Origin of the sequence: Aerococcus sp. UMB1112A (genome assembly GCF_030230715.1) — a bacterium.
In the GTDB taxonomy this organism is placed as follows: domain Bacteria; phylum Bacillota; class Bacilli; order Lactobacillales; family Aerococcaceae; genus Aerococcus.
Window position 1 is genome coordinate 1 of the sequence record NZ_JASPDS010000006.1, and the last position, 115,343, is coordinate 115,343.

At 45.0% G+C, this 115,343-nt stretch carries 109 protein-coding genes, 1 other RNA gene, 1 pseudogene and 1 riboswitch (1 of these 112 running past the window's edge); of the genes and pseudogenes, 83 read left to right on the plus strand and 28 right to left on the minus strand.

Annotation, left to right across the window (positions count from 1 at the left end):
- Positions 1-376 precede the first annotated feature (376 nt).
- Complete coding sequence (locus QP860_RS04650) at positions 377-1,678, minus strand: GntP family permease (RefSeq protein WP_284912262.1); 1,302 nt, start codon at positions 1,676-1,678, stop codon at positions 377-379.
- 94 nt (positions 1,679-1,772) lie between these two features.
- On the opposite strand from QP860_RS04650, the gene QP860_RS04655 reads away from it, so the two are divergent.
- From QP860_RS04655 to QP860_RS04710, 12 genes are all read left to right on the plus strand, one after another.
- Complete coding sequence (locus QP860_RS04655; RefSeq protein ID WP_284912263.1) at positions 1,773-2,912, plus strand: glycerate kinase; 1,140 nt, start codon at positions 1,773-1,775, stop codon at positions 2,910-2,912.
- Positions 2,913-3,302: 390 nt separating this feature from the next.
- Positions 3,303-4,493 carry a glycine C-acetyltransferase gene (locus QP860_RS04660; protein WP_070620485.1) on the plus strand — a complete coding sequence of 397 codons (1,191 nt, stop codon included), beginning with the start codon at positions 3,303-3,305 and terminating at the stop codon, positions 4,491-4,493.
- A gap of 9 nt (positions 4,494-4,502) precedes the next feature.
- On the plus strand, positions 4,503-5,447 hold the full coding sequence (locus tag QP860_RS04665; protein WP_070620487.1) for an L-threonine 3-dehydrogenase: 945 nt from the start codon (positions 4,503-4,505) through the stop codon (positions 5,445-5,447).
- A 103-nt stretch (positions 5,448-5,550) separates the two neighbouring features.
- Positions 5,551-6,771, plus strand: a complete 1,221-nt coding sequence (locus tag QP860_RS04670) for a dicarboxylate/amino acid:cation symporter (RefSeq protein WP_070620490.1) — start codon at positions 5,551-5,553, stop codon at positions 6,769-6,771.
- Between the two features lie 339 nt (positions 6,772-7,110).
- Positions 7,111-7,722 carry an NADPH-dependent FMN reductase gene (locus QP860_RS04675; protein WP_070620494.1) on the plus strand — a complete coding sequence of 204 codons (612 nt, stop codon included), beginning with the start codon at positions 7,111-7,113 and terminating at the stop codon, positions 7,720-7,722.
- Positions 7,723-7,736: 14 nt separating this feature from the next.
- Entirely contained in the window at positions 7,737-10,151 is a 2,415-nt protein-coding gene (locus QP860_RS04680; protein ID WP_070620497.1) for a flavocytochrome c, read from the plus strand.
- Between the two features lie 333 nt (positions 10,152-10,484).
- Positions 10,485-11,813, plus strand: a complete 1,329-nt coding sequence (locus QP860_RS04685) for a GntP family permease (protein ID WP_070620499.1) — start codon at positions 10,485-10,487, stop codon at positions 11,811-11,813.
- Between the two features lie 191 nt (positions 11,814-12,004).
- On the plus strand, positions 12,005-12,532 hold the full coding sequence (locus tag QP860_RS04690) for a hypothetical protein (RefSeq protein ID WP_070620502.1): 528 nt from the start codon (positions 12,005-12,007) through the stop codon (positions 12,530-12,532).
- Between the two features lie 162 nt (positions 12,533-12,694).
- Positions 12,695-13,429 (plus strand): helix-turn-helix transcriptional regulator, encoded by a 735-nt coding sequence (locus QP860_RS04695; protein WP_070620505.1) that lies wholly within the window; start codon positions 12,695-12,697, stop codon positions 13,427-13,429.
- An 89-nt stretch (positions 13,430-13,518) separates the two neighbouring features.
- Positions 13,519-14,436: a ChbG/HpnK family deacetylase gene (locus tag QP860_RS04700; RefSeq protein ID WP_070620509.1), complete on the plus strand. Its 918-nt coding sequence runs from the start codon at positions 13,519-13,521 to the stop codon at positions 14,434-14,436.
- Entirely contained in the window at positions 14,420-15,901 is a 1,482-nt protein-coding gene (locus tag QP860_RS04705; protein ID WP_070620511.1) for an alpha/beta hydrolase domain-containing protein, read from the plus strand. The genes QP860_RS04700 and QP860_RS04705 overlap by 17 nt, the downstream gene beginning before the upstream one ends.
- A 2-nt stretch (positions 15,902-15,903) precedes the next feature.
- Entirely contained in the window at positions 15,904-17,289 is a 1,386-nt protein-coding gene (locus tag QP860_RS04710; protein ID WP_070620514.1) for an MFS transporter, read from the plus strand.
- Between the two features lie 78 nt (positions 17,290-17,367).
- Here QP860_RS04710 and QP860_RS04715 read toward each other — a convergent pair whose 3' ends face one another.
- Complete coding sequence (locus QP860_RS04715; RefSeq protein WP_284912264.1) at positions 17,368-18,504, minus strand: haloacid dehalogenase-like hydrolase; 1,137 nt, start codon at positions 18,502-18,504, stop codon at positions 17,368-17,370.
- A 230-nt stretch (positions 18,505-18,734) separates the two neighbouring features.
- On the opposite strand from QP860_RS04715, the gene QP860_RS04720 reads away from it, so the two are divergent.
- The 6 genes from QP860_RS04720 (at position 18,735) to QP860_RS04745 (ending at position 24,831) form a co-directional block, all read left to right on the plus strand.
- Complete coding sequence (locus QP860_RS04720; RefSeq protein WP_284912265.1) at positions 18,735-19,832, plus strand: ABC transporter substrate-binding protein; 1,098 nt, start codon at positions 18,735-18,737, stop codon at positions 19,830-19,832.
- Between the two features lie 66 nt (positions 19,833-19,898).
- Positions 19,899-20,744: an ABC transporter permease gene (locus tag QP860_RS04725; RefSeq protein WP_284912266.1), complete on the plus strand. Its 846-nt coding sequence runs from the start codon at positions 19,899-19,901 to the stop codon at positions 20,742-20,744.
- Positions 20,741-21,520, plus strand: a complete 780-nt coding sequence (locus tag QP860_RS04730; protein ID WP_284912267.1) for an ABC transporter permease — start codon at positions 20,741-20,743, stop codon at positions 21,518-21,520. The genes QP860_RS04725 and QP860_RS04730 overlap by 4 nt, the downstream gene beginning before the upstream one ends.
- A complete protein-coding gene (locus tag QP860_RS04735; RefSeq protein WP_284912268.1) occupies positions 21,517-22,521 on the plus strand; it encodes an ABC transporter ATP-binding protein in 1,005 nt (334 codons plus the stop codon). Before QP860_RS04730 ends, QP860_RS04735 begins: the two co-directional genes overlap by 4 nt.
- A 16-nt stretch (positions 22,522-22,537) precedes the next feature.
- Positions 22,538-23,467 (plus strand): metallophosphoesterase, encoded by a 930-nt coding sequence (locus tag QP860_RS04740; protein WP_284912269.1) that lies wholly within the window; start codon positions 22,538-22,540, stop codon positions 23,465-23,467.
- 14 nt (positions 23,468-23,481) lie between these two features.
- On the plus strand, positions 23,482-24,831 hold the full coding sequence (locus QP860_RS04745) for an MATE family efflux transporter (protein WP_284912270.1): 1,350 nt from the start codon (positions 23,482-23,484) through the stop codon (positions 24,829-24,831).
- 74 nt (positions 24,832-24,905) lie between these two features.
- Here QP860_RS04745 and thiD read toward each other — a convergent pair whose 3' ends face one another.
- The 3 genes from thiD to thiM are packed head-to-tail and all read right to left on the minus strand — an operon-like array spanning position 24,906 to position 27,238.
- The gene (gene thiD / locus QP860_RS04750; protein WP_284912271.1) at positions 24,906-25,694 is read right to left on the minus strand and encodes a bifunctional hydroxymethylpyrimidine kinase/phosphomethylpyrimidine kinase; all 789 of its coding nucleotides are present in this window, start codon (positions 25,692-25,694) and stop codon (positions 24,906-24,908) included.
- On the minus strand, positions 25,695-26,405 hold the full coding sequence (locus QP860_RS04755) for a thiamine phosphate synthase (RefSeq protein ID WP_070620523.1): 711 nt from the start codon (positions 26,403-26,405) through the stop codon (positions 25,695-25,697).
- Positions 26,405-27,238: a hydroxyethylthiazole kinase gene (gene thiM / locus QP860_RS04760; protein WP_070620525.1), complete on the minus strand. Its 834-nt coding sequence runs from the start codon at positions 27,236-27,238 to the stop codon at positions 26,405-26,407. Before thiM ends, QP860_RS04755 begins: the two co-directional genes overlap by 1 nt.
- A 66-nt stretch (positions 27,239-27,304) precedes the next feature.
- Positions 27,305-27,393: riboswitch (TPP riboswitch) on the minus strand.
- 833 nt (positions 27,394-28,226) lie between these two features.
- On the opposite strand from thiM, the gene QP860_RS04765 reads away from it, so the two are divergent.
- Together QP860_RS04765 and QP860_RS04770 are read left to right on the plus strand one after the other, a co-directional pair.
- The gene (locus tag QP860_RS04765) at positions 28,227-29,627 is read left to right on the plus strand and encodes a YfcC family protein (RefSeq protein ID WP_284912272.1); all 1,401 of its coding nucleotides are present in this window, start codon (positions 28,227-28,229) and stop codon (positions 29,625-29,627) included.
- A 14-nt stretch (positions 29,628-29,641) separates the two neighbouring features.
- A complete protein-coding gene (locus QP860_RS04770) occupies positions 29,642-30,808 on the plus strand; it encodes a M20 family metallopeptidase (protein WP_284912273.1) in 1,167 nt (388 codons plus the stop codon).
- Between the two features lie 539 nt (positions 30,809-31,347).
- On the opposite strand, the gene QP860_RS04775 is transcribed toward QP860_RS04770, so the two are convergent.
- From QP860_RS04775 to QP860_RS04810, 8 genes are all read right to left on the minus strand, one after another.
- A complete protein-coding gene (locus tag QP860_RS04775; RefSeq protein WP_070620534.1) occupies positions 31,348-31,671 on the minus strand; it encodes a hypothetical protein in 324 nt (107 codons plus the stop codon).
- Between the two features lie 156 nt (positions 31,672-31,827).
- Complete coding sequence (locus QP860_RS04780) at positions 31,828-32,568, minus strand: amino acid ABC transporter ATP-binding protein (RefSeq protein ID WP_070620537.1); 741 nt, start codon at positions 32,566-32,568, stop codon at positions 31,828-31,830.
- Positions 32,569-32,571: 3 nt separating this feature from the next.
- On the minus strand, positions 32,572-33,300 hold the full coding sequence (locus QP860_RS04785; RefSeq protein WP_141744624.1) for an amino acid ABC transporter permease: 729 nt from the start codon (positions 33,298-33,300) through the stop codon (positions 32,572-32,574).
- A gap of 22 nt (positions 33,301-33,322) precedes the next feature.
- Positions 33,323-34,267 carry a glutathione S-transferase C-terminal domain-containing protein gene (locus QP860_RS04790; protein WP_070620540.1) on the minus strand — a complete coding sequence of 315 codons (945 nt, stop codon included), beginning with the start codon at positions 34,265-34,267 and terminating at the stop codon, positions 33,323-33,325.
- Positions 34,268-34,278: 11 nt separating this feature from the next.
- Complete coding sequence (locus QP860_RS04795) at positions 34,279-35,238, minus strand: glutathione S-transferase family protein (protein ID WP_070620544.1); 960 nt, start codon at positions 35,236-35,238, stop codon at positions 34,279-34,281.
- Positions 35,231-35,695 carry a GNAT family N-acetyltransferase gene (locus QP860_RS04800; protein WP_070620547.1) on the minus strand — a complete coding sequence of 155 codons (465 nt, stop codon included), beginning with the start codon at positions 35,693-35,695 and terminating at the stop codon, positions 35,231-35,233. Before QP860_RS04800 ends, QP860_RS04795 begins: the two co-directional genes overlap by 8 nt.
- 12 nt (positions 35,696-35,707) lie before the next feature.
- Positions 35,708-36,592, minus strand: coding sequence for a transporter substrate-binding domain-containing protein (locus QP860_RS04805; protein WP_284912274.1), 885 nt, complete (start codon positions 36,590-36,592; stop codon positions 35,708-35,710).
- 18 nt (positions 36,593-36,610) lie between these two features.
- Positions 36,611-37,768: a 5-methyltetrahydropteroyltriglutamate--homocysteine S-methyltransferase gene (locus QP860_RS04810; protein ID WP_070620554.1), complete on the minus strand. Its 1,158-nt coding sequence runs from the start codon at positions 37,766-37,768 to the stop codon at positions 36,611-36,613.
- 594 nt (positions 37,769-38,362) lie between these two features.
- On the opposite strand from QP860_RS04810, the gene QP860_RS04815 reads away from it, so the two are divergent.
- The 10 genes from QP860_RS04815 to QP860_RS04860 are packed head-to-tail and all read left to right on the plus strand — an operon-like array spanning position 38,363 to position 46,637.
- Positions 38,363-38,794, plus strand: coding sequence for an OsmC family protein (locus tag QP860_RS04815; RefSeq protein WP_070620557.1), 432 nt, complete (start codon positions 38,363-38,365; stop codon positions 38,792-38,794).
- 1 nt (position 38,795) lies between these two features.
- The gene (locus QP860_RS04820) at positions 38,796-39,812 is read left to right on the plus strand and encodes a glutathione S-transferase C-terminal domain-containing protein (RefSeq protein ID WP_070620561.1); all 1,017 of its coding nucleotides are present in this window, start codon (positions 38,796-38,798) and stop codon (positions 39,810-39,812) included.
- Positions 39,805-40,542, plus strand: a complete 738-nt coding sequence (locus tag QP860_RS04825; protein ID WP_284878671.1) for a glutathione S-transferase family protein — start codon at positions 39,805-39,807, stop codon at positions 40,540-40,542. Before QP860_RS04820 ends, QP860_RS04825 begins: the two co-directional genes overlap by 8 nt.
- A 3-nt stretch (positions 40,543-40,545) precedes the next feature.
- Positions 40,546-40,995: a GNAT family N-acetyltransferase gene (locus tag QP860_RS04830; RefSeq protein ID WP_070620565.1), complete on the plus strand. Its 450-nt coding sequence runs from the start codon at positions 40,546-40,548 to the stop codon at positions 40,993-40,995.
- A 23-nt stretch (positions 40,996-41,018) separates the two neighbouring features.
- Positions 41,019-41,966, plus strand: a complete 948-nt coding sequence (gene cysK / locus QP860_RS04835) for a cysteine synthase A (protein WP_284912275.1) — start codon at positions 41,019-41,021, stop codon at positions 41,964-41,966.
- Between the two features lie 34 nt (positions 41,967-42,000).
- On the plus strand, positions 42,001-42,837 hold the full coding sequence (locus QP860_RS04840) for a phosphate/phosphite/phosphonate ABC transporter substrate-binding protein (protein ID WP_070620569.1): 837 nt from the start codon (positions 42,001-42,003) through the stop codon (positions 42,835-42,837).
- 26 nt (positions 42,838-42,863) lie between these two features.
- Positions 42,864-43,664, plus strand: a complete 801-nt coding sequence (locus QP860_RS04845; RefSeq protein ID WP_284912276.1) for an ABC transporter ATP-binding protein — start codon at positions 42,864-42,866, stop codon at positions 43,662-43,664.
- A 1-nt stretch (position 43,665) separates the two neighbouring features.
- On the plus strand, positions 43,666-44,424 hold the full coding sequence (locus tag QP860_RS04850) for an ABC transporter permease (protein WP_070620574.1): 759 nt from the start codon (positions 43,666-43,668) through the stop codon (positions 44,422-44,424).
- 9 nt (positions 44,425-44,433) lie between these two features.
- Positions 44,434-45,501, plus strand: a complete 1,068-nt coding sequence (locus QP860_RS04855; RefSeq protein ID WP_284878669.1) for an ABC transporter substrate-binding protein — start codon at positions 44,434-44,436, stop codon at positions 45,499-45,501.
- Positions 45,502-45,515: 14 nt separating this feature from the next.
- Complete coding sequence (locus tag QP860_RS04860) at positions 45,516-46,637, plus strand: acyl-CoA dehydrogenase family protein (protein WP_083294433.1); 1,122 nt, start codon at positions 45,516-45,518, stop codon at positions 46,635-46,637.
- A gap of 69 nt (positions 46,638-46,706) precedes the next feature.
- Here the strand turns inward: QP860_RS04860 and QP860_RS04865 are convergent, their stop codons facing one another.
- Positions 46,707-47,414, minus strand: coding sequence for a GntR family transcriptional regulator (locus tag QP860_RS04865; protein WP_070620580.1), 708 nt, complete (start codon positions 47,412-47,414; stop codon positions 46,707-46,709).
- A gap of 67 nt (positions 47,415-47,481) precedes the next feature.
- Positions 47,482-48,192 (minus strand): deoxyribose-phosphate aldolase, encoded by a 711-nt coding sequence (gene deoC, locus QP860_RS04870; protein WP_070620583.1) that lies wholly within the window; start codon positions 48,190-48,192, stop codon positions 47,482-47,484.
- A gap of 207 nt (positions 48,193-48,399) precedes the next feature.
- On the opposite strand from deoC, the gene QP860_RS04875 reads away from it, so the two are divergent.
- From QP860_RS04875 to QP860_RS04955, 17 genes are all read left to right on the plus strand, one after another.
- Positions 48,400-48,801: a PTS sugar transporter subunit IIA gene (locus QP860_RS04875; RefSeq protein WP_070620586.1), complete on the plus strand. Its 402-nt coding sequence runs from the start codon at positions 48,400-48,402 to the stop codon at positions 48,799-48,801.
- Between the two features lie 25 nt (positions 48,802-48,826).
- On the plus strand, positions 48,827-49,318 hold the full coding sequence (locus QP860_RS04880; RefSeq protein WP_070620589.1) for a PTS sugar transporter subunit IIB: 492 nt from the start codon (positions 48,827-48,829) through the stop codon (positions 49,316-49,318).
- 11 nt (positions 49,319-49,329) lie between these two features.
- A complete protein-coding gene (locus QP860_RS04885; protein WP_070620592.1) occupies positions 49,330-50,223 on the plus strand; it encodes a PTS mannose/fructose/sorbose/N-acetylgalactosamine transporter subunit IIC in 894 nt (297 codons plus the stop codon).
- Positions 50,224-50,238: 15 nt separating this feature from the next.
- Positions 50,239-51,060: a PTS system mannose/fructose/sorbose family transporter subunit IID gene (locus QP860_RS04890; protein WP_070620595.1), complete on the plus strand. Its 822-nt coding sequence runs from the start codon at positions 50,239-50,241 to the stop codon at positions 51,058-51,060.
- A gap of 141 nt (positions 51,061-51,201) precedes the next feature.
- Positions 51,202-51,681: a PTS sugar transporter subunit IIB gene (locus QP860_RS04895; RefSeq protein WP_070620598.1), complete on the plus strand. Its 480-nt coding sequence runs from the start codon at positions 51,202-51,204 to the stop codon at positions 51,679-51,681.
- Positions 51,682-51,693: 12 nt separating this feature from the next.
- Positions 51,694-52,518 carry a PTS mannose/fructose/sorbose/N-acetylgalactosamine transporter subunit IIC gene (locus QP860_RS04900; RefSeq protein ID WP_070620601.1) on the plus strand — a complete coding sequence of 275 codons (825 nt, stop codon included), beginning with the start codon at positions 51,694-51,696 and terminating at the stop codon, positions 52,516-52,518.
- Positions 52,499-53,326, plus strand: a complete 828-nt coding sequence (locus QP860_RS04905) for a PTS system mannose/fructose/sorbose family transporter subunit IID (RefSeq protein ID WP_070620604.1) — start codon at positions 52,499-52,501, stop codon at positions 53,324-53,326. Before QP860_RS04900 ends, QP860_RS04905 begins: the two co-directional genes overlap by 20 nt.
- 1 nt (position 53,327) lies before the next feature.
- On the plus strand, positions 53,328-54,389 hold the full coding sequence (locus QP860_RS04910; protein WP_070620606.1) for an SIS domain-containing protein: 1,062 nt from the start codon (positions 53,328-53,330) through the stop codon (positions 54,387-54,389).
- Positions 54,390-54,398: 9 nt separating this feature from the next.
- On the plus strand, positions 54,399-55,400 hold the full coding sequence (locus QP860_RS04915) for an SIS domain-containing protein (RefSeq protein ID WP_070620609.1): 1,002 nt from the start codon (positions 54,399-54,401) through the stop codon (positions 55,398-55,400).
- A gap of 558 nt (positions 55,401-55,958) precedes the next feature.
- Positions 55,959-56,693 (plus strand): GntR family transcriptional regulator, encoded by a 735-nt coding sequence (locus QP860_RS04920; protein WP_070620612.1) that lies wholly within the window; start codon positions 55,959-55,961, stop codon positions 56,691-56,693.
- Positions 56,694-56,854: 161 nt separating this feature from the next.
- Complete coding sequence (nagA, locus tag QP860_RS04925) at positions 56,855-58,003, plus strand: N-acetylglucosamine-6-phosphate deacetylase (protein ID WP_070620615.1); 1,149 nt, start codon at positions 56,855-56,857, stop codon at positions 58,001-58,003.
- A gap of 17 nt (positions 58,004-58,020) precedes the next feature.
- Positions 58,021-59,187 (plus strand): AgaS family sugar isomerase, encoded by a 1,167-nt coding sequence (locus tag QP860_RS04930; RefSeq protein WP_070620618.1) that lies wholly within the window; start codon positions 58,021-58,023, stop codon positions 59,185-59,187.
- Positions 59,188-59,230: 43 nt separating this feature from the next.
- On the plus strand, positions 59,231-61,018 hold the full coding sequence (locus tag QP860_RS04935) for a glycoside hydrolase family 35 protein (RefSeq protein ID WP_070620621.1): 1,788 nt from the start codon (positions 59,231-59,233) through the stop codon (positions 61,016-61,018).
- Positions 61,019-61,024: 6 nt separating this feature from the next.
- A complete protein-coding gene (locus QP860_RS04940; protein WP_070620623.1) occupies positions 61,025-61,513 on the plus strand; it encodes a PTS sugar transporter subunit IIB in 489 nt (162 codons plus the stop codon).
- A gap of 29 nt (positions 61,514-61,542) precedes the next feature.
- Positions 61,543-62,487 carry a PTS mannose/fructose/sorbose/N-acetylgalactosamine transporter subunit IIC gene (locus QP860_RS04945; protein ID WP_070620626.1) on the plus strand — a complete coding sequence of 315 codons (945 nt, stop codon included), beginning with the start codon at positions 61,543-61,545 and terminating at the stop codon, positions 62,485-62,487.
- Positions 62,474-63,319: a PTS system mannose/fructose/sorbose family transporter subunit IID gene (locus QP860_RS04950; protein ID WP_070620629.1), complete on the plus strand. Its 846-nt coding sequence runs from the start codon at positions 62,474-62,476 to the stop codon at positions 63,317-63,319. Before QP860_RS04945 ends, QP860_RS04950 begins: the two co-directional genes overlap by 14 nt.
- A 26-nt stretch (positions 63,320-63,345) precedes the next feature.
- On the plus strand, positions 63,346-63,726 hold the full coding sequence (locus tag QP860_RS04955) for a PTS sugar transporter subunit IIA (protein WP_070620632.1): 381 nt from the start codon (positions 63,346-63,348) through the stop codon (positions 63,724-63,726).
- A gap of 472 nt (positions 63,727-64,198) precedes the next feature.
- On the opposite strand, the gene QP860_RS04960 is transcribed toward QP860_RS04955, so the two are convergent.
- The 4 genes from QP860_RS04960 to lacA all read right to left on the minus strand — a co-directional run bounded on the left by QP860_RS04960 (position 64,199) and on the right by lacA (position 67,562).
- Positions 64,199-64,963 carry a DeoR/GlpR family DNA-binding transcription regulator gene (locus QP860_RS04960; RefSeq protein ID WP_070620635.1) on the minus strand — a complete coding sequence of 255 codons (765 nt, stop codon included), beginning with the start codon at positions 64,961-64,963 and terminating at the stop codon, positions 64,199-64,201.
- 27 nt (positions 64,964-64,990) lie between these two features.
- Complete coding sequence (locus QP860_RS04965) at positions 64,991-65,935, minus strand: hexose kinase (RefSeq protein WP_070620638.1); 945 nt, start codon at positions 65,933-65,935, stop codon at positions 64,991-64,993.
- Positions 65,936-66,591: 656 nt separating this feature from the next.
- On the minus strand, positions 66,592-67,107 hold the full coding sequence (gene lacB / locus QP860_RS04970; protein WP_070620640.1) for a galactose-6-phosphate isomerase subunit LacB: 516 nt from the start codon (positions 67,105-67,107) through the stop codon (positions 66,592-66,594).
- A 26-nt stretch (positions 67,108-67,133) separates the two neighbouring features.
- Positions 67,134-67,562, minus strand: coding sequence for a galactose-6-phosphate isomerase subunit LacA (lacA, locus tag QP860_RS04975; RefSeq protein ID WP_070620644.1), 429 nt, complete (start codon positions 67,560-67,562; stop codon positions 67,134-67,136).
- Positions 67,563-67,832: 270 nt separating this feature from the next.
- Between lacA and lacD the strand changes: the two genes are divergently transcribed.
- The 11 genes from lacD (at position 67,833) to QP860_RS05030 (ending at position 77,824) form a co-directional block, all read left to right on the plus strand.
- Positions 67,833-68,822 (plus strand): tagatose-bisphosphate aldolase, encoded by a 990-nt coding sequence (gene lacD / locus QP860_RS04980; protein ID WP_070620647.1) that lies wholly within the window; start codon positions 67,833-67,835, stop codon positions 68,820-68,822.
- Positions 68,823-68,834: 12 nt separating this feature from the next.
- A complete protein-coding gene (locus QP860_RS04985) occupies positions 68,835-69,311 on the plus strand; it encodes a PTS sugar transporter subunit IIA (protein ID WP_070620650.1) in 477 nt (158 codons plus the stop codon).
- 19 nt (positions 69,312-69,330) lie between these two features.
- Complete coding sequence (locus QP860_RS04990; protein ID WP_070620653.1) at positions 69,331-69,630, plus strand: PTS sugar transporter subunit IIB; 300 nt, start codon at positions 69,331-69,333, stop codon at positions 69,628-69,630.
- Between the two features lie 28 nt (positions 69,631-69,658).
- Complete coding sequence (locus QP860_RS04995; protein ID WP_284878663.1) at positions 69,659-71,062, plus strand: PTS galactitol transporter subunit IIC; 1,404 nt, start codon at positions 69,659-69,661, stop codon at positions 71,060-71,062.
- 124 nt (positions 71,063-71,186) lie between these two features.
- On the plus strand, positions 71,187-71,855 hold the full coding sequence (locus QP860_RS05000; RefSeq protein ID WP_070620660.1) for an HAD family hydrolase: 669 nt from the start codon (positions 71,187-71,189) through the stop codon (positions 71,853-71,855).
- Positions 71,856-72,080: 225 nt separating this feature from the next.
- Positions 72,081-72,761 (plus strand): N-acetylmannosamine-6-phosphate 2-epimerase, encoded by a 681-nt coding sequence (locus tag QP860_RS05005; protein ID WP_070620663.1) that lies wholly within the window; start codon positions 72,081-72,083, stop codon positions 72,759-72,761.
- Between the two features lie 18 nt (positions 72,762-72,779).
- Entirely contained in the window at positions 72,780-73,676 is an 897-nt protein-coding gene (locus QP860_RS05010) for an N-acetylneuraminate lyase (RefSeq protein ID WP_284912277.1), read from the plus strand.
- A 42-nt stretch (positions 73,677-73,718) separates the two neighbouring features.
- Positions 73,719-75,263 carry a sodium:solute symporter family protein gene (locus QP860_RS05015; protein ID WP_070620669.1) on the plus strand — a complete coding sequence of 515 codons (1,545 nt, stop codon included), beginning with the start codon at positions 73,719-73,721 and terminating at the stop codon, positions 75,261-75,263.
- A complete protein-coding gene (locus QP860_RS05020; protein ID WP_070620672.1) occupies positions 75,263-75,706 on the plus strand; it encodes a NanQ anomerase/TabA/YiaL family protein in 444 nt (147 codons plus the stop codon). Before QP860_RS05015 ends, QP860_RS05020 begins: the two co-directional genes overlap by 1 nt.
- Positions 75,707-75,718: 12 nt before the next feature.
- The gene (locus tag QP860_RS05025) at positions 75,719-76,618 is read left to right on the plus strand and encodes an ROK family protein (RefSeq protein ID WP_070620675.1); all 900 of its coding nucleotides are present in this window, start codon (positions 75,719-75,721) and stop codon (positions 76,616-76,618) included.
- Positions 76,619-76,993: 375 nt separating this feature from the next.
- Positions 76,994-77,824, plus strand: a complete 831-nt coding sequence (locus QP860_RS05030) for a MurR/RpiR family transcriptional regulator (RefSeq protein ID WP_070620678.1) — start codon at positions 76,994-76,996, stop codon at positions 77,822-77,824.
- A 61-nt stretch (positions 77,825-77,885) separates the two neighbouring features.
- Here the strand turns inward: QP860_RS05030 and QP860_RS05035 are convergent, their stop codons facing one another.
- Both QP860_RS05035 and QP860_RS05040 read right to left on the minus strand, forming a co-directional pair.
- Positions 77,886-78,671 carry a MetQ/NlpA family ABC transporter substrate-binding protein gene (locus tag QP860_RS05035; RefSeq protein WP_070620681.1) on the minus strand — a complete coding sequence of 262 codons (786 nt, stop codon included), beginning with the start codon at positions 78,669-78,671 and terminating at the stop codon, positions 77,886-77,888.
- Positions 78,672-78,673: 2 nt separating this feature from the next.
- Positions 78,674-79,882: a MalY/PatB family protein gene (locus QP860_RS05040; protein WP_070620685.1), complete on the minus strand. Its 1,209-nt coding sequence runs from the start codon at positions 79,880-79,882 to the stop codon at positions 78,674-78,676.
- A 182-nt stretch (positions 79,883-80,064) separates the two neighbouring features.
- Here QP860_RS05040 and QP860_RS05045 point away from each other — a divergent pair, with 182 nt between their 5' ends.
- On the plus strand, positions 80,065-80,841 hold the full coding sequence (locus tag QP860_RS05045; protein ID WP_284912278.1) for a (S)-acetoin forming diacetyl reductase: 777 nt from the start codon (positions 80,065-80,067) through the stop codon (positions 80,839-80,841).
- A gap of 390 nt (positions 80,842-81,231) precedes the next feature.
- Here the strand turns inward: QP860_RS05045 and QP860_RS05050 are convergent, their stop codons facing one another.
- The 4 genes from QP860_RS05050 to QP860_RS05065 are packed head-to-tail and all read right to left on the minus strand — an operon-like array spanning position 81,232 to position 85,091.
- The gene (locus QP860_RS05050; RefSeq protein ID WP_284912279.1) at positions 81,232-82,233 is read right to left on the minus strand and encodes a glycine betaine ABC transporter substrate-binding protein; all 1,002 of its coding nucleotides are present in this window, start codon (positions 82,231-82,233) and stop codon (positions 81,232-81,234) included.
- 14 nt (positions 82,234-82,247) lie between these two features.
- On the minus strand, positions 82,248-82,976 hold the full coding sequence (locus QP860_RS05055) for an ABC transporter permease (protein WP_284912280.1): 729 nt from the start codon (positions 82,974-82,976) through the stop codon (positions 82,248-82,250).
- Entirely contained in the window at positions 82,969-83,919 is a 951-nt protein-coding gene (locus tag QP860_RS05060; RefSeq protein WP_284912281.1) for an ABC transporter ATP-binding protein, read from the minus strand. The genes QP860_RS05055 and QP860_RS05060 overlap by 8 nt, the downstream gene beginning before the upstream one ends.
- Positions 83,916-85,091, minus strand: coding sequence for an ABC transporter permease (locus QP860_RS05065; protein WP_284912282.1), 1,176 nt, complete (start codon positions 85,089-85,091; stop codon positions 83,916-83,918). Before QP860_RS05065 ends, QP860_RS05060 begins: the two co-directional genes overlap by 4 nt.
- 304 nt (positions 85,092-85,395) lie before the next feature.
- Between QP860_RS05065 and QP860_RS05070 the strand changes: the two genes are divergently transcribed.
- Genes QP860_RS05070 through QP860_RS05080 form a run of 3 tightly spaced genes read left to right on the plus strand, consistent with a single transcriptional unit; the run spans position 85,396 to position 87,865 of the window.
- Complete coding sequence (locus QP860_RS05070) at positions 85,396-86,670, plus strand: sulfurtransferase (protein ID WP_284912283.1); 1,275 nt, start codon at positions 85,396-85,398, stop codon at positions 86,668-86,670.
- A gap of 16 nt (positions 86,671-86,686) precedes the next feature.
- A complete protein-coding gene (locus QP860_RS05075; RefSeq protein ID WP_284912284.1) occupies positions 86,687-87,346 on the plus strand; it encodes a hypothetical protein in 660 nt (219 codons plus the stop codon).
- 6 nt (positions 87,347-87,352) lie between these two features.
- Positions 87,353-87,865: a uroporphyrinogen decarboxylase/cobalamine-independent methonine synthase family protein gene (locus tag QP860_RS05080; protein ID WP_284912285.1), complete on the plus strand. Its 513-nt coding sequence runs from the start codon at positions 87,353-87,355 to the stop codon at positions 87,863-87,865.
- 224 nt (positions 87,866-88,089) lie between these two features.
- Here QP860_RS05080 and QP860_RS05085 read toward each other — a convergent pair whose 3' ends face one another.
- Positions 88,090-88,383: a putative quinol monooxygenase gene (locus QP860_RS05085; RefSeq protein WP_284912286.1), complete on the minus strand. Its 294-nt coding sequence runs from the start codon at positions 88,381-88,383 to the stop codon at positions 88,090-88,092.
- A 126-nt stretch (positions 88,384-88,509) separates the two neighbouring features.
- On the opposite strand from QP860_RS05085, the gene QP860_RS05090 reads away from it, so the two are divergent.
- From QP860_RS05090 to QP860_RS05135, 10 genes and pseudogenes are all read left to right on the plus strand, one after another.
- Complete coding sequence (locus tag QP860_RS05090; RefSeq protein ID WP_284912287.1) at positions 88,510-88,998, plus strand: GNAT family N-acetyltransferase; 489 nt, start codon at positions 88,510-88,512, stop codon at positions 88,996-88,998.
- A gap of 177 nt (positions 88,999-89,175) precedes the next feature.
- Positions 89,176-90,602 (plus strand): annotated as a pseudogene (locus QP860_RS05095) (aldehyde dehydrogenase family protein).
- A 169-nt stretch (positions 90,603-90,771) separates the two neighbouring features.
- On the plus strand, positions 90,772-92,337 hold the full coding sequence (malX, locus tag QP860_RS05100) for a maltose/glucose-specific PTS transporter subunit IIBC (RefSeq protein WP_502869809.1): 1,566 nt from the start codon (positions 90,772-90,774) through the stop codon (positions 92,335-92,337).
- A gap of 10 nt (positions 92,338-92,347) precedes the next feature.
- The gene (locus QP860_RS05105; protein WP_284912289.1) at positions 92,348-93,523 is read left to right on the plus strand and encodes a MalY/PatB family protein; all 1,176 of its coding nucleotides are present in this window, start codon (positions 92,348-92,350) and stop codon (positions 93,521-93,523) included.
- 261 nt (positions 93,524-93,784) lie between these two features.
- On the plus strand, positions 93,785-95,527 hold the full coding sequence (locus tag QP860_RS05110) for a DUF2075 domain-containing protein (protein ID WP_284912290.1): 1,743 nt from the start codon (positions 93,785-93,787) through the stop codon (positions 95,525-95,527).
- A 59-nt stretch (positions 95,528-95,586) separates the two neighbouring features.
- On the plus strand, positions 95,587-96,387 hold the full coding sequence (locus QP860_RS05115) for a MurR/RpiR family transcriptional regulator (RefSeq protein WP_284912291.1): 801 nt from the start codon (positions 95,587-95,589) through the stop codon (positions 96,385-96,387).
- 186 nt (positions 96,388-96,573) lie between these two features.
- Positions 96,574-97,644, plus strand: coding sequence for a tyrosine-protein phosphatase (locus tag QP860_RS05120; RefSeq protein WP_284912292.1), 1,071 nt, complete (start codon positions 96,574-96,576; stop codon positions 97,642-97,644).
- A 61-nt stretch (positions 97,645-97,705) separates the two neighbouring features.
- On the plus strand, positions 97,706-98,176 hold the full coding sequence (locus QP860_RS05125) for a PTS sugar transporter subunit IIB (RefSeq protein ID WP_284912293.1): 471 nt from the start codon (positions 97,706-97,708) through the stop codon (positions 98,174-98,176).
- Between the two features lies 1 nt (position 98,177).
- A complete protein-coding gene (locus tag QP860_RS05130; protein WP_284912294.1) occupies positions 98,178-98,984 on the plus strand; it encodes a PTS mannose/fructose/sorbose/N-acetylgalactosamine transporter subunit IIC in 807 nt (268 codons plus the stop codon).
- Positions 98,981-99,811, plus strand: a complete 831-nt coding sequence (locus tag QP860_RS05135; protein WP_284912295.1) for a PTS system mannose/fructose/sorbose family transporter subunit IID — start codon at positions 98,981-98,983, stop codon at positions 99,809-99,811. The genes QP860_RS05130 and QP860_RS05135 overlap by 4 nt, the downstream gene beginning before the upstream one ends.
- 98 nt (positions 99,812-99,909) lie before the next feature.
- Here the strand turns inward: QP860_RS05135 and QP860_RS05140 are convergent, their stop codons facing one another.
- Complete coding sequence (locus tag QP860_RS05140) at positions 99,910-100,155, minus strand: type II toxin-antitoxin system Phd/YefM family antitoxin (protein ID WP_284912296.1); 246 nt, start codon at positions 100,153-100,155, stop codon at positions 99,910-99,912.
- Between the two features lie 266 nt (positions 100,156-100,421).
- On the opposite strand from QP860_RS05140, the gene QP860_RS05145 reads away from it, so the two are divergent.
- The 9 genes from QP860_RS05145 to ffs all read left to right on the plus strand — a co-directional run bounded on the left by QP860_RS05145 (position 100,422) and on the right by ffs (position 110,648).
- On the plus strand, positions 100,422-101,327 hold the full coding sequence (locus QP860_RS05145; protein ID WP_284912297.1) for a ZinT/AdcA family metal-binding protein: 906 nt from the start codon (positions 100,422-100,424) through the stop codon (positions 101,325-101,327).
- Positions 101,328-101,686: 359 nt separating this feature from the next.
- On the plus strand, positions 101,687-102,541 hold the full coding sequence (locus QP860_RS05150; RefSeq protein ID WP_070620735.1) for a MetQ/NlpA family ABC transporter substrate-binding protein: 855 nt from the start codon (positions 101,687-101,689) through the stop codon (positions 102,539-102,541).
- Between the two features lie 797 nt (positions 102,542-103,338).
- A complete protein-coding gene (gene argF / locus QP860_RS05155) occupies positions 103,339-104,349 on the plus strand; it encodes an ornithine carbamoyltransferase (RefSeq protein ID WP_284912298.1) in 1,011 nt (336 codons plus the stop codon).
- A gap of 300 nt (positions 104,350-104,649) precedes the next feature.
- The gene (locus QP860_RS05160) at positions 104,650-105,948 is read left to right on the plus strand and encodes a YeeE/YedE family protein (RefSeq protein ID WP_070620741.1); all 1,299 of its coding nucleotides are present in this window, start codon (positions 104,650-104,652) and stop codon (positions 105,946-105,948) included.
- A gap of 15 nt (positions 105,949-105,963) precedes the next feature.
- Positions 105,964-107,667, plus strand: a complete 1,704-nt coding sequence (locus QP860_RS05165; RefSeq protein ID WP_284912299.1) for an FAD-dependent oxidoreductase — start codon at positions 105,964-105,966, stop codon at positions 107,665-107,667.
- A gap of 29 nt (positions 107,668-107,696) precedes the next feature.
- A complete protein-coding gene (locus QP860_RS05170) occupies positions 107,697-108,470 on the plus strand; it encodes an ABC transporter permease (RefSeq protein WP_070620748.1) in 774 nt (257 codons plus the stop codon).
- A gap of 2 nt (positions 108,471-108,472) precedes the next feature.
- Positions 108,473-109,525 carry a taurine ABC transporter substrate-binding protein gene (locus QP860_RS05175; RefSeq protein WP_070620751.1) on the plus strand — a complete coding sequence of 351 codons (1,053 nt, stop codon included), beginning with the start codon at positions 108,473-108,475 and terminating at the stop codon, positions 109,523-109,525.
- Positions 109,525-110,295, plus strand: a complete 771-nt coding sequence (locus QP860_RS05180; RefSeq protein ID WP_070620754.1) for an ABC transporter ATP-binding protein — start codon at positions 109,525-109,527, stop codon at positions 110,293-110,295. Before QP860_RS05175 ends, QP860_RS05180 begins: the two co-directional genes overlap by 1 nt.
- Before the next feature lie 256 nt (positions 110,296-110,551).
- Positions 110,552-110,648, plus strand: an RNA gene (gene ffs / locus QP860_RS05185) — signal recognition particle sRNA small type.
- A 195-nt stretch (positions 110,649-110,843) separates the two neighbouring features.
- Here the strand turns inward: ffs and QP860_RS05190 are convergent.
- Entirely contained in the window at positions 110,844-111,806 is a 963-nt protein-coding gene (locus QP860_RS05190; RefSeq protein WP_284912300.1) for an ABC transporter substrate-binding protein, read from the minus strand.
- A gap of 741 nt (positions 111,807-112,547) precedes the next feature.
- Between QP860_RS05190 and mprF the strand changes: the two genes are divergently transcribed.
- Positions 112,548-115,040: a bifunctional lysylphosphatidylglycerol flippase/synthetase MprF gene (gene mprF / locus QP860_RS05195; RefSeq protein WP_284912301.1), complete on the plus strand. Its 2,493-nt coding sequence runs from the start codon at positions 112,548-112,550 to the stop codon at positions 115,038-115,040.
- Between the two features lie 2 nt (positions 115,041-115,042).
- Positions 115,043-115,343 carry the 5' portion of an LURP-one-related/scramblase family protein gene (locus QP860_RS05200; protein ID WP_070620762.1) on the plus strand. The gene runs 197 nt beyond the window's last position, so the window shows 301 of its 498 coding nt (coding positions 1-301); it begins with the start codon at positions 115,043-115,045; the stop codon falls past the right edge of the window.

The window sequence follows — 115,343 nt, forward strand, 5'->3', positions numbered from 1 at the left end:
CTTTCTCCCGCATTCTCTCGCACCCTATAGTCGGGTTCGAGGATGCAGAAAGGGCTCCTCTTCGCAAAAGGCTGTCGAAGGCCTCCAGCCTTCTCTAGCCTTTTACTCCAGAGGTCCCTTTCTCCCGCATTCTCTCGCACCCTATAGTCGGGTTCGAGGATGCAGAAAGGGCTCCTCTTCGCAAAAGGCTGTCGGAGGCCTCCAGCCTTCTCTAGCCTTTTACTCCAGAGGTCCCTTTCTCCCGCATCCTCTCGCACCCTATAGTCGGGTTCGGTCGCGCAGAAGTGGCTCCTCTTCACAAAGATTCTTCGAAGGCTTGCAGCCTTCTATGGCTCTTTGCTCCAGAGGTCCACTTCTAGCCGTGCTCCCTCACACCCTAAGTGGTTATGAGATAGGCTAGGATGGCAAGTAGAGTGGCGCTGGCTCCGATAGTAGCTTCGTAGCGGATGAGGGTCATTCGTTGGCGGAAGTTCAGATGGACACTACCGGCTGTCGCATGGAAGAAAGAACCGTGGGGGAGAGAGTCCAAGACGGTAGCCCCAGCATGGAGCATAGCACCGGCTGGCAGAGGAGAAACTTGAGCGGCAATCAGACTAGGAGCAAAGCTTTGGCTGGCGATGCTGGCCCCTGCCGTGGTTGAGGCTGTAGCGGCTCCCATGAAGAGACCAGATAAGGGGGCGAGGAGAAAGGCTGGCAATTGGAGGTATTGGAGGAGCTGACTGAGATCGCTTTGGAGCTGGGAAGCGGTGATAATGCCAGCGACGGTCCCAGTCCCAATCAAGAGCAAGCAAACGTCTTTGACTTGGTCCAGACCAAATTGACAGTAGCTGATAAGCTGTTGACCTTGTCGGCAGGCCAATAAAGTGACCAGTCCACCTAGGGGCAGGGCAAGGATCGGATCAATGCTGAAACCGGCCAAGGGGCGCAGGGCCAATAAAACCACCACTGTGAGGGGGCCGAGGAGGGCAGCCAGTAAGGTCGGACTTTGGTCGCTATTAGGGTTTTCAGAGGTCTGTCCTACCTGTTTAGCGGTGGCTTCTGGCTTAGAAGCTTGCTCAGTGGGAAGACTTGACTTTTCGCGCTTGCGGTTGAGGCTTTGAGCTAAGAGGAGGGTTACTAGGCCAGCTACTAGGGCAGGAATGAGATTTTGTAGGATGAGCCGGCTAAGGTCCACATCGAAGCTAGCCGCAACAGCCAAGGTGTTAGGGTTGGGGGAGATGAGGTTTCCGGCCTTGCCCCCGCCGATCATGGCGAGGAGGGTGGCTTCTCTGCTGATCTGGCTCTGCTGGCAGATGGCTAAGGCAATGGGGGCGACAGTAATCACAGTGATGTCAATGAAAACGCCGATGCTACAAATTAAGAGGCTAGCGAGGATTAGGGCAGCTAGCGCACGTTTTTGCCCGAGGCCTTTGACAATAGCCTGAGCAATGCGATGGGCAGAGCCGGTCTGAACGAGACAGCCCACCAGGACACCCGAGGCTAGGATACGGAGGATGGCGCTCATCATGGAGGAAGCACCATCGACCATTGTTGTTATAGCCTGGCTCAGACTAGCACCCCCTAAGAGGGCACCAACTAAGGCACCGACCATGAGGGCATAGGGGGCAGGGAGTTTTTTGAGGATGAGCAAGAGAGCGATAAGGAGGGCAGCTAAGGCGCCAAAACTAGAAATAAACATGGTATAGGCCTCCAATCTAGGGCTTAGGACTCGAAATATAATGTAAGGGCTTTTATAATTAGGATACCATAGACTGACTATAGGAGGTAATGATATGAAAATTATTCTCGCACCTGATTCCTTTAAGGAGGCCTTAACAGCCCAAGAAGTCTGTCAGGCGATGGCAGCTGGAATTCATCGCGCCTGCCCAGAAGCAAAAATCCAGGCCCTCCCCATGGCGGATGGGGGTGAAGGAACGGTTCAGGCTCTCTTAGCGGCCCGCGGAGGGAGCTTGGAGAGGTCCTGGGTAACTGGCCCCCAAGCTAGGCAAAAAGTCCAGGCAGCATGGGGGCGTCTGGCGGACGGGGAGACAGCTGTAATTGAAATGGCAGCCGCTTCAGGTTTGGAACTGTTAGGGCGAGCTGAACGCAATCCCTGGCACACAACAACTTATGGCACGGGTGAATTGATTCAAGTAGCGCTGGATGCAGGCTGTCGTAAAATTATCTTAGGGATTGGCGGTAGCGCGACCAATGATGCTGGCGTGGGGATGGCCATGGCCCTTGGTGGCCGCTTCCTCGATGACCAGGGGCAGTCGATTGGATGGGGTGGCGGGGCTTTAGCCGATCTTGCTCAGATTGACCTCAGTCAGCTGGATCCCCGGCTCAAGCATACGGAAATTCTGGTCGCTTCCGATGTGACCAATCCCTTAGTGGGGGACCAGGGGGCAGCGGCGATTTTTGGTCCGCAGAAGGGGGCAGACCCTGCCATGGTAGCAGCCCTTGACCGCCATCTGAACCAGCTCGCTGTCTGTGCGATGAGAGACTTGAGCCTCGACTGGGACATGGCCCACTACCCAGGAGGCGGCGCCGCTGGGGGCTTGGGAGCTGGCTTAAAGGCCTTTCTTGGCGCCCAGATCCAGTCCGGTATTGACCTAGTCATTGCCGAAAGCCAGCTCGCCTATCATTGCCAAGATGCCGACTATCTCTTGACGGGCGAAGGCTCCTTAGATGGTCAAAGTGTCTTCGGTAAGACACCCCAGGGCGTGGCTCAGATCGGACGGGCGGCTGGCGTCCCAGTGATTGCCCTAGCTGGCCGAATCGGACCAGGGGCGCAGGCCCTCTACGATGAAGGTGTCCAGGCGCTCTTTGCTATTGGCCGAGAGCCAAGTTCTCTGGAGACTGCCTTAACCGAGACTGGGAGAAATCTTGAAAGAACTTGTGAAAACATTATGCGCTTGCTCACTATGCGCTAGTCAATTTTGGACTGTAAGTCCAATAAGGATTCGAGACTAATGAAAAGAGAAATAAATTCATGAGATAGTGCTGTCAAAATATAGGTGTTCTCTTTATATCGGTTGACAGCGATATAATTTTATTGAAATACAATATTTGTTCTGTTAATAATTTCTCAAAGTAATCAAATGCTGGCACTTCTTTATTATTTTCACATAAATAAGTACAAGTAGCTATAGTAACTGCTTACAATTATGATAATTTGAATTTGTTTTCTCATTCACATTCCCCGTTATGTCTCTATTTTTTATTAGTTATAGCTATGAATAAAATTGAATATTAGTTAAAGCTTGGTATACTAGTATCGAAAACATAAATGTAAGCGCTTTTATAGAAAGGTTGGTCGTCTTATGACAAGTAAAATATTAGAAAATTTTCTTGAAGAGAATTTACAAGATTTAAGGGCAAAGGGACTATACAACGAAATTGATACAGTCCAAGGTCCTAATGGTGCCGAGATTCAGATTAATGGGAAGTCTTTAATTAATATGTCTTCAAATAATTATCTAGGTTTCGCTAATGATGACCGTTTAAAACAAGCAGCTATTGAGGCGACCGAGCAATATGGAGTGGGGGCTGGTGCCGTTCGAACAATTAATGGTACTCAAACTATCCATAATCAATTAGAAAAAAGAATTGCTTCCTTTAAAGGAACTGAAGCAGCGATTGCCTTCCAGTCAGGCTTTAATTGTAATATGGGAGCGATTTCTGCTGTTATGGGTAAGCAAGATGCTATTTTGTCTGATGAATTAAACCATGCATCCATCATTGATGGCTGTCGCTTATCGGGTGCCAAGATCATTCGTGTGAAACACCAAGATATGGAAGACTTACGAGCTAAGGCCAAAGAAGCTGTGGAAAGTGGACAATACGATAAGATTATGTATATTACAGATGGTGTATTCTCTATGGATGGTGATATTGCTAAGTTAGATGAAAGTATAGAGATTGCTGAAGAATTCGATCTAATTACTTATGTCGATGATGCCCATGGTTCAGGCGTGACAGGCGACGGTCATGGGACAGTAAAACACTTTGGCTTGGAAGACCGGATTGATTTTCAAATTGGGACCTTATCTAAAGCTATTGGTGTTGTCGGAGGTTATGTAGCAGGAACTAAGGATCTTATTGATTGGCTTAAGGTCAGGGCACGGCCTTTCCTCTTCTCAACCTCACTCACCCCTTCTGCAGCAAATGCCTGTATCAAAGCTTTTGATATCATGACAGAGTCTAATGAAGCAGTAGAAAAACTTTGGGATAACGGTAATTACCTCAAGCAAGGTTTGAAGGATTTGGGCTTCGATATTGGTCATTCAGAGACTCCTATCACCCCATGTATTATTGGAGAAGAGAAATTAACGCAGAAGTTCTCCTCTGCTTTAATCCAAGAAGGTGTCTATGCCAAATCGATCGTCTTCCCAACTGTTCCACGGGGGACGGGGCGGGTTCGTAACATGCCAACCGCAGCTCATACCAAAGAAGAACTCGATCAAGTATTAAAGATATACGAAAAAGTTGGTAAAGAACTTGGTGTCATTTAGGAGGTTACTATGAAAAAAATACTGATTACAGGTGCCTTGGGTCAAATTGGAACAGCCTTAACGTTAAGGCTACGTGAAGTCTATGGGATAGATAATGTATTAGCAAGTGATATTCGCCGTGATGACCAGTCGCCAGTTTGCCAAGAGGGATATTTTGAAGAACTTGATGTTATGGATCGTGAAGCAATGGGTGCTCTGGTTGAGAAATATGAGATTGATTCTCTGATTCATTTAGCAGCACTGCTATCTGCAGTCGCAGAAGAAAAGCCCAACTTGGCTTGGGAATTAAATATGGGAGGCTTAGTCAATGCCTTAGAAGTGGCCCGTCAATATGACCTACACTTCTTTACTCCTAGCTCCATTGGGTCGTTTGGACCAGAAACACCAAAGGACCAAACGCCCCAGGACACCTTGCAAAGACCAACAACGATGTATGGCGTGACAAAGGTGAGCGGGGAAATTCTCTGTGATTATTATTTCACGAAGTTCGGTGTCGACACACGTGGGGTCCGTTTCCCTGGTTTGATTAGTTATGAGGCTCTGCCAGGTGGGGGAACCACAGACTATGCAGTGGAAATTTTCTATGAAGCCCTTAAGAATAAGTCTTATACTAGCTTTATTGACAAAGGCACCTACATGGACATGATGTACATGCCGGATGCCATTAACTGTATCATTAAATTAATGGAAGCACCTGCTGAGAACTTAGTTCATCGCAATGCCTTTAATGTCAGTGCGATGAGTTTTGAACCAGAGGAAATTGCAGCAGAAATTAGAAAACATATTCCTGACTTCAAGATAGATTATCAGGTCGATCCCGGTCGACAGGGTATTGCTGAAAGTTGGCCCAATGCCTTAGATGTGAGTGCTGCTAAAGAGGAGTGGGGCTTTAGTCCAGACTATGACCTAGCAGCAATGACCAAAGACATGTTGGAAAAATTATCAGTGAAGTAGTCGTCTAGACTGGGAAGTAGTGATGAGGGGATGAGCCTTTGCCCATTCCCTTGATTTATAAAGTTTTATGTAAACGCTTTCTATAAAAGTTGGAGGAAAACTTATGACTGAGCAAAACAAAAAAAGAAAATTAGGACTCGTTCCAAAACTGTTGATTGCTATTGTATTGGGGGTAATTTTCGGTCAACTAAATTTTGTGCCAGAATGGGCCTTACGTGCTTTTGTGACTTTTTCAGCCATCTTCTCAAGTTTTTTAAATTTCATCATTCCTTTTATGATTTTAGGTTTAGTGATTAAAGGCATTGCCGATTTAAGTGAAGGAGCAGGGAAATTATTGGGACTAACGGCTTTAATTTCTTATGGCTCGACGCTTATAGCTGGAAGCTTAGCCTATCTTGTTTCGATTACGATCTTTCCCTATTTTATTACTTCAGATTTAGTACAAAAATTAACAGATGCTGGTGAGGGGCTAACACCTATCTTTGAAATCCCTTTGGAACCATTTTTTGATGTGACTGGTGCTATTATCTTTGCCTTTATGATTGGCTTAGGTATCTCTTGGTTAAAAACTAAAGGACGTGGACAGGTACTTTATGAGGGATTTAGTGACTTTGGCGACATTATCATGCAAGTTTTGGCCAAAGTGATTATTCCGCTACTTCCGCTTTATATCTTTGGAAATTTCGCTAACTTATCCTATTCAGGCTCCGTTTTCACTATCCTTAATGTCTTCTGGAAAGTCTTTATCGTTGTCTTAGTTCTCCATTTATTATATGTGAGTGCTATATTTGTAGTTGCTGGTTTGTATGCAGGAAAAAATCCACTCACCCTTATTAAAAACCAGATACCAGGTTATGTGACAGCTGTCGGGACCCAGTCATCTGCGGCTACAATCCCTGTTAATGTGGAGGCAGCAAAAAACAACGGTGTTTCTGAAGATATCCGAAATTTTGTTGTTCCACTTTGTGCGACGATTCATTTAGCGGGATCAATGATTACAATCACTTGCTGTTCGATGACCCTCTTGTTGATGTATGATATGCCACATCCATTTACTATGATTCTTGGCTTTATCATGATGCTAGGAGTAGCTATGGTCGCAGCGCCAGGTGCACCAGGTGGAGCAATTATGTCAGCCCTGCCCTTCCTACCAATGGTTGGCATTGTTTCAGATACTATGCAACAATTGATGATCTCACTTTATATTACACAAGATAGCTTCGGGACAGCAGCTAACGTATCGGGAGATAATGCGATCGCAGTTATCGTTGATCGCATTCACAGCCAGAAAATAAAGTCCACACCAACTAGCGTAGAGGACTGACAGACTTTTGAGGTTAGTAGTATGACTGCTAGCCTCTTTTTAAATACAAATGTTGTATATTAAAAGCTATAAGCTTATTCAAACAAATTAAAATTTCATCATAGCCTGCTCAGAAACCCAAAACTTTGATATTAGCCTTTTCACAAACTTTTTGTATGGCTATAGGGAATCATTATGAAAGATTTTACCCAAGAAGTGAGAATTAGCAGGAGTTTAAGCTAGGGGAATGAGAAAACGAAGAGAAAAGGGCTCCCTTAATTATTGCTTAACTTTTCACATAGGGGTCTATTAATGGTAATCTGAAGGTGAATCTATGACTAAAAAATGGAGGTTATTCGAATGAAGCTTGCAGCGATTGTAGGGACCAATTCCGACCGGTCCACGAATCGAAAGTTGTTACAGTTTATGGCCAAGCATTTCAGCGACCAAGCTGAGATTGAAGTTCTAGAAATTGCCGACTGTCCTGCCTTTAACGAACCTAAGGATAAGACAGCACCTGCTCCTATCCAAGACTTAGCGGATAAGATTGAGGCAGCAGACGGGGTGATTATTTCAACACCAGAATATGACCACTCGATTACCGCAGCCTTGAAGAGCGTATTAGAATGGTTCTCTTACAGTGTCCAACCCTTAATTGATAAGCCTGTTATGATTACCGGTGCTTCTCTCGGCTCGCTCGGTTCTTCCCGTGCCCAAGCTCACCTGCGCCAAATCCTGGATGCACCAGAAATCCAAGCACGCGTGATGCCTAGTTCAGAATTCTTGCTGGGACGTTCTGGGGATGCTTTTGACAGTGAAGGGAAGCTAGTGTATGAAGACAAAGTGACAGAATTAGAAGATGTCTTCGAAGAATTCCTACACTTTGTGGATATTACCCAGAAGTTAACGAGTGAACAGAAGACACGTCGGGCTAAGAAAGAAAGCTTTTCTTGGAAAGATATTGTAGACTAGGGAGGAGATAAGCAATGAAATTTGTTGGAATTGTCGGGACCAATGCCGAGTTCTCCTATAACCGGATGTTGCTCGAATTCATGGCCGACTACTATGAAGAAGATACGATCGAGGTCTTGGATATCGACCGGGTGCCCATGTTTAATGAGACCAAGGACCAGACCGATGCCGCGCCTATCCAAGAACTCAAAGAGAAGATTGAAGCGGCAGATGGGGTCATTATTGCAACCCCTGAGCATAACCACTCCATTCCTTCAGCCTTGAAGAGTGTGATTGAATGGTTGTCCTATAAGATCCATCCCCTAGATGGCAAGCCTGTTATGATCGTCGGGGCTTCCTACAGCGTGCAAGGGTCTTCGCGTTCGCAATTGCACCTCCGCCAGATCTTAGATGCACCTGGGGTAAATGCGATTGTTATGCCAGGGAATGAATTCTTACTGGGACGGGCTCACGAAGCCTTCGATGAAGACGGAAAATTAAAAGACAAACGCACGGTTCAATTCTTGTCATCCTGCTTCCGTAAGTTCAAACGTTTCACTGAAGTGGCTGAGATCTTAAATCAACCCGAAGAAGTGAGCTTCAAGCCAGGGGACTACCATGTTTCCGCAGTGGGCCATAACGGCGACTTGCCTATGGTGGTGACCTTCTCAGAGGACCGGATTGAAGCCATTGATATCGATACGGAAGGCGAAACAGAAGGGATTGCTGACCTGGTCTTCACTCGTCTACCAGAAGAAATTATCGATGGGCAAACCTTGAATGTGGACGTCGTATCCGGGGCCTCAGTGACCTCTAACGGCGTGGTTGATGGGGTAGCGGATGCGGTTTACCAAGCCGGCTCTGACCCAGAAATCTTGAAAAAACGCCCTAAAGTGAGCGAAAGCATGCAACTTGATCCGATTGAAAAAACAGTGGATGTAGCGGTTATCGGTTCTGGTGGGGCTGGCTTAGCAGCAGCAGTAGCTGCCTTAGACAAGGGAGCCTCTGCCTTAGTTCTTGAGAAATTCCCTGTTATCGGTGGGAATACGGTCCGGACAGGGGGGCAAATTAATGCAGCCGACCCTGAATGGCAACATCAATTCAAGGCGATCCACGGCGAACGTGCTACCCTAGAGAAGATCTATAACACTCCTGAAGAGGAGATTGCAGAAGAATACCGGGAAGATTTCCGCGCTCTCAAAGAAGAACTCGACCAATACTTCAAGGATCTTGATGAAGGTAAGAGCTATCTCTTTGACTCCATTCACCTTCACACGATTCAAACCTATATCGGCGGGAAACGGATGGACCTAGACGGTAATGAAATCCATTCCGATATCGAATTGATCCACTATCTGACGAAGAATGCCCTGCCAACCATTGACTGGCTCAAAGAGAAAGGTGTTTCTTTTGACGAACATATGGTAGCCGAACCTGTTGGCGCACTCTGGCGTCGGGCTCGCGAACCTCAAGCCTCTGAAGGCTTCGGATATATTGATCCATTGACCACTTATATCGAAGAACATGGTGGCGAAATTATGACCGACACCAAGGCTGACCGTTTCATCGTAGAAGACGGTAAGATCGTTGGGATTCAAGCGACAGGCCGCTATGACCAAAAAGTTACGATCCATGTGAATAAGGGGGTTGTCATTGCTACAGGTGGCTTCGGTGCCAATATCGAAATGATTAAGAAGTATGATAACTACTGGGGCAACCTACCAGAAAGCATCCCAACCACCAACTCACCAGCCTTAACGGGTGATGGAATTGAAATGGGGCAAGAAGTCGGCGCAGATGTTGTTGGCATGGGCTTCGTTCAATTAATGCCGTCAGCTGACCCTATCACAGGTAATATCTTCAGCGGGATCGACTGCCCACCATCAGACTTTATCTTCGTGAATAAAGAAGGGAAACGCTTCGTTGACGAATATGCCTCCCGTGACGTTCTAGCTAAGGCGCTCTTTGACCAAGGTGGCGTGATCTATAATATCTCGGATGCTGAGATTGCCAAAACACGTTTCAACTCAACTGATGAACAATTGGCTAATGATGTTAAGAAAGGCGCCTGCTTCAAGGCGGATACCTTAGAAGACCTGGCTAAGCAACTAGACATCGATCCTGAAGTCTTCGTGAAGACGATTGAAGACTACAACTCCTATGTGGACCAAGGCTATGATGAAGAATTCCAAAAAGGTGCCTTCAACCATAAAGTCATTGTGCCACCATTCTATGCTACCCCAAGAAGCCCCGCAACCCACCATACCATGGGCGGGCTTAAGATTGATGCTCAAACGCGCGTCCTCAACACAGAAGGACAAGCCATCCAAGGCCTCTATGCTGCAGGGGAAGTTGCAGGTGGCGTCCACGCCGGTAACCGCCTAGGCGGCAATGCCCTCGCCGACATCTTCGTCTTCGGCAAACTCGCCGGAGAAAACGCAGCAGACTAAAGGGTGTGAGGCTTGGCGGTTAACTTTCATTCACTGGAGCAAGTCGCCAGAGTAGTCTGCAAGACTGCGCCGGAGACTTGTGAAGTGACATGAAAGTTGCCAAGACGAACCCGACTATAAAGGGTGTGAGCAGAGGCGGTCAGAAGCTTACCACTGGAGCACGAACGAAAAAGGGCAAGCTCTGCTTGCACGTTTCGATCGTGTGAAGTGGAGAAGCTTCTGCCTCTGCGAACCCAACTCCACCCAAGAAACCAGCAGGGGCCGGTCTTCAACCGGCTTGCTGGTATTTTCTTAGCACTGATAACATTTCAAACAATAGAAGGAAGATGAATAATGGAAATCGTTGGTATTTTAGGCCTGGCCTTAGCCATAATGGCAATTATTTACCTCTCCTTTAAGGGACTCAATATTGTGGTCGCTGCCCCTCTAGCAGCTATCATCGTAATCGTCTGCAATCAGATGAACTTCTTTGAGGCCTTAACAGGGTCAGAAAATTCCTATATGGCAGGTCTAGCAGGCTTCTTGATTAAGAATTTTGCTATCTTTTTACTGGGGGCCATGCTCGGCCAATACATGGACCGTTCTGGAGCCACCCAGCGGATTGCGGAAGTCCTCTTAGAGAAGATTGGGACGGATAGCCCCTTCCGCGTTCTTATCGCTTTAACAATTATCGGTAGTGTCCTAACTTTCGGTGGGATTTCAATCTTCGTGGTCTTCTTCACGCTGATCCCTCTAGCCCGGCCTATCTTTAAGAAGTTAGATATTAACTGGGAATTGGTCTCTATCCCTCTCTTCCTCGGGGCGGGGACCTATACCATGTCAATGATCCCGGGGACACCTTCTGTTCAGAATGCCATCCCCACAACAGAACTCGGCACGACTCTGACAGCTGCTCCACTCTTAGGGATTGCAGCGACCATTACGATCCTGATATTTGGGCTCTGGTATATGAAACACGAATTAGATAAGAGCATAAAGAAAGGGGAAAACTTCTACAGCTACCTCGATGGTAAGCCAGTTCCAAAAGAAGACCAAGAGGCGGTGACTGACCAAGAGAAGCCAGGCTTTATGGTAAGTATCCTGCCCCTTCTTCTCCTGATTGTCCTTATCCTGGTTTTCAGTAAGGTGCCTAATATTATCTTAATTGCCTTAACAGTAGCCATCCTCTGCTGCGCCTTCCTCTTCCGCAAGTATCTGCCAGACCAAAAGGATGTCCTCAACAAAGGGGCATCTGGGGCAGTCGGTTCCTCCTTTGGGGCCGCTTCAGCGGTTGCTTTTGGGGCTGTCTTGACCAGTGCACCAACTTTTGCGGTGGTCCAAGAGGCCTTGGTCAATATGCCAGGACCTGCCTTAGTGACCCTGGGTGTCATTACGGCCCTCCTATCTGGGGTAATGGCTGCTTCCGGTGCAATCGGTACAGTAGTTTCCCAATTTGCCCAACCTTATTTAGAAATGGGGATTCCAGCAGCTGTAATCCACCGGGTAGTTGTTATCGGTGGGGGCGTGCTGACTGTTGTTCCCCAATCTGGGGCGGTCATTGCCTTCAATAGTATCTCAGGTTTAGATTTCAAGCATGGCTTCAAGCAAGCTTTCATTGTCAGCAACGGGGGCTTCCTCTTGGCCTTAATTGTGACCTTGATTCTAGCTGGTGTGCTCTATTAATAAGCAAAATAGCCTATATCCAAGCAGGGATTTTCTCAGTAACTGGGAGAATCCCTGCTTTTTTAACAGCTATATCTCATAAATGATAGTTTGGTAACAAAGAAAGCCTTTTATTAATAAAATTGTCAAGCCGTCTTTACCTGCTGTTAAAGTGACTTTGCTATAGTAGGATCATGAAAGGGAGTGACAGGATGTCTGCGATAAAACGAGCGCTAGTAAGCGGCTTTTTGGTCCTATTAACAGCTTTGCCCACGGTATTTGCAGAGGAAGTGGAAGACCAAGCGGCTGACCAAGGACGGCCGGAAGATTTTCCAAGCTTAGAAATGGACCGACCCTCTATGGAAGAAGAGGTGGGCTTCGTTCCCCAAGAGGAGGAGAGCCAGGAAGATGACCTGCCTCCCACTCAGGCACCTGAAGCACCCACAGCAGAGCCACCAGCTAGCGAGCCAAGCGACGATTTGGAATTAGCCCAACCGGACAAGGCCCCACTTGTGCCACGGCGGTCAGTGATCTGGTCGCGAGCACTTGATCAGGAAGACCAGGAGGAAGACCCCCTCCCGAGTCCTAAGCAAGCTAAGCTTCCGAAAATAGAAGCCGAAGTAGACCATCCTGAGCTTCCAAAGGTGGGTGCAAGTAGTAAGAAGTTTCAAGTTGGCTTATGGGCCTTGCTTACTGCTTTCGTTTTGTTCTTAGTTAGCTGCCTTGAAGATTATATTTAAGTATTAGTGAGCTGCTCCTAATGTATTTGGGGTGGCTTTTTTTTGTGTCTAATATAAGCTGAGAAGGAGCAAGAAGAGGGCAGATAGGTCAGTAATTGGAGGGGTCAACATTCCATTTTGTGACTTTTTGTTTTATACTTCACAGGTGAAGGAGGCGTAAGCATGACTAAAGACCAATATTTACTAGCAGAGGATGCCTTTATCCGTAAGACCCACCGGCTGCGGGAACTTTTCTTTGAAGCGATTCACCAGGCTGACCAAGACCAGCTCAAAGTCTTGCTCAAGGAGATGCGGCCGCTCTTTTATAATCGCCGTTTAGGTCTCTTAGACCGGGTCCAGGGGTCTTCTTTACGTTCGCTCAAGAATCTCATGCTCTCCCATAATTCTATGATGGCTCTTGAAGCTGAGCGGGCAGGCCTTGACGCTGCCTTGTCTCATCACCTCACCGAGAAATTTGCCATTATCATTGAAAAAGCCAGCGAGGAAGAGGACTTGATCCGCCTCCATGATGAGATGGCCATGGAATATGCTCGCTCTGATCTGCGTCAGATCAAGGGAGGGGAGCTCTCTCCTTTAGTAGAAGCGGCGGTTAACTTTATCGACCGCTACTACAGCCAAGACATTAGCATCCAGGGACTAGCTGAGCACCTATTCACTAGCCGGGAGTATTTAGCGCGGTGCTTTCGAGAGGAGATGGGGCAGTCACCTTCCCACTATCTTCAAGATAAGCGTCTAAATGAAGCCAAGCAGCTCCTCTGCTTCTCTAAACTGTCCATTGCGGAAGTGGCTAGCCTGATTGGTTATAAGAATGGCCAGTACTTTAGCCGGATCTTCAAGCAAAAAGTCGGCTGTTCACCAAGCCACTACCGCAAACAAGGTCACAAAAGTACACAATAAGGTCACAGCATGCAATGTGAATGCTTTCTCAATAATGTTAAACTATCTTTAACAAGAAGATGTAAGCGTTTTATAAAGGAGCATTCAAAATGAATCCAATCATTAAAAAATTAGGCTATAGCGCCGATGAACGCCTGGTCGTGGTCCATGCAGATGATGTGGGGATTACCCAGGCTTCAATCGATGCTTATGAGGACTTAATGGCCCTGGGGACTATCTCTTCAGGATCGGCCATGGTGCCTTGTTCCTGGTTCCCCGAAGTCGTCCAGCGGGCCAGCCAGCATCCGGAATGGGATCTGGGCCTTCATCTAGCCTTCAACGCTGAGTACAGCGGCTATAAGTGGCGGCCTTTGTCGACCTCGGACCCTGCTTCAGGCTTCGTCGATGAACTAGGCTACTTCGTCCAGGACAAGCACAAGGTCCAAGAGACAGCCGAGCCGGCAGCAATTGCGGTAGAGATTGAGGCCCAAGTCCAGCTGGCCCAGGCTATGGGTTTAAGCATTTCCCATGTGGATACCCATACTGGGACTTTGTGGAATAAGAAATACATTCAACCCTACCACGATGTCTATGATGAGCATGGTATCCTGCCAGTCATCTGCCGGCACCGGGAGGACAATCCCATCTTAGAAGAGATGATCGGGCCGGATAATTATCCAGAAGAAGAGCTGAAGACCTGGCAGGCAGAAGGCTTCCCTCTGATGGATGGCATTTCGGGCATGCCGGTGGAACATACTTATGACCCCGATGACCGCTTTAAGTTAGCGCAAAAGATCCTCAAGGCTATTGAACCGGGCCAACTGACCCACTTCGCCTTCCACCCCATGCGGGATACGCCTGAAGCCCGGGCTCTCAACCGCTATGAAGGTGGACGGATTGGCGATTACCTAGTCTTTAGCCGTCCAGAGATGAAACAATTCATGGCAGACGAAGGTATCCGTTTGATTTCATACCGAGAAATTCTAGGAGCTGTGAAAGGAGAGTCTAGTGATGACAACAGTAAATAAGGTCGTAAAAGAAGCAATCAAGCGACCAGTCAACTGGGAGGGCCCGCTGCCAGTGACAGCAGATAGCCACCCCTTCTCGTCCATGGCCTACGCCCGTGAGCCCCTGGACTTGTCAGCATATGGCTATGTCGAAGAAGAGTACTTGCAGGCTGGCCAAGCCAATGTCTACCAAGATTTAGGGCAGGGCCTAGCCCTTAAAGACCAGGGCCTGGACTATTGTACTCGCATCATGGTGCGTAAACCTATCCAGGCTGACCAGTTTTCCGGCCGGGTCTACTTGGATATCTACAATGCCTCTAACGGATACGATATCGAGGACATTTGGCGGCGGAGCTACCAGCATATTTTGGAAAATGGTCATATCTATATTGGCATTAGCTCTAAACCGATCAATGCCTTGTCCTTAAAGAATTTTGACTATGGGCGCTATGAGAAGATTAACTGGGCTAGCCGCCAAGCTGCGCCTCAGCCCGCCACAGTCAACCAGCAGATGTCCATTCCGGGAACCGAAGAAGGGCTGGTCTGGGATATGATCAGTCAATTAGCTTGGAGCATGCGATCGGACCAGGCCCCCTTCCTTGAAGCTTTGGATCTTAAAGAAGTCTATCTCACGGGACAATCTCAATCGGCCATGTATCTGAATACTTACTTGTATTATTTTGAAGATATCCTGAGCCAAGCCTTTGACCAGCCTCTCTTTGATGGCTATCTCAGTGTGGTCGGTTACGGCGTCATGCGAACCTTAGACCAACAAGATGATGAGGAAAGAATGTTTGCTGTCCGTGAGCAGCAATTCAAGCCTAGCCAAGTGCCTGTCCTCTACCTTTCTTCAGAGGGGGATATTAACTTATTCGGTCCCATGAAACCCTCAACAGTTAAGACAGAGACTGTGAATCCTATGAGCCGCCACTATGAATTGGCTGGCTCACCCCATACCGACCCGGCTTCACCCTTGATTCCAGATAATAGTGAAATCGCTAAGACTAAGAATCCACCCAAGATACTGGATGGGGAATATCACTATACCGTCAACGACCTTCAATTAGCCTACTATGTTAACAGCTGCATGGAGTGGCTCCACGATTGGGCTATTGAGGGACAGGAAGCACCTGCCAGTCAAGTCATTGACCGCGATGACCAAGGGCAAGTGCGCCGGGACGAGTATGGCAATGCTGAAGGCGGCTTGAGGAGTCCCTATGTGGATGTTCCGATTGCCCACTATCATGCTAATGCCCAAGCAGATGAGTCTCAGATTGACCAAAATGTGGGCAATGTTAACGGGTCGATGACCTATTTTACAGAAGATGAATTGGCAGACCGCTATCGTGATGAGGACGATTATTTGGAACAATTTAAGCAAAGGCTGAATCAGGCGCTTGAAGCTAAAGAAGTGACAGCAGCTGATGGTGAACGCATGCGTTCCTGGGCCCAAGAGATGGCTCAGAAATTATGGAAGGATGGTTAAATATGGCCGAAAATACTATCAAGAAGACCAATAAACCGCCTTTTTCTTGGCGGGATGAAGTGGGCTATATCTTTGGAGATATGGCAGGTTCTTTCGTTAACTTATTTATTGATGCTTTCTATTTGACCTTTTGTACCTATGTCCTGGGGGTGAGTCCTATCTTCATGGGGAACCTCTTTCTAGTCGCCCGCCTCTTCGATGCCATTAATGACCCGGTTATTGGGTCATTCCCTGACCGCTGGCGGCTAGGGAAGAAGGGGGACAAGTTCAAGCCCTATATTAAGATTGCTATGTGGCCGCTTGCCCTCGCTAATATCCTCTGCTTTACGGATGTGTCTAGCTTTAGTGATACGGCCTTACACGTTTGGGTCAGCTTTGCTTATATCTTGTATGGGATCTCCTATACCGGAACTTCCATGCCTTTCGGTGCTATGGCCAACGTTATCACGGACAAGCCTGAAGAACGGACCAAGCTATCACGGGCCCGCTCAATTGGTGGGACAGTAGTTGGCTTCGGTGCCTTATCGATTGTCCCTCTCTTTGCTTGGGATGCCAACAATGCCCCAATCCCTAAGGCTTTCTTCATTATTGCGGTTGTTTTCGCCATTCTTTCGCTCTTGGGCTATACTGCCTTAATGAATATGACCCACGAGCGGATTGCAGAAGCGCCCAAAGAAGAAACTTTCAACTATTCGCTTGTGATTAAGGATGCCTTCCGCAACCGTCCTTTAATCGGTGTCATGGTCGCAACGGTTGGGTCTCTGATCTATATTACAGGCAATAGCCAACTCGGACAGATCATGTTCAAAGAGTACTACAATCGACCTGATATCCTCGCTTATGTGAACTTCGCCTCCTTATTCGTTCTCCTAGTCGCCCTACCCACCGTTCCTCGCTTGGCTAATAGCTTGGGTAAGCAAAAGACGATCCTCTTTGCGGTAACAGGAAACTTCATCCTGTCACTCTTCTTGATGCTAGTTCCGATTGCTAACCCTTATCTCTTTGCCGCCCTGTTCATTATTGCTAACATCGGACAGACCTGCTTTACCATGTTGATTTGGGCACTGGTTTCTGATTGTTTGGACTACCATCAATTTAAGTTTGGTTATCGTAGCGATGGTTCGCTCTATTCCATCTATACCTTCTCGCGTAAGATAGGATCGACCCTCGCCTCAACCTTAGCCAGCTATGCCCTAGCAGGAATCGGCTTTGTCTCTGGGGTTGCTGCCCAATCAGCCGAAGTTTCCCAGCATATTCGCTTGCTCTATACAGCTGTTCCGGTTGTGACGACTATTCTTGAAATCATCGGGATTGGTCTCATCTTTAACTTAAATAAAGAAAAAACAGACGCCATTTATGAAGAGCTCCAAGCTGAGCATCGTAAATAATAAAAGAAAATAAATCAAAAATGGACCTCAGGCAGAAATATTCTGCTTGGGGTCCATTTTTGTTTTTTATGAAGATAATTATTCAGATAGAGAATGCTCGCCTTTGAAATCACTTGCATAGAGCACGGGCTCTTGGCTGCCCAGGGGAATGGTGGCTTGGGAGGGCCGGAGTTGGCCTGTATTTTCATCCCTACCCTGGACGAAGTAGGTTGAAGCAGGATCTTGTGCGGTTCGGACCAGGTACTGGGTCGCGTTGTCCTGGTAGCGGTTGAAGAGGACCCGGGCCTGGGTGCCCTCAAAAGCGGTCAGCATGGCATAGTCGCCCATAGAATCGCCAAAGACCATGAGGGGGTCTTTGCCGTCATGGCGGGGCTGGATCAGGTCTTGGATGCAGTCCACCTTGCCTTGGCTCTTAGTGACGTAAGTGCCAGCTGCGACTTGGTCTGTCAGCCGCCCATTGGCATCGCAGGCAATCTCCATGCCGAAGATATTTTCAGGAGCGATGGCATAGTCACCGAGCACAACGGCCATTTGAACTAGTAGCCGGGGACTGGCCGAGACGATATAGGGCCGGATCCCATGGTCGGTCAGGCAGGCGAAGAGCTGGTGGACCTCCTCGGGAAAGTTGAGCCCCGATTCAAAGGTCGCTTGGACAGGACCGGCTAAGCCTGGATGGTCGCTCGAAGACTGGAGGATGACCTGGTCGAAGGGAGCTTGTAGGTTGCTTTGGAGGGCAGCCTGCCCAATCTGGCAGAATTCTTCGGGCAGGAAGCTCTTGAAGAGATAGGTCGGCCAGGTCTGACCGGCAACCTTGTCAAAATGGGTATTGATCAGGTTATAGAAGAGACGGAGCTTGGCCGCAAAGCTAGCATAAGCGGGTTGACTTTTGACATCATCCTGGTGGTAGAGCTCACGGTAGAGAGTATCCAGGTCTTGAACCAAGTTGGTCAGGCTGAGCTCGGGTCGGTTGAAGAAAGTTTTTTGGTAGTCAAAAGGACCGGAGCTGAGCGTCTGGCAGAAGTCATCGGGCGTCAATAAATAGGTGAACTGGTCCAGCATGGCCATCATCAGGCTATCTTCAATATCGTTGAAGACAGAGGTATTATCAAAGTCAAAGACCGCATAGTGGCCAGCATGGCTGTAGTTGGTGATGAGATCCTTGAGTCTTTGGTGGAGGCTGGCTTCAAAATTGCCTTGGGGGAAGTCGATTGGCATAGGAGACTCCTTTCTTATTTTTATGTATTGTAGCAGAAGGGGGAGGGGATCGGAATCAAATTTACAAAAACCAAATATTGAAATATTGTTGATATTTAATTTACAAATTAACACTAAAATTACAAAAATCTTACCCAAATTCAATCGATTCTTGACATTAGCTTGCTACACTAAATAGCGTAGCATTTTAGCTCATTTAAGTAGACTAAGAACAAAAAGGAGAAAATGAAATGAATTGGAAAAAGTTAAAATATATTGGCTTGGTGACCCTAGCATCACTGAGTTTAGCAGCATGTGGCTCAACGGAAAGTGTTAATGAAAATCAAGTTGATTTAAATAGCCTTTCTTTAGAAGAAATTGAAGAGAAAGCCAAAGAAGAAGGGGGCGTTAACTCTGTTGGTATGCCAGATGATTGGGCAAACTGGAAAGAAACTTGGGCCGACTTAAATGAAAAATATGGTCTTGAACATTCTGATACAGATATGGGATCAGCTGAAGAATTAGCAACTTTTGAAGCTGAAAAAGAGAATGCATCAGCAGAAATTGGTGATGTGGGGATTGCATTTGGTCCCTATGCTGTCGAACGTGATGTCGTGATGCCGTATAAAACTTCGTATTGGGACGATATTCCTGATTGGGCTAAGGATGACGAAGGCAATTGGCTATTAAGTTACACAGGTACAATGGCATTCTTAGTCGATACAGAAGCGGTCGATGAAACTCCAACTTCTTGGAAAGAAGTAGCAGAGGGCGATTATAAAGTGACTATCGGCGACGTTGCTGGTGGTAACCAAGACCAATTTGCAGTCTTAGCTGCTGCAATGGCTAACGGTGGGGATGAAACAAATATTCAGCCAGGACTTGACTACTATAGAAAGTTGGGTGAAGAAGGTCGTTTAAACACCGTTGGCTATAACGCTGGGACCCTTGAATCTGGTGAACATGAAGTTGTTCCAATGTGGGACTTTAATGCATTAACTATGCAAGATACTTTAGACTCAGAACGCTTTGAAGTGGTTATTCCAACAGACGGGACAGTAACTAGTGGCTACACCACAATTTTAAATAAATACACTCAACGCCCTCACGCAGCAGCTTTAGCGAGAGAATATATTCTTTCTGATGAAGGACAAAACAATTTAGCGAGAGGCCATGCTCGTCCAATCCGTGAAAATGTTGAGCTTGACCAAGACGCAAAAGATGCCTTACTTCCAGATGAAATGTATGAAAGTGCTCGTCCTGTAGAAGATTTACAAGCATGGAATGACTTACTGGAACAATTAGGAACACTATGGCAAGACAATGTTATCACACATTTAAAGAATTAATTTAAATCAATGCAAAGGCTCAACTATTTCAGTAGTCTGGGCCTTTATTATTTTTAGGAGGATATCATGAAACAAGGATTGGGAGTGTTTAAAGCTTTCATCACGGTCTTCTTCTTGCTAATACTAGCGGTATTGGTTTATCCCGTGATAACGATGATACTAGCGAGTTTTCAAGATGCAGCTAGTGGTGCTTTTACGCTGAATAATTATAAAGAAATTTTTACCACAAACATTTACACGGAAGCCTTTAGAAATTCTATCTTAATTTCTCTATATTCAAGCTTAGTGGGGCTATTCGTTACCTCTTTAGCAACATATGCGATTGTATCTTATTTACCTAAAATGAGAGAAGCCTTTTTGGTTTTAGCTAACTTAACGAATAACTATGTCGGGGTACCATTAGCTTTTGGTTTTATTATTCTGCTAGGTAATTCGGGTGTATTGGTGATGCTTGACCAAGTATTAGGTTGGAATATACTTTCTGATTTTAATATTTATTCATTAACTGGTTTACTGATTGTATTCATCTACTTCCAGTTACCGATGGGGATTACTTTATTGATTCCAATTTTCGATGGCTTAGATAAAAGATGGTCTGAAGCAGCAGAACTTCTCGGCGCTAATAGCTTTCAATATTGGACGAAGATTGGTTTGCCAATTCTTGCACCAAGTTTAATCGGAACGTTCTGTATTATGTTCGCTAATGCGATGGGGGCCTATGATTCAGCGATCGCATTGACTGGTTCAAGTATTAACTTATTATCAGTTAGAATCGGAAATACGGTATCAGGAGACCTGTTCGCTAAACCTGAGATTGGATCGTCACTAGCTGTCGTACTTGCTATGATTTTAGCGATTAATATGGTATTTGGTCATTATGTTTCTAATCGACTAAGGAGGGACCTACGATGAGTAAAATATTCAAACCTTTAGTAATTTTTATATTACTAGCCTACTTACTCATTCCACTCATTATTACAATTATTTATTCTTTCTCAAGTTCGTGGACCTTTAGTGTCTTACCAGATTCCTTAACTTTAAAATGGTATATTCAACTATTTTCAGATCCAGAGTTCCTAATGGCGATTGCAAGAACAGTCTTTCTTGCTACAGTGACAGTAGTGCTTTCTTTAGCGGTGATTGTGCCAACAATTTTTGCAATTGCTATTTATTTCCCTAAGTTAATGAAATACATTAATTTGATCATTATCTTCTGTTATTCACTACCGGGTGTTATCTCTGTTATGTCGCTTTCAGAAGCTTATAATTCAATTGGAGTACCTAAGATGATCTTACTATTTGGTTCATATGTGGTGGGCACTTTACCACTGATGACATTGGGAACAACAAATAGTTTACGTTCAATCAATGCTAAGGAATTAATTGAATCTGCAGAAATTTTAGGCGCTAGTAAATTAGAATCTTTCACCAAAATTATCTTGCCTAATATCAGTAACGGGGTCATCTCTTCAGCTCTGTTTATCTTCTCAGGTTTATTTGCTGAATATGTCACTGTTAACTTATTACTAGGTGGTAAATTTACGACGATTCAGATCTATTTACGGGAACAATTAACAGCTAATGGGCACTATTCGAGTGCTATTGTTGTGACCTATTTCACCTTAGCTACTTTATTTACAGTAATCGCGCTGGTTTTAGTTAATAGAAAGCGAGTTAAAAAAATATGAGTTATATCGAGATAAAAAATGTTACCAAGAGTTATGATAGTAAAGAATTAATTCTGAAAGATCTAGACCTTAATATGGAAGAGGGGTCTTTAAATACTTTGTTAGGCCCTAGTGGCTCTGGGAAGAGTACATTATTAAGATGTATTGCGGGTTTAGAAGAGATCAATAGTGGCGAGGTCTATATCAATGGAAAACGTGTAGATCAACTGCCACCGAGGAATCGGAATCTTGGGATGGTTTTCCAACAGTATGCTTTGTTTCCTAATATGAATGTCTTGGACAATGTAAAATTTGGTCTGGAAATGAAAAAAGTAGACAAAAAATTGCAGGAAGAGCAAGCGCTTGAAATGATTCGTTTGGTTGGCTTAGAAGATAGAAAAGAGGCCTATCCAAGACAATTATCAGGTGGACAGCAACAACGTGTTGCTTTAGCGAGATCCTTGGTCACTCGTCCAGATGTTTTATTACTCGATGAGCCTTTAAGTGCTTTAGATGCTAAAATCCGTATGCAACTTCGTGAATTGATTAAAGATATTCAGAATGAATTAGGAATTACTGTAATTTTGGTAACGCATGATCAGGAAGAAGCTATGACAATGAGTGATTACATCTTTGTTATGGAATCAGGTAATATTGTTCAGCGTGGAACACCTTCTGAAGTTTATCGGAGACCTGAAAATCGCTTTGTTGCTAATTTTATTGGAAATCATAATGTCTTTGAAGTTGAAGATTTCCATAATTTTTCAGATTATGCTTTAGGGCCAGCTTCTCTAGTAGCAATTCGTCCAGAAACTCTATCTTTTGAACCCCTAGAGGATGCCATTAAAATTCATGGAAAGATTCAAAGAACCTCTATGCTGGGATCTATTTTGCGGTTCAATGTATTAGTTGGTGACCAAATTATTAAAGTTGACCAATTAAACCGGACTAAAAACTTTAGAGAAGATGGCGAAGTTGTTGATCTCTATCTCTCTAAAGATGACTTGATTGTTGTTCGATAAAAGGAGGAAATAAGTTATGACAAAGATTATACAGTTAACAGACTTACATATCGGGAGTAGCCTTCCTTTTAATGAATTAGATACACAGACACTTTATGCAGTTCAAGAACTCGTCTCACTAGAAAACCCTGATTATTTAGTTCTATCAGGAGATGTCATCTGGAGCCATGTGCCTCACTCCCTTCAAAATTTTGAAGAAGTATTAAAGTTCTTTGATAGTTTGGAAGTACCTTATGCAGTTACTTACGGCAACCATGATTCTGAAATTTTCTACTTGCAAAATAAAGTTAACAAGCTAGCTGAAAATGGTTCCAATGATTTAGAAAAGCTGTTAAGTGAAAATGAAGAATTGGCTAGCTTTTATTATCAACGCGATGAAATTGATGTTTATGGTCGAGCTGAACTGAATGATTTGGTTCGTTGCTCTCAGAATCATGTTTGTAAAGAGAAGCTTACGGTCGTGAATAATCGAGAGATGTATGTAGTAAGCATCGATGAGCAGACCCAACTTCTGATTGTTGACTCAGGCGATTATGACGAAACTGAAACGGGGCAATATGCGTATTTGGAAGATCAGCAGATTGATTGGATTATTGAGCAGACCCAGGATCCTTCTAAAAAAAGTCATTTGTTTATCCATATTCCTATTCCTGAATACGCTCAAGCCATAATAGATGGGGAAGCCGAGGGACACCAGAGTGAAGAAGTTTGTTCATCTGTGCTTAATACTGGTTTATACGCTCAAATAAAAATTAGAAATAGTAACATCGTTGCTATTTATGCTGGTCACGACCATGAAAATGATTTTGTATCAGATTTTTATGGAATTAAACTAATTTATGGCCGCTGTTCTGGTTACAATGCTTATGGCGACTTGAGCAGAGGCGCTCGAGTAATTGAAATCTCAGATAATAGTATGACGACTTATATTAAAGAATTTGCCTAGTTAGTAACTAAATGATGTTATTTAAGACAGACATAAAACAAGCAAAAATTAAAAAATTTAAGAATTTGTTTTTGCCAATCCTGATTGAGCAAGTATTTATGATGTTGATCATGAATGTTAACGTATTTTTGATTTCATTAGTTAATGATCGAGCGATTGCTTTAACTGGGTTGACTGATCAGATTATTGCGATTGGACAGTTGTTGTTGGGGATTGTCTCTTTAGGCAGTACTATTTTGTTTCTACAAAATGCTGATAAAGTTCATCTGGATTATATTCGAAAAATTTTTCAACAAAGCTTGTTGTTAAATGGTTTACTCTCTTTATTAATTACTTTGGTATTTGTTATATTTGGAAGCAATTTACTTCAATTAATTAATTCTCCAGCTAACTTGATAGAGACTGGTAATATCTATCTGCAACTCTTAGGTTGGAGTCTACTGCCTTTAGGAATTTCAAGTAGTGTTAATGCACTTCTTAGGAGTTATGGTAAAGTTCGAGCAGCAATGTATGCGTCGATTTTGAATACCTTGATTGTTGTTAGTGGGAATGCTTTCGTAGTTTATACCCATTTACTTGATAATGCAGTCATTGGTATTGGTATTGCTACTTTAATTATGAGATGTTTGGGCGTATTCATTAGCTTGCTCATCTTGAAGAAGGACCTGCCTAAGATTTTTGAGCTCAAATGGTCATTTCATTTAGAAGATTTAAAAATTAGTTCAAAAATTTTACGACTCGGAGTTCCTTCGGCTATGGAGAACGTTTTTTACAATATTTCTCAGCTATTAATAACAGCCGGGATTGCTTCTCTTGGCGTTGTCTCTTTATCTTCTAGAATTTACACGCAGACAATTACTGCTATTATATTTACCATATCTGTTGCAGCTGGTCAAAGCTCACAGATATTAATAGGTAAAGCGATACGAAAGGAAGATATGGATCAAGGAACAGCAACGGGTCGAAGTATTGTTAAAGCATTCTTTTCTCTCTCAGTCATCTTAAATGTCATTATTGCTTTACTAGGTCCTCTGCTTATTCAAATTTTTACAGAGGACGAAGTTATTAAGCAAGTTGTGACAATTTTATTGTGGTTGAGTATCTTGTATGATCCTTTTAGAGCAAGCAATGAAATTTTGATTGCTAACTTAAATGTTGTCGGCGATGTACGCTATCCGGTTATTGTTGGTGTATTGACGACCTATTTATTTACAGTTCCTGTTAGCTTAAGTCTGATTTATTTCTTTAACCAGGGTTTAATTGCTGTTTGGTTTGTCTTTATTGTAGACGAGGCACTTCGAGCGGTAATATTCTATAGACGATGGACACAGAAAAAATGGCTGCTATCTGGTAACCTTAGCTAGATAGAATCTAAACACACTATATCAAAAGACCAGCCCTTCATTTCGATAGGACTGGTCTTTTCCATGTTATAAGTTTAATTTTTCTGATAGCGATAAGCGTGGTTGAGCGGCCCATGTCCATGGCCGAGGTCCAAGCCAGCAGCAATGGCGCCTGTGAGATAGACTTTGGCTTTTTGGATGGCTTCTTTTAGGGGATAGCCTTGGGCCAGATAAGAGGCGATGGCACTGGACAAGGTACAACCCGTCCCGTGAGTGTTGGGGTTGTCGATGTGGGCAGCTTGGAGCCAGTGCAAACCGTTCGTGTCGGCAAGGACATCCCAAGCCTTGCCTTTGAGGTGGCCGCCTTTGATGAGGACGGCTACTTGGTAACGGTCAGAGAGGGCCTTTGCGGCTTCTTCCATACTGGCTTCGTCTGTAACTTCTTGCCCGTAGAGGACGCTGGTTTCTGAGAGGTTGGGCGTGATGACCTTGGCCAGGGGAATCAAGTCTTCCTGGAGGGATTGGACCTGGTCGGAGGCGAGGAGGCTAGCGCCGCTGGTAGCTACCATGACCGGGTCGAGAACGATGTTTTTGAGCTGATAGTCCTGGATCAGGCGGGCGATGCAGCGGATGGAGTCAGCATTGCCGACCATGCCAATCTTAACAGCATCAGGCCGGATATCGTCGCACACACTGCGGATCTGGGCTTCTAGGAGCTCGGGGGAGACGATCTCACTGGCTTGGACGCCCAATGTATTTTGGGCCGTGATAGCCGTGATGGCGGTCATGCCAAAAGTTCCCGTGGCTTGAAAAGTTTTGAGGTCAGCTTGGATACCGGCGCCGCCTGAGGAATCGGAGCCGGCTATGCTTAAGGCAGTTTTCATTTAGTGCTCCTTTCGATATTGCTTCCAGCTAGAGACGAGATCTTTGGCAGCCTGGCCAGGATCTTCGGCAGTGGTGACAGCCGAGATGACGAAGAAAGAGTCGACCCCGGTCTGGGCCAGGTCAGGCAGGTCAGCCAGAGTCACGCCGCCTCCTATAGTGACAGGGATGGGGCTCACCTGGGCGAGCTGCTCCAGTTCATCGTAGGTCCGGGTAACCAGGTCCTGGCCTTCGAAGTGGCCTGCTTCCGGCTTGGATGGGGAGGCGTGGAGGGGGCCGGCACCAAAGTAATCGACTTCGCTGACATCTTCATGTTTCACATAGTCGATTAATTCGAGAGCCGTGGCAGACAGACCGATAATAGCGTCGGGACCTAAGTATTTCCGGCAGAGGGCGACGGGCAGGTCGGTCTGACCAACATGGATACCGTCCACCTTGGCACCAGCTTCACGGGCTGCCAGTACCACATCCAGGCGGTCGTTGACGACCAGGGAGACCTTGTCCTGGAGGCCCATCTTTTTAATCAGGTCAGCTGCCTGGATGGTGAGTTCGATCCAGGGCTTGGCATCGAGGACCTTGGACCGGATTTGGATGAAGGTGAAGCCCGCCTCCAAGGCCAGTTGGATGATGTCAAGGGGCGAGCGGTCGGGAGTATTTTCAGGACCGATGATGAGGTAGGCAGAGAGGTCAAAGTTTTTTCGTGCCGACTTCACTAGGCTTCCTCCTCTCTCTGGCAAGGATTAGAAGCGATGGCTTCGGGACTGGCTTGGTAGAGTTCATCTAGTAAGTGCATTTGGAAGGAGGCGGGGCCTTGGGCTTTTTGGGCGGCACGTTGACCGGCATAGTTGAAGGCATTGACACCGCTTAGGGCAGCGGTGAGGGGATCGGCCTTAGCGGCGTAGACTGCCAGCAGACCACCCAGGGCACAACCGGCGCCCGTAATATGGCTCATGAGCTCAGAACCTCCAGAAGAAGCGTAGACAGCCTGGCCATCGGTGACCAGGTCCACTTCACCGGAGACCACGACCGCGCCACCCGTTTCTTGGGCGAGGAGCTGGGCCGCTTGCCGGGCTTCCTGGGGCGTATGCAGGCTGTCGACCCCCTTGTTAGCGACGGATTGGTCCTGATCGAGAAGCCCCCAAGCCTTGGCCAAGCCCATAATTTCACTGGCATTGCCCTTGATGATTGTGGGCTTAGCTTCCTGCATGCCACGGAGGAGTTCCGTGCGCAGACCGCCCATGCCTACAGCTACCGGGTCGAGAACCCAGGGCTTGCCGGCTGCATTGAGGGCCTTGATGGTTCGAGGGATGCTCTCCTGGTAGAGGGGGAAGATGGTTCCCACGTTGATGTAGAAGGCTTCTCCGGCTTGGGCCATGGCTGCTCCTTCATCCGCCATGTAGACCATAGCTGCCGAGCCACCCGCCGCGATTTGGGTATTGGCTACTAGGTTAATGGTCACGGTATTGGTAATCGAGGGGACCAGGGGCTGGTCTGCCTTAACTGCCTCGACACAGGCTTGGATGGCCTCTTGCATTGATTCTTCCATATTGAATTCCTCCCATAAAAAAAGACAATCTCATTCTTTTGAGATTGCCAATTAGCTGCATCTAGCCACACGAAAAAATATCTTCCCTACGCAGGCATTATCCTGACAGGTTCAATGAGTCTAATCTCAGCCAATTGGCACCTCAATTTTTCTTTATTTACAGCCACTTTAAAACAAAGCGCAGTCCTTGTCAAGGAAGATGTTGTGTCGGTTTAATTGGGAGTGCTCTCGTAAGTTGTCGGCTCCCTATTTGCACTCAGGGGTCAGCGAAGACAAGTTGGCTTTTGGAATTTGCCTGCATGACGGCTGAGGACAAATAGCCGACTGGAGTTTGCCTTCAGGGCCTATCGAATGCAAATAGCCAACTTCAATTTGACTTCAGGCTTTGCCGAGCACAAATAGCCAGTTTCTATTTGCTCTCAGACCTGGTGCACGCAAATAGAGGAGTGCAAGCCTTGTACCAAGCATCCCAAGCTACCCGCATTTGTTCAGACCCTTTAGTCGGGTTCACAAGAGCAGCTTTGGAGTGCTTTCGCAAGTCAGAAACGTGCAAGCATGGCTTGCCCTTATTCTGACTTGCTCCAAGCATCCCAAGCTAATCGCTCTTGTTCACACCCTTTAGTCGGGTTCACAAGAGCAGCTTTCGTGTCACTTCACAAGTCTCCGCCGCAGCCTTTCAGACTGCTCTGGCGACTTGCTCCAGTGAACGAAAGCTCCCCGCTCTTGTTCACACCCTGCTTAGTCGGGTTCACAAGAGCAGACTTGAAGTGATTTCAGCTCATCAAAACGTCTGACTGGCGTCAGCCTTTTTTGATGACCCTCCAATCATTCAAGTCTACCCGCTCTTGTTCACACCCTCTACTTATGGTAGAATCTGAACTGATTGTGTTGTACATTGGCCTGGATTAGTGAACTTTATGGTAGCGCTTACATAGGTGGACTAAGGTGAATGGCAACAGGATACACTAGATAGAAATGAGCGAGTATTGTGAGTAGATTGTGGTCGGATATGCGGGAGCTCCGGGTCCCGCATACCTATGTTTTGTTGTTTGCTTTTATTGTGATTGCGGCTCTGATGTCTTGGGTCGTGCCAGCGGGGGAGTTTGCCCGGACTATGGTGGATGGCCGGGAGGTGATCGATCCTAACTCCTTCCGCTATGTGGCCCAGCAGCCCCAGGGAATCTTTGATATTTTAAAATCCTTGCCAGCTGGCTTCGAGCGGAGCCAACATATTTCTTACTTCCTATTTATCGTGGGCGGTGCTTTTGGCGTGATGAACCAGACTGGAGCTATTGAAGCGGCGCTCAGCCGCCTGGTCCACGCCTTGCGAGGAAAGGAAACCCTAGTGATTCCGTCAGTTCTTCTGATTATGGGGATCGCCGGGTCGACGATTGGTTTGAGTGAGGAGACCATCCTCTTCATTGCCCTGGGCGTGACTCTGGCTCGGGGCATGGGCTATGATGCCCTGGTTGGTGTGGGGATGATCGGCCTGGGCGCTGGTCTGGGCTTCACCTCGGGCTTTATGAATCCTTTCTCAGTTGGGGTGGCCCAGTCCATCGCTGACCTGCCCCTCTTCTCGGGGATTGGCCTCCGCCTGGTCCTCTTCGCAGTCGTTTGGCTGTCGACAACCGTTTACCTGATGCGCTATGCGAAAAAAGTCAAAGCAGATCCCAGCCAGTCCATTGTCTATGAGGAAGAGCAGGCGGCCAAGGCTGAGGAAGCGTCGGAAGGCAAGACCAGTGAGACCCTAGCCTTTACCCGCCGCCAGCAGATTATTGCAGCGATTTTTGTGCTGAGCTTCGTGGTGATTGCGGTCGGCGTCATCGGTTACGGCTGGTATATTACGGAGATCGGCGCTGGCATCCTAGCCGGCATGGTTGGCGGCCTAAAAGCCGGTCAAATTGCGGATGGCTTCATCGAAGGGGCCAAGGATATGGTCTATGCGGCCTTGATTGTGGGCCTGGCCCAGAGCCTGATTGTCATTCTCGAAGACGGCATGATTATTGATACCCTTATCCATGCCATGTCGGACGCCATCGCCAACCTGCCGAGCGTCCTGAGTGCCGTGGGGATCTATGTGGTCCAGGTGATCATCAATTTCTTTATTTCTTCAGGGAGTGGCCAGGCGGCGGTTACCATGCCGATTATTGTGCCCCTGGCCGATGCCCTGGGCGTGACCCGGCAAACCGCTGTCCTCTGCTACCAATTGGGCAACGGCTTCCTGGATTCCATCATGCCCATGTCCGGCATCCTCATGGCTCAACTGGCGATCGCCAAGATTCCTTATAGTAAGTGGGTCAAATTCGCCATGCCCCTGATGTTGATCTGGCTCTTAATTGGCCTGGTCTTCGTCATTGCAGCGCACCTGATGGGTTACGGTCCATTCTAGAAAGAAGGTATATTATGGGAAAAGAACAACTAAGTAAAATTTGTGCAGATTTAAGAGAAGAATTCCAAGCCTTGAGCGATTATATTTACGACCATCCCGAGCTTGGACTGGAAGAGTATAAGTCCTCCCAGGCTCACGCTGACCTCTTGGAAAAACACGGCTTCCAAGTTGAAAAACCTTACCTGGGCTTTGAGACCGCTTTTCGGGCGACTTATGATTCTGGCAAACCCGGCCCAACAGTAGCTTATCTCTCAGAATACGATGCCCTGCCTGAAATCGGGCATGGCTGCGGCCACAACATGCTGGGGACTGTTGACACAGCTGCCGGGATTGTTTTGTCCAAGGTCCTGGCTGAGACAGGTGGACGCGTCGTGGTCTTGGGCACGCCCGCCGAAGAAACGGACGGGGTCAAGGTGGACATGGCCGCCGCCGATACCTTCGATGACATTGACGTGGCCCTCTGCACCCACCCCTCCGATGCCAACACCAAGAGCGGCCCCTCTTTGGCCATGCAGGCTCTCGAATTCGAATTCTTCGGTAAGAATGCCCACGCCGCGGCGGCACCCTGGCAGGGAATCAATGCCCTTGACGCAGTGATCAACCTCTTCAACTTGGTCAATGCCCAACGCCAGCAGATCCTACCGACCGCCCGCGTCCACGGGGTGATCAAGGATGGGGGCGAGGTCGCTAATGTGATCCCCGACTACACCCGGGCGCATTTTTATGTGCGGGCCCGCGACAAGGCCTATGTCCAAGTCCTGCGCGAGATGATGATCCGCATGGCGGAGAGCGCCGCCCAGGCAGCTGGCTGCACCATGAAGTATCGTAACTATGAGAAGACCTACGACGACATGGTCACCAACCGGCCCCTGGACGACGCCTACAACGCCAACGCTGAAGCTCTAGGTGTGGAGATGTTAGATCCCGATCCCAATGAAGTGGTCGGGTCCCTAGACATGGGCAATGTCAGCCATGTCGTGCCCGCTACTAATCCTTACTACGGTATCACTAACGGCCAAAAAATCTCCGGCCACACCCCCGAATTCCGCGACTGTACCAAGACAGAAGCCGGCTACCAGGCCATGATGACTACCATTGAAATCCTGGCCCGGACCGGCTACGACGTCCTCAGCGATCCTGAGCTGCTTAAGGCCATCCAAGCAGACTTTGAAGCAGAATAAGCAATCAAAAAAAACAAGCCGGTGTTCTCCCCAAGCTAGGGAGGGAACACCGGCTTGCTTTGTCTTTCTTTGTTAAATCATATGGGTGAGCTTTCGTTGCGCTTTTGTATTTGGAGGTGCATGCTAATTGGATGAATGTTCTTATCACGAAACCAGCTAGGGAGTATTTTCGCAAGTTGCCGTCTCTATTTGCACACAGAGCTTTCGAATGCAAACTGCCAGCTTCTATTTGCTTTCAGACCATCCGAGTGCAAATAGCCAGTTTCAATTTGCTTTCAACCCTGCCGAATGCAAACTGTCGCCTTCAACTTGCTTTCAGACCAGCTGAGAGCAAATAGCCGGCCTCTATTTGCTTTTGAGGCAGCTGCGCGCAAATAGGAATAACGAAATAAGTAGGCAGGTGTTCTTCCCAAGCTAGGGAGAACACCTGCCTACTTTCTTTCCTACATGGCTTAATCGAAGGGGATTGTCAACTAGGTCTGGTTGAATCATCTTGAACAAGGGCAAATTCTGATACGAGATATCCAGAAGCTCTCAATTTAACCCCCATACCTGCAGGGGAGATTGAGATCCTGCATTTTGCCCGAGGGGAGCTGGAGGTCGGTGAGCTCTTGGTTGACTTGGCGCAGGGCCTGGAAGTAGTCGATATAGGGTTCATTTTCTTGAGTCCCTTGTAAGTCAATGAAATGGTAGCGCCGGGCCTTGATCGTCGGATCGCTGGTTAAGGGCAGATCAAAAATCTGGGCAATCTCTTCGTCGGGTTCTGCTTGGACCTTGGCTTGGTTGAGTTCAGGAATGGGTTCGGCCTGACAGGCAAAAAGAAATAGGCAAGCGGTAGCGAGGCTTAGTTGACCTTTCTTCATAATTAATCCTCCCTGGAAAAGCTTCTAAGTCTAGGATAGGGCAGCGCTTACAGGCTGTCAAATGAGAAGGTAAGGGTAATTTATAAGCGAAAAACTCGCCCAATTTGGAGAGAAATCCAAACGGGGCGAGTCTTGCTTGTGGGAGAAGCTGTATAGTTAATATCTTTCTTTGACTTTGGAGAAGAATTGTTTGGCCCGGTTGCTCTTGGGCTGGTCGAAGACTTGGTCGGCGGGGCCGGCTTCGAGGATGTGGCCTTGATCGAGGAAGAAGACGCGGTCAGCGACTTCGCGGACGAAGGCCATTTCGTGGGAGACCAGGAGCATGGTATAACCAGCTTGAGCGATTTCCTTAATGACACTGAGGACCTCGCCAACGAGTTCAGGGTCGAGGGCAGAGGTGGGTTCATCGAGGAGGAGGAGCTGGGGCTCTAGGGCAATGGCTCGGGCGATAGCGACCCTCTGCTGCTGGCCGCCCGATAGCTGGTGGGGGTAGTGTTTCTCATGGCCTGCCAGGCCGACCCGGTGGAGTTCCGTCTTGGCCTTGGCTTGGGCCTGGTCAGCTGGAAGCCTCTGGACGGTTACTAGAGCTTCGGTCACATTCTCAATGGCAGTCTTCCGCTTAAAAAGATTGAACTGTTGGAAGACCATGGCTGTCTGGCGACGGATTTCGGTAATCTCATCTGTTTTTTGGCTGGTGAGCGAATAAGACTCGCCATCAAACTTAATCTGACCCTGATCAGGCGTCTCTAAGCGGTTGAGACAGCGGAGGAGGGTCGACTTGCCGGTGCCGGAAGGTCCGATAATGCCAACCACTTCTCCTTTTTGGATATCGAAGGACAAGTGGTCCAAGACGGTCTTATCTGCAAACGATTTACTCAATTCATTGATGTGGATCATGGCTTAGGCTCCCTCCTTCACTTGGGGTGCTTGGTCTGGTAAGGCCAGACGTTTTTCAATCAAATAGAAGATCAATTCGAGGAGAATGGTCACCAACCAATAAATAAGAGCTAGTGCGATATAGACTTCGAAATAACGGTAGGTCTGGCCGCCGATAATCTTCCCTTGGGCGGTCATTTCGACGACACTAGTTACAAACGCCAGGGAAGTTCCCTTGACCAGAGAGATTAGGGAGTTGCCGAGCCCCGGGATAGCGATGGTTAGGGCTTCTGGGAAGAGGATCCGTCTGAAGCACTGGCCCTTGGTCATTCCCACCGAATAGGCAGCTTCAATCTGCCCCTTGTCAACAGACAGGAAGGCCCCGCGGAAGATCTCGGACAGGTAGGCCGACTGGTTGATGCCCATGGCTAGGATGGCGAAGACATAACCTGGAATGCCATTGACATTGAGCTGCCAGCCGAACTGGGCGTTGAGGTACTTCAAGAAGAGGGGCAGACCGAAGTAGGAAATATAGAGCTGGACGATAATCGGTGTCCCGCGCACAAAGGAGACATAGAGCCGGGCCAAGGGGGTTAGGATAGGAAGTTTTTCTAGGCGGATGAGGGCGATGACAATCCCCAAGACTAGTCCTAGGACCATGGCGAGAGCAGTTAATTCGAGGGTAACGGGGAGGCGTTCGAGTAGTCTGGGGATGGCCTCCAGCATGTAGTTAAAGTCAAATAATTTCTCCAAGATAACACTCCTTTGCAATCACTTAGTTGGTCGGTCCCTGCTGCCAAGGCGTAAGGTCAGGCCCCTTAGGCAGGATGTTGTGGCTGTTGCCGAAGAGGGCCTTGAGATGGGGCGACCGGTAGTAGGATGCCTTGATGAAGTTAAAGTCGGTCGTCTGCCCAAAAGCAGGGATCTGGTAGAGCTCTCGGGCATAGCGCCAGAGATGGGGATAGTCTCTGAGCCGACGTTCGCGGCAACGAAATTCATCATAGTAGACCACGTCGTAGCGGGCCAAGGAAGGGTAGAGTCTCAGATCGGCATCGGTCAACTGGTCTCCGCAGAGATAGCGACTTTGGCTCAAGCGATCTTCTAGAAAGTCTAAACTTTCAAATAAGTTATCATAGGCTTGCTCGTAAGCCGACTGACTCTCCGCAAAGCCAACCTTGTAGAAGCCAACGTTAATTTCTTCATAGATGAGTCGGTTGAGACGGTCAATCTCTGGACGGAGGGCTTCAGGGTAGAGGTCAGGGGCGCCTTTAGCGTGGAAGTCCTGCCAGACAGTCTCTAGCTGGAGGGTCAGGGTCTTGTGGTCATTGTTGACCGCCTGACCGGTGCGGAGGTCGACAATGAGGGGAACGGTGGGACGGAGGTCATAGTCCGGAATGCTGCGCTGGTAGAGCTCCAGAGTTGACCTAGCCCCTGTGAGTGGATCACGGCCGCCGGGATAGTCGGAGAAGACCCAACCCTCGTCTGTCCGGTAGGGGCCGGTTGCAGAGATCGGAATAATCGTGTCCAAGCCCAAGAGGTGAATGGCGATCACGACTTTGTGGGCATGGGGACAGGCGGGCATCCAAACCAGCTGGTAGCGGTTGGCTTCAGGTTTTAGGCCCCCTTCTTCATAAGAGAAGGGCTTAGACAGGACATTACCCTGCTGGACAAAAGACCCATCAGCCTGAATTTCCTTAGCGAAGACAGGGTGTTTGCTCATGTTTAACCTCCTTAGTTGAAGCGGTCGCGGTCATGGGGGGCATTCCAAATAGACGTATCAGGCCCCTTAGCCAGGATATGGTAGGGATTATGACCGACATTACCTAGCGAATAGCCCATCTTGATCTGGGTAAAATCAGTTGTGGAGCCAAAGCCCGGTGTCTGGTAGAGGTCCTTGGCATAGTTCCAGATGTTCGGGAAGTCGATGATGCGGTTGCGGTTGGCCTTGAATTCAGGATAGTAGGACACGTCGAAGCGGGCCAGGGTCACATAGAAGCGGATGTCGCTATCCGTAATTTGGTCACCGAAGAGATAGCGCTGTGTGCTCAAGCGCTCTTCCAATTGGTCCAAGCGGTTGAAGAGCAAGTCGTAGTTCTCTTCATAGGCTTCCTGGCTTTGGGCGAAGCCGCACTTGTAGACCGCATTGTTGACCTCATTAAAGAGCATATCGTTAAATTCACGAATTTCGGACTGGAGAGCCTTAGGGAAGAGGTCCGGAGCCCCTTCTTTGTGGAAGGGCTTGAACTCTTCCTCCCAGTAGTAGGTGAGGTTGAAGTAGTCATTGTTGACCACCTTGCCCGTCTGCGTATCGACAACAGTTGGCACGGTAGCCCGACCTTCATAATCAGGATCCGTTGCAGCGTAGATTTCAGGCAGGTATTTATAGTCAGAGCCTGGTAAGATGCCCCCATTAGGATCTTCGGAGAACTCCCAGCCTTCATCCGTCCGAACGGGTTTGGCAGTGCCCAGAGAGATCACATCCTGGAGGCCTAAGAGTTCCCGGGCGATCACAGACCGGTGGGCCCAAGGGCAGATGGGCGCCCAGAGCAGGCGGTAGCGACCGGCTTCAACCGGCAATTGGCCTTGTCCATCACCGAATGGAGTGTCAAAACGGTTCTTCTGGCGGACAAAGGCACCAGATTCACTGATTTCATGGGCATCTTCTCTACGCGCAATGTGGTCTTTAGTCATGATTATCGTCTCCTTTACTTGGTGAGTAGTCTTTAGCGACTAAGATACAGTCAAAAGGTGGTTCGCCGGTCACTTCCTGGCTGATGACTCGGTAGCCTTGTTTCTCATAGAAGGCCTGGACAGCTGTCCTGGAATTGATCAAGAAATGTTGGCAACCGGATTCGGCCAGCCAGGCTTCAGCGGCTTGAACCGCTGCCCGGCCGTAGCCATGTCCCTCCTGAGAGGGAACAGTGGCTACCCGTTCAATCTGACCGGTTTTGGGATCAATCTGACGGATCCGGCAAGTGGCGACAGGTTGCTCGCCTTCCATGACCAGGATATAACGGCTATCTGCTTGGTCATCGGCGAACTCCAAGGGCAGGGGCGCAGAGAGAGGGGCTGGGTTAGAAGCCGCAATACGGATATAATGGACACCTGCTAGCTGCCAGCCTGGACCTTGAACTCGGTGGATTTCCATCTCATTAGCCTCCTAGTTTAAGGGTTTCTCATAGTGTTCTTTGGCAGGGGTTTGGTCCTGGCCGAAGTGTTCTTCAGTTAATTTCTTAATGGTGCCATCCTCAGCCATTTCCTTGAGTACTTGGTTGACTTCATCGCGCAGGGCTTGCCCCTTGTCATTCTTAGCGAAGAGGAAGTAGGCCAAGATGGAAGAGTTCAAGTAATCCTTATCTTGGTCACTCATCGGATGGGCTTCCAGTTGGTCATAGTGGTAGTTCTCCTGGTTAAGGTTGTAGATCGGATAGTCATCGATCGCAAACTTCTTCGGATCCGCTTCAATCTGTTGGTATTTCACCGGTATTTCAGCGTCTGAGTATTCGATAGTGATCGGCTTGTCGGGATGGTCTTCGTTATACTTCTTGACCGCAGCGGTATTGTTGGTTGAAGGGTCGCCGATATAGGTCAGGCCAGCTTGAGCGGCTTGGTCGAGGCTCTCGATTTTATTATCTTTGTGGTGGATAAAGCAATACTTGGCATTGTTATAAGGGTAGGAGTAAAGATAGTTTTGAGCCCGTTCTTCGTTGTAGCTAAAGTTATTGACCCCAATATCATAGTTGCCAGTATTCACTCCAGTGAGGACTGAAGGGATATCAGTGAGCTCTAATTTAAGCTCGCGATCAGGCAGGCGCTTGAAGACTTCCTTGATGACATCAATGTCATAACCGGTTAAATTATTCTGGTTGTCAACGGTGACATAGGGGGGGGGCATTCCGCCTGTCCCTGCTACGACAGTGGCTGAGTCAGCTTCGCTAGATGCTGACGAGGCAGTCGAGCTGGCCCCACTGTCAGCGAGGGCACAGCCCCCGAGGAATAAAAGGCTCACAAGGCTGAGACTGAGGCGTTTGGTTAATTTATTCATAATGGGTATCCTTCTTTCTTAGTGGACATGGTCGGCATCGGACCAAATACGACGGGCGATATCGCGGATGTGGGCGAGTTTCTGCCATTGGTCGGCTTCGGTCAACAGGTTGCCTTCTTCCGTTGATGCGAAGCCGCACTGGGGACTGAGATAGAGCTTGTCTAAGGGGTGATAGTGGCTAGCCTCTTCGACACGCTGGATAATGGTATCGGGATCTTCGAGATCAGCTTGTTTGGAAGTGATCAGACCCAAGACCACATCAACAGAATTGGGAACTTCGCGGAGCGCTTCGAACCCGCCTGCCCGGTCCGTATCATATTCTAAGAACTGACGGTCGAAGTCTTGCTGGGCAAAAGCATAAGGAGCGATGGCATCATAAGCCCCCTGGGACGCCCATTGCGAGCGGAAGTTGCCCCGGCAGTTGTGGGTGGCAATCACCAGGTCATCTGGCCGTCCTTTAAGCACCGCGTTATTGACTTGAACGAAGTCTTTGGCTAAAGATTCAGCTAATGGATCGAAAGCTTCATTGCGGAAGGCATAGATTTTCTCGAAACGCTCGCGGTCGACTAAAGTAATCCAAATCGGGTCATCGAACTGGAGGAAGCGAGCCCCAGCCTGGTAAAGGTCTTCGAGAACTGTCTGATAGGTCGACTGGATATCTTCGAAGAGGGATTCCTTGTTGGGGTAGATCCGTTTAACATTGGCTAATCCTGCCTCTGTTGAGGTCAAGTCATAGTAGAGTCGGGCTGGCGAAGGCAGGGTCAGCTTGGCGTCCACACCTTCATAGTCAGCCAGCACATCCCGGAGAAAAATAAAATCATCAATGAAGGGATGGTTGCTTCCTGATAGCTTGGCCACCAAGTCTAGGCTATCGGCCTGGTACTTGACTTCTGTTTCTGATAGGTGGAAATTGGCTGCGGTCCGATGGCGATTCACCGCTTCAATACCAGTCAGCCCCCAGAAAAAGTCGAGGTGCCACCAAGTGCGGCGGACTTCGCCGTCTGTCACTTGGCCATAATCTAGCTCAACTTGCTTAGCGACAAGTTCTCGGATGGCCTGGTCTTCCACTTGACGTAAATCGGCGTCCGAAATCTGTCCTTGGCTGTGTTGCTTACGGGCTTGGAGGACTTGGGCAGGTCGCAGGAAACTCCCTACAATGTTATAACGTTTCTTCATGGTCTCTAATTTCTCCTTCTATTCAACTTACTTTTATATAGCATAAATAATCAATTTAATATTAGTCTCTATGATCGGTATTGTCAATCAATAGCCTAATACTTTTAGAATAAAAAAACGATCACAAGTGATCAAGAAGAGAAAGGAAATATGATAAATATTAATAATGAGATAGTTTTTATTAAAGTTTGATTAGATATGGCTATGATAAATATTGAACAAGAGAATGCAGCGTGCTATAATGAGAACGATTTAAGAGATGGGGGTGCAAATACAAATGAAAAGACGATGAATGGACACTATGCGCACTATGTTAGTGAAATTTGTGAATGCAGCCCTCGACTTCAATATGATCAGCAATTGGAGATAATTTAGAAATAATTTTTTAGATTATAAAAAGTATAAATCAAAGGATGATAGATCTGAGCAAGAGTGTGTAAATTTTACCATTAGAGTATTTATCTTTTGATATTTTAAATAATCCGTAATTACCTCCTATAGAGAACTTGCTTTTTTCAATTAATCTGATTATTTTGATGACGAGATAGGCGTTCGCAAATGCGAAGGCTTTTTTGCGTGGAATGGAGGTAGTACATGAGTGAAGAAAATTTAAAATTAACGTTTCCAGGTGGTCTGGTAACGAAGACTAAAATTGGAGAAACAACCTTAATTACCGATTATCCAGAGGAACGGGGGGGAAATGGTATTTCATTTAACCCTTGGAAAGTCTTTTTATCGGCTATTCTGACCTGTCAAGGAGTCAACTTGGCCAAATACTGTCAAGCTCATAACTTAGATTATTCAGATATAGAACTTGAGCTAGAAGCTAAGGTCGAAGATACACGTCGTGATGAATTTCCAGAATATGATTTGAAAGTGACCATTCCTGATAACTTACCTGAAGATTCGATTGCTGATATGGTTCAAAGCTTTATGGATTGTCCGGTTGTTAATCATTTGACTGAACTGAAGCCGATTATGAAAACCTATGTCAATGGAGAATTGATGGGAGAGAAGAGACGGTAAGATGGAGAAACTACATGGCTCATCTAGACAGAAACAGATGCTAGCAGAAATTGATAATAGAGGATATTTTAATAGGCAATCTAATCAGTTGAGTCAAGGCTTTGGCCCTGGAGAGTTACCGGTTGAACCAGGGAGATATCGTTTAGCGTGGGCTAAAATTTGTCAATGGTCTAATCGAGCTGCAATTGTCTTAGATCTGTTAGGTCTTACAGATTGTATAAGTAAGACATTAGTAGAAAAACTAAAGGGACAAAAGGAACTAGGTTGGCAGTTTACTGGTAACCAAGAGGGGGTAGATCCTGTCTTAGGTATCCGCTATTTAAATGATGCATACTCAAAGGCCTCTACTGACTATACTTTACGTCCTACAGTCCCTGCTTTGATCGATTCGAATACAGGAAAAGTGGTCAATAATGATTTCCATCATTTGACCTTGTATTTTGAAAGAGATTTCAAGAAATATCAATCAGAATATGCACCTGATCTATACCCTAAAGCAGATAGAGAAATAATCGACCAGCTAAATGATTGGCTTTTTCATAATGTTAATAATGCCGTATACCGAGCCACATTTGCTCGCTCTAAACGAGCTTATTGGCAGGCGTATTATGGCTTCTATGCAGGAATGGATCGTTTGGAAGAACGTTTAAGTAAACAAAGGTTTTTATTGGGGGACTATGTTACGGATAGTGATGTTCGCCTATATACTACTTTAACTCGTTTAGATATACGTTATGCTTATCAGCTAGGTCCAACTAAGAAAAGATTGGTTGACTATCCAAATTTATGGAATTATGCGAGAGAACTTTATCAAATTCCTGCTTTTTCAACCAATACCTTCTTTGAGGAAATTATGTTACCTAGTGAAACGGAAGAAGCCGAACCTTATTTGTCTTTCAATAGCCGTTTCGCAAAGCAAATTGATTTTGATTCCATTTGGAGAGCGGGGCAATCGAGAGACTACTTAAGTTCAGATCCTGATAATGTATACAAAAAAGGGAGGCTGATTGATGGTTAACTATCAATTAACGTGGGACCCCTATGATCATCGAGCTTGTTATTTGGCTTGCTTAAGTCACTTATTAAGCGGTAGTAATGAGTCAAATTATGCAAAAAAAGGTTATGCAGAAGCAGTTAGTCTAAAGATAGATGACAATACGATTTTCAAAGACGTAGAAAGTATTGAAAACTGGATTATTGACAAACTTTTAGAGCAAGGTTTGGATTTACTTAATCCTCTAGACTACCAAGAGGAGTTACAGCTTGTAGATAAACTTACAGGATCATGTCTAAAGACTCTGTTAATAACCAATGATTTGCCAGTATATATTGAGTCTTATGATTATTTTTATGAGTCCTTGACCTATTTGAATCATATCTTAGAGAATCGTCGTTATCTTTGTGGAGACAGAGTATCTCAGATGGATTTTAAATTAGTCATAACATTAGCTTATTACGAGCTAGCTTATTCAAGATACTTACAGCCAAGTAAAGCTCGTCTGGTAGACTATCATAATTTGTGGGACTACTGCCGGGATCTTTATCAGTTTGAGGCCCTATTTGATTGTCTTCATTTCAAGGACTTTGCAGCATCCTATCCTATTGATAAACAAGACAAGGATTATTGGATTAGTTCTTACTATGACATTGTCGTACGTGAAACAGACTGGCGGACTATTTGGGAAAGACCAGCTAAGCGAGAATATTTAAGTCTCAATGCATATAAGAAGTTTAGATTAAGGAATTAAAATATGGAAATTTATCGAATAACAGATCAAGAATGGTTGAAGGCAGGAGTTTACTATGTTCGATTTGCTACTGATCTAGTTGCTTTTAAAGATGAAATTTCTCTGAAAGGAGAATTTGCTGAAGATAAACCGGAGCATAGCTATGTGCTTCTAATGGAGAATGATCTTCCTATTTCAACTTGTCGGATCAATTGGATAAACGACTATCAGGGCAAAATAGAAAGGGTGGCTACACTCCCAGACTATTGGCATCAGGGTTATGGTCATAGAGTGATTGAAGAAGCAGAGAGTTGGATTAAGGATACAGGTCGTCAGCAAGTCGTCATCAATGCTCGGCGTGCTGTTCTAGATTTTTATACGAGTCTAGGTTATGTTCCAAACTTTAATAAGGTCATCGGTAGTGGAACTTTTGAATGTGTTTATACTGAGAAAAATTTAAGAGATAATAGTTAAGCAAGAGTGAAAAGAGTGAAATTATGGCAATAGTAACAAATGACATTACAGATTTAGTAGGCAATACGCCCCTTTTCAAATTGAATAATATTGTACCTGAGAATGCAGCTGACATATATTTGAAGTTAGAATCCTTCAATGTAGGCGGAAGTATTAAGACGAGAACAGCCTTGAATCTTATTTTGGATGCTGAAGAAAAAGGGAGAATAAAAAAAGGCGATACGATAGTAGAAGCAACTACGGGAAATACTGGAGTTGGACTTGCTTTGATTGGTGTTGCTAAGGGCTATAAAGTTCTCATTATTATGCCTGATAATGTTGATGCTGCTAGGGTAGAAATTTTAAGGGCCTATGGTGCCGATATTGAATTTGTTGACCATTCAGGTGGCGTTAACGGCTTGATAGAAGTGGGAGAAAGCTACGATAAGAAAGATGGGTATGCTTTTATGCGCCAGTTCTCTAATCCAGCAAATCCGGAAACTCATATAAAATCAACTGGTCCTGAAATCTATGAGGCACTTGGTCAAGCACCAGATGCTTTTGTTGCTGGAGTGGGAACAGGAGGGACTTTGACAGGAACAGCAAGTTACTTAAAGAGTAAGAGTTCTGACATGTTAGTATACGCGGTAGAACCTGCTGAATCAGCTGTTCTGCACGGTGAAGAAAAAGGGTCTCATAAAATTCAAGGTATTGGAGCAGGGATTATTCCAGACACTTTAGACACAAAAATTTACGATGAAGTTTTAGATATTCCATCTGAAGAGGCAATAGAAATGACCCGGCGCTTAGGTAAAGAAGAAAGCATTTTTGCTGGAATTTCTAGTGGTGCAAACACCATTGGAGCTATTGAAGTAGCGAAAAAGTTAGGTAAAGGTAAGATTGTGGTTGCTATTGCTCCAGATACAGGTGAACGTTATATGGATTCAGGGATATTTATGGATAAGGGAAGTTATACCCCAGTGAAAGATTAATTAAGAACTTAGAAGAAGAAAGGAAGATAAAATAATGGATAAAATTAGATTAGGTGCAGTAATGTCTTCGCCTTCTGTTCCAGAAATTTGGTGGGAGTTTGGGAAATATCTTAAGGACCATGGTTTAGAATTAGAAATGGTTTACCATGATTTCTATAAACCTCAAATTAATAGTTTTTTAAGAGGAGAAATTGATGTTACATGGAATGGTCCATTAGGGTTTGTTGCAACTAATCATTTTGCAAAAGGCAAGCAACTAAATGGTCCAATGAGAGATACTGATTTAGATACCAAGAGCCTTATATTAGTTAGAGAAGATAGCGATATTCAGAGTCTTGAAGATCTAAAGGGTAAAGTCATAGGATTTGGGTCTTCTGATTCTGCTGAAGGCAGAATTGCTCCAATTAGTTATCTTAGAAATAACGGCTTAGATATTGGAAAAGATTATACTGAAAAATCATTTTCTGCAGATCCTAATCAATTGTTTGGTACTTTTGCTCAAGGAGAAAGAAAAGCTCTTAAAGCATTACAAGATGGAGAGGTAGATGCTTCTGCTTGCTGGATTGGTATGTATAATGGTTGGATTAATAATCCAGAAGTCGATACAGAGGGAATTCGGGTTTTAACTGAAACATCGACTTTTGATCATTGTATATTCTGTGGACGACCTGATATTGATCCTGATCTTTATAAGAAGTTTGTAGATCTTATGATTAATATGGATAAATCAGATCCAAGAGTACAAAAAGGTATGGAAATGGAGCACCTAAATAAATGGATAGAAGGCCGAACTAGTAATTTTAAATTACTTCAAGATGGTTGTGAATATTTAAATATCTTCGATAATGATTTTAAAGATATTAATTTCTAACATTAATTAAGGGATGAGGAAAAAATTTGAAAGAATATCCGGTTCTAAGCGCAAAAAATATATCGCATACTTATGAATCTAAAGATGGGCAAAGAATAAAAGCTATCGAAAAAATTGATTTAAATGTTATGGAAGGAGAATTTGTTGCTGTAATTGGAACGAGTGGCGGAGGGAAATCCACCTTGCTGAAAATTATTTCTGGATTGATGGAGCCAACCACTGGAGAAGTAGAGATTAATGGTGGGCCAGTCGATTTTCAAAAAAATCGAATTGGATATATTTCTCAAAGTGATACATTATTACCTTGGCGTAATATATTAGATAATGTTTCTATAGGATTAGAAATGCAAGGTTTTAATAAGGCGGAACGCTATGAACGTAGTAAGGAATTTATCGATAAATTTGGCCTAAGTGGTTTTGAATATAAATATCCTAAAGAATTATCTGGAGGTATGAGTAAACGCGCTTTAATCATTAGAGCTCTAGTGATGAAACCTAGTATTATTATTATGGACGAACCTTTTGGCCCGTTAGATGTATTTACTAGGGAAGTTTTGCAGCAAGAGGTTTTAAAAATATGGAAAGAGGAGAAAACAACTTTTCTTTATGTCACTCATGATATTATGGAGGCTATCTATTTAGCTTCTAGAATTGTTGTCTTAACCCATCGGCCTGCTAGGATTAAGGCAGAATTTGATGTGGATTTCTCATTAGAAGGTAGTATTGAGGATATTCAATATCACCCAGAAGTAATTGAAATTCAGAAGGAAATTTGGAATGTCATGCGTGAAGAGGTTGCACGATCGCGTCAGGATATAGGAGGATAGTATGAGTAAAAAAACATTAAAAGCTCCAAGCTTGTATTCTTTAATATTCCTTGTTGTCCTGATTGTACTTTGGCAAATAAGTGCAAACTTCGGTTGGATAAACACTTTTTATTTTAGTGCCCCAAATTTGATAGTGCGAGATTTAGTAGAAATGATCACTTCGGGTTTGGCTTGGGAGCATACAGTATTTACTTTTGGAATCTCTATAATCGGCATTATTATTGGGGGACTTACGGGCATGATTGTCGCATATTGCTTATCCCGCTTTGATTTCATGGAAGCCGTTTTGAGTCCAATAATTGTTATGATTAACGGTATACCAAAATTGGCTTTGGGCCCCTTATTTGTTGTTTGGTTTGGTATAGGAACTTATGCAAAAATTGTGATGTCTACTATTATGGTTTTCTTTCTCTTCTTTTTTAATGCCTATGCAGGTTTTAAAAATGTTAACCAAGATTTGATCGGTTCACTGAAGATGATGGGGGCAACCCGCAGTCAAATTGTAACTAAAGTTATTTTACCTTCGACTCTCCCTTGGTTAGTTCCATCTGTTCGTACAGGCATGGGGGCTGCTCTTCAAGGGACAATTGTTGGTGAATATTTAGGTGCTACTAAAGGATTAGGTTGGATGATCCAGAACGCAGGTGGCGTCTTTAATATTACGAGAGTAATGTCCTGTTTATTCTTACTGATGGTTATCATGTATGTTATCGATTGGCTACTAGTGTCATTAGAAAAGAAGATTTTAGTATGGAGGTAGGAATTTGTTATGAAAAAGAAAAGTATATTTGGAGTAATTAGTTTATTATTACTGGCGTTAGTTGTGGGAGGATGTAATGAAGCTGCCACGAATAGCGGAGATAATCAGGCTTCAAAGACAGAAAAAGTAAGTCAAGCTAATGAAAACAAGGAACTAGAAAAAGTGACAATCACTGAGCCAGCACATGCAGTGCTTTGGGCACCAGTGTATTTAGCGAAAAACTTAGGTTACTTTGAAGAACAAGGTTTAGATGCTGAAATTACGACTGTTCAAGGGGATACACCTACAGCACCCGTATTGTCAGGTCAAGCGGAATTTGGCTTATTTGGGCCAGAAATGATTACAGGCTTTAATGAACAGGGTCAAGGAACTAAATTAATAGTAACGACAACTAAAAAATTCCCATATGCGTTAGTGTCTGGGAAGGATTTTCCAACTGTTGAATCATTAAAGGGGACCACTATTAATGCACAGGATAGCGGGAGTTCTCCAAGACAATTTGCCCGTGCGAGCCTGAAAAAGGCCGGTCTAAATCCAGACTCAGATGTAACTTATGCTAATGTTGCTAATCCTGCTGTTTTAGCTGCTCTAGATAGCGGCGAATTGTCAGCTTCAGTTGCTTCGCCAGAAATTAGAAAACAAGTACTTGATGCAGGAAATAATCTTCTCGTAGACATGTACGATCCTAAGGTACATAAAGATATTTTAGGGTCAGAAGATTATGAAATGTACATTACTTTTGTGAAGGATGAGCTAATCGAAAAGAATCCAGAACTTGTTCAAAAGTATGTAAATGCTGTATATAAAGCTATTTTATGGATGAATGAAAATAGTGTTGACGAAGTAGTGAAGAATTTAGAAGCCGATTTTCCTGAAATGAAGAATTTAAAAGAAGTCGTTACAGAAATGAAAGAGCAAGAGTTATTATCTAAAGACGGTGGCTTCACTGATGAAGGTTTTGAAGCAATCAAACGCATGTCAAAAGAAGCAGGCGTTTTGAAGAATGATATCGAAAAAGAAAAAGTTATAGATGAAAGCTTTATTAAGGAAGCCCAAGAAAACGTAGAATTAAACTAAGAAAAGGAGTTACTATGTTAGATATTACCAATATTTATCAAGAAACCAGAAAGTTTGCTAAAGAATTTATTGATCCAATCTCTTCGAATTTGGATAAGGAATGTCGGTTTGCTGAAGAAGTTTTTGAAGAGTTGGGGAAAAAAGGTTATTTCAAATTAATTATTCCTAAAGAAATGGGAGGTTTAGGGGGAGGCATCCGAGAAGATGTTGAAGTTGTTCGAGCAATAGCTGAAAGCAATCCTTCCGTTGGTTTGTGCTATATGATGCATAATGTGGCGTTAAGCTATTTATTAAAATATGGCAATGATACGATTAAAGAAAAAATTGTTAAGGACATCGTTGAAAATAATGTTTTCTGTGCTCTTAGTGGGACTGAAGCGAGTTCAGGTGTTCATATGCAAAATTCAAGCTTTACTGTTGATATTGAAGGAAATACAGCAACGATTAATGGTTCGAAGCATATGGTTACAAGTGGGGGCTTTGCTACTTGGTATATGACGATTGCACCAGAAAAAACGGGATCAGACCATATCATTAACTGGTTTGTTTCTAAAGATACAGAAGGTGTAAGCTTTGAAGAAAATGGCTGGAATGGAGTAGGAATGCGAGCCAATGCCTCAGTACCGATGCATTACAAAGATGTTAAGGTAGATGTCAGTCATGCAGTGGACGCCGCTAAAGTAGAAACTAAGCCTTTAAAAGTTGATACGCTTTATTTCCTATTAGGATTAACAGGAGTTTATTCTGGTTTATGCACGAGTCTATTTGAAGCTGCGAAAGAACATGCAATTAGTCGGACCTATCCGGATGGTAGGACTTTAGCTGATGTAGATATTGTTAGCGATCATCTTGCAAAAATTTACTGTTATTCAGCTTCAGCGGTTAGTCTTGCTCATGAAGCTGTGCAAGCGTATGAAAATGACAGCGAAGATGCCTTCCAAAAGATTATTTCTTCGAGAATTGTAGCCTCTGAAAATGCTATCGATTCATCAAAATATGCTATGCGTGTAGGTGGGGGTAAAGCGTATAATCGTGTAGGACAAATTGAACGTATGATGCGTGATTCTTATGCTGGACAGGTCATGGCACCAAGTGTTGATGTTCTTAAACAAATGTTAGCGGGAACTTTTAAGTAATTCATCAATAGGAAATTGAGCAGAAAAAAAGTTGCTAAAGTGTTTTATAGCTTTAGCAACTTTTTATTTTCACACCTTAATCACAAAACTAAATGAATTGATGTCCCCCCGATAAGTCGATTTGGAGTACTCAATGGCTGTGTTATCCGCAATACGAGCGACTGATTTGAAGTAGTAGAGGGGATCACCCTTGGCGATATTTAGGAGGGCAGCTTCAGTTTCATCTGCTTTTCTTATTTCGAGGTGGCGTTTAATTTGGGTGATTTCTTTGTCCATGGTTTTCAGGGTGTGATAGAAACTTTGACTTGTGAAATTAACTGTTTCGAGGGCTTCATTCCCCTCGTAAGGAATATAAGTTGTGACCAAGACAATTGGCGTCCCATTACTAAAGCGGAGACGGATGAGCTTGATGACAGGCGCTTCTTTTTTGATTTCGAGCGCGTCAGCTACTTCCTCATCTGCTGGAATGACAACTTGGCTAATGACCTGGGTTGAGGGATCGAGCCCTTTTCTTTTCATTTCATCATTATAAGACTCGATAATATGAGTAAAGCTTTGGTCGATTTTGCTGCTGATTACCTTGGTGCCAGCTTTCTTCTTGCGGTGGAGATAGCCTTCATCAACAAGTGTTTGGATGGCGGTACGAATGGTTGTCCGACTCACTTCATATTCCTTAACGAGGTCCAGTTCTTTGGGGATAAGGGAATTTTCTGGATAGGTCCCATTTTCGATTTTTTTACGCAGGTCATCAGCGACTTGTTCATGTAATTTACTCATAGAATCTCCTTCTTATTTAAATAGAAATAAAAATCGATGAGGCAGAGCTCATCGATTTATTATTCCGCTAAATGATAATTTTGTCAATCTTTTGACTTTCCATACGTTCTTTCAGCTCGTTAATGATCGCAATGCCTGAACTACAACCGATGCGCTCCGCCCCTGCTTCAATCATGGCAAGGAAGCTATCAGCATCCCGAATGCCGCCTGCTGCTTTGACTTTAACGGCGTCGCCAACGGTTTCTTTCATTAGCTTCACATCTTCTACTTTTGCTCCGCTAGAACCGAAACCAGTGGATGTTTTGACGAAATCAGGCTTCACTTCTTTAGCGATTTCAGCCAGCTTTTTAATTTCTCCCTTACTTAGGTAGCAGTTTTCAAAAATAACTTTAGATACAACCCCAGCATCGCGACAAATTTTGACAATTTTTTCCATCTCTTCCTGGATATAGGTATAGTTTTTGTCTTTTAATTCTGTGATGTTGATCACATAATCGATTTCAGTTGCGCCATGAGTTATGGCATCCTGGGTTTCAAAACATTTAGCTGCAATGGTTGTTTGGCCTAAGGGGAAGGCGATTGCGGCACCGACATTGATATCAGTTCCAGATAGGACCTTAGCGCAGAGTTTACTTTGTGTTTGATTGATGGCTACCATCTTGAAATGGTAGTCCTTAGCTTCTTCGCAGAGTTTTGTGATATCCTCTGAAGTCGCATCAGCTTTAAGATTGGTATGGTCAATGAGTCGAGCAAGTTGGTCAAGGGTATATTCAGCCATAATTTATCCTCCTAAATATGTAATTACATAATAATATTATGATTTATTATAAAAAAAGTCAACAAGAAATATAAAAGCGCATTCATTACTTGTATTTTGTTGTAAAAGTTTGTAAAAACATTAACAAAGTATTAAAATATAATTGACATTCATAATATTATGTAATAACATATAGTAAAACAAGGATATGAAAGGGGTTACTTTATTATGAAATTACTACTTGCGACCCACGGGAACTTTGCAGAGGGGATTTTGCAGAGTTATGAAATGATTGCGGGTGACAGTGCCGATATTTCAACTGTCATCTTAAATGAATTAGGCATCGAAGACTTTCGAAGCCGCCTTCACCAGACTTTAGACCAACTCCTGGCGACAGATGAAGTTTTGGTCTTAGTTGACTTACCAGGTGGGACACCTTATAACGAAAGCTTAGCCTATCAGTTAGAACGCCCACAAGGCTTGGGTGTTGTTTCAGGACTTAATTTACCGATGTTGATTGAGGTCGGAATGGGCCTTTCAAGTTCAACCCTAGACGACTTAAAGGCAACGGCTTTAGAATTCGGGAAAAATGGCATTCAATCAACGGATGATATCTTAGGCGACTTATAATCTTTATCCAAGGGAGGAGACCATTATGACAATTTCACTTATACGTGTTGATGACCGGGTCATCCATGGGCAAACCACAACGCGCTGGACTAAAGCGCGCCCATGCTATGGTATTTTGGTAGTTAGTGATAAGATTCATGCCGATAAATTACGCCGGCGTGTGCTTAAAGCAGCGGCTGGCAAGTATAAACTGGGTATCTATACCGAAAAACAAAGCTCAGATCGAATTCAAAAAGCGATTGATTCCGATAAGAATTACTTCCTTATTAGTGATTCACCGCAAAACTTTGCTAGCTTATTGAAAGCTGGGATTAAATTTGGGGATGCTCTCAATGTGGGACCGATGAATACCCGACCTGGAACTAAGGTCCTGGGACGAACCGTGGCTATTGATGAAGAAGACTATGCTGCTTTTGAGTATATTGAATCCCAAGGGGTTAAGGTCTACTTCCAGCTCCTTCCAGATGATGAGAAGAAGCCATGGGCTGCGATGAAGAAGAAATTTGATAGCCTATAGGAGGAGAAATCATGGATACAAGTTTATTTCTGCCCGCGCTTTTAACCGCTATCTTTTGTTATTTAGGCGCGATTGAGTCTTCCCTTCTTCTAGGGATGACAGGTGGTTTTTATATTGTGGGACGCCCACTAGTTGCAGGTTTATTAGTCGGTCTAGCTTTCGGTGATGTCCAGGCCGGGGTCTTGTGTGGTCTGGCTGTCCAAGGGGTCTTTATCGCTAACCTCTCAACGGGTGGTGCAACGAACTCTGAGATTACTTATGCCTCTTATGGGGGGATTGGTTTAGCACTAGCTACAACCAAAGATCCCGCTATTGCGGTGACCTTGTCTGTGCTAATTGGTCAAACCTTCGGACTTATTTTCTACAATACACGGATGGCTCTCTATTCGTTCTGGAATAACCGCGCCCAAAAAGCTGCGGAAGACTTAGATGATCGAGGCATTGTCCTGAACCACTTCATCCTGCCTCAAATTACAACTTTTCTAATCCGGGCTGTTCCAATCTTCTTAGCCATTTACTTCGGTCGTGACCTAGTGGACGCTCTTTTAAAGAGCGTACCTGAAATTGTCACTCATATTATTTCTGTTCTAGGTGGCGTACTCCCAGCATTGGGGATTGCCATGCTGATGGCCATTGTTATTAAAGAAAAATTACATCTGATCTTCTTTTTTGCTGGCTTTGTCCTTTTAGCTTTCGCAGACTTAAGTATGATTGCGCTCGTCTTTATTGCAGCTTTAGTGGCCTATCTGGTTTACTTGTCTTCACAAAATACAGCTCAATCAGCAAAGGCTGCAGCCTCTTCAGGAACTTCAGTAACAGTGAATGACAAATCGAGTTCAGCATCGTCTAGCCAGCCAGTAGTTGATGACGAGGACGACTGGTTTGAAGATGAAGATCTCTTTTAGAAAGGAGCGCGTAAGATGTCAGCAGAAGTACAACAAAAATTAACGAAGAAAGAATTACGACAAATTTGGAGACGTTGGGCCTTTACCCATCTGTCCTCTATGTCTTATGAGAAGATTCAGGGGCATTCCTGGGCCTTCGCTTATCTTCCATTTGCAAATAAATATTATGCTAAAGATCCAGATAGTAAACGCCGGCTCCTTGTTCGCCATTCCATGTTCTATAACACAGAACCTCAAACGGGACAACTGATTAATGGGATCGTAACTTCCTTGGAAGAACAAATTGCCCTAGGTGAAGATGTTGATGAACAAATGCCTGTTAATATCAAAACCTCCTTGATGGGCCCTATAGCGGGGATTGGAGATTCTATTATTCAAGGGATTATTGTTCCCCTCTTGCTCTCAATCGGTATGGGCCTAGCAGCTAATGGGAGTGCGGTCGGTCCAATTTTCTATATTATCGCCTACGGAATCATCGGGACGGCGATCTCTTACTTTAGCTACATGTATGGTTACCGTTTAGGGGTTAACGCTATTGATGCGATCATTGGCGAGAATGCTTCACGGATCACAGAAGCCTTTAATGTTTTAGGGATTATGGTTATTGGGGCCCTGTCTGCCTCAACCATCCATTTGACCACTCAATTAAATATCCCGATGGGTGAAGAGGTTCAACCGCTTCAAGACGTGCTGGATGGAATTTTCCCAGGGATACTCCCTCTAGCGATGGTACTCTTTGCTTGGTGGCTGATTTCAGCTAAACAGATGACAGCAACTAAAGTAATTCTTATCCTTACAGCGGTTATTACAGTAGGTTGCTTGCTTGGGATCTTCTAGGGCCTATTAAGAAAAAATGCTGCCGATAAGAATATTTCGGCAGCGTTTTTAATAGGGTAATAGAAATGTTTTGGATTAGAGAAGCTAGGATTAATTTTCTTATTCTATATAGATTGTAAAAAAGTGAAGGAGTATTTTATTATGATTAAGTTATGCCGTGTCGACCATCGTTTGCTGCATGGTCAAGTAGCAATGGCTTGGACTAGTTTTTTAGGAGCAAATTGCTATTTGATTGCTAATGATAAAGTTGCTGAGGATGAGGTATGGAAGAATACTTTACGTTTAGCGAAACCTAGCAATGCTAAATTGGTTATGAAAACAGTGGATGATGCGATTGAAGCCTTGAATAGTGGAGTAACAGATAAGTATCAGTTAATTGTTTTAGTTGAAAGTGTAAAAGACGCTAAAAAACTAGCAGATCAAGTACCGGATATTCAATCGATTAATCTTGGTGGCCAGAAATTTGAAGAAGGCCGGACTCAAATTGGGAAAGCTTTTTTTATTTCAGAGGAAGATGAAAGCGGTTTAATAGAGCTGGCAGAGCGAGGAGTTGAACTGGACTTACGACAAGTTCCTGGTGAAAGTAAACATGATATCGGAAAAGAATTATTAAATAAATAGGAGGCTAGGGTGATGGAAAATAATGTATTAATAGCTGTTCTTTTAGGTTTAACAGCTATGCTTGCGAATGGTGAATATTGGCTAGGGTCAAGCATGTTGAGTCGTCCATTAGTAACCTGTACGATTACAGGACTTATCATGGGAGATATGGTCACTGGTATTAAGATTGGGGCCATGTTAGAACTAGCTTTTGTTGGGTCCTTTTCAATTGGAGGTGCCATACCACCAGAGATTATTTCAGGAAGTATACTGGGAACGGCTTTTGCAATCGGAACGGGACAAGATACAGCTGTTGCTTTAACACTAGGTCTGCCAATAGCCTCTCTTGTATTGATCGCTAAGAATGTTGGTTTCTTATCTATCCTTCCCTACTTTGTTCATAAGGCAGATACTTATGCAGAAAATGCAGATGTGAAAGGGATCGGTCGTATGAACTTCCTAGGTGGTTTCTTTGCAGTTAACTTACCTATTGGTTTAATTGTTTGTATTTCTTATTTATTGGGAAGCCCTTTTATTCAAACATTAATTGATAATATCCCCCAATTTATTATTGATGGCTTAGGTATTGCAACGGGATTATTACCAGCATATGGATTTGCTTTACTTTTAAATATGATGGTTAATAAACGTAATGTTGTTTTCTTTATTTTAGGTTTTGCTTTAGCTGTTTATCTTAAAGTTCCCGTAACAGGTGTAGCTATTTTTGCTGCTATTTTAGCTTTGATTCTGACGGGCTACGCGAATTTGAAAGAAGAAAATACTTCTGAAGCAGTTGCTGCATCGTCCACTGTAGGTGTAGGAGAAGGAGAAATTGATTATGAAGATGAAGAATTCTAATACCTTAACAAAAAGAGATATGATGAAAGTCTTTTGGCGGTCCTTTACAATTGAATGGTCATGGAACTATGAACGCCAAATGAACTTAGGTTATACCTATTCTTTACTCCCTGTACTTCAAAAGATTTATCCTCAAAAAGATAAACTTTCTGAGTCGATGAAACGCCACATGGAGTTTTTTAATATAACACCGTGGATATCGACTTTTCCTATGGGGATAACCATAGCTATGGAGGAAACAAATGCAAGAGATGATCAGTTCGATCCTTCAACTATTAATAATATTAAGATTGCATTGATGGGCCCCCTTAGCGGTATTGGCGATTCTCTTTTCTGGGGAACACTTCGAGTCATTGCTACAGGTATTGGTACCTCATTAGCTATGAAAGGGAATGTCCTAGGCCCTATTCTTTTCTTGCTTATCTTCAATATTCCAGCTATTGCTGTAAGGTACTACGGACTTTTCTTGGGTTACAATATAGGTGCAGATTTTATCGGAAGTGTTCAAAAATCAGGCTTAATGGAGCGCTTAACTTATGGAGCTTCGGTTATTGGGCTTGCTGTTGTGGGCGCCATGACAGCAACTATGGTTACTGTTAATATGCCATTTACAATTGGTTCTGGGGATGATGCATTGACTATATCAGGACTAGCAGATAGTGTTGTACCTGGAATTCTTCCACTAGCATTTACAGGGTTTATTTATTATCTGGTTAAAAAAGGTGTTAAATCGTATTGGATTCTTTTGTTAATCGCTGCGATTGGTATCCTCGGTGCTTATACAGGTATCTTAGGTTTGGGGGAATAAAATGAAATCGATGCACCACTATGTTCATCAAGAAAAAGAAATTAATTTAAAATTACTTGATAATAAACATTTACTAGATCCAATACAAGATTTAAGTTTAAAGGCTTGTAAAGGAATTGTTATTTATGCTACAGGTTCCAGTGCCAATGCAGTTAATGCCGCTAAACCTTTCATGGCAAAAATCCTTAACTTACCTATTTTTGTGAGTGAACCCTCTTTAGCACTTAGCTATGATAATCAATGGCAAGATAATTATATATATATAGCGGTTTCGCAAGGCGGCCACAGTTCTTCTGTGATTAACCTAGTTGAACAACTTCAACACGAAAACCATCAAGTATGGACATTAACATCTGACCTAGAGAGTCCTCTAGCTAAAATTTCTAGTAATCTTTTACATTTAGATATGCCCATCGAAGAAATGCCTTATGTCACAGCAGGATATACGGCAACTATCCTATATTTGTATCTCTTTGCCTTAAAAGTAGCTTATAAAGAAAAGATAATTTCTAAAAAAACTTACAGCTCTTACCTAGACGAATTAACGAAAGTGGTTAAGCAAGCAGATTCTGTGATCGCTTTAAGTGAAACTTGGATCAAAGCAAATTTTAATGATTTTGAATTAGCTCGGCGTTTTGTCTTTATTGGTTATGGAGCAGCGTATGGTGTAGCCAAGGAGGCGGAGACAAAGTTTACAGAAACCCTGCATTTGCCTGCCCATGGACACGAACTAGAGGAATATATGCATGGACCTTATTTGGGCTTGAATCCAAACGATATCCTTGTTCTTATTGATCCATGTGGCCAGTTGAGCGATAGAATGAAGCAATTGAGGATATTTTTAGATAAGCATATGAAGCGAACTTACCAGATAAGCATTGGCCAAAGTGGTCAGGGCTGTAGAGATTTAGAATTTAAATTAAATTGCAGTGAGTATTTTGCTCCCCTCTTACTGACAATTCCAATTCATTTACTAGCTTACGAATTGTCTCAAGCTAAGGGGATTGACTTAACAGTTTCTTTTTATCCTGATTTTGATGAAATAACTAAATCTAAGATATAGGAGGATATCATGATAAAGTTTAATGAAGAGCAGAAATTAAAGGCAGTTGAAGGCGCACTAGCACTTCGTCCTCAAATTAACCAAATTATTGATGCGATTTGTGAACAAGGCTATCGAAATATTTGTTGGTTGGGTATCGGAGGAACTTACGCTTCAGCTTTACAGGCAGAAGTCCATATGAAAGAGCGGTCTGAGATTGAAACTTGGGCAGAGAATGCCTCTGTTTACTATACTACTGGTAATCGTCGAATTACTGATGAGACCTTAGTTATCATCTCCTCGGTATCTGGTACTACGGATGATATGGTTCGAAGTCTAAAAAAGTTAAAAGAGAATTGCCAGGCAAAAGTACTCGCTTTTATAGATAAGGGCGAAGATACGCCTATCGGGCATTTAGCAGATTATGTCATTATGTATCCTGAAAATGAACAATTGAAATTTTTTATGGTTGCCGATCGTTTAATGTATAATGCAGGAGAATTTAATAAATACGAAGACTTGTATAGTGCTCTTGATAAATATCTAGCTCAAGCTTTAGTTGAAGTGGCTAAGGAGAGCGACAGTTTTGCACTTGAGTTTGCTCAGAAGCATCATGAAGATCCTATTCATTATTTTGTAGGTGCAGGAAATCAATATGGAGCTACTTATTCGTATGCAATGTGTTACTGGGAAGAACAACATTGGCTAAGAACCAAATCGATTCACTCAGCTGAATTCTTCCATGGGATGTTTGAAATTGTTGATCGAGATACTAATGTCACCTTGTTTATTGGTGAGGATAGTCAGCGAGAACTTAGTCAACGTGTTGAGAAATTTTTACCGAAAGTTTGTGCACGTTATACAGTTATTGATACTGCTCAGTTTCCCTTAGAAGGGATTCCAAAAGAATTTAGAGGAGATATTTCCCACTTAGTTATGATGGAAGTATGCCATCGAATTGATGCACATATTGAAAAAATTAATTGTCACCCTACAGAGATTAGACGGTATTATCGTCAATTGGATTATTAATCTAATTACTTGTTTAACTTTCTCAAAACCTTCTAAAGTAAAAATCTTGATTGATAATTACTTTAGAAGTTTTTTTAATTTCTAGTATGGGTGACTAGTAACCCAAAAATCTGTGCTAATTATTTTTGAACAGTAGCAGAGTATTGAAGTTGATGGCTAGCCATGATCAAGTGAGCATCAAGGTGCAAGCCAGAGAGCCTATTCCTGAAAACTTGGAGTAAGTTGGAATAGAGACAAGTTCACTTGCATGTTTCCAACTGGAGAAAGCACTTCAATATCCTCTTTTCGACTCCAACTGAAGTGAATTATAAATCGTGAGCTTTAGCTAGAGTTGGTTCTTTGCACAACCAACACACAAATGCAGAAACGGAATGCAATATGCACTAAGATAATTTGATCAATTTTATTTATTATGAAAAATGGTTTTATTATTCATATTTGGTCGATATATGTGATTTCCAATTGACTTTCCCTATGAAAGGGGTTAAAGTTAGCTTAACTGGTAATGACAAGTGGATACAAGTAACCAGTGAATTTAATAATACGAAGGATGATTTTATGACAGCGTTACGGAAGAATTCTTCCGAAGCCTTATATGTTCAGCTGGTTGAAGCCTTGATCCAACTGATTGCTGACCAGTATGCTCCAGGTGATAAGATCCTCTCAGAACGAGAGATCTGCGAAACTTATGGGGTGAGTCGGACGACGGTGCGACAGGCTTTGACGGAATTGCTCAATATGGGCTATATCTACAAGCGGCACGGCCTAGGAACTTTTGTGGCAGACCGCCAGTCCCACCGCAAGAACTTGGCTGAGAGCTATAGCTTTACTGAGGGGATGAAGAAGATTGGGAAGGAGCCGTCGACTCAGATCTTAGACTTTGCCTTGGAGCCAGCTAACTATCTCTTGGGGCGCCAGCTTGGCTTATTACCAGATGAGAAAGTTTACCGGATCGACCGCTTACGCTTAGCGGATGGCGATCCGATGATGGTGGAGCGAAGCTATCTACCTGGTCGGGTATTCCCAGGTTTGACAGCCGATCTCCTTGAGAAGAAGCCCCTTTATGAGGTCTTTCGCCAGAATTATGGCCAGGAAATTTCCGTTGCCAATGAGGAGATCACCGCGGCCCTTATGACCAAGCTAGAAGCAGAAGTGCTTGGGACGAGCCCCCATAATCCCTGCCTCAAGATTGAGCGTCTCTCTTATAACTTGGCTGACGAAATTATTGAATTCACTATTTCAACCGCACGGGCTGACCAATTTTCCTATCATTTAAGCTTCCAAGGTCAATAAAGAGATATTTATTGAGATCGTCTATCTGTTCTAGAAATAAAATATTAAGCAATTCTTTAAAAAGACTTGACAAATCGCCCAAAAAAGAATACGCTTACATTAACTGGTAATGACATGTAATACCACTTGTCAGGATGTTCAAAAAAGAAAGGATGACTCCGATGCGACAAGCTATAAAAGCGGACCGGTTTTTCTTAGAAAATGAAATTTTAGGTCCTGGATACTTAATTCTTGAAGATGGCAAATTCCTTACTTATAGCTCAGAAGAGCTTGAAGAAGTAGAGGATGTCTTAGATTATTCTGGCTACTGGGTGGGGCCGGGACTGGTTGATACGCATATTCACGGCTTTAATGGCTCAGATGTGATGGATGCGACGCCAGAAGCCGTTGAAACCATCCGTCAAGGCTTGCCCGCAACCGGGGTCACCAGTTTCTTAGCGACAACGCTGACGGCTTCTGTTGAAGAAACCGATCGAGCTTGCGCTGTAGTGGCAGAAGTGGCAGAGGAAGACCAGGGGGCTAAGATCCAGGGCATCTTCCTGGAAGGGCCCTTCTTTGTGGAAGCCCACAAAGGAGCCCAGAATCCAGACTACTTCATTGCACCAAGCCCAGATGTGCTTGACCAATGGCAGAAATCAGCTAAGGATTTAATCCGCAAGGCGGCCTTGGCCCCTGAATATCCTGAAACGGCAGCCTTCATTGAACGGGCTAAGGCACTCGATGTCAAGGTAGCTATTGGCCATACCGATGCCAGTTATGACCAGGCCCGACGTGCAGTCGACCAGGGAGCTAGTTTATTCGTCCATACCTTTAATGGGATGAGTGGGCTCCACCACCGGGAACCTGGCGTTGTTGGTGCTGCCATGACCCTGCAGAATACCTATGCCGAAGTAATTGCAGACGGTCACCACGTCACCCCAGCAGCTATTAAGGCCCTGCTGAATGCCCGCAATGTCAATAACACCCTCTTAGTCACAGATTGCATGCGAGCAGGTGGCTTGGAAGATGGCAATTACACGCTGGGAGAGTACCCTGTAGAGGTGAAAGAAGGGGCTGCCCGCTTAAGTAATGGTAGTTTGGCTGGTTCGGTCCTCCAACTCAAGGATGCCGTTCGCAACTTGGTTGACTGGGAATTAACGACCGTTCACGAAGCCCTGAATATGGCGAGTGCAGTAGCTGCCCGCAGTGTCGGAATTGATGACCGCTGCGGGTCAATCAAGGCCGGGCGTGCCGCTGACTTCATCGTCATGACGCCCCAGCTTGAACTCCAAGCTACCTATATCAACGGACAAGTCGCTTATCAAAAATAATTTGAGGAGGCTATAGAATGTTATTAGAAAGTCAAGAAAAATTAGAAAGCTTAGGGGCTGTCAATACAGCGCCTGAAGTCAAACAACAACCAGAACTTTGGGAAGAAACCCTAGCAATCTACAAAGAAAACCGGGAAGCTCTAGCTGATTTCTTAGGCAAGATTGAAGCTAAACATGATCAAATTCGCATCATCTTCACCGGGGCAGGGACTTCCGCCTTTGTCGGCGAAACCGTTCTTCCTTATGTGAGCGAACAATTGGACGCCAAGAAATGGCGGGTAGAAGCCATTGCGACAACCAGTATTGTCAGCAATCCCTACCAATACCTTGAGAAGGAACTTCCAACACTTCTCGTTTCCTATGCGCGCAGCGGGAATAGCCCAGAGTCTGTAAAGACGGTTCAATTGGCTCAAGACGTAATCGATGACCTCTACCAATTAACCATCACCTGTGCCCCTGAAGGAAAACTCGCACAGAATGCCCAAGGCGACCCTAAGAACTTCTCCCTCTTAATGCCTGAACGCTCGAATGACAAGGGCTTCGCTATGACAGGGTCCTACTCCTGCATGGCTTTAGCTAGTCTCCTAGTTTTCGGCCAAGAAAGCTTAGAAGACAAGGAAGCTCATGTCGCCAAACTGGCCCAAATTGGACGTGAGGTGATTGACCGGGAAGAAGAGGTCGCTAAGTACTTAGAAGGCGACTTCGACCGCGTGGTTTACTTAGGCTCTGGCAGCTTAGCCGGTCTCGCCCATGAAGCCCACTTGAAAGTCCTGGAATTGACAGCAGGTCAAGTTGAAGCTAGCTTCGAATCTTCACTCGGTTTCAGACACGGGCCTAAATCCATTGTTAACGAAGACACCCTGGTCTTCCTCTTCTTATCCAACCATCCCTATACACGTCTATATGACCTCGACCTCTTGAAGGAAGTGGCAGCAGACCAGATTGCGGAAGCAGTGGTCGGCATTGGGGCTCCAGCAGAACCAGCTTATGAAGGGGATGCCTTCACTTACCAAAGTGGGGAAGACCTGCCAGATGCCTACCTGGCTTTAGCTGACGTCATCTTTGCCCAAATCGTCTCCCTCCATACTTCCGTTAAAGTTGGCAATAAACCAGATACCCCATCGCCTACAGGTACAGTGAACCGGGTTGTAAAAGGGGTAATCTTACACGACTACCAAGCTTAAGACTGAACGACAGACGCGACCAAGACTGGAAAGGATTTGACCGATGACTTCATTCAACATCCAAGGCGAAGATTTTGTCCTCGATGGCCAGCCCTTTAAGATCTTGTCAGGGGCTATCCACTACTTCCGACTGCCGCGCGCAGATTGGGAGCACTCCCTCTATAATCTAAAAGCGTTGGGCTTCAACACTGTAGAGACTTATATTCCTTGGAACTGGCATGAGCCCCAAGAAGGTGAATTTGATTTTGAAGGGGACAAAGATGTCTGCGCCTTTATCGAGACGGCCGAAGCTTTAGGCCTCTATGTCATTATCCGTCCCTCGCCATATATTTGTGCCGAGTGGGAATTTGGCGGCTTGCCCGGCTGGTTGCCTAAGAAATGTCAACGGATGCGGAGCTCTGACCCCGATTACCTCCAGGCCGTGCAAAACTATTATGATGTCCTCCTCCCCAAGCTTAAGCCCTATCAAATCACTGAAGGGGGCCCCATTCTCATGGTTCAGATTGAGAATGAATACGGGTCCTATGGCGAGGATAAGGCTTATCTCAAGGCGATCTATCGGATGCTTCGAGCAGGCGGCATCGATGTCCCCCTCTTCACCTCAGATGGCGCTTGGCGGGCCACCCTAAGAGCAGGGACCTTAACTGACTTGGAAGAGGAAAACATCCTCATGACAGGTAACTTCGGCTCCCGGGCCAAGAAGAATTTCACGGCCCTACGCGCTTACCAAGAAGAAGTTGGTCAGGTCGGTCCTCTTATGTGTATGGAATTCTGGGACGGCTGGTTTAACCGCTGGGGAAGCGACATTGTTACTCGGGAAACTTCCGAGTTGGTCGATGCTGTTAGAGAAGCACTAGAAATCGGTAGTATTAACCTCTACATGTTCCACGGGGGAACTAACTTCGGCTTCATGAATGGCTGTTCTGCCCGAGGGACGCGGGACCTGCCCCAAATTAGTTCTTATGATTACGGGGCTCCCCTAGATGAACAGGGAAATCCGACTGACAAGTACTATGCCATCCAGGAACTTATCCATGAGATGTTCCCAGATCTGAGTCAAGCTAAACCTCGGATTAAGTCTTGCTTAGCTGAACAAGAGCTGAAGCTGGCTGATCGAGTTAATCTCTTTGAAGTCTTAGAGGACATCTCTGATAAGAAGTCGAGCCTCTACCCTCAATCCATGGACCAAGTTGGCCAGTACTATGGCTACATGGTCTACCGGACCCAGTTTGAGAAGGATACTGAGACAGAGCGCCTCCGCCTCATCGATGGCCGGGACCGGGCCCATGTCTATGTCAACCAAGATTTGGTGGCTACCCAATACCAAGAGGAAATTGGGGAGGATATTGAAGTTGATTTAAGTGAAGACCAGAACCAATTAGATATTCTCTTTGAGAACATGGGCCGGGTCAACTATGGGCACAAGCTACAAGCTGACACCCAGGAAAAAGGACTCCGTCAAGGGGCCATGGCCGACCTGCACTTTATGCTCAATTGGGACCATTACCTGATCGACTTTGACCGTGCAGACCAAATCGATTTCAGCAAGGACTGGTCAGAAGGACAAGCTGCTTTCTATCGCTTCGAGTTAGACTTAGACCAAGTGGAAGATACCTTCCTCGATTTGACCGGCTTTGGCAAGGGGATTGTCCTAGTCAACGGTCATAATCTCGGCCGCTACTGGGAGCGTGGCCCGATTCGTAGCCTCTACTGCCCAGGTGCTTTCTTACAAGCAGGCAAGAATGAGATCCTGGTCTTTGAAACAGAAGGTCGGTCAGCAGACCATATTTATTTAAGAGAAGAACATACATTTATTAATATTAAGGAGTGATCAGCCATGATTATTGCATGTCGTATTGATGGCCGCCTGGTACACGGGCAAGTGGCTAACTTGTGGACCCCTAAGTTATCGATCGAACGGATCATCGTTGTTGACGACGTGGTTTCGGAGAATAAGATCGACAAAGCCGGTTTGCGCCTCGCAACCCCTAATGGTGTCCGCCTCAGTGTCCTGCCCGTGGCCCGAGCAGCCAAACAAATTAATGAAGACCGTTACAAGTCGCAACGCGTTCTGATTGTCGCTAAGACGCCAGCGATCTTCCTCGAATTGATTGAAGCAGGCGTTCCAATCGAAGAGATCAATGTGGGCAATATGTCCCAAACAGATGAAACCACTTCGATTAGTAATTCCATTAATGTGGTTCAAAAAGATGTGGATGATTTCCATAAGATCGCAGACCATGGGGTGAAATTAATCGCCCAAATGGCACCGAGCGATCCCGCTAAGGAATTCATGCCCCTACTTGAATCTAAGTTTAAGTCATAATGAATTAAAAATTTTAAGGAGGGATTATAATGGCTATTCAATGGTGGCAAATTTTATTACTCACGTTGTATTCTGGCTATCAAATTTGGGACGAGCTCCATTTGGTGACCTCAGCCGGGTCAGCCGTTTTCGCAGGTTTATTCACTGGCCTTGTAATGGGTGATGTGAAGACGGGTCTAATCATCGGTGGGGCCATGCAGTTAACCATTCTCGGTGTAGGGACCTTCGGGGGAGCTTCACGTATCGATGCCAACTCCGGGACTGTTCTAGCGACAGCTTTCTCTGTAGCAATCGGCATGGAACCCGAACAAGCAGTGGCAGCTTTGGCAGTGCCTGTAGCAGCTCTTATGATTCAAACGGACGTCTTGGCACGCTTTGCCAATACCTACTTTGCACACCGGATCGACTCTGCAATCGAGAAACATGACTACAAGGGAATTGAACGCAACTATCTCATGGGGATCCTACCTTGGGCCTTATCCCGGATGATTCCAATCTTCCTCGCGCTGGCCTTCGGTGGTGGCGTAGTTCAAACCGCAGTGGACTATCTGAACACTAACCTCGCTTGGTTAGCAGATGGCTTAACCCTAGCTGGACGTGTTCTACCTGCAGTAGGTTTCGCAATTCTCTTGCGTTACCTCCCTGTTAAGAAGAACATTGCTTACTTAGCGCTTGGCTTTGTGATTACAGCTTTATTATCAACTGTCTTCTCAAATATTACTGCGATCAGTGGCGAATTAGGCAAACTCGCTGAAGAATTGAGCGGGACATTCGTTCCACTGCCAATGTTAGGGGTATCCCTGATTGGTTTTGCCCTAGCCTTTATCCACTACAAGAATACTGTCGAACGCCAAGCCTTAGAGGATAAGTTAGCTAAGGCGCCTGCTGCGGGAGCGGTTAATGAAGGTTCAGCAGACTCAGCAGTTGAAGGCAATCCAGTAGAGGAAGGAGAGATTCTCGATGACGAACTCTAAGGAACAAGTTCAAGTAAAAACTTCTGAGAAGAAAACAGGCTACAAACTCACTGAACAAGATTTTAAACAAATTAACTTAAGAAGTCTATTCGCTTTCCAAGCGGGCTGGAACTATGAACGGATGCAGGGCTCAGGTTATCTCTACACCATCCTGCCCCAATTGCGCAAGATCTATGGTGATAAGACGGATGAATTGAAGGAAGCCATGAAGACCCATGCCCAATTCTTCAACACCTCAAACTTCTTCAATACGATTGTTACAGGGATTGACCTTGCCATCGAAGAAGAGGAGGGAGCAGAGAGCCTGGATACCGTAGCAGGTTTGAAAGCTGGTTTAATGGGCCCCTTCGCTGCGATTGGGGACTCACTCTTTGCAGCCTTAGTACCAACGATTTTTGGGGCTATTGCTGCTAACCTCGCCTCTCAAGGAAATCCATTCGGTGTTCTCTTATGGGTCGCTGCTGGCCTAGTGATCTGTGTCTTCCGCTGGAGACAATTAAAGTATGCCTACCGGGAAGGATCTTCCTTAGTTAATGAAATGCAAGGACAGCTAAGTGCTCTAACAGAAGCAGCCTCTCTCATGGGGGTCTTCATGGTGGGGGGGTTAATTGCTACCATGGTCAATGTAGAAATTGCCTTCGCCCCAGAAGTTGCAGGTGTAACAGTTAACTTCCAAAATATTCTCGACCAAATCTTACCGAAAATGGTACCAGCATTGATTGTGGGATTCGTCTACTGGTTACTGGGTAAGAAGAACATTACTTCAACTAAGGCTATCTTTATCGTATTGATCTTATCGATTGCCTTATCAGCTTTAGGTGTACTCGGATAGTTTAAGCAAATAAAGGAGAATTTAAAATGAAAGCATTAGTTTTAATCAGTCATGGGAGCTTCAGTCAAGGCATCAAAGAAAGTGCCGAAATGATTATGGGACCACAAGAAAATATCTATTCGCTCAGTCTACTACCTGAAGAAGGAGCGGAAGACTTTGAGAAGAAATTTACTGACCTCATCGATCAGTTGGATGATTTCGTTGTCTTCGCCGACTTAGCCGGGGGGACACCTAACAATGTTGCCGCCCGCCAATTACTGGAAGGCAAAGACTTTCAACTTTATGCGGGCATGAACCTACCCATGGTGATTGCTTTCGTCAACGGTCAACTCCTTGATACAGATATGAACTATCTCGAAGAAGCTAAGACCAATACAGTCAACGTGAACGAACAACTCGGACTTTAAAGGGTGAGAGCAAAGGCGTCCAGAAAGGGATGACTGGAGGAAAAGTGGATAAGAGCGGCTTTAGCCGATCGCTCCACTTTTCTGAAGTCACTTCCTTTCTGCCTTTGCGAACCCGACTAAAGGCCATGAGCAAAGGCAGGTAACACATCATTCCTAACGAAAACAATCTAGCAAAGCACTGTTTAAGCTTGCTAGATTGTTTTTTATTGTAGAGAGTTGAATAGATCTTTTAATGAGCTACTTTCGAATGAGGGCTCTGTTTGAAAGTTCAGGGCGGGCGACTTTTGACTAGGGCTCCCATTTGAAAGTTCGTTACTTTCTACTTCCAATTAGAACCCAGATTCGAACGTTCACAAGCAGCAAGTTCACAAGCGGAATGGTGACCCTCACCAACATACTTTACTATTACCAACAAAAAACTAGCAGTTCGGCCGATAAGGTCGAGCTGCTAGTTTATTAATCATTATAAAGTTTAACGTTCCACTTCGCCACTCTCGATCTTCGTGCTAGCTTCAAGAGGTCGGATGAGAGGTTCGTTGTGGTCAATGAAGACCTTAGTGATGTCTTCAAGCTTGTAGTAAGTATAGAAATCACGCTTGTCGATCTTAGAGCTATCGATAATTAAGTAGCGTTCGGTCGAATTATTCAAAGCGATCTTCTGGGCATTGCCTTCCTCGAAGGTGGCGGTCATAATATCGGAATTATTCAAGCCATTGCAGGAGACAAAGGCCTTATGGAAGTTGATACTAGCCAGGGCGGCATTAGTGATAGAGCCGTGGAAGGATTCAGTGATCTTCCGCATTTCGCCGCCCACTAGGTAGAGTTTCATCTGTTTTGATTTCTCGTTGAGGGTCTTAAAGACAGGGAGGCAATTGGTCACCACGCGCAGGTCCATGTCGTCCATCATGCTAGCAAAGATTTCCATGGTTGTCCCTGGTCCCAAGAAGATGGTTTCACCTGGCTTGAGATAGGGGAGGGCGGCACGCGCAGCCGCTTTTTTGAGATCAATGTTGATGATTTTTTTGTCGCGATGGGAGAGTTCCTTATTGGGATAATCATTCAGGCTGACTGCTCCCCCGTGGACCCGGCGCAGTTGGCCGCGCTTCTCTAATTCATCGAGGTCACGCCGGATGGTCATGTCAGAGACATGGAGTTGGTCGATGATATCAGTTACCTTGATATGCCCGTAGTGGTTGACCTCCTCCACGATATAATTTAAACGATCCTCTTTTAACATCTTGCTAGCTCCTTTCCCTAAAGAATTTTAGGTGTTCGGATAGTTTTTAATTTCAATTTGGTCATAGATAGTTTGGAAGTTGTCAGGGTTTACATGCCCTGTCTTCTTCTCCATAGTATTTAAAATTCCAGCCGTCATCCCATATTTGATGACCTCTTCTGGCGACTTGTGCTGGCTGATGGCAATGGCTAGGCCAGCGATCGTGGAGTCGCCAGAGCCAACGGGGTTAACGACTTCAATACTTGGAATATTCGCCTTGTAGAACTTGTCTTGGTGCTTGACGAAGGCGCCCTCACCACCTAAGGATACCACAATCCATTCAATGCCTTGGAAACGAGGATTCAAGAGTGCTTGGTGGAGGCTGTCGAGGTCGCTAGGGTCGAGGGTCTCACCAATGAGGTCCCCCAGTTCATGGTGGTTGGGCTTAATCAAGAGGGGCTTGTCGGAACTTGCGATGGCGTCAGCTAAGAATTGACCGGAGCTATCGAGTAAAGTAGCTACGCCGGCTTGGGCGGCGCGGCGGATGAGCTCGGTATAGAGGTCGGGGGAGAGACCCTTAGCCATGGAACCTGAGATGGTCATGGTGTCCACCTGGTCTAGTAGGCCTTGAAATTGGTCGAGGAAGGCTGCCTCTTCTTCTTTAGAGATAGTTGGGCCGCTTTCGAGGATTTCGGTCTGCTTGCCCTCGTGTAGGATAGCAATTGAGTCTCGGGTTTCACCTGCACAAGTTGAGAAAGCATTCTTGATGCCGTCACGGTCGAGCTGGTCCTTGATGAAGGCGCCGTGGTGGCCACCGAGAATCCCAGTGGTTAAGACATCTTCACCGAGTTGGTGGATCACCCGGGCAACATTCAAGCCCTTACCACCAGCCGTTTTGCTGACGTCTTGACAGCGGGTCACCCCATCAATTTCAAGATGGTCAATAGGGTAAGAAATATCGATCGAAGGATTCATCGTCACAGTTAAAATCATGGGAGAGGCTCCTTTCTGAAGCGGGATTAGAATTTTTATTTTTAATTCTCCTATTTAATAAACAGAAAGTCATCTGTTCGGTTATGAGCAGGAGTGGAGCGTTGAAGTTGGTCCTTAGCCACGTATAAGCAAGCGAAGCGAATTACGGAACGTAGGCGTTAGCCGTTACTAGCCCAAACCTGCTCCAAAAGTCAACCCTGACTCCACTTCACAAAATCTAGGCGAGCCTTTAGCAAGGCTCTTCTAGATTTTGCTCCAGTGGTTCAGGCTTAACCGACTTTTGTCGCACTCTAATTCTTTGAGTCTCGCTAGGCGAGAAGAAGGTAGCAACGCTGCTGGCGCAGCCCTGAACTTCATCTCTGGCCAGCATATGATATCTGTAATCTCACGCTGTTCGAACAGCTATCGCATAAGTCGCTTCGCTCCAAGAGCTGAAGCTGCTCGAGCCGATGCTGCTATAGCCGTTGGAGCGCTAGCGACTTACGGATATAGTACAAAACGGCTTTAGCCGTTCTTGACCCTCTAAAATTTAAGGACCAAATTCAAAAGCGCAACGTATGCTCACTAGCAGAATTTGTGTAAGAAAACTGAGAAACACTGTAGCTGGTGTCTGTCGGCCTAACTACAGTGTTTCAAGTCATGGAATCCATCAGGCCCTAATCGTGGTAATAGCCTTCATTCCATTTTTCGAGATATGTATCGAAGAGATGGTCGCTATGTTTACTGTCATCTTGACTATCTAGGCTGGCAATTTCTTCAATGAGGGCCTTGTTTTCAGGTGTTTCTTGGTAGTCTTCATGGATGAAGGCTTCGATGATGTCGCTCATCAAGAATTCCCCTGTGATCTTGCCGCCAAAAGCGATAATGTTGGCGTCTAATTCACGCCGGGCGTAGAGGGCACTGGTCATGTCGCGAACCAGGGCAGTCCGTGTCCCAGCGACCTTATTGGCTGCATTGGAAATCCCAACACCAGTCCCGCAAAGGACAACCCCGAAGTCGACATCGCCAGAAGCCACGAGTTCGCCAACCCGTTTCCCGAAGATAGGGTAGTGGGTGCGGACGAAGCCGTAAGTTCCGACATCGATCACCTCATGGCCCTTCTCTCTTAAGGTATCCGCAAGGGCAATCTTAATATCTGTCACAATATGGTCACAACCAATAGCAATTTTCATTTTTTTAACCTCCTCAGTCTGACGAACTAGCACATTTCGTTGAGCATATCGACGCGGACTTGGTGGCGTCCAGCAGCATAGTCTGCTTTCAGGAATTCACGCACAATATTGCGGGCCAGTTCAGGGCCAACGATTTCTTGGCCTAGGGTAATGATACGGGCGTTGTTATGTTCCCGGGTCATATAGGCTGTCCGTTCATCAGATAGGTTGGCCACAATCGCTCCCTTATGTTTGGTTCCTGCCATGAAGCTACCAACTCCGTAAGCATCAATGGCGATGCCTAGAGTCTTGTCATCGGCCTGAACCTTGTCAACGATTGCTGCAGTTGAGGCAATGAAGTCCTTGGCTGGTGTCTCAGTCACATCGATAATCTCATGGTCTGTTGTTTCCAAATAAGCTTTGATGGTTTCTTTAAGTTCGAAACCGCCTTGGTCTGCTCCAATAACTACTTTCATTTCATAGCCTTCCTTCCATCATTAAAAAGAATTGTTTAAATCTGTTTGTTTATAGTTTAGTATGTTTGAATACGAAAGTCAATCCTTTCGCTCGCAAAATTTAACAAAGAAAAATAAGATAGTCAGATAAATCCTATAAACATATAGTTAATTCCGTCTATAACAAAAATGAAAGCCTTTATATAAAGTCCTTGACAATTTAGTGGAAGCGTTATAATATAAACACAACAGATAAACAAAAACAAACATTTGGAAGAGGAGTGTTTACAAATGAAGAAAGTCTCACAAGCCAAGCTCGACCACTTGAAGAAACTATCAACTGACAACCAGGTGATTTCTGCCTTAGCCATTGACCAACGGGGTTCCTTGAAGAAGATGCTCCAAAGTGCAGGGGAAGTTGAAGATATTCAAAAAGAAGTGGAACAATTTAAGATTGCCATTTCCGAAGAATTAACCCCTTATGCGGCTTCCATCTTATTGGACCCAGAATACGGCTTACCTGCCGCTGCTAAGAAGGATAGCGATTGTGGCTTACTCCTAGCTTATGAAGAAACCGGCTATGACGCTTCTGAAGTTGGCCGCCTACCTGACCTCCTACCAGACTGGTCAGCCAAGCGCATCAAAGAAGAAGGCGCTGACGCCGTTAAATTCCTCCTCTACTATGATGTAGATGAAGACGAAAAGATTAATAATTGGAAACATGCCTTCGTTGAACGGATCGGGAGCGAATGCCAGGCAGAAGATATCCCCTTCTTCCTTGAAATCCTATCCTATGATGCCAATATTGATGATGCGAAAGGCAAAGAATATGCTAAAGTTCGCCCACACAAGGTCAATGAAGCTGTCAAAGTCTTCTCCGATGACCGCTACCAAGTGGACGTGCTCAAGGTTGAAGTACCAGTCAATATGAACTTCGTGGAAGGTTATGGCGACGAAGCAGTTTATAGCCAAGAAGAAGCTAAGAAATTCTTCCAAGAACAAGACGCCGCCACAGACTTACCTTATATCTACCTATCAGGTGGGGTATCTGCCCAACTCTTCCAAGACACTTTGAAATTCGCCAAAGAAGCCGGTGCAGCCTTCAACGGGGTATTATGTGGCCGTGCGACTTGGGCAGACTCCGTTCCAGAATATGCAGAAAAAGGCGAAGCCGCTTGCCGGGAATGGTTGAGCACCCAAGGTAAGGAAAATATCCAAAACTTAAACCAAGTCTTAGCGGACACTGCAACGCCTTGGACCGATAAGATTTCAGCAGAATAGAGAGGGGATACTATGACGAGCAGCTTATTTGCTCCGGAGACCTGCTTTGTTCTTGGGGGAGAGAATGCAGAGGAAATCTTTAGACAAGTTGACCAAGAGCTTAAGCAACTAGACTTGGTTAAAGAGGGCTTCCTCGACAGCTTAATTGAAAGAGAGAAGAACTATCCTACAGCCTTAGATATGCAGCCTGTGAATCCCAATTTCTCTAACATTGCGATTCCTCATACCGAATCAGAATATGTGACGGTGACACGGATTGTGCCCATTAAGCTCACAAAGCCTGTGACCTTCCACAGCATGATCCAGCCTGACCAGGCCCTTGAAGTTGGCTTCCTCTTTATGCTCCTAAATAAAGATGCTGAAGCCCAGGCTGGTCTACTGGCCCAAGTCATGGATTTCTTTAACCGGACAGATGCAGACAAAATTGAAGACTTCCTAGCCAGCGAAGATCCTCAAGCAATCTATCAATTTTTACAAGAGAACTTCTAGAAAGGAAATGGTGTAGAAAATGGTCAAAATTCTAGCAGCATGTGGCGCAGGGGTTAACTCCAGCCACCAAATCAAAGATGCCTTAGAGACAGAACTCTCAAATAGAGGTTATGATGTCCATTGTGATGCCGTGATGATCAAGGATATTTCAGAAGACATGATGGAAAAATACGATATCTTTGCACAAATCGCTGATACCGATTTAGGCTTTGAAATCCCCATTCCAGTCGTTAACGCTGGACCAATCCTTTATCGTATTCCTGCCATGGCTGAGCCTGTTTATAATGAAATCGAGCAAGTGATAAAAGATCTCGGCTAATAAGAAGCCTTAGTAGGAGTGGATAGAAATGGACGGCATTATTGAATTTGCCAATACGATTCTCCAGCCAATTATCGACTTAGGGCCGGCCCCTCTAATGACGATTGTGCTCACAGTTTTGGCATTATGTTTTCGTGTGAAATTTACGAAAGCCCTGGAAGGTGGGATTAAACTAGGAATTGCTTTAACCGGGGTTGGGGCGATCATGAATATCCTCACGTCCTCCTTCTCAGAAGCCTTAGCAGACTTCGTTAAGGGGACGGGGCTACAGTTAAATATTACGGACGTTGGTTGGGCACCGATGGCAACCATCACCTGGGGGTCGCCCTATACCCTCTACTTCATGTTGATCCTTTTGGTTGTCAATATCCTCATGTTGGTAGCCAATAAGACTAACACCTTGGACGTCGATATCTTTGACGTTTGGCATTTATCCCTAGTTGGTTTATTTGCAATCTATTGTGGGGCTCCCCTCTTGGTCGCTACCATCTTGGTTGTCTTCATCGGAGTCCTGAAGATCATCAACTCAGACTTGATGAAGCCAACTTTCAACGATTTAATGAATGCCCCAGATGGCAACCCTATGACAACGACCCACATGAACTATATGATGAACCCGATCATCATGGTTTTCGATAAGGTTTTCGACAAATTATTCCCCTGGCTAGATAAATATGACTTTGACGCAGCCAAGCTCAATAATAAGATTGGCTTCTGGGGATCAAAATTTGCTATCGGGATCTACCTGGGACTCTTTGTTGGGATCCTCGGCGGCCAAAGTCCAGACAAGATCTTGACTTTAGCCTTCACAGCAGCAGCCTGCTTGGAGCTCTTCTCTGTCATCGGTTCTTGGTTCATTGCTTCAGTTGAACCATTATCTCAAGGGGTAACCGACTTCACCAGTAAACGTTTCGAAGGGCGTACCTTCAATATCGGCCTGGACTGGCCTTTCATTGCGGGGCGTGCAGAAGTCTGGGCAGCAGCCAATGTCCTAGCTCCGATTATGTTGCTTGAAGCGCTCATCTTACCTAAGAATGGGATCATGCCTTTAGCTGGGATTATTGCCATGGGCTTGACCCCAGCCCTCTTAGTGGTGACTCGCGGTAAGATCATTCGGATGATTACGATCGGGGCACTGGTTCTCCCAACCTTCCTATACGCTGGGACCATCATGGCACCCTTCGTTACCGAAACTGCTAAGAAAGTAGGCGCCTTCCCTGCAGGCATCGATAGCTCGGCCTTGATCTCAGGGACGACCATTGAAGGTCCTGTTGAGAAGTTCTTGGCTTACTTTGTTGGGAATGCCTCCCAAGGCCAAATTGAATTCATTATCTATGCCGCCATTGCTCTAGTGATTTACACCTTGCTCTTTGTTTGGTATGCCAAACAAATGAAGAAGCGTAACGCAGAGTATGCTGCAGAGAAAAAATAGATCCTCTTTATAGGGGAAGACACCATAACAGCGCTAGACAAGATGTCTGAGCGCTGTTATTGTATAATTAAAGATTTACAAAATAGAACGGACTTCACCTTATTTATGGACCTAGGAGGGTATCATGAAAGCATTAAAAGCAGTGATTTTTGATATGGATGGTTTGATGTTTGATACAGAGAAGGTGGGTTACGAGCAGACGAAGCGGGCTGCGGATGAGCTAGGCTTTGACTATGATATCGAAGTGTTCAAAGGCTATCTCGGGACAAATGAGCAAGAAACGTTAGCTTATATTCATAAGCACTATGAAGGACAGCCGCAAGTCGATGACTTTATCGCTTTGACGGTTCGATACATCGAGGAAGCTTTAAAAGATCCCGATAATATCGATGACAAAAAGGGGCTTTATGACTTGCTCGACTATCTCAGGTCGCGACAGATTAAGCTCTATATTGCTTCGAGCAGTCGGCGGGATGAGATTATCCGCAACCTAGAGGGCAAGGGACTCGCTGATTATTTCGAAGGGATAGTAGCTGGCAATGAAGTCAAGCGAGCCAAGCCTGACCCCGAAATTTATCTAAAAGCTTTTGACCTGACTCATACCGAAGATAAGCAGGAAGTTTTGGTTCTTGAAGATTCAAAGAATGGCGTCCGAGCAGCCTACCGGGCAGGACTTCCAACAATTGTGGTTCCTGATTTGATCCCAGCCGATGAGGAAGTGCGGGACAAGGCTGTCGCCATTAAGGAATCTTTGGAAGATGTCATTTCCTACTTAGAGAGTGACTATAGCTAATAAATTCTATATTATTGATAGCGCTAGCCAAGCCCCTAGCGCTGTTTTTTTGTTTGAAGAAAGGCCCTGAGCTGAAAGTAAATTCACCCAACTGAGCTAAAAACTAATGATAATCTTCATAAAATAAAAGTACTTTCAGTTTATCGCCATTATATTGAAAAAGGGTTTGCATTAGCATAGAATAAGGCATGTAAAGGATTACAAAATTTATAGGAGGGATTAAAGATGCTAGAGTCGGCAAAAGGCGAATTGATTGTTTCCTGCCAGGCACTTGATGATGAGCCTTTGCACAGTTCATATATTATGTCGCGGATGGCGGTTGCAGCCCAGGAAGGCGGTGCCAAGGGGATTCGCAGCAATTCTGTGGCAGATATTGAAGCAATCAAAGAAGTCGTAGACCTTCCCATTATTGGGATTATCAAGCAGGACTATCCGGACGCAGAGATTTATATCACCCCAACCATGAAAGAAATTGATGCCTTAGTGGCCACGGGGGTTGAAGTGATTGCCTTGGATGCCACAGTTTCTAAGCGGCCCAACAATCAAAAATTAGAGGATTTTGTGAAAGAAATTAAGGCCAAGTATCCCGACCAAGCATTGATGGCGGATTGCTCCACCTTAGATGAAATGTTAGAAGCTGATCGTTTAGGCTTTGATTATATTGGGACGACCATGGTGGGGTACACAGAGCAAAGTAAGGAGCTCAAGATCGAAGCCAATGATTTCGAATTGATCCGCCAAGCCCTAGGCCAAGTCGACCATCCCATTATTGCAGAGGGGAACATTGATACTCCAGACAAGGCGCGACGGGTGCTTGACCTTGGAGTTTACAGCGTCGTTGTCGGCTCCGCTATTACCCGCCCCCAATTAATTACAGAAAAATTTGTCACTAAAATTCATCAATAGATAGAAAGGGTTTTTAAAATGACTAAACGTACAGGAAAAGATATCAAAGGCATTATCGCAGCGCTCCTCGTACCTTTCGATGCGGAAGGTAAGGTTAATGAAGCGGGCCTCCGTCAAATCATCCGCCATGACATTGATGACATGAAGGTGGACGGCCTCTATGTTGGCGGGTCAACCGGGGAAAACTTCCTCCTCGAAAAGGAAACCAAGAAGCAAATCTTTGATATTGTAAAGGATGAAGCAGGCGATGCTGTTAAATTGATTGCCCAAATCGGTGGGACCAACTTATACGAAGCCATCGAATTAGGGCAATATGCGACCGATTTAGACTACGATGCCGTATCTGCTGTGACACCTTTCTACTATAAGTTCTCCTTCCCTGAAGTGAAGGCTTATTATGAAGACATTACAGCGGCTGTTGACAATGATTTGATCATCTACTCTATCCCAGCTTTGACCGGAATTGGCATGGGCATGGCTGAATTCAATGAATTACTGGCCATTGATAATATTATCGGGGTGAAATTCACCGCTGCTGACTTCTTCTTGTTAGAACGTCTCCGTCATGCCTTCCCAGATACCAAGATTTACTCCGGCTTTGACGAAATGTTATTCCCAGCAGCCATTTACCAAGTCGATGGGGCCATCGGATCAACCTACAATGTGAACGGCATCCGAGCCAAGGGGATCCTCGATGCAGTGGCTGACAATGACTTAGCCAAGGCCCGTCAACTCCAAAAGGAAAGTAACGACTTGATTGAAGCCGTTCTCGCTAATGGCCTCTACCCAACCTTGAAACGTCTCTTACAATTACAAGGTTGCGACCAAGGGGACTTCTTAAGCCGGAAACCAATGGCTTCAATGACGGAAGCACAAATTAAGGAAGCAGATCGTATTTACAAAGAGTATGTATAGTTAATGAAATAGCCGTGCTGGCTTGTGGGGAGGAGACTAGCTATGAATTCAGGCGGGTTTACGACAATCGATTTAATTATCCTGATTGTCTATCTATTAGCGGTGTTGATTGCAGGTTTATTCTTTTCAAAACGTGAGATGCAGGGTAAGGAGTTCTTCAAGGGGGATGGGTCCATCCCCTGGTATGTGACTTCGGTTTCTATCTTTGCGACCCTTTTGAGCCCGATATCCTTTATGTCCTTGGCTGGGAACTCTTATGCTGGGACTTGGATCATGTGGTTTGCCCAATTAGGGATGTTGGTGGCCATACCGATCGCCATTCGTTTCTTCTTACCGATTTATGCCAGGCTAGATATTGATACAGCCTATGACTACCTTGACAAACGCTTTGACTCTAAGATTCTACGGATTATCGGGGCAGCGCTCTTTATTATCTACCAAGTAGGGCGGATGTCTATCATCATGTACCTGCCTTCAGCTGCCCTGGCTCTCCTAACAGGGATTAATGTGAATATCCTGATCATTCTAATGGGGGCTGTCGCTATTGTCTACTCCTTCACCGGTGGGATTAAATCGGTACTTTGGACGGACTTTATCCAAGGCTCTGTCCTCCTAGTTGGGGTGACCTTGTCCCTCGTCTTCTTGATCCATGATCTGGATGGGGGCTTTGGTACTATTATGAACCACTTGACAGCCGATAAGTTCTTAGGGCCAGATGAAGTGCTCTTCGATCCCAATCTCTTACATACATCAGTCTTCCTCTTGGTTGTCGGGGCAGGCTTTAATACCTTATCGTCTTATATTTCCAGTCAAGATATTGTCCAACGCTTTACCACGACCCAAGATATTAAGAAATTAAACAAGATGATGTTCACCAATGGGGCCCTGTCAATCTTCATTGCGACCGTCTTCTATCTGATTGGGACCGGGCTCTATGCCTACTATCAAATCCAAAACCCATCAGATCCAGGCGCGCAAATGCCCCAAGACCAAATCTTCACCTACTTCATTGCCTACCGCTTACCAGTTGGGATTACCGGTGTCCTCCTAGCTGCTATTTATGCCGCTAGCCAGTCCACCTTATCCACTGGGCTGAACTCAGTTGCCACTTCTTGGACCTTGGATATCCAGGACTTACTGACTGAGGACCTCGATGACGCCAAGCGGACTTGGATTGCCCGCTGGGTATCTCTAGGGGTCGGGATCTTCTCAATTGTGATCTCGATTATCTTAGCTCACTCTGAAATTGTATCCGCTTACGAATGGTTTAACAGCTTTATGGGACTGGTCCTTGGGGTCCTCGGCGGGGTCTTCATCCTCGGCGTCTTCTCCAAGCGTGCCAACAAGTACGGGGCTTATGCTGCCTTGATCGTGTCTTCTATCATCATGATCTGTGTCAAATATGTCTTGCCAGCTGATAGCGTGAGTATCTGGGCTTACTCCCTGATCTCAATCGCGGTTTCTCTGATCGTCGGCTATGTGGTTTCCTTGATCTTTAAGACTGACCAGGCCCAAGCACCGAAATACACAACCATTTATGATATCCCTGAAATTAAAGAAAATGCTGATTGGATGGTGAGAGACTAATGGAACTCTATGATATGAACCACTTAACTTATACGGACCGCCAAGCCCTGCACCGGGTGACGGCCTATCTCAAGACCCATGATATTTCAGAAGATGAGCCAGGCAATCACCCGATTGAAGAAGGTTTCTTCTACAATGTGATTGCCTATGACACGACCACGCCGGACCAGAGGGTGTGGGAGAGTCACCGGGACTATATTGATATCCATGTGCCTATTGAAGGCAAGGAACGGATTGCCCATAACTTCATCGCCCATATGACTTTGGGCGACTATGACCCAGGCGATGACTTCCAAGCTTCTGAAGGCCCCGCCCAGTCAGAGCTAATCATTGCACCTGGTCAAATCTTGGTCTTAGACCGAGAAGACGTCCATAAGACGGGCTTGATTGTGGATAAGAGCCAGAGCATCAAGAAGGCTGTCTTCAAGGTCAAATACGATTAAGGAGCGTTTGCCATGAAGATTCTAGCCATTGATATTGGGGGGACAACTATCAAGTCAGACCTCTATGACGCTCTCGGTCAATCCCTGGGACACTTTAGGGAAGAAGCGACAGCAGTCTCTATTGAAGACCAGACCAATGGCATTCTCGACCAGGTCTTGGCCCTAGTGGATGACTATCAAGCAAGTGTAGGGGGTCTGGATGGGGTGGCCATCTCCAGCGCCGGAGTCATTGACTCCCAAGCGGGGAAGGTCATCTATTCGGGCTACACCATCCCAGCTTACCAGGGAACGGATTTCCGCCTGGCCATTGAAGAAGGACGAGGCTTGCCCCTCAGTATCCTAAATGATGTCAATGCAGCAGCTTATGGGGAGTTCTGGCAGGGCGATTACGATACAGAGGCTAGTCTAATTTGCCTAACCATCGGCACAGGAGTAGGAGGCGCTGTCCTCATCGATGGCAAGATTCACTTTGGTCGCCAGTTTAGTGCAGGCGAGGTGGGTTACCTTCCTGTTGGCTCGGACCGCTTCCAAGATATCGCGTCGACGACCGCTCTCTGCCGGAACTATGCCGCGATGACTGGCCAGGACCAGGTCACAGGTCGGGAGGTCTTTGCGGCTTACCAGAGAGGAGATGACAAGGCAGACCAAGCCATCCGTCAGTTCACAGAAGCCCTGGCCCAGGGCTTGCTGCCCATGGTCTATCTCTTGAACCCAGATGCGATTATCTTAGGAGGGGGCGTCATGGCCCAGTCAGCTATCCTCCTGCCTCGGATTGAACAAGCCCTGGCAGAGCGGATTGAGAGTGACTTCTTCTTGCCCGAAAAGATTGTAGCAGCAGGCTTGGGTAATGAAGCTGGACGTTTAGGGGCTGTCTACCATTTCCTCCAAGAACATCCTGGACTTAGTAAATAAAAAAGAATAAAAATTTCCCTAGAAGCTGGCTTTCGATGAGTCAAGTTGCTGGGGAAATTTTTTGAGTATTTGGCTATAATAGAGAGTGACAGTATAGTTCTTTTGATTTTTATATTAATACTGGTCGATTATTAAAAAAGTGCTTTTTGATGAGCAGGAGTGGAGCTTTGAAGTTGGTTGTTAGCCATGAAAAGCAAGCGATGTGAATTACGGCTAGTAGGCGATTAGCCGTACTAGCCGTTTGAATGCTCGCTAGGCGAGAGACCTTGGCTCGAGCCGGTGCCATGGCTCTTTAACAACCAAATTCAAAAGTGGAACGGAGGCTCATTGGACTCTTGATTAATAATCGATAAAGAGGAGGTAAGGGAGAAGGTTATGATTAAATTTTCGCAGAGTATTCTGCCTTTGATTGAGACGTCTTATGAATCTCTAACGTCAACGGAACGGATTGTGGCGGATTACTTCGTTGAGGACAGCCACCAGGACGAAGACTACTCCATTGAACACTTGGGAGAGGTCCTCCATGTGTCCCCGGCGACCTTTACCCGTTTTGCTAAGAAGTTGGGCTATTCGGGTTACCGAGAGTTTCTCTATGATTATCGGACAGGTTTGCCCAAGAAGCAAGATGATCCAGGCAGTCAAAACATTGAAAAAGTCTTATCTGACTACAATGCCATCCTAAATAAAAGCTATAATTTAGCCAATTCAGACCAACTCTTCCGGATTGCCCATGCCATCCGTCAAGCCAAGCGGGTGATTATTTATGGCGTAGGGAGTTCCGCCCTAGCTGCTGAGGAGATGACCAGCCGCTTGTTGCGCCTAGGGATCGTGAGCGCTACGGTGAGTGATGCCGATGCCATGCGCGTCCACCAGGTGGTTATCGATGAGGAGTGCTGTGTCCTTGGCTTTAGTATCTCAGGACAGAAGAAGGTGGTCCTCAACAGCCTACGCCAGGCAGCTAAACAGGGAGCCTATACGCTCTTGGTGACAGCCAATTTTGATGTGTCATTGAAGGACCAATTTAATGAAATAGTACGCGTGGCGACGGTGAAAAATTTGAATTCAGGTAACCGGATTTCACCCCAATTGCCCATTATTATTATGTGCGATATTATCTACGATTATCTGCTTGAGATTGATCGGGAGAATATCCAGCGGACCTTTGAGCGGACCATGGATGTCTTTGAGGAAGGGGAGATATTGTAGTGTATAAAAAACTATCCGTATCCAGTAACTTACACTGGGCGGATAGTTTTTGTCTGTGAAGTTAGAATAAGGCTTTCTTGGTTTGTTCGGTTTCGTTGTTGATGTAGTCTTTGACTTCTTGGCTGGTGAGGGCCTTGATGAAGGCGTCATTCCAAGGGGCTTCTTCCTTGACGACGAGGTAGATGCCGGGCTCTTGAGCATAGGCCAGGGCCTTGGCTGGGTCATGGCCGGCTTCCTTCATGACGTCAGACATTACGAGGGCCAAATCAGCATCAGTTAGGGCGTTGGCTAATTGCATCCGCTCCATCTCAATAAATTTCAGATTGTGAGGATTCTCGGTGATATCTTCAACAGCTGGCAGGCTCTTGCTTGGGTCCAGTTTAATGAGACCTTCTTGTTCTAATAATTGGAGGGCCAGGGCGCCGTTGCTGACGTCATTGGAGAGGGCAACGGTCATGCCATCTTTGACATCCTTGAGGTCAGTGATGTCCTTGGCATAGAGACCAATTTGGAAGGCGAAGATAGGAGGGCCAATCTTTTTGAGATGGCCATTCTTTTCCTTATTGAAGTTATTGAGATAGGGCTCGTGTTGGTGGAGGGTCGCATCTAAGCTGCCATCCTCAGCCCCTATATTCGGGCCAACTGCATCATCAAAGACTTTCTTCTCAGCCTTGTATTCATTTTGGCTCTTATTAAAGACGTCAATCGCCTTATCGAGGACGTCTTGAGAAATGGCGGTTGTTCCAATGGTTATTGTTTTTTGCGATTGGCCACTTTCTTTCCCGCAAGCTAAGAGGAAGAGGGGAAGGAGGAGGGCCAATAAGATGAGTGATTTTTTCTTTTTCATGCTTAGTGTCCTTTCTGTGTGAGAAGTTTTTTAATGCGTTTGAGTCCTTCTTGGAGAATAGCTTGTGGCATGGCGAGGTTGAGCCGGATATAGCCATCCGAATTATTGACGAACATGTCGCCGCCCTCCAGGAGCACCCCTGCCTCATTAGCGAAGTAAAGGGGAAGGTCAGTAACATCATCAGGAAGATAGGCGCTAACATCAACCCAGGCTAGGTAGGTTGCTCCTGGAATTTCAAAATTAGCTTGGGGCAAATATTGGTCAATGAAAGACTTAGTGAAGGTAAAATTATCAGCTAAATAAGCGTTCATCTCGTCTAGCCACTGGTCGCCCTTCTCATAAGCGGCCTGGTTGCCGGCTAGACTGAGGGGATTTTCGAAGTCATAGTGGTTGGCTTTCCAGATTTGTCGGAGTTCCTGGTTGCGAATGACCACATTGGAGAACATGAGTCCGGCCATATTGAAGGCCTTGCTCTGGGCGAAGGTCACAATCAGTCGGTCATAGTCCGGTAACACTTTGGCAAAGGGATGGTAAGCTAAGCCAGGGCGTCGGATGTCGCAATGGATTTCATCGGAAATTAACCAGGTATTATGCGCTTGGACCAGTTGGCCAAAGCGTTGAAGCTCTTCCTCTGTCCAAATTCGGCCAGTCGGATTATGAGGATTGCAGAAGATACACAGTTTGATGTCTTCCTGGTTAAACTTCTCTTCGAGATCATCGAAGTCCATAGAGAAGTGTCCGTCTTTATGGATCAATTGAGAAGTGACTAATTGATTTCCATTAGCGCTAACTGCCTTCTCAAAGTAGGCGTAAGAAGGGGTTAGGATTAAAACCTTATCATCTTTGGACTGGCAAATATAGGAGACCAGTTCATAGAGAGCTGGGATGATACCTGGTGCGGTGACTAGTTCTTCTTTTGGAAATGTCCAATCGTTCCGCCGCTCGGTCCAGGAAACCACAGCTTGATAGTAATCAGGGCTAAAAACTTTGGTATAGCCTAGAATCTGACGGTCGAGACGGTTCTTGATAGCCTCACGGATGAAATCAGGTGTCGCAAACTCCATGTCCGCTACCCACATTCGAATAAACTCATCATCTGCATAAGGAAAGGTCATGGAATCATCCGCATTGAAGATATAACCGCGGAAACCATCGGTATTTAAAGCATTCGTCCCTTTGCGGTCAATGATCTGATCAAAATCGTAAGCCAAGTCAATCGCTCCTTTATTTCTATTTATCTTAGTGACTAGTATAGTGGAAGAATCGCTTGACTGGCAGTATCGATAAGTGACCAGGATTCATCGCAATTAACGATCACAGGGGATTTCTCTTAGACACCGCTTGCAAAGCTTGGTATAATTTATTTATAATAATAAAAAAAGGAGATTTTAATATGGCAGAAGAAAAAGTTGCATTAGTTACTGGTGCTGCTCAAGGGATTGGGAAGGCCATCGCTGAACGTTTGTCCGAAGATGGCTTTGCAGTCGCTGTAGCTGATTTGAACGAAGAGGAAGCCAAGAAAGTGGCTGCTAGCTTGGAAGAAAAGGGGAAGAAGGCTATCGCCGTTAAGGTAGATGTTTCTGATCGCGACCAAGTCTTTGCGGCTGTAGAACAAGCAGCAGAAGCTTTTGGGCGTTTCGATGTGATCGTGAACAATGCAGGCCTTGGCCCAACTACACCAATCGAAACCATCACCCCTGAACAATTCGAACAGGTCTACAAGATCAACGTCGGTGGGGTTTATTGGGGGACCCAAGCTGCGATTGAGCAGTTCGACAAGTTCGGCAATGGCGGTAAGATCATTAACGCGACCTCACAAACTGGGGTAGTCGGCAATCCGAACTTAGCCCTCTATGCGGGAACTAAGTTTGCTGTCCGCGGCATTACCCAAACCACAGCTCGCGACTTAGCAGAGAAGAACATTACAGTTAACTGCTACGCGCCAGGGATCGTGAAGACCCCAATGATGTTCGACATCGCCCACCAAGTTGGCAAGAATGCTGGCAAGGATGATGACTGGGGCATGCAACAATTCGCCAAGGACATCACACTCGGTCGCTTGTCTGAACCCGAAGACGTGGCTGCGGCTGTTTCCTTCTTAGCTGGCCCAGACTCCAACTACATCACGGGCCAAACCTTGATCGTTGATGGCGGGATGCAGTTCCAATAAACATATAGAAAAAGCAAACTGCGTATTAGTCCAGTTTGCTTTTTTGATTCTATCAATCCGCTGATAAATATCGAATTACTTTCATCTGCAAATTATACTTATTGGGGAGTTAGGTAGTCTCTGCCACCATGGATAACTTGGGGTTGAATCGACGGTGGACTGATCGATCAAGAGGATGTACTCGAGCTCTTTTGGGGGCGAAATACTTATAACGCAAATTGTTTCCAGGATGTTGGCGGATGAGGTCGACTACGCCCTGGTTAAACAGTTTTTAGCGATTGTTATTTTATTGTTGAAGCCAAAAGGAAGCATTGTAGAGACAAGCTCTACAATGCTTCCTTTAAATGCAAATACCAATACTTTTCCAACTCGTGTAGTGAAACTTTAGACCTATTGACTTAGTAAGCCCTTTTCGGTTAAATAGTCTTTGGCGATTTTTTCTTCACTTTGTCCGCTTTCTTCAAGCAGGCGATTTAAGTGAATCATGTTTTCGCCATCAAGAGAAGCAAAGAGATCGTTGAAGAGCGTTTCTAGTTCAGGATATTGTTCTAAGATTTCTGGTGTAGCGATTGGAGCTGGGCTGTAGATAGGGGATACGTGCTTAGGATCTTCTAAACGAATGAGATCGAGAGATTCGATGAGTCCGGAAGTGGCATTGGTTGTCGCAACATTGATACCATCCGTATTATTAGCAACAGCAGTTTTCGCATCATTAACCCCCATGACAATATTTTCTTCAGGGATGGAGAACCCATATGCTTTTTGCCATCCAGGGAGGGTAGTTTCAGCTGTAGCGTAGTATTCGTACCCAGCTTCGACGCCAACTTTAATGTCTCCACCATCGTTAACATAACGGGCGAGGTCTTCTAAGCTTTTGACATTATTCTGTTCTGAGAACTCTTTGGAGACTGCTAGAGAGTCAGTATTATTGAAAGGAGCATAGGTTAACCAAATGATGCCGTTCTTTTCATCAGCTTCTTTGGTTGTTTGGAAGGCTGTCTCGAGATCTTCTTGATATTTAGACACATCGGGATTATCGATAAAAGCTAGGCCGCGACCAGTATAGTCGAGAGACAGATCAATTGGGTCTTCTTTGATTCCAGTTCGCATTAGGGAGGTATTATTGGCTAATTCACCAACAGTTGATTCAACCTGATAGCCCTTATCTTCTAGAATTTGTAGCATCATCTGGCCAATAATGCGACCTTCTTCATCATTCATTGTACCCAAGCGAACCAGCTTATCACTGTCTGTAGTTTGCTCATTTGTTTCGGTTGACTTAGTAGTGGATGCGTCGTTGCTATCATTGTTGGATGCACTTTCACAAGCTCCAAGGAAGCCAACTCCCACAATCAGTACGACTAGGCTTAGTAGATATTTAATTTTTTTCATGATAAATTCCTTTCTTAATATGATAATTTATATTCAAAATATCGAATCATTCGGTCAGAGAACAAGGCCATCAAGATGATAGGCAGGGTGCCTGCGAATACCGAGACCATGTCATAGCTTGTATAACCTGAAAAGATGAGCTGGCCTAGGCCACCTGCCCCTGCATTATAAGCTAGGGTAGTGGTCCCGATGCACATAATAACGCAAACTCTAAAGCCGGCTAAAATCACTGGAAGAGCCATTGGTAGCTGAATTCGAAGCAAACGCTGCAGAGGAGTCATTCCTAAACCGGCAGCTGTTTCTAATAAGCTTGGTTCAATATTATCCAAGCCACTCACTGTTGAGATAATTACTGGCAGCATACCCTGAAGCACTAAGGCGATCACAGCCGTCCACATATTAAAGCCGAAAATATTGAGGGCAATCATGAGAACAGCGATGGAAGGGACAGCAAAGGTCATTGAGCTTAATTGATCAATCATGGGACGGAAGGACTGGCCCAGTTCGGTAAAGCAGAAACTCCCCAATAGCACACCAATAAGGACAGAGAGTAGACTACTGATACTCGCTACCTTAACAAAGTCCAGAGAGGCTTGAGGCAGGTTGATGAGGGCATTCGTTCCTAAGTTATTGGGCCAACGTGTATAGAGCGCTTCTTCCACAAGATCGAAGCCAAAGATAATAACTAAGAGGATGACTAGTAAGATTCCTGCCTGTACCAGGCATTTCGTTTGTTTAGTCATGAGCCCTCTCACCCCTTAATACATGGAGGATGTCCCCACTGGAAATTTGACCAACTGTTTGTCTGTCTGGCTGGATGACTTGTAGCTGGTCAACCCCTTCCTTAACCATCAAACTGAGGGCATTTCTTAGGCTGCTCGTTGCATCAATTGAAATCCCTCCAATGGATTGGTCGGTTGTTGGTGTCATATAGTCTGCTATTTGATAATTGACTAAGACTTTCAAATAGACGTCCCCACCCAGAAACTCTCGGATATAGGGATCTTCTGAGGCAATCAATCGCCCAGGCGTATCGTAGGCTAACAGTTTCCCATCCTTCATAACAGCTATCAAATCCCCTAATTTAAGGGCTTCATCGATGTCATGAGTTACGAAGATAATTGTCTTCCCTAAATCTTGTTGCAACTGAATGAGTTCATTTTGGATAATGGATCGGGTAATAGGATCCAAGGCACCAAAGGGTTCATCCATCAGAATAATCTCTTGGTTAGCAGCTAGGGAGCGAGCGATACCTACACGCTGCCCTTCACCTCCGGATAATTCTGAGGGGTATTTATTGATATATTCTTCAGGTGGAAGTCCTACACGGTGTAAGAGGTCCTTCACGCGTTCAAGTGTGTCATCCTTATCCCAATTGAGAAGTTTAGGGACGGCGGATATATTTTCTCGGACCGTCATATGGGGAAAGAGACCCACATTTTGGACCATGTAGCCAATCTTTCGCCGTAAATCTTCAACATTGAAGGATTGGATATCTTCTCCGTTGATTGTGATGCTGCCTTCATCATAATCTATTAAGCGGTTAATCATACGTAAAGTTGTTGATTTCCCACTTCCTGATTTGCCTAGAAAGACAACCAATTTGTTACTAGGAATTGTGAAATTTAAACCATTAACGGCAACTTTGTCATCATAAGACTTTCGAATATTTGTTAATTTAATCATAATTGAACTTCCCCTCTCTTTCTCCTGAAGGCTATAAGCAAGTAGTTTAGGAAGCGTAGCAAGGCATCACTGACCAGAATCATAAACAAGATAGGAAAAGTTCCTAATAAAATCTGGTCAATTGCAAAGCCTTTAGAGCCTGATAAGATAAAGGAACCTAAACCTCCATAGCCTGCATAGGCTCCCAGAGTAGTTCCTGCAATTGTCATCGTTAGAGCGAGACGGATGCCCGATAGCATCACAGGCAGGATCAAAGGGAGTTCAACCTGGAAGAACACTTGCCGCTTGGTCATCCCCATAGCTCTTCCGACTTCGATGTACTTACCATCAATCGAGTCTAAGGCCCCATACATATTATTGACAATTTGGAAGAGGGCATAACAGAGCAAGGCCACATAAACAGGGGCCGCTCCTAAGCCAGAAATTCCGATGGCCTCTGCAAAGGGCAGGTGGCGGTTTAAGTATGATAAGGGGAAAACCAGTAAGAAAATGAAGGCGATTGAGGGGATGGATTCAATTGTATTTAGGAATCCCGCAATCCAACCTCGCCAACGGGGATAGCGGTGACCTAACCAAACCAAGGGGAGGGAGAGGACAATCGCCGAGAGAATGACTCGAATGACCATGGACAAATGTTTCCAAAATTCAGTATGGAATTTTGATTGACGATTGTAATATTCCACCATGATAGATAGGCCATCCAATTGACCACTAAAGAAACTATAAGCTGCAATCCCTAGGCCTGGAAGGTAGTTAACCAGTCTTTGCCAGGACGTCGTCATTGATCGGTTTGTCTTGTAGAGGATGAGGTAGTTACAGATCATATAGAGATAGCAACCGATACTCATCGAAATGCGTGCATTATCTCCCGTTAAAGCCACAACATTTGTCGCTTGTCCTGCAAATAAAAGGGCTAAACCACAATTCGTACTCGCCAATAGAGCACTGAGCGAATGAGCCCATAGTTTTTGGCGGGATAGGGCCACTAGAGCGACTAATAAGATGCTTAGTCCCACAATAATGGGGAAGTTTGCACCAAGACTTTTGCTGGCTGTCAGGCCTATTTTTTGTGTGACACGGGACTCACTAACGAACATGAAGTGGTTTAAGAACAAGAGGAGAAGGGCAAAAAGGCTGAAAAAAAGTGACGCAAGATCTAACTTTTTATTCATAATATCTCCTTAATAGTGTATAGTAATTGTCCTGTTAAGGGAGGCATGGGTGCGCTCCTTGAACAAGAGGCTTCAAGTTTACATTCTGCAAGGAATAAACGGTTTTCTGTCATGTCTTCATTTGAAAGCCCCCCTCTCTAGCTAAATCATCTATTAGTACAAAATAGTAATAGCAAATTAATAGTATCACATTGTGAAATTCAAGGCTATTCATAAGCTAAGCTTTAGCGCTCTTACTTGTATTGAATAGATTATTTGTATATAGTTTATTTGTCTTATTACACATGAACTAGGAGGTCAATTTATGCTTCAACGTCTCTCTACGGAAAAATTAAAAGATTTCATCCAAATAGGAGCAGTTACTCTCTTAGATACCCGTTCCGCAACAGCCTATGCTGGTTGGCTGGATGATCTGCGAGCTGGCGGTGGCCATATCGCAGGAAGCCGCTTGTTTTCTGCTGACTGGATTCTCTTCTTAGATCAAGCGATTATGAGTAGTCGAGAAGCTAAATTTCGTCGTGATCAGTTAGTGGAACGAAGTCAGTATTTTATCCAACAAAACAATATAGAAAAAATTGTATTAATCGATGACGATCCTGAACGATGTGAACAAGTTGGCCAATTTTTAGCCCATTTTATGCCGTCGGATAGCCAATACTTCTATTACTGTTTCTCTGATTGGAAGGACAGATTAGAATCTTATCCGCATTATGATAAGATTGTGCCGGCTACTTGGTTAAATGCTGTAATTTCAGGCCAGCAACCTGACCACTATACGACGTCTAACTATCAAATTTTTGAGTGCGATTGGGGACGGGCGGGTATTACTTATTTATCGAGTCATATCCCAGGTGCTGTTCATTTGGATACTGAAGATTTTGAACAGGCACCGGCTTGGACACACCGTTCCTTAGAAGAGCTTCAAAGTTTCGTAGAGAAATATCAAATAGATCCTCAAGCAACGATTATTCTCTACTCTAATGGAGACCAAGGCGCTGAATATAAGACAGCCCTGATTCTTGAGGCACTAGGGTATCCGCATGTTCGCATTCTAAGTGGGGGTTATAGTCCTTGGCGGATACATGGTTTTGCGACTGAGCGAGGTAAGGATTCGCCAGTGCATGGTGACTCTGTGCCCTTCCCAGTAGGGGCTGATTTCTCTTGTTTGAAATCCATAGAAGAGGTTCGAGAAATATGCCGAGGTGAGAGTTTAGGAAGTCTAGTCGATATTCGCCAGTGGGCAGAGTATCGTGGGGAAATGACTGGCTATGATTATATCCACCAGGCAGGCCGTATCCCAGGTGCAGTTTATGGCGGATCTTGGGTCAATTATAAGAATATCGATGATAGCTTACCTGATCAGACTTACTTCAGTGACCAACTCAGTCAGCACCAGCTTGACCTCGGCCAAGATTTGACCCTATTCTGTGGCAGTGCGGGTTGGGGAGCTAGTATCTTGTACTACTTCGCCTATGTTTATGGGTATACACAGCTTAGCCTCTACGAAGGGGGCTGGTGTGAGTGGCAGCTCGACCCGACTAATCCCATAGATACCGAAGTATTACCTGCTAAAGACTAAGAAAGGATGCAAATTTATGGACCAAATATTTACAACAGCGTTGATGGGGAGTCTTCCTCGCTCATCGCGCTTGCTAGAAGCAAAAGAACAGAAAACGGTGGGGAGCTTGAGTGCCCAAGGCTACCAAGATATTCTCTTCAATGAAACACGACGGATGGTAGCTATTCAAGAAGAAGCTGGAATTGATGTGATCACAAGTGGGGAGCTGGATCGCGACAATTATATTTCCTATGTGGCTGCTAAGGTCGATGGGATTGAAATCATGACTAATGACGAACTTCTTGACTATTCCAGTGAGGAATTTCGTAAAAGTTATGAAAAAAGTTTAAAGGAAAGAGATGCCAAAGATGCTGGCATCAATAATCCGATTGCTGTGGGTAAAATCGATACCCAGGCCCAGCTCAACTTTGAAGAGATTCATATGCTTGAAGCTTTAACGGATAAACCTCTCAAGGCAACTCTCCCTAGTCCTTACCTACTAACTCGGTCTCTCTGGCTGACCGGTGTTTCAGATCAGGTCTACGCTAACCGAGAAGCTCTAGGCAAAGATATTCGTGAACTGATCTTGAACGAAGTCAAACGCTTAATCGATCGCGGTGTCCGTGTGATCCAGCTCGATGATCCCGTGCTCAGCCAAATTGTCTTTACCGACGAGGAAGATCAAACTTTCTACTGAGGTCGCTTGTCTGAACGCGTCAGTTTTGACGAAGAGTTAGGTTTCGCCTACGATCTGATTAAACCAATATTCGATCTCATTAATGAGAGCCCCAATACTTTGGGTGCGCTCCATGTCTGCCGAGGCAATTACACACGGGATGTCAGTGGCTTACTCAAGGGGTCCTATGCCCAACTCTCTGACTTCTTCTCCATCGCCCAACCTGATATGTTAGCTCTAGAATTCTCTACGCCACGCGCAGGAAATATTAGCGACCTCTTCAAGAATGAATTCATTGCAGAAGATATTTATTTAGGTCTAGGCGTCGTCGATCCGAAGACAGATAGTATTGAACAACCCGCAGACATAGTCAAACGGGTGGAAGAAGCCCTCAACTTCCTGCCCCCAGAGCGCATCTGGCTCAACCCTGATTGCGGCTTCGCTACCTTCCAACAACGCCCGATGAGCACGGAACAGTTGCTTACTGCTAAAATCGAAAATATGGTTAAGGCTGCTGAAGTATTAAGAAATCTTTACTAAGTTTTAGTACATTGTTATATGGATAACTCCTAATATAATCAATACTGAGCAACTTATTTTTATTCCGTTACGTCATAAAGATTGAAAGAGATAGTCAAAATAATGAGCGCCAAGTATATAAATTTCCACTGCGAGTTGTGAACGAGGAATACTACGGAAATGAATAATTTAACAAATCAAAAAAGCAAGCTACCCGCTTCAGTAGCTTGCTTTTCCCATCCTCTCTATTCCTCCGGCTGGTAACGTGTCACCTTCATCCGCAGTTTATATTTATCGCGGAGTTCAGCGATCTCTTGCATCATGGGCGACTTGTGGTGGGCGTCGAGGGCGGACTGGTCGGTCCAGGTGTCGATTAAGAGGATGCTCTCAGGGTCTTCTAGGGGGACGAAGTAGTCATAGCGCAGGTTTCCGGGCTGCTGGCGGATACGGTCGACAACACCGCGGTCCATCATTTCTTGGGCGAACTTTCGCGCGTTGTCGCCTTGGCCGCTGTAGATGATATTGATAACGAGTGTCATAGTATTCCCTCCTATATGTTCAGTTGTTCACTTACTTCCATTCTAGCATTTCTATGCTTGAGCTCACAAGCTCCAAGCCTTTGTGCTATACTGGTTAAATCTTAAGGAAAAAAGGGGGATGCTCTCATGAAATTTAGGCCCATCCAAGCCAAGGACGATGCCCAACTGGCTGGTCTTATTCGTTCGACACTGGAAACTTTTCATTTGGACTTGCCGGGGACAGTTTACTATGATTCGGAATTAGACCATCTGAGCGATTTTTACCAAGGCAAGCCCCAAGAGCGCGCTTATTATGTGGCCGTGGATGACCAGGACCGGGTCTTAGGCGGGGTTGGCTATACGGCGTTTGGAGGCTTTGACCAGTGTGCGGAATTGCAGAAGCTTTACCTGGTCCCTCAGGCTCAGGGGCAGGGCCTAGGGCGTAAGCTGATGGAATTAGCGATGGATAAGGCCAAAGAAGCTGGCTACCAAAAGCTCTACCTAGAGACCCATTCGAACTTGGCGACCGCCATTATCCTCTACCAGAAGTACGGCTTCAGGGAAATTCCTCGTCCTGAGAACTTGATCCATACCACTATGGACCGCTTTTTCTTGAAGGACTTATTGAATACTTAATGTGTAGAGAAGGCAGCCGATACCTTTAAATAGATGGATCGGCTGTTTGTTTATTCGCTCGCTCCTAGCCTATAGAACTTACGCTTATAGACCGCTTTCTTGGTCAAAGTATTACGAAACCGCTATAATAGCTTTAGGATACTTATGGCATAAACTGAAAAATTGGAGGCGTCTATGATGAAAACTTATGACAAGCAGTATATTAATGGCCAGTGGCAGGAGGGGACGGGGGAAGCCGTCTTGGAAAACCGCAACCCCTACACAGGCGAAGTGCTCTACACTTACCAATCTGCAAGTGCCAATGATGTGGACCAAGCCTACCAAGCGGCCCAGGCAGCGCAAAAAGACTGGGCGGCATTATTACCTAGTGAGCGTGAGGCTTACTTCGACCGGCTCTTAGAAGTTATGGAAGCGTCAAAAGAGGACACCCGGGCGGTCTTAATTGAAGAAGGCGGGTCAGCTGCTAACAAGCAGGCTTTTGAGTTAGAGACTATCCAGGCGATTGTCCGTGAATTCCGAGGCGCTTCAGCCCATATGGAAGGGACCATCCTCCCCTCCAATGTCCCAAGTAAGAAGAACTTAGTCATCCGCGAGCCCAAGGGTGTCATCGGCGTGATTGCACCCTGGAATGTGCCCTTCGTTCTCCCTTACGGTCTGTCATTCCAGCCTTGGCAACAGGCAATACTGTCGTTCTTAAACCTGCTTCGGATACGCCAGCTTCTGCTTTCCACATTGCGGAGCTTTTGGACAAGGCAGGTTTCCCAGCAGGGGTCTTCAACGCGATAGCGGGGAGGGGCGCAGAGATTGGCGACAGTATCACGGCCCATCCGATTCCGAATGCGATTTCCTTTACTGGCTCGACTGAGGTAGGTCGCCATATCGGGGAAGTGACGGGACAGCATATCAAGGAGGTTTCCTTAGAATTAGGGGGGAATAATGTCCAAATCGTCCTAGCTGATGCAGATATTGAGAAGGCTGTTGAAGCTGCCATCTTTGGCTGTTTCTTCCACGCCGGTCAGATTTGTATGCGGACCAACCGTTTGATTATTGAAGAGGCCATCTATGAGGACTTCTCCCAAGCCTTCCTTGACCGTGTGAAAGGACTTAAAGTGGGAGATCCGACTGATGACGCCAATTATTACGGTCCGATTATTAACGAAAGTCAAGTAGAGAAGATTACGGGCTTTGTCCAAGCGAGTTTAGATGAAGGCGCTCAGGTCGCCTTAGAAGGTCAGACAGATGGGCAAGTGATGACGCCTTGGGTGCTGACAGAGGTGAGCAATGACATGACCATTGCCCAGGAAGAAGTCTTTGGGCCCGTGATCGGTTTAATCCGAGCTAAAGATGAAGCTGAAGCCATCCAACTAGCCAACGACACAACATATGGCCTCAGTGGCTCAGTCTTCACTGAAGATAAGTACCGCGGCATCCAAGTCGCCAAGCAGATCCAATCGGGCATGGTTCATGTGAATAATCCTTCGATTAACGATGAGCCCCATGTCATGTTCGGTGGCGTTAAGGCATCCGGCTTGGGCCGCTTTAATGGCAAGTGGGTAGTGGATAAGTTTACGACTGAGCGGTGGATTAGTGTGCAGGGAGATTAGCATTTACTTGTATAAGTAGACAACAAGCGTCCCGACTCATTGGTGGATAAGTGAGTTGAGACGCTTGTTTGACGTTCAGAAGCCTGGTTTTATTTTTACTTATTTACATTCTTTTAAAACTTGCTATACTAGTTTTAGAAAGCGATTACAAAAATGGGAGGGATTGATTATGGAACATAAACAAAATAGTCGCTGGGAATTTTTCCAAGGTTTGGGTAAAACCTTTATGCTACCTGTCGCTTTACTAGCCTTTATGGGCCTTTTACTAGGGATAGGGAGCGCCTTTACAGGAGAAGCAGTTATTCAGAGTATGCCTTTTTTAGGGCAAGAATGGCTACAAATTATATTCCGTTTCTTGTCAACAATAGGTTCCTTTGCCTTTACTTACTTACCGGTGATGTTTGCGATGGCCATTCCTTTAGGACTAGTACGTAAGGAAAAAGGAGTTGCAGCCTTTTCAGGTTTTGTTGGCTATGTTGTAATGAATCTTTCTATAAACTTTTATTTGACTGAAACGGATCGCTTGGCGGCAGAAGACGGCTTACGAGAAGCTGGCCAAGCCATGGTTTTTGGAATTCAAACCATTGAAATGGGAGTTCTTGGTGGGATTATTGCGGGGCTAATCGTTTATCATTTACATAAACGGTTTTACAATATTCAGTTGCATGATAGTTTTGCTTTCTTTTCAGGCATTCGCTTCGTACCAATCATTACCTCTCTCGTCATGGCTCTTGTCGGTTTGCTAATTCCTTTAGTCTGGCCTTTATTTGCCTTTTTGATAGTTGGGATTGGTCATTTAATTCAAAAAGCTGGTGCTTTTGGACCGTTCTTATTTGGCTCAGGCGAACGTCTACTCTTACCATTTGGCCTCCATCACATCTTGGTGGCTATGATTCGCTTTACTGAGGCTGGAGGAAGTCAAATTATTGATGGTGAACAAGTTGTTGGAGCCTTAAATATTTACTATACAGAGTTAGCTAAGGGCTTGTCAATTTCACCTGAAGCCACAGCTTTCCTTTCCCAAGGGAAGATGCCTACTTTTATCTTTGGTTTACCAGCAGCAGCCTTCGCTATGTATCGGACAGCCCTACCTGAAAACCGTCAAAAAATTAAGGGATTATTGATTTCAGGTGTGATTGCAACAGCAATCACAGGAATAACAGAACCAATTGAGTTCCTTTTCTTATTTATTAGCCCACTGCTCTGGGTCTTCCATGTTTTCATGACGGGCTTAGGCTTTATGACGATGAGTCTATTAGGAGTTGTAATTGGAAATACTGATGGTGGTTTACTGGACTTCTTCATCTTTGGTGTTATGCAAGGAACTTACACACAATGGTGGCTGGTATTGATAGTTGGGGCTATTTGGTTTGCAGCTTATTACTTTGTCTTCAAAACAGTCATTGTCAAACGCGATTTACCAACCCCAGGGCGTAAGGCAGTGGCTGATCAAGGAACTGACTATACTGAAGAAGAGCTCCAAGCTTCTGGCAAGGTATCTAGCCAACAAGCTGCAGGTATGCTCGCTGCTTTAGGTGGAAAAGAGAATATTGACTCTTTAGATAATTGTATTACTCGTTTACGTTTAGTTCTCAAGGATGGAAATATCGTAGATGACGACCGGTTAACTGATTTGGGGGCCTTAGGTGTTGTCCATCTTGATGATCACAATGTTCAAGTTGTAATAGGTACACGCGTGACCAGTGTCCGCAACGAACTTGAGGAATTACTTTAGGAGGTTAAGGATGAGTGACTTTGACCGAATCCATGATAGAAGAGGAACCTATTGTACTCAATGGGATTATGTCCAAGATCGTTTTGGTGTTTCTGACTTGCTGCCCTTTACAATTTCAGATACAGACTTTGCAGCCCCTGATTGTGTCCAAGATGCCATTCAAAAAAGAATTCAACATCCTGTATATGGTTATACTCGCTGGAATCATGAAGATTTTAAAGAAAGTGTAGTTAACTGGTATAAGCGACGTTTCCAACTATCGATTGATCCAGATGGAATTGTTTACAGTCCATCTGTTATGTATACAGCTTCTCAGTTGATTGCTAGTCAGTCAGCCCCAGGAGATGGTGTCGTCGTACAGACTCCGGGCTATGATGCCTTTTTCAAAGTAATTGAAGGCAACCAACGTCGCATTATTGAGAATCCATTGATTTATGATAATGGGCAGTATTACATTGATTTTGAACATTTGGTGGCTTGTTTAAAAGAGCCAAAGAATAAAGTTCTTCTCTTTTGTTCTCCACACAACCCAACAGGCAGAGTATGGACAGTCGATGAATTGGAGATAGTTTATCAATTGTGTCAGAAACATAATGTCTATTTGATCTCCGATGAAATTCATATGGATGTCCTACGACAAGGGGTTATCCATCATCCACTTATGGAAATAGGTACTGAGGGAATAGCAGTTATTACATCAGCATCAAAAACTTTTAATATTCCAAGTCTAATTTTCTCTTATGCCTTTATCCTAGATGAATCAATTAGAGAAGATTTTCTCTATCGCTTGAAAAATAAAGATGGGCTCTCTTCTGCAAGTTGTTTAGGGCTAGAAGCAACTATGGCATCTTACCGAGGTGGAAGCACTTGGGTCGATGAATTAAATACCTATATTCAAGTAAATGAACAAATTGTTGATCAATATCTGGCAAAAAACTTGCCTGAAATTTATCGTGTTCCGGCAAATGCTAGCTATCTTTTATGGCTAGATATTTCTCAATTGTCGTATTCTATGGACCAAATTCAAAAAGGTTTAGTCCATAAGGGCCGGGTAGCAATTATGGATGGTCGTGTCTATAGAGGTAATGGAGGTCAGTTTCTACGTTTAAATATTGGTTGCCCTAAGAAAAAGTTAGAGGAAGGATTGGAACGGATGCTTGTGGGGATAAAGGGGATTGAGGAATAGTAATCAGAGAAGAGAACCTGTTCGTAAAAGCAGGTTCTTTTTTCAGGAATAGATTGATTAATAACTTTATTCTATCTCTAGATTATTTCTAGAAATGAAATTAAGGTACGAAATTTGCAATAAGCATATAAAATTCACCTAGGTAATTTGTTATGAATTAATAGTTAAAATACTTTTATTATGATGTGATTCATTACTTTCAGAACTTTTCTTATTATGCTATATTAATCCTAATGAGTATGACAGCATGGGGGCGTTAAAGTGGCGAGTATTGAGTATCCATTGGTTAAGAGGATTCCTTATAGTGAAGAGGCGATTAAGGCTTTTGAGACAGACTACCAGAAGCCGTTAGATGTTAGTGATGAGTTGACGGAAGCTGATATTTTCTTAGCTTATCCGACGGTGTATATCATCACGGATCGAAAAAAGAAGCAGGTTTCTGCTTATGTCGGAGAGACCTCTAATATCATTTCACGGACAGTTCAGCATATTAAGCAAGATCCCTTAGAGCGCGATGACTGGGACAGCTTAGCTCGATCTTCTGAAGCTGAGATGTATATTGTAGGGCATGATAAATTTAATAAATCATTAACCCTAGATGTTGAAAACCAGTTGATGCTCTACCTCTCAGGAAACCCAAAAATCCAACAATTAAACAATCGCCGCTCTAACCCTCAATTTCGTTACTATACTTCAGAATTAATGCCTAAGATTACCTCCCAAGTTTGGCGAGAATTGCATTCTCAGAATCCTGACATTTTTCCTGAAGAAGAAGTTATAAAGGATAGTGCCTTATTTAAAGCTTCTCCCTTCCATAAATTAACTGCCGAGCAATTAAAGGCTAAGGAAATTCTATTTGAAAAAATTAGAGGAAATTTGAAGCTTGATAAACAATCTGAATTGATTTTAGTTAGTGGCGAAGCAGGGGCGGGGAAGACGGTGCTCTTGAGTTCACTTTTCTATGATTTGAATCGATTGAGAACTAGTGATTTTTCGACTGAAGAAGATCGACTTTTGAATTGTTATTTGTTAGTTAATCATGATGAACAGCACAGGGTATATGATGATATTGCTTTGAAGCTTCGAGTGCAAGATAAACGTGGTCAACGTGTGCAGAAACCAACTTCTTTTATCAATAATCATCTAGAAGAAGTGGATGGTGAACTTATTTGTCAACAAGCAGTAGATGTTGTCTTAGTTGATGAAGGACACCTCTTGCTTACCCAAGGAAAGCAATCTTATCGGGGGAAGAATCAACTGGAGGACTTGTTGAAGTGTGCTAAATTAGTCATTCTAATCTTCGATGAAAATCAAATTATTAGTCGGGCTGAGTATTGGGAAGACAGTCAAATTCAAAAACTGATTGATACGACAACGGTAAATGATAATCATATACGTTTGGAAAATCAAATGCGCCTACAATCAAGTCCAGAAACCTTGCAGTGGATTGATGATTTTGTAAAAAGGGGCGAAATCAAGCCAATCCCTGAAGATAATCAAGGCTACGACCTTAAAATCTTTACAGATGCTCAAGAAATGTATGAGGCTATCAGAGATAGGGCTTATGACAAAGAAAAGGGATTATCACGGATGTTGGCAACCTACGATTGGGATTGGAAGCAAGGTAAGGGAACAAATTGGAATGTAACTGTCGGAGACTTTAGTCTGCCATGGAATTATAGTCAAACTAAGAGTCCCGGTCAAAGTTCGGCTAAAAACCTAAAGTCTTGGGCAGAACAGGAGGCTTCTATTAATGAAGTTGGTTCTACTTACACCATTCAGGGCTTTGACCTTAACTATGCGGGCGTGATTATCGGTCCCTCGGTTAAATACCGAGATGGACGAGTGATTTACGATGGAAGTGAAAGTAAATCAAATCAGATGACAAGCAGACGGACTATGTCTGATGGGAGTAAGCAGGACGTTTCAGAAAAAACTGTTAGAATCTCAAAGAAAAAAACAATAATATGTGTATTATGCATTAAACCTCCCCTGATTACTTAGAGTAGCTAGGGGAGGTTGTGCTATAGTTAGGGTAAATTTATCAGAGAGAAGGTTAGGCTATGGATGTGCTGATGAAGATACAAAAAGAATATTTGAATTTAGCGAGTAAAGAGAAAAAGGTTGCGGACTATATTTTAAGGTATAGTGATTCGATAAAAAATATGAATATCAAGGAGCTAGCAGAAAAAACAGGCACCTCTCCTTCAACGATTACTAGATTTATAAGAAAAATCGATTTAATCTCTTATTCAGACATGAAAATCGATCTTCAATCTGCAGATTCACAGAAAATTCCGGAATATACAGATTCCATTATTGATGATGTCTTTTTGTACTATCAAAATGTGATAAAAAATACTCAGAGACTAATCAATATTCAAGAAATTGAAGCTTTTGCAGATATGATTTCTGATGCACCAAAAGTGATTTTGATTGGTGCGAGTAATTCAGGGGTAACAGCTGATATTTTTCGTGTTCGCTTAATGAGAATGGGAATAGAGGCGATTAGCTACTCCGATCCAATGTGGATGGAAATGAATGCAGGTATTTCAAATGCTAATGACTTGTACATTGTATTGTCGAATTCAGGGACAACTCAATGCATTATCGACACAATGAAACGAGCTAAATTACGTGGATGTAAGATTATCTCTATAACAAGCTATTCTGAAAATCCAATTGGGGAAATGAGTGACCTAGCTTTGTATGTCTATAATACAAGGTTTGTAAACAACGAGAAATTCACAAACTCACAATTTTCTATGGTTTATTTAATTGATGTTTTGACAACTTATCTTCTAGAAAATGACAATTATCGATTAAAAATGCTTAGGACTAGAGATATTGTTGGAGATGCTTAAAAATACTTTAAGCAAAATGAAAGTGATTTTCAAAAAATAAATATGATATAAAGCGGTTTCTCCATCTCTTTGTGAAACCGTTCGTTTTTTAAAGTTAAACGAAAATAGTTTTCATATTATATCATTGAGGAAATATTTTTTCTAAAGTAAAATGTAGCTAGAAAAACAGAGAAGGGGAAGTAAGATATGAGTAGAAAAAAACAGCCTTATATCAATGAGCAAGTCGAAATGGAACGTGTTGAAGATTGTTTACATATTACTTGGATAGGAAAACCCGGTTCTCATTATAAATTGTATGGTGGATTTAAACCTGAAAAAGATAATATACAAGAGCTTTTAGAAGAGAATAGCACAGGTGAATTTATCCTGCAAATACCAATAGATAGCTTGCCTAGTTATTATCTAATACAAGTTGATGATGAATGGTCCTCTATTTTCGCTGAACGAGTTTTACCTTTAGAGCAAGCCATTAATTTTAGAGATATGGGTGGTTATCGAACACTAGATGGAAAGCGGACGAAATGGGGATTATTGTTTAGATCAGATCAATTATCAAAGCTTTCTGAGCAAGATATAAAATTATTAGAAAATTACCAATTAAAGACGATAGTTGATTATCGTTCAGCTCACGAACGAAAAATGAATCCTAATAAAGAAATTGGAACAGTAGAAGAAACAGTGTGGTGTGATCCTCAATCAAGCTTTTCTGAAGCAGCAGCTAATGCGGCTGACCTAAATGAAGAAAATATAAAGTTAGTAAGGCAACTTGAGGAAGGAATGGTAGATTCAAAGTATGTAAATGGAAAAGGACTTAAAGTTATTGAGGATTATAGAAAAATGGTAACCAGCGAAGCTTCCCAAATAGCATATAAAAAATTCCTTCAGGTATGTGCTCAAGTTGAATCCGCTCCTTTGGTTCACCATTGTAGAGGTGGGAAAGACCGAACAGGATTTGGTTCCATGCTCTTACTGCTTGCTTTAGGAGTATGCGATGAAGATATTGTTAAAGATTATATACTAACAGGTGTTATTAGGACAGAAAGAAACGAATTAAAATACAAGCTTTATAGGGAATTAACTGATAATCAGGATTATTTAGATTATTTAATGTCAATGATTGAAACGCGATCCGAATATATTAAAGCAAGTTTGGATGAAATTCGACAACGATATGATAATACAGATGAGTATTTTAAGGATTACTATGATTTAAATCAGAAAGATTTAGAACAGATGAGAAGTTTCTATCTAGAATAAGAAACCTTTGAGTAACTAATACATTCTATAAAAATAAATTTAACTGGGGAGGAAGAGAGTAATGAGTATTGTGTTTAGTAGAATAGATGACCGGTTGCTTCATGGCCAAGTAGTTACGACCTGGCTAAATGTTAAACAAATTGAGCAGGTAATTATTGTAAATGAAGATGTTGCTAATGATACTGTACGTTCTAAAGTGTTGCATATGGCTGCACCTCCAACAATTAAACTTCATATTTTTTCTCCTGAAAAATTTATAAGAGTTATTAAGAAAAATAAGATGACGCGTCGAACCATGTTAATATTTTCAAATCCTAATGATGTAGAAACAGTCATTAATGGTGGGATTGAAATAAATGAATTGAATGTTGGTGGGATGAGTGGGAATAAAGAACGAGAACAAATTACAGAAGCAGTTTCTTTAACCCAGGATGAACGAGAATGTTTCCGTCGTTTAGTTAATACGGGAATGGAAATTTATATTCAAATGGTCCCCTCCCAAAATAGAATTGAAATGAAGGATGTGTTGTAAAATGACAACGCTAATTTTGACAGTCGTCGCTTTCTTTATTGGGATTGATGATATTAGTACAAAGTTATTTCGGCGTCCGCTATTAATTGCACCAATTGTGGGGTTCATATTAGGTGATATGCAAGCAGCTCTGGCAATTGGGGCTACGCTTGAAATTATGTGGATGGGTGTAGGTAATGTTGGGGCATATATGGCTCCTGATATTATTACTGGGACCCTAATCAGCACTTCCCTTGCGATAATTAGTCGTGGATCAGGAAGCCTATCTGACACCGTAGCTACTGCAGTCGCATTAGCTGTTCCAACTGCGTTACTATCACAACAATTACTTGTCTTAATTGAAACAGTTAATGTGTCATTAAACTCCTGGGCGCATAAATTAGCAGATAACGCAGATGTTAAAGGGACTAGATGGTTAAATTATCCACCAGCTATATTAACTGGCTTGGCAAGGGCTTTACCTACATTCTTAGCTCTCCAATTTGGTTCTGAAGCAATTCAAAAAGCTCTTGAAGTATTACCAACATTCATTATAGATGGCCTTGGTGTGGCTGGGAAGATTATTCCGGCAGTCGGCATTGCTCTATTGATGTTATCCATGATTAAGAAAGCCGAATTATGGTTATTCTTGATTTTAGGGTTTGTATTGGCAGCCTATTTAGAGTTAGCAATCTTACCTATAACGCTAATTGCCCTTGTAGTTGCTTACCTTTACGACTTAGGAACTCGGACTACTCCACAAGTTGCAAGTCCAGAAGTATCTACATTTGATGTAGAAGATGACGATGATGAGGTGTATGACTTATGATGACCGAGCATAGATTAAGTAAAAAAGATTTGTGGCAATTGTTTTTAAGACTAAATACGATGCGGATACCTCTAAACTATGAAACACTACAAGGGGTAGGATTTATGCGAGCTATAGCTCCAGCTTTAGAAAAGATTTATCCAGACAAAAAAGATTTAAGAGAGGCGATGCTACGGCATACAGCTTTCTATAATTCGCATGTTAATGGTGATGCAGTGATTTTAGGTTTAGCTGTTGCGATGGAAGAATCCACACCTCCTGATCAAAAAGAGGGGATAAATGCGCTGAAAACTGGGTTGATGGGGCCGTTAGCTGGTTTAGGAGATAGTTTAGTTAAATTTACATGGGTCCCTATCGTAGGCAGTATAGGTGCTTCGATTGCTTTTGAAGAAAGTATTATTGGTCCTATCTTGATGTTTATTCTGTATAATATTGTTAATATGGTTGGGCGCTACTATGGCGTTGTATATGGATATTATAAGGGAATTGAGTTCTTAAATAATAACCAAGGAACAGATCTAATCCAACGTATATCTAAGATGGCTAATGTTGTTGGTTTAATGGTAGTTGGGGCTTTGATTTCTAGTGTAATCAAAATAAAGACCCCATTAGAAATATCAGTAGGGTCTTCAGTTACAGGCGACGTCGGTTCTAACGTTATTAAAGTTCAAGAATTGTTAGATATGATTATGCCATCAGTACTAAGTTTAGTGGTGACTATTGGAGTATACTACATCCTCAAGAAAACAAATGGCAAGCATGCCGCATCAATTATTATTATGATGATGGTTATTGTTGTTATTTTAAAATATTTTGAATTACTTTAAGAATTCATTGTTTGAACTAGAATATTGCTTTAAGCTATAAGACAAATAACGCATAAGCTTTCATTTAATTCTAAAGCTTATGTGTTATTTATTTGATTTTAGATTTCTTCAAGCTCATAATCTCCGCGGTCAAGTTCATCTATAGCCTGGTATAAATTTTCTCGGTTGGCGCGACTTGATAAAAGATGGCAGGTCTCCATCAAGCTATTAAAATCAGATTCTGCCATAACAATAATTTCATTTCCATTTGTCGAAGTAACTATATATATTTTTGAATTGGTATTGATATCTGCCATGTATTCCTGAAGATTTCTTCTAAAGTTATTAAAATCTATTGATTCCATAAGCATCACCTCACCGTAAATGTACGATGAATTTTATCTGTAATCAAGTTAAGACTATTAGTACATAAAGGTTATCTAAGTCTGTTTTTCTTTGTGCTCTGAATAGGTTTAAATATCGATTTTCCATATCATTAAAAGTATAAATTTCTCTGCTCCAGTCTCAACTGATTGGGGCTTTTTTTATTTCTCCAGTTGACAGTCCCTTAAATCTCCATTAAACTATTAATCGTAACGATTACGATTTAAATAAAAGAAAGAGGGATTTTGTGAAACGAGAATTATTGACGGTGAGCTTGTTGAGTGTCTTGGCCTTGGGGGCTTGTCAGACTTCGGAAGTGCCGGCTAAGCGATCGGCAGTTTCTTTTAATCAGACTGAGCAGGCAGCTAGCCATGATCATTCAGACCATAGCCATGAGGGCCACGATCATGATCACGAAGGTCACGACCATGAATTCGAAGTGACCAAGGAGACCCTGGTCGGCAAGGAGGGAGAAGACTACCTAGTGGCGCACGGTGACCACTACCATAAAGTTCCTGCCGACAAGCTGACTGAAGAGGAGCGGAAGGACTTTGATGCCTATTTAGCCGCTAACCCCAATCTCAAGGCCGATCACGAGAAGGCGCTCCAGGTCCAAGCGGGCTATTTTGATGATGCGGATGTGGCTGACCGGACCCTGGCAGATTGGCAGGGCGATTGGCAGTCGGTGGCCCCCTATTTAGAAGACGGCACTTTGGACCCTGTTATGGAATTGAAGGCGGTCAAGTCCGAGGGCGAGAAGTCGGCGGAAGATTACAAGGCCTATTATCAGAAGGGCTACCAGACCGACCTCAAGGGGATCAAGATTGAGGGCGACCAGATCACTTTTATTAAGAAGGATGGGTCGACCGCAACCGGGACCTACCGGGCAGAAGGGTCTAAAATCTTGGATTATGAGAAGGGTAACCGCGGCGTCCGGCCGCTCTTTACTAAGGTCTCCGGGGATGATGACGCGTATAACTATGTCCAATTCTCCGACCACCACGTTGCGCCGAGTGAAGGGGTCAACCACTTCCATATCTTCGTCGGCAATGACTCCCACGAAGCCCTCTTTGAAGAAATGGACAATTGGCCAACCTTCTACCCTAAGGCATGGACCGGCGACCAGATTCTCGAAGACCAACTCCACCATTAGGAGGGGGGTAAAACCAGCTACGGCTGGTTTTTTCTTTTTTGGGGGATTGATGAATGGTGGGGAACTAGCGAATGAGGCTCTTGTTAGCGAGTTGGCATTCACGAACTGGCGAATGGACCTCCTATTAGCAAGTTGGCACCCAAGAACTTGCTAACCAGCCCCTGGAAGGCAAGTTGCCCAATACCCCCTCAAATCTAATAAGCCTCCTCGTGTGTTAATGAACGGGGAGGCTAATTTTATTAAATTTAGTATCTTTCACAACTGATCCCCACAATCGATCACTCCTGTTCTCTTTTTGAGACTTCCGGCCTGGCGAAATATTTGCTATAGTAGCCTCTACAGAAGGGAAAGGTGATCGTATGAAGCGATTTGGGAAAATTTTTCTAGCATTTTTAGCGCTCTTAGTCTTGGGGGCTTGCGGCAAACAAGAGGAGGCGTCGTCAAAGAACCAGGCAGCTAAGGAAAAGGTGCGTGTGGCGGTGGTCGGTTCGAGCGAGAAGGAGATCTGGGAGTTCGTGGCAGACAAGGCTAAGGCAGAAGGGATCGACCTGGAAGTGACAGAATTAACGGACTACAACCAGCCCAACCAGGCCCTGGCCAATGGCGATGTCGATCTCAACGCCTTCCAGCACTATGCCTTCCTCAAGCAGTGGAATGAGGACCACAAGGAGGACTTGACACCGATTGGGCTGACCTTCATCACGCCCCTCTATATCTTCTCGGACAAGGTGGATGATCTCAAGGATCTTCCAGAAGGCGGCCAGGTCTTGATTCCCCAGGAGACCTCCATCCAGGGTCGGGCGCTCTTAGCCCTACAGACAGCGGGTGTGCTCAAGCTCCGCGATGGTGGGTCAACCCTCTCCCAGGTCAGTGATGTGGTTGAGAATCCTAAGAATATTGAGCTGGTAGAGGTAGAATCTGCCCAGGCGCCCCGTCTGGTCAAGGACGTGGACGCGGCGGTTGTGAACGGGTCCTTCGCTGAGGACGCAGGCATGAAGATTGAGGACAATATCTTCACCGATGCCGACCACCTGGATCAAATTCCTAACGACCGCTATAACTTGATCGTAGCCCGCAAGGAAGACCAGGATAACCCTACGCTTCAGAAAATTGTCCAACTCTACCAGTCCCAAGACGTGGCCGACAAGATGAATGAAGTCAGTCCCGGCCAGTATTATCCGGTTTGGGGGCAAAAGGTAGACTTCATCCCATAAATTTACATAAGATTTACAGGTTTTTAACATGATATCAATAAAGCTTAGCTATAATGTAATTGTCTGTTGGGAAACAGACATGCATAAATTTTCCTTTAAAAGCAATCGAAGCATATACTCATTCGGTAGGCTCAATGTCAGAGCCTTGCTTTCACGCTCCCCACAAGCAAGAAGGCAGATTGCGACATGTCGAGGCCAGCTGTTCAGCTGGTCTTTTTATTGTTCTCTTTAGCCTTTGTGAGTAAAATGGGCTGGATTTGCCTTCAGCGGTTCTGAGAGCAAATAGAAGGTGTGGATTTGCCTTCAGTAGGCCTGAGAGCAGATAGAAGGTGTGGATTTGCCTTCAGTCGGCCTGAGAGCAAATAGCGTTTGTGAATTTGCGCTCGGACGTCTTGTATGCAACTGTCGAATTTCAATTTGCATTCGGAAACTTTGAGCGCAAATAGGAAGATGCTGACTTGCTCCAGTCATCCGAGTCTAATCGCCATGTCTCGCACCCTCCTAGTTGGGTTCGAGGATGCAGAAAGGACTCCTCTTCGCAAAAATCTGTCGAAGGCCTTCAGCCTTCTCTAGTTTTTTGCTCCAGAAGGTCCCTTTCTCTCGCATCCTCTCACACCCTCCTAGTCGGGTTCGCAAAGGCAGAAAGGGCGTGACTTCAGCAAATGGGAACGATCGGTTTAACCCGATCTTATCCCTTTTGCCTCCAGTCATCCCTTTCTGAACGCCTTTGCTCACACCTTCATGTTTGCGTATTTGTTTTTTTCGTGCCAGACTGGGGACAGAATCCAAATAAAGGAGTGGTAAGTATGTTACAAGGACGAAGTTTTTTACGGGTGAGTGATTTTAGTCAAGCGGAATTGCGCAATTTGGTGGATTTTGCTTTGCATCTTAAGGATCTCAAGGCGCGGGGGATTCCTCATCCTTATCTGGAGGGGCAGAACTTGGCCCTGGTTTTCAACAAGGCTTCGACGCGGACGCGGGCGGCTTTTACGGTAGCAGCTAGCGACTTGGGAGCGAATTTGGAGTATTTTTCCACGGCAGATATGCAGTTGGGGACTAAGGAATCAGTTGCGGATACGGCTCGGGTTCTTGGTCGGATTTTTGACGGGATTGGTTTTCGCGGGGCGGCTCAGGAAGATGTGGATATCCTGGCTGCTGAAGCGGGGGTGCCGGTGTGGAATGCTTTGACGGACTTGGCCCATCCCATGCAGATGGTGGGCGACTACATGACCCTCAAGGAGGCTTGCGGCGACTTGGCCGGGCTCAAGCTGGTCTATGTGGGGGACGGGCGCAACAATGTAGCCAATTCCCTGCTCTTGGCGGGCCTGATCCTAGGGGTTGAAGTGGTCATCGCCGCCCCCGAATCCCTCCAGCCTAATGCCCAAGTCCGCGAGCTAGCGGACCGCTTATCTGAGACTTACGGGACGCCCTACCAGCTGACAGAAGACCTCCACACTGCTGTTAAAGGAGCGGACGCCATCTATACCGATGTCTGGGTCTCCATGGGGGAAGAAGACCAGCTGGAAGAGCGCATCAACTTACTCCAACCCTACCAAGTCAACGCTCAAGTCATGGCTGAAACAGGCAAGGACACCATCTTCATGCACTGCCTCCCTGCCTACCACAACGGCGAGAGTGAAAAAGGCCGCGCCCTGGTCGCTAAATACGGTGAAGCTGCCTTTGAAGTCACGGACGAGGTCTTCCAATCCGAGGCCGGCTGGCACTTCCAACAAGCTGAAAACCGTCTCCACTCGACCAAGGCTATTCTGGCCGCGACTAATGGGCATTTGTTTGTGCCGGGGGTTTAGGATTTACTTGATCGATTAATTCTATATACAATGAAAGACTAGCACTGCCAGCTAGTCTTTTTTGCCTGATCAAATTTTTGATTTATGAGGCTTATATTATATTAATAGCCCATCGCGACTGATCGCTTGTCTATATCGCTTGGGATAAATAAGGCTGCTATAGAGGGATTTCTTAGTTTATTCCTTGCCCGACTGTGCTTCTAACAGATAATGGTCGAATTTGACAATTATTTTTGAAAAATATATATTATCTAAAACACTATATAAAAATAAGTGGTATAAAAAGATTGGAGTGATCAGATGCAAAAGAGTGTGAAGCGATCCCAGACCTATCTTGGCCTGGCACTAGTTATTGTATTACTGGTATTTGGTTATTACTTGAGTGGACTAAAGGCGATTCTTCCCTTGCAGTTACTGGCAGGGGTGTCCTTTGGCTATGCCTTGACCCGGTCCCGCTATGGTTTTGCGGGTGGGGTGAAGCGGCTCTATATGCGGGGCGAAGCTAGTCTATCTAAGGCCTTGTTGCTATTATTTGCCTTTACTTCAGTTGTCTTTGCAGGGATCCAATGGAAAGCAGCTAGTGAAGGTGCCTTGCCCGCCTTTGTTGAAGGGGCAGGTGACTTTATTATTCCAGGGACCCAGAACGTGGAGTTCGTCAATCTAGCAACTCTAGTCGGCGGTTTCCTCTTTGGCGTAGGCATGGTTATGGTTGGCTGCTGTGCTTCCGGTACCCTGTCTGACTTAGGAGAGGGCCGGGCTCGTGCCTTGATCTCTTTAATCTTCTTTGTCCTATCTGCTGCTCCTGGACAGGCGGCCCGGGCTGAATTTGACCGGACCGCCCTAGGACAGGTCGGCTTCCAATTACACCTGCCCCAGGTCTTTGGTTACTTTGGCGCCTTGGTCTTAACTTTGGCCTTGCTAGCTGGCCTCTGGTGGTGGGTGGTGAACTATGAGAAGAAGCGCAAGGAAGACAACACCTCCTTAGATCCATACGGCGACTGGGAGGAGATTGAGAAGCCGCTTGAGCCTTCGAAGACCTCGTCTCTCTTCTCCTATGAGACCTATCACAAGCTCTTTATTGAACGCTGGACCTTCTTCACGGGAACGGTCATCATTGCTTTGACCGCTATCTTTGTCCTAGTGACAACGGAATCGCCTTGGGGGGTAACGTCTCCCTTTGTCACTTGGGACGTGGCCTTCCTACAGAACCTAGGTGTTGAATTCTCAGAAGCTAATTTTGGCAGCTACCTCGAAAAAGTAGAGCGCGGACTCTTGCTTGATGGCCCCACCATCCGTAACATTGGCCTTTTTGCAGGAAGTTTTTTGGCCTTCTTGCTAGCCAACCGCTTCCGCATTCGGTCCGGTTTTTCCTTTAGAGATGGTATTTATTATGCAATTGGCGGGATCCTCTTAGGCTTTGGTTCTCGTCTGGCCCTGGGCTGCAACATCGGCGCCCTGTACTCAGCTATCGCTAGCTTCTCAATTTCGGGATGGTTCTTCTTGATTGCTGCTGTTGCCGGTGGTGTGGTCGGCCTCAAGATTTTCCAAGGTAAGATTAATATTATTCCGATTCCTATTCACTGTGAACGTGAACAATGAAAGGTGTGACTAAAGATGTCAAAAAATAATAAAATTGTCGTTGTTGGAGGGTGCGCCGGTGGGGCGTCAACTGCTGCCCGCATCCGTCGTCTCGATGAATTTGCGGATATTACCATATTTGAAAAGGGGCCCTATGTGTCTTACTCCAACTGTGGTCTGCCTTTCTATCTGAGTGGCCAGGTGGCATCGAGTGATGACTTGTTACTGATGACTCCAGAGAATTTTGCCCAGCAGTATAACATCCAAGCCAAGGTCAACCATGAAGTCATTGAGATTAACCGCCAAGAGAAAACCGTCCAGGTTGTTAACCATGAGACCGGAGAAGACTTCCAAGAAGCTTACGACTACTTAATTCTGGCCCCTGGAGCACATGCTGCTAGACCCCAAAGTATCCAAGGCGTTGATAGTGACCATGTCTTTACCGTTAAAACGGTTCCTGATGTCCGCAAACTGGCTGACTATCTGACGGACCATGACGTGAAGGATGTGGCTGTGGTGGGGGCAGGTTTTATTGGCCTTGAAGTTTTAGACAATCTCCACCAGCTGGATTTGCAGCTTTCTTTAATTGAAGATGCTGACCAAGTCTTAACGCCTATTGATGAAGACCTAGCTCAAATCCTCCATCGTTCGCTTTATGACCATGGGGTGAAACTTTACCTGGGACAAAGTGTCCAAGCTATTCAAGAGGATGCCGTTATTCTTGATTCTGGCGAAGCCATTAAGGCCCAGGCTGTGGTTTTAGCGGTAGGAATTACTCCTAACAGCGACTTAGCTAAGCAAGCTGGACTAGCGACCTCTTACCGCGGACACATTGTGACTAACCACCACTATCAGACCACTGATCCTAATATTTATGCAGTTGGAGATGCTATTGAAATTAATGACTACCTGACAGGCAAGGCAAGAAGCCTAGCTCTAGCTGGTCCTGCTCAGTGGCAGGCCCGGGCAGCGGCTGATCATATTTATGGCCGGCCTGTTCAGAACAAGGGGGTGCAAGGGTCACTCTCGATTAAGCTCTTGAACTATAATGTGGCTAGTACGGGCTACAATGAAAAATTCTTGCAGGCTGAAGGGATCCCTTATGACTTCGCCTACATTATCCCTAAAGACCGGGTAGGCCTCATGCCAGGTTCTAAGAATCTCTTCTTTAAAGTCTTATTCGCCAAGCCATCGGGACGGATTTTAGGTGCCCAGGCTATCAGTGAAGGGGACGCGGTTAAACGTATCGATGTAGTTGCCACAGCTATCCGTGCGGGCTATGACCTCGAAGACTTAAAGAATCTTGAGTTAACCTATTCACCTCACTATGGGACCGCTAAAGATCCCGTTAATCATGCGGCTTTAGTCGGTTTGAATATCTTGAATGGTGAATTCAAAAAGGTGCCAGTGACTGCTGTGCGTGGATTAGTCGAAGAGGGGGCTTTCATTATTGATGCACGTGAGGAGGATGAATATGAACAGAGTCACCTTAAGGGAGCTAAGAATATCCCGCTCAGTCAATTTAGACAACGTTTGGATGAAATCCCTAAAGACCAAGCTGTTTATGTTCACTGCCGGTCAAGCCAGCGCTCCTATAACATGGTGCGAGCTTTAGAGCAGCGGGGCTATCACAATATTTATAATATCGATGGTTCCTATCTAGGAATTTCAGAGTATGAGTATTACCGCGACCAGGTGACAGGCCGGGAGAGCATCCTCACAGACTATAATTTTGAATAAATAAATGCTGAGTAAGTTAGGAGATGGGAATGAAGAAGTTTAGTCAATTGAAGTGCCTAGCTTTTGTTTTCTGGCTGCTTATCTTAGTCGGCTGGCAGCTTGTTTTTACTGATAGCGGTGGCCAAGGTCTGAATATACCGTCCATTACAGAAATTTGGCAGTCCTTTCTGATGCTTTGTCATGAGGGGTATGCTGGAATCCCTTTATCTGCCCACTTAAGGGCGAGCTTTGTGCGCTTATTTTTGGCCTTGTTATCGGCTACGTTTTTAGCTTTGCCTCTTGGTATTTTGAGTGGTTTCAGTCCAGTGATACGTTATATTGTCCAGTCCCTGGTGAACTTTATTCGGCCCATTCCTCCCTTAGCCTATTATCCTTTGCTGATAATGCTAGTTGGGATCAGTGATGCCTCAAAAATTATCCTCTTATTTATTGCCGCTTTTGCTCCCCTCTATCTAGCGGTGGTTTCGGGGATTGAACAAGTGCGGTCGGATTATATTCTAAGCGCTGAATCGCTAGGAGCTTCGCCTTTGATGATCATGCGTAAGGTCATCTGGCCTAGTGTGCTTGCCAGTTTTATCGTAGGTCTGCGAACCGCTTTTGGCTTTGCCTATACGACTCTGGTTTCGGCGGAGATGACAGCTGCCGAATCAGGCCTAGGTTGGTTGGTCATTGATGCCTCCCGTTACTTGAAGACGGATGTCGTTTTTGTGGGGATTATTTTGATGGGCTTAACCGGATTAATTTTTGACCGCGTATTGGATTATATTGAAAAGCAACTTATATTTTGGAAAGGACAGGTTTAAGGGTGGCAAGAAAGAGACAATGGATAAAAGTTGCGATTGCGATTTTCATCGTCGTCGGCTTGCTGGTTAGCGGCCGGCACTATGGCTTATTTGATAAGGATTCAGACGCTCATAGCCATGAGGTGCGGATTGCTTACCTCCGAGTGCCTAATGATGAACTACTGGCGATGTCGCGGGGGACCTTGGAGGATAAGCTAGCCGAAATTGGGGTAAAGGCCAAATTTGTCGAGTTCGATTCAGGGGTTGAGGCGAATAAGGCCTTAGCTTCAGGGAGTATTGACTATGCTAGTATGGGGATTACTAACGCGGTCGTTGCCTTGGCCAATCAGATTCCGACTGAACTGATCTGGATCCATGAACTCCTCGGTGAGACGGAAGGTTTGGTGGTGAAAGATTCTATTAGTAGCTTATCAGATTTAGCTGGTCAAACGCTTGCAACCACCTTTGCTTCAACTTCACATTATAGTTTGGAGAAAGTGCTTGAAGAAGCCAATCTTAGCGATCAAGTGAAGCTTCTCGATATGAAATCAACAGATATTGCAGCCTCCTGGGCCAGTGGCGATATTATGGGAGCCTATACTTGGGAACCTAATCTTTCCCAACTTGTGAACCAGTCGGGCCATGTTCTATTAGATTCTAAGGACCTTCAGGAAGAAGGGATTGTGACAGCTAATGTGATGTTGGGACGGAAAGATTACCTAGCAGAACATCCCGAAGTGACCCAGGTCATTATCCAGTCCTTAGAAGAGACCCATCAGCTCTATGCCAGTCAGCCCGAAGAAGCTGCTAACATCTTGGGAGAGGAACTCGGTATGCCAGCAGATGAGGTACTCAAACAAATGAAGGGTTCTAAATGGCTAAGGGCAAAAGATCAAGTCCAGTCCGACTACCTGGGCTCATCTGAAGAAAAGGGTCAATTTGTCCCTGTTATCCAATCGATAGCTGACTTTTTAGCGAGCAACCGACAGTTATCGGATGTGCCGAGTCAAGAGGTCATTGAAAACTTTGTCAATCCAGCCTACATTGAAGCCTATTTAGAGAGGGAGGGACAGTGATGCCGCATCCTTTACTAACAATGGAAAATGTCTCCTATCGCTATGATGACCAATCAGATGAAGTACTTCGAGGCCTCAATTTTCAAATGCAGCCAGGAGAATTTGTCTGTGTCTTAGGGCCTTCAGGTGTAGGCAAGAGTACCTGGCTCAACTTGTTGGCCGGCTATGAGCAGGTGAGCTCAGGCAAATTGTCTTTCAAGGGAAAGGAGATTACTGGGCCTTCCTGGGAGCGAGGCGTGATCTTCCAGCGCCATACGCTCTATCCCTGGCTGACAGTAGGAGAGAATATTGCTTTTGGCTTGGAGGCAAGAAAAGATCGTCCTGAGCAAATCAAAGAACGGGTAGACTATCTCCTGGAAAATATCGGGTTATCGGACTACCAGGATTCTTATATTTTTAAGCTATCGGGCGGTATGCAGCAGCGAGTCCAGCTAGCTCGAAGTCTGGCTCCCCAGCCTGAGCTCATCTTAATGGATGAACCCTTTTCGGCCTTGGATGCTTTGACCCGACTAGATATGCAACGTTTTGTCAGAAAAACTTGGCAGCGAGAAGAGACCTCTATCTTCATGATTACCCATGACATTGATGAAGCCTTAACCCTGGCTACACGCTTGATAGTCATACCGGTGGGAGACTCCAGCCAGCTTGTAGAGTTTTCTCTCGATTATACCAAGTGTATTTTAGCTGGGCAGACGGCCAAGGAATATGTGGATAAAAACTATTTGACGATAAAAGACCAAATCTACCACTATCTAAGTGTGGAAGCCTAGTCTTTTAGAGATCCTGTGAGCCAATCGTGTTGAATTTGCGTTCGGCAAGTCTGAGCGTAAATAGTGAGTGTTGATTTGAGTTCAGCGGGTCTGGGTGCAAATAGGGAGTGTGGATTTGCGTTCGTTAGATCTGAGCGCAAATAGTGAGCCTCAACTTGTATTCAACCGCCTTGTATGGAAATCGTTAGTAGACTAAAGATACTTTCCCAAGCCCCCCTTGCCCTCTTCTCCAATCCATGTTACAATAATCATTGTCGAAAGACCTTATGGCGAGGATGGAGATGTGAACCGGGTCAGATCGGGAACGAAGCAGCCCTAAGCATTTTCCATCTTGTGCTGTAAGTTTTTTATTTTGGATATTAAAGGAGCCGGCCCGCTAAATCAGCGGCCGGCTTTTTCTATGGGGTGGATACCTAATAAAAGAGGCCCAATCACGATTAGAGCCTCTTTATTTAGGTTAATTTTTTATTATTTTGTTTATCAATGCTCACACGTCAAATGTTCCAGGGGCCGGGTCAGGTCGTCCAGATCCCGGTAGTAGCTAAGGATTATTCTTCCGTTAAAGACTTTGGGTCAATGCCGAGTGCCTTGGCCATGTCGTCGTTGACCTTAACCACAAGTTTTTCGGATTTTTGGACGGGCATTTCAGCTGGGGTCTTGCCGTTCTTCAGGATGTCGAGAGCCATCTCGCCCGTTTGTTTACCGAGTTCGTAGTAGTCCACGCCGTAAGCGCAGAGGGCGCCTTCTACACCGGCATCGAAGGCGGCAACTGAAGGAACTTTTTCTTCTTTGAGGACTTGGCCGATGGTTTGGATGGTGTTGGCGACGGTGTTGTCGGTTGGCAGGTAGATGCCGTCCACTTTCTTGGCCAGGGCCTTGGTGGCTTGTTGGATTTCGTTGGTCGTGGTGACGGTCATGCTTTCCACCTTGAGCCCCTTGGATTCGATATAGTCCTTGGCTTCCTTGTACTGCATCTCGGAGTTGACCTCGCTGGAGTTGTAGAGGATGCCGATGGTTTTGATAGAAGGGTCGGCCTTGAGCAGGAGGTCCACTACCTTGTCTGTTGGCGCGCCGTCGCTGGTTCCGGTCATATTCGCACCAGGTTTTTCGGCAGTGTCGACGAGTTTGGCGCTGACGGGATCAGTGACTGCGGTGAAGAGTTGGGGGGTCTTCTTGTCGGTATTCAGCATGGCTTGGGCAGCGGGTGTGGCGATGGAGAGGATGAGGTCGTTCTTGCCCGCTAATTGCTGGGTGATACTCTGCAGGTTGGACTGGTCGCCTTGGGCATTCTGGTAGTTGAGGGTCAAGTTCTTGCCTTCTTCATAGCCTGCTTCTTTGAGGGCGTCCGTGAAGCCTTCCCGGGCCCGGTCCAGTGATTCGTGTTCCATGAATTGGAGGACACCTACTGAGGCTTCTGCTGCTTTTGTGTCGCCAGCTGCTTGCCCGCAGGCGCCTAAAGTGAGCGCCAGGGCACCGAGACCTAATACTTTAGCTAATTGTTTGATTTTCATGATGAGATCCTCCTTATATTTTATCCTGTGGTCGACAAGTGACTAAACTTTCTTCCTTACAATAGAAAAAACCGCCTAAGATACTCTAAGGCGGCGGTAAAGCAAAAATATAGGCTCGGCCTCTTAGAATATCCAATCTATTCTATGGGGCCTAAGCATGGTAAAAATCTCTAGCCTCATAGATACAAACGCTTGGTCCGTGTTTGTACCCATGACTTGCATAGCTACAAACACTATCTAAAGAAGCTAAAGAAGAAAGTATTCGATTGAGCTGAGCATGTGCCCAGGCAGACAGTTGATTTCATTCTTAGCATGAGTCATGCTCCTTTCTCAAGTGATAATCCTATCATAGGACAAAAGTAAGAAGATGTCAACCGTATTCTTACGGAATTTTAATTTAATGTGGGGGAAATGATCTTATGGAGCTAGTGAACAGCTTGCCTCAGAAACAGACCTCTCGTTTGCGAGTCGGGCCCGGCCAACTTTCAAATGCCCCCTAAATTTGCGAGTAGGACCGAGCTCACCACCAACCAAGCCTATCGAGTGTGGGTTGATTCATATCTTTATCCCTTTAAGCTAGGAACCTCCATTCATTTCAGCCTTATTTTGTTAAAGAAAGTCTAAGATAGCTAAGTTTTTCTAGTATTTTATTTATTTTACAAATAGAATATAGGTAAACTAAACGCGAGATGTCATTCGCTTGGGCGTGGCTTTTGCATGTAAAGATAAGGAATGAGTATGATGGATTTTATTAGAGGGCACAAGCGCGTGCTTCAGATCTTTTTTTATGGCTTGATTTTTGTCCTTTTGGGCTATTTCATCCGCCACGAGCTCCAGGGGATTGACTGGCAACTTTTCCGCCAGTCCTTGGGGGAGAAGACCTTGTGGGTTCAGTTGGGTCTTCTTGTGACGGGGCTCTTGGGCTTTTCTGTCAATGGACTTTATGATTTGAATGCCACCCGGGACTATCCCTTGACGGCTCCGACCCTAGATATCCTAAAGATTGGTTGGATCAGTCAGGCTTTTAATGAATTCATTGATTTTGGCGGGCTGACAGGGGGGACCTTGCGGGCGAATTTCTATAAGAAGGCAGGACTGCCAGCGGAATCGGCCCTCCAATTGTCTGTGATGAATTGGGCGGCGAGTTTTCTAGGTTTGGTCTTTTTGATTTTTCTTGCCTTACCCCTAGCTTGGGGGAGGAATTTGGGCTGGCCCTTGGTCCTAGCCCTGATCTTCACCCTCTACCTGCCGGCCTTTCTTCTGGCTGACCGCCTGCCTTGGGTTCAGGGGCTCTTTGACCGTTTCCAGCTCCAACAGATTTCTTGGCGCAAAAAATGGGGCTATGTGGGCGTCTCCATCTTGGATTGGTCGGCTGCTCTGTCTTACTTCCTCTTTGTGATGGCGATCTTTAACCCTAATTTTGCCTGGACGGATGGTTTGTTGATTTATGTCTTCAGTATTGTGGTGGGCCTCTTCAGTTTCGTTCCAGGTGGGGTGGGGGCCTTTGATGTGACGGTCCTCCTGCTCATGCAGAAGGCGGGCTATGAAACGGCCAATGTCTTAGCTGCTCTGGTCGTTCTCAGGGTCTGCTACTATATTATTCCCTGGGCCCTGGCTTCGACTTATGTTTTGGGCCGCTGGTACAGGGAGAAGACGGAGGACTTCCACCTGACATTCTGGTCGGATGTCTTAGTCAAAGGTCTAGCGCTCGTTATGTTTATCGCTGGCGCCCTCCTCGTGTCGACGGCTTTGGCACCGGAACTCTTTGATCGTGTTCGCTTCCTCAACCACCTGGTGCCTCGGCTCTTTGAACAAGTCTCGGCCTTTATTACCTTAATCGTGGGGATTGTGACCCTCCTGCTCTCGCTCGGTATCAATGCCCGGGTCCGCCGGGTCTACCAGGCGGCGATGGGGCTCTTGCCCTTGGGCGCTGTCCTCTGCCTGGTTCGTGGCTTCTCTTACCGCGAGGCCCTGGTCGTGATGGCCATCTGGATCCTACTCTATGCCAACCGCCGGCAATTTATCCGGGCTAGCGTGCCCCTGACCCGGCGCAATATCGTTGTGGCTAGTCTCTTGACCCTCCTTGTTCTGGGGGTAACCAGCGTGGCCGTGGCCTGGCATATCCTCCGCCTCAAAGGAGAATTGGTGATTACCATCAACCTGGTCCACCTCATGTTGAGTGTTCTTATCGTTGTGGGGCTGGCTCTGCTCCTTCTCTTTAGCCAGTCCAAAAAACTCCGCTTCCAAAGACCGCAGCCAGAGGAGGTGGATGCCTACCTGGCCCTGGTCGACCAGTACGGGGGGACGGAATACAGCCACCTGGTCCGTCTCTATGATAAGCAGATTTTCTTTGGACCAGACCGAGAGGCCGCTTTACTCTATCGATCGGTAGGGCGGAACATGTTGGTGCTCGGCGACCCGGTTGGCCAAGCAGAGGCCTTTGATGGCTTACTCCAAGCTTTTGCCTCTTATGCCCATGATTCAGGGATGCAGCTCGCTTATTATGAGGTCAGTCCGCGTTACCTGGATAATTTTTGTAATATGGGTTATCTGACGGTTAAGATCGGCGAAGCAGCCATTATTCCCCTGGAAGATTTCACTTTTGAGGGCAAAAAGAACCGCAACCGCCGGCAGATCCGCAATGCCATGGAGAAGGCAGGGCTACGTTTTGAGGTCTTAAGTCCACCCCATGCACCGGCGACCTTGGCTGAATTAAAGGGAATTTCGGATGCTTGGTTGGAAGGTCGGAGTGAGATGGCCTATTCCTTGGGGGCCTTCCAGGAAGACTACCTGCAGACGAGTCCCATCTTCGTTTTGCGTTCGGATGAGCGGATCGAAGCCTTTGCTAATCTCATGCCTATCAGTTCTGAGAGCGTATCAATTGATTTAATGCGCTTCAGGGGGGATACTGTAGATAACGTCATGCAGATGCTCTTGCTACAGATTCTATCCTGGGCCAAGGCGGAAGGGTATCAGAGCTTCGACTTGGGGATGGCCCCGCTGGCGAATGTGGGCGACCAGACTTATTCCCGTTCGCGCGACCGGGTTATCCGACTAGTCTATGAGTACGGTAACCGGGTCTATGGCTTCAAGGGCTTGCGCGCCTATAAGGATAAGTTCCGCCCCCACTGGGAGAACCGCTACCTGATCTATGCCGAAGCTTCTGCCCTGCCTCAGATCCTCCTAGGCCTCTATGAAGCGGTCAACCATAGTTATAAGAAGAAGGAGAAATAACCATGCATACCCTCTATATTAAGCAACGTATCTTTAAAATAACAGATAATTATCCCATCAAAGATGACCAAGGAAAGGTCTGCTACCAAGTCGACCAGGACTTCAAGCTGATTGGCGATAAGATCCATGTGACTGATCCGAATGGGGAGGAGGTTTTCACTGTCAAGCGCAAGCTAATCCGCCTCTTCCCAACTTACAGTGTGGCATTTGCGGATGGCCAGTCGCTCAAGGTGAGAAGCCAGCTCTCCCTCATGCGTCGCAAGGTTAAGGTAAGTTCCGATGACTTCGAGTTGAAGGTCCGCG

What these genes read in the sequence shown, in the direction of transcription:
- QP860_RS05000 (WP_070620660.1), top strand. Translation starts at nt 71,187, where the DNA reads ATGAAAGCATTAAAAGCAGTGATTTTTGATATGGATGGTTTGATGTTT.
- QP860_RS05025 (WP_070620675.1), top strand. Translation starts at nt 75,719, where the DNA reads ATGAAGATTCTAGCCATTGATATTGGGGGGACAACTATCAAGTCAGAC.
- QP860_RS04945 (WP_070620626.1), top strand. Translation starts at nt 61,543, where the DNA reads ATGGCTATTCAATGGTGGCAAATTTTATTACTCACGTTGTATTCTGGC.
- QP860_RS04740 (WP_284912269.1), top strand. Translation starts at nt 22,538, where the DNA reads ATGACAAAGATTATACAGTTAACAGACTTACATATCGGGAGTAGCCTT.
- QP860_RS04795 (WP_070620544.1), bottom strand. Translation starts at nt 35,238, where the DNA reads ATGACTAAAGACCACATTGCGCGTAGAGAAGATGCCCATGAAATCAGT.
- QP860_RS05030 (WP_070620678.1), top strand. Translation starts at nt 76,994, where the DNA reads ATGATTAAATTTTCGCAGAGTATTCTGCCTTTGATTGAGACGTCTTAT.
- QP860_RS04705 (WP_070620511.1), top strand. Translation starts at nt 14,420, where the DNA reads ATGACAACAGTAAATAAGGTCGTAAAAGAAGCAATCAAGCGACCAGTC.
- QP860_RS04800 (WP_070620547.1), bottom strand. Translation starts at nt 35,695, where the DNA reads ATGGAAATCCACCGAGTTCAAGGTCCAGGCTGGCAGCTAGCAGGTGTC.
- QP860_RS04855 (WP_284878669.1), top strand. Translation starts at nt 44,434, where the DNA reads ATGAAAAAGAAAAGTATATTTGGAGTAATTAGTTTATTATTACTGGCG.
- QP860_RS04990 (WP_070620653.1), top strand. Translation starts at nt 69,331, where the DNA reads ATGGTCAAAATTCTAGCAGCATGTGGCGCAGGGGTTAACTCCAGCCAC.
- QP860_RS05140 (WP_284912296.1), bottom strand. Translation starts at nt 100,155, where the DNA reads ATGGAATCAATAGATTTTAATAACTTTAGAAGAAATCTTCAGGAATAC.
- QP860_RS04885 (WP_070620592.1), top strand. Translation starts at nt 49,330, where the DNA reads ATGGATACAAGTTTATTTCTGCCCGCGCTTTTAACCGCTATCTTTTGT.
- QP860_RS05015 (WP_070620669.1), top strand. Translation starts at nt 73,719, where the DNA reads ATGAATTCAGGCGGGTTTACGACAATCGATTTAATTATCCTGATTGTC.
- lacB (WP_070620640.1), bottom strand. Translation starts at nt 67,107, where the DNA reads ATGAAAATTGCTATTGGTTGTGACCATATTGTGACAGATATTAAGATT.
- QP860_RS04720 (WP_284912265.1), top strand. Translation starts at nt 18,735, where the DNA reads ATGAATTGGAAAAAGTTAAAATATATTGGCTTGGTGACCCTAGCATCA.
- QP860_RS04915 (WP_070620609.1), top strand. Translation starts at nt 54,399, where the DNA reads ATGATAAAGTTTAATGAAGAGCAGAAATTAAAGGCAGTTGAAGGCGCA.
- QP860_RS04725 (WP_284912266.1), top strand. Translation starts at nt 19,899, where the DNA reads ATGAAACAAGGATTGGGAGTGTTTAAAGCTTTCATCACGGTCTTCTTC.
- QP860_RS05160 (WP_070620741.1), top strand. Translation starts at nt 104,650, where the DNA reads ATGCAAAAGAGTGTGAAGCGATCCCAGACCTATCTTGGCCTGGCACTA.
- QP860_RS04825 (WP_284878671.1), top strand. Translation starts at nt 39,805, where the DNA reads ATGGTTAACTATCAATTAACGTGGGACCCCTATGATCATCGAGCTTGT.
- nagA (WP_070620615.1), top strand. Translation starts at nt 56,855, where the DNA reads ATGCGACAAGCTATAAAAGCGGACCGGTTTTTCTTAGAAAATGAAATT.
- QP860_RS05065 (WP_284912282.1), bottom strand. Translation starts at nt 85,091, where the DNA reads ATGAATAAAAAGTTAGATCTTGCGTCACTTTTTTTCAGCCTTTTTGCC.
- QP860_RS05055 (WP_284912280.1), bottom strand. Translation starts at nt 82,976, where the DNA reads ATGACTAAACAAACGAAATGCCTGGTACAGGCAGGAATCTTACTAGTC.
- QP860_RS04820 (WP_070620561.1), top strand. Translation starts at nt 38,796, where the DNA reads ATGGAGAAACTACATGGCTCATCTAGACAGAAACAGATGCTAGCAGAA.
- QP860_RS05120 (WP_284912292.1), top strand. Translation starts at nt 96,574, where the DNA reads ATGAGTAGAAAAAAACAGCCTTATATCAATGAGCAAGTCGAAATGGAA.
- QP860_RS05020 (WP_070620672.1), top strand. Translation starts at nt 75,263, where the DNA reads ATGGAACTCTATGATATGAACCACTTAACTTATACGGACCGCCAAGCC.
- QP860_RS05070 (WP_284912283.1), top strand. Translation starts at nt 85,396, where the DNA reads ATGCTTCAACGTCTCTCTACGGAAAAATTAAAAGATTTCATCCAAATA.
- QP860_RS04910 (WP_070620606.1), top strand. Translation starts at nt 53,328, where the DNA reads ATGAAATCGATGCACCACTATGTTCATCAAGAAAAAGAAATTAATTTA.
- QP860_RS04670 (WP_070620490.1), top strand. Translation starts at nt 5,551, where the DNA reads ATGACTGAGCAAAACAAAAAAAGAAAATTAGGACTCGTTCCAAAACTG.
- QP860_RS04875 (WP_070620586.1), top strand. Translation starts at nt 48,400, where the DNA reads ATGAAATTACTACTTGCGACCCACGGGAACTTTGCAGAGGGGATTTTG.
- QP860_RS04805 (WP_284912274.1), bottom strand. Translation starts at nt 36,592, where the DNA reads ATGAATAAATTAACCAAACGCCTCAGTCTCAGCCTTGTGAGCCTTTTA.
- QP860_RS04985 (WP_070620650.1), top strand. Translation starts at nt 68,835, where the DNA reads ATGACGAGCAGCTTATTTGCTCCGGAGACCTGCTTTGTTCTTGGGGGA.
- mprF (WP_284912301.1), top strand. Translation starts at nt 112,548, where the DNA reads ATGGATTTTATTAGAGGGCACAAGCGCGTGCTTCAGATCTTTTTTTAT.
- QP860_RS04675 (WP_070620494.1), top strand. Translation starts at nt 7,111, where the DNA reads ATGAAGCTTGCAGCGATTGTAGGGACCAATTCCGACCGGTCCACGAAT.
- QP860_RS04960 (WP_070620635.1), bottom strand. Translation starts at nt 64,963, where the DNA reads ATGTTAAAAGAGGATCGTTTAAATTATATCGTGGAGGAGGTCAACCAC.
- QP860_RS04715 (WP_284912264.1), bottom strand. Translation starts at nt 18,504, where the DNA reads ATGCCAATCGACTTCCCCCAAGGCAATTTTGAAGCCAGCCTCCACCAA.
- QP860_RS04660 (WP_070620485.1), top strand. Translation starts at nt 3,303, where the DNA reads ATGACAAGTAAAATATTAGAAAATTTTCTTGAAGAGAATTTACAAGAT.
- QP860_RS04995 (WP_284878663.1), top strand. Translation starts at nt 69,659, where the DNA reads ATGGACGGCATTATTGAATTTGCCAATACGATTCTCCAGCCAATTATC.
- QP860_RS04955 (WP_070620632.1), top strand. Translation starts at nt 63,346, where the DNA reads ATGAAAGCATTAGTTTTAATCAGTCATGGGAGCTTCAGTCAAGGCATC.
- QP860_RS04810 (WP_070620554.1), bottom strand. Translation starts at nt 37,768, where the DNA reads ATGAAGAAACGTTATAACATTGTAGGGAGTTTCCTGCGACCTGCCCAA.
- QP860_RS05010 (WP_284912277.1), top strand. Translation starts at nt 72,780, where the DNA reads ATGACTAAACGTACAGGAAAAGATATCAAAGGCATTATCGCAGCGCTC.
- QP860_RS04860 (WP_083294433.1), top strand. Translation starts at nt 45,516, where the DNA reads ATGTTAGATATTACCAATATTTATCAAGAAACCAGAAAGTTTGCTAAA.
- QP860_RS04880 (WP_070620589.1), top strand. Translation starts at nt 48,827, where the DNA reads ATGACAATTTCACTTATACGTGTTGATGACCGGGTCATCCATGGGCAA.
- QP860_RS04865 (WP_070620580.1), bottom strand. Translation starts at nt 47,414, where the DNA reads ATGAGTAAATTACATGAACAAGTCGCTGATGACCTGCGTAAAAAAATC.
- lacA (WP_070620644.1), bottom strand. Translation starts at nt 67,562, where the DNA reads ATGAAAGTAGTTATTGGAGCAGACCAAGGCGGTTTCGAACTTAAAGAA.
- QP860_RS04815 (WP_070620557.1), top strand. Translation starts at nt 38,363, where the DNA reads ATGAGTGAAGAAAATTTAAAATTAACGTTTCCAGGTGGTCTGGTAACG.
- QP860_RS05090 (WP_284912287.1), top strand. Translation starts at nt 88,510, where the DNA reads ATGAAATTTAGGCCCATCCAAGCCAAGGACGATGCCCAACTGGCTGGT.
- QP860_RS05005 (WP_070620663.1), top strand. Translation starts at nt 72,081, where the DNA reads ATGCTAGAGTCGGCAAAAGGCGAATTGATTGTTTCCTGCCAGGCACTT.
- thiD (WP_284912271.1), bottom strand. Translation starts at nt 25,694, where the DNA reads ATGAAAACTGCCTTAAGCATAGCCGGCTCCGATTCCTCAGGCGGCGCC.
- QP860_RS04790 (WP_070620540.1), bottom strand. Translation starts at nt 34,267, where the DNA reads ATGAGCAAACACCCTGTCTTCGCTAAGGAAATTCAGGCTGATGGGTCT.
- QP860_RS04965 (WP_070620638.1), bottom strand. Translation starts at nt 65,935, where the DNA reads ATGATTTTAACTGTGACGATGAATCCTTCGATCGATATTTCTTACCCT.
- QP860_RS05105 (WP_284912289.1), top strand. Translation starts at nt 92,348, where the DNA reads ATGAGTGACTTTGACCGAATCCATGATAGAAGAGGAACCTATTGTACT.
- lacD (WP_070620647.1), top strand. Translation starts at nt 67,833, where the DNA reads ATGAAGAAAGTCTCACAAGCCAAGCTCGACCACTTGAAGAAACTATCA.
- QP860_RS05060 (WP_284912281.1), bottom strand. Translation starts at nt 83,919, where the DNA reads ATGATTAAATTAACAAATATTCGAAAGTCTTATGATGACAAAGTTGCC.
- QP860_RS05050 (WP_284912279.1), bottom strand. Translation starts at nt 82,233, where the DNA reads ATGAAAAAAATTAAATATCTACTAAGCCTAGTCGTACTGATTGTGGGA.
- QP860_RS05170 (WP_070620748.1), top strand. Translation starts at nt 107,697, where the DNA reads ATGAAGAAGTTTAGTCAATTGAAGTGCCTAGCTTTTGTTTTCTGGCTG.
- deoC (WP_070620583.1), bottom strand. Translation starts at nt 48,192, where the DNA reads ATGGCTGAATATACCCTTGACCAACTTGCTCGACTCATTGACCATACC.
- QP860_RS04650 (WP_284912262.1), bottom strand. Translation starts at nt 1,678, where the DNA reads ATGTTTATTTCTAGTTTTGGCGCCTTAGCTGCCCTCCTTATCGCTCTC.
- QP860_RS04840 (WP_070620569.1), top strand. Translation starts at nt 42,001, where the DNA reads ATGGATAAAATTAGATTAGGTGCAGTAATGTCTTCGCCTTCTGTTCCA.
- QP860_RS04655 (WP_284912263.1), top strand. Translation starts at nt 1,773, where the DNA reads ATGAAAATTATTCTCGCACCTGATTCCTTTAAGGAGGCCTTAACAGCC.
- QP860_RS04680 (WP_070620497.1), top strand. Translation starts at nt 7,737, where the DNA reads ATGAAATTTGTTGGAATTGTCGGGACCAATGCCGAGTTCTCCTATAAC.
- QP860_RS04950 (WP_070620629.1), top strand. Translation starts at nt 62,474, where the DNA reads ATGACGAACTCTAAGGAACAAGTTCAAGTAAAAACTTCTGAGAAGAAA.
- QP860_RS05165 (WP_284912299.1), top strand. Translation starts at nt 105,964, where the DNA reads ATGTCAAAAAATAATAAAATTGTCGTTGTTGGAGGGTGCGCCGGTGGG.
- QP860_RS05130 (WP_284912294.1), top strand. Translation starts at nt 98,178, where the DNA reads ATGACAACGCTAATTTTGACAGTCGTCGCTTTCTTTATTGGGATTGAT.
- QP860_RS04905 (WP_070620604.1), top strand. Translation starts at nt 52,499, where the DNA reads ATGAAGATGAAGAATTCTAATACCTTAACAAAAAGAGATATGATGAAA.
- QP860_RS04700 (WP_070620509.1), top strand. Translation starts at nt 13,519, where the DNA reads ATGAATCCAATCATTAAAAAATTAGGCTATAGCGCCGATGAACGCCTG.
- QP860_RS04685 (WP_070620499.1), top strand. Translation starts at nt 10,485, where the DNA reads ATGGAAATCGTTGGTATTTTAGGCCTGGCCTTAGCCATAATGGCAATT.
- QP860_RS04830 (WP_070620565.1), top strand. Translation starts at nt 40,546, where the DNA reads ATGGAAATTTATCGAATAACAGATCAAGAATGGTTGAAGGCAGGAGTT.
- QP860_RS04935 (WP_070620621.1), top strand. Translation starts at nt 59,231, where the DNA reads ATGACTTCATTCAACATCCAAGGCGAAGATTTTGTCCTCGATGGCCAG.
- QP860_RS05150 (WP_070620735.1), top strand. Translation starts at nt 101,687, where the DNA reads ATGAAGCGATTTGGGAAAATTTTTCTAGCATTTTTAGCGCTCTTAGTC.
- QP860_RS04940 (WP_070620623.1), top strand. Translation starts at nt 61,025, where the DNA reads ATGATTATTGCATGTCGTATTGATGGCCGCCTGGTACACGGGCAAGTG.
- cysK (WP_284912275.1), top strand. Translation starts at nt 41,019, where the DNA reads ATGGCAATAGTAACAAATGACATTACAGATTTAGTAGGCAATACGCCC.
- malX (WP_502869809.1), top strand. Translation starts at nt 90,772, where the DNA reads ATGGAACATAAACAAAATAGTCGCTGGGAATTTTTCCAAGGTTTGGGT.
- QP860_RS04900 (WP_070620601.1), top strand. Translation starts at nt 51,694, where the DNA reads ATGGAAAATAATGTATTAATAGCTGTTCTTTTAGGTTTAACAGCTATG.
- QP860_RS04690 (WP_070620502.1), top strand. Translation starts at nt 12,005, where the DNA reads ATGTCTGCGATAAAACGAGCGCTAGTAAGCGGCTTTTTGGTCCTATTA.
- QP860_RS05075 (WP_284912284.1), top strand. Translation starts at nt 86,687, where the DNA reads ATGGACCAAATATTTACAACAGCGTTGATGGGGAGTCTTCCTCGCTCA.
- QP860_RS04780 (WP_070620537.1), bottom strand. Translation starts at nt 32,568, where the DNA reads ATGATCCACATCAATGAATTGAGTAAATCGTTTGCAGATAAGACCGTC.
- QP860_RS04895 (WP_070620598.1), top strand. Translation starts at nt 51,202, where the DNA reads ATGATTAAGTTATGCCGTGTCGACCATCGTTTGCTGCATGGTCAAGTA.
- QP860_RS04770 (WP_284912273.1), top strand. Translation starts at nt 29,642, where the DNA reads ATGGGAAAAGAACAACTAAGTAAAATTTGTGCAGATTTAAGAGAAGAA.
- thiM (WP_070620525.1), bottom strand. Translation starts at nt 27,238, where the DNA reads ATGGAAGAATCAATGCAAGAGGCCATCCAAGCCTGTGTCGAGGCAGTT.
- QP860_RS05190 (WP_284912300.1), bottom strand. Translation starts at nt 111,806, where the DNA reads ATGAAAATCAAACAATTAGCTAAAGTATTAGGTCTCGGTGCCCTGGCG.
- QP860_RS05125 (WP_284912293.1), top strand. Translation starts at nt 97,706, where the DNA reads ATGAGTATTGTGTTTAGTAGAATAGATGACCGGTTGCTTCATGGCCAA.
- QP860_RS04710 (WP_070620514.1), top strand. Translation starts at nt 15,904, where the DNA reads ATGGCCGAAAATACTATCAAGAAGACCAATAAACCGCCTTTTTCTTGG.
- QP860_RS04930 (WP_070620618.1), top strand. Translation starts at nt 58,021, where the DNA reads ATGTTATTAGAAAGTCAAGAAAAATTAGAAAGCTTAGGGGCTGTCAAT.
- QP860_RS05135 (WP_284912295.1), top strand. Translation starts at nt 98,981, where the DNA reads ATGATGACCGAGCATAGATTAAGTAAAAAAGATTTGTGGCAATTGTTT.
- QP860_RS04745 (WP_284912270.1), top strand. Translation starts at nt 23,482, where the DNA reads ATGTTATTTAAGACAGACATAAAACAAGCAAAAATTAAAAAATTTAAG.
- QP860_RS04890 (WP_070620595.1), top strand. Translation starts at nt 50,239, where the DNA reads ATGTCAGCAGAAGTACAACAAAAATTAACGAAGAAAGAATTACGACAA.
- QP860_RS05045 (WP_284912278.1), top strand. Translation starts at nt 80,065, where the DNA reads ATGGCAGAAGAAAAAGTTGCATTAGTTACTGGTGCTGCTCAAGGGATT.
- QP860_RS04850 (WP_070620574.1), top strand. Translation starts at nt 43,666, where the DNA reads ATGAGTAAAAAAACATTAAAAGCTCCAAGCTTGTATTCTTTAATATTC.
- QP860_RS05035 (WP_070620681.1), bottom strand. Translation starts at nt 78,671, where the DNA reads ATGAAAAAGAAAAAATCACTCATCTTATTGGCCCTCCTCCTTCCCCTC.
- QP860_RS04775 (WP_070620534.1), bottom strand. Translation starts at nt 31,671, where the DNA reads ATGAAGAAAGGTCAACTAAGCCTCGCTACCGCTTGCCTATTTCTTTTT.
- QP860_RS04730 (WP_284912267.1), top strand. Translation starts at nt 20,741, where the DNA reads ATGAGTAAAATATTCAAACCTTTAGTAATTTTTATATTACTAGCCTAC.
- QP860_RS05085 (WP_284912286.1), bottom strand. Translation starts at nt 88,383, where the DNA reads ATGACACTCGTTATCAATATCATCTACAGCGGCCAAGGCGACAACGCG.
- QP860_RS04695 (WP_070620505.1), top strand. Translation starts at nt 12,695, where the DNA reads ATGACTAAAGACCAATATTTACTAGCAGAGGATGCCTTTATCCGTAAG.
- QP860_RS05115 (WP_284912291.1), top strand. Translation starts at nt 95,587, where the DNA reads ATGGATGTGCTGATGAAGATACAAAAAGAATATTTGAATTTAGCGAGT.
- QP860_RS04920 (WP_070620612.1), top strand. Translation starts at nt 55,959, where the DNA reads ATGACAGCGTTACGGAAGAATTCTTCCGAAGCCTTATATGTTCAGCTG.
- QP860_RS04665 (WP_070620487.1), top strand. Translation starts at nt 4,503, where the DNA reads ATGAAAAAAATACTGATTACAGGTGCCTTGGGTCAAATTGGAACAGCC.
- QP860_RS05180 (WP_070620754.1), top strand. Translation starts at nt 109,525, where the DNA reads ATGCCGCATCCTTTACTAACAATGGAAAATGTCTCCTATCGCTATGAT.
- QP860_RS04735 (WP_284912268.1), top strand. Translation starts at nt 21,517, where the DNA reads ATGAGTTATATCGAGATAAAAAATGTTACCAAGAGTTATGATAGTAAA.